General features: G+C 64.8%; 118 protein-coding genes and 2 tRNA genes (2 of these 120 running past the window's edge). 64 read left to right on the top strand and 56 right to left on the bottom strand.

From position 1 onward, the window contains the following. On the bottom strand, positions 1-263 hold the beginning of the coding sequence (purC, locus tag ASC68_RS17775) for a phosphoribosylaminoimidazolesuccinocarboxamide synthase (protein ID WP_055882139.1). It extends 502 nt beyond the left edge of the window; the window shows 263 of its 765 coding nt (coding positions 1-263); its start codon is at positions 261-263; its stop codon lies off the left edge, out of view. A 283-nt stretch (positions 264-546) separates the two neighbouring features. On the opposite strand from purC, the gene ASC68_RS17770 reads away from it, so the two are divergent. Together ASC68_RS17770 and ASC68_RS17765 are read left to right on the top strand one after the other, a co-directional pair. Beyond that, positions 547-870: a DUF1476 domain-containing protein gene (locus tag ASC68_RS17770; RefSeq protein WP_055882138.1), complete on the top strand. Its 324-nt coding sequence runs from the start codon at positions 547-549 to the stop codon at positions 868-870. A 98-nt stretch (positions 871-968) separates the two neighbouring features. After that, complete coding sequence (locus tag ASC68_RS17765; RefSeq protein WP_055882136.1) at positions 969-1,730, top strand: META domain-containing protein; 762 nt, start codon at positions 969-971, stop codon at positions 1,728-1,730. Between the two features lie 3 nt (positions 1,731-1,733). Here the strand turns inward: ASC68_RS17765 and ASC68_RS17760 are convergent, their stop codons facing one another. The 6 genes from ASC68_RS17760 to ASC68_RS17735 all read right to left on the bottom strand — a co-directional run bounded on the left by ASC68_RS17760 (position 1,734) and on the right by ASC68_RS17735 (position 6,342). Further along, positions 1,734-2,141 (bottom strand): hypothetical protein, encoded by a 408-nt coding sequence (locus ASC68_RS17760; protein ID WP_055882134.1) that lies wholly within the window; start codon positions 2,139-2,141, stop codon positions 1,734-1,736. A gap of 45 nt (positions 2,142-2,186) precedes the next feature. Further along, complete coding sequence (locus ASC68_RS17755; RefSeq protein WP_055882132.1) at positions 2,187-2,735, bottom strand: alpha/beta hydrolase; 549 nt, start codon at positions 2,733-2,735, stop codon at positions 2,187-2,189. Then, positions 2,732-3,154: a GNAT family N-acetyltransferase gene (locus ASC68_RS17750; RefSeq protein WP_082528248.1), complete on the bottom strand. Its 423-nt coding sequence runs from the start codon at positions 3,152-3,154 to the stop codon at positions 2,732-2,734. The genes ASC68_RS17755 and ASC68_RS17750 overlap by 4 nt, the downstream gene beginning before the upstream one ends. Further along, a complete protein-coding gene (purB, locus tag ASC68_RS17745; RefSeq protein WP_055882131.1) occupies positions 3,154-4,476 on the bottom strand; it encodes an adenylosuccinate lyase in 1,323 nt (440 codons plus the stop codon). The genes ASC68_RS17750 and purB overlap by 1 nt, the downstream gene beginning before the upstream one ends. Before the next feature lie 34 nt (positions 4,477-4,510). Beyond that, the gene (rpe, locus tag ASC68_RS17740; RefSeq protein ID WP_055882128.1) at positions 4,511-5,188 is read right to left on the bottom strand and encodes a ribulose-phosphate 3-epimerase; all 678 of its coding nucleotides are present in this window, start codon (positions 5,186-5,188) and stop codon (positions 4,511-4,513) included. A gap of 173 nt (positions 5,189-5,361) precedes the next feature. Continuing rightward, positions 5,362-6,342 (bottom strand): ABC transporter substrate-binding protein, encoded by a 981-nt coding sequence (locus ASC68_RS17735; RefSeq protein ID WP_055882125.1) that lies wholly within the window; start codon positions 6,340-6,342, stop codon positions 5,362-5,364. A 155-nt stretch (positions 6,343-6,497) separates the two neighbouring features. Between ASC68_RS17735 and ASC68_RS17730 the strand changes: the two genes are divergently transcribed. Next, complete coding sequence (locus ASC68_RS17730) at positions 6,498-7,238, top strand: cytochrome c biogenesis protein CcdA (RefSeq protein ID WP_055882122.1); 741 nt, start codon at positions 6,498-6,500, stop codon at positions 7,236-7,238. A 117-nt stretch (positions 7,239-7,355) separates the two neighbouring features. After that, complete coding sequence (locus ASC68_RS17725) at positions 7,356-8,579, top strand: GNAT family N-acetyltransferase (protein WP_055882119.1); 1,224 nt, start codon at positions 7,356-7,358, stop codon at positions 8,577-8,579. Here the strand turns inward: ASC68_RS17725 and ASC68_RS17720 are convergent. Then, entirely contained in the window at positions 8,576-9,484 is a 909-nt protein-coding gene (locus tag ASC68_RS17720; protein ID WP_055882117.1) for a LysR family transcriptional regulator, read from the bottom strand. The two genes, ASC68_RS17725 and ASC68_RS17720, sit on opposite strands and share 4 nt — an antisense overlap. Positions 9,485-9,592: 108 nt before the next feature. On the opposite strand from ASC68_RS17720, the gene ASC68_RS17715 reads away from it, so the two are divergent. After that, positions 9,593-10,990, top strand: coding sequence for an MFS transporter (locus ASC68_RS17715; protein ID WP_055882115.1), 1,398 nt, complete (start codon positions 9,593-9,595; stop codon positions 10,988-10,990). On the opposite strand, the gene radC is transcribed toward ASC68_RS17715, so the two are convergent. Both radC and map read right to left on the bottom strand, forming a co-directional pair. Then, positions 10,983-11,705, bottom strand: a complete 723-nt coding sequence (radC, locus tag ASC68_RS17710; RefSeq protein ID WP_055882114.1) for a DNA repair protein RadC — start codon at positions 11,703-11,705, stop codon at positions 10,983-10,985. The genes ASC68_RS17715 and radC overlap by 8 nt on opposite strands. Before the next feature lie 3 nt (positions 11,706-11,708). Next, positions 11,709-12,539 (bottom strand): type I methionyl aminopeptidase, encoded by an 831-nt coding sequence (gene map / locus ASC68_RS17705; RefSeq protein WP_156384676.1) that lies wholly within the window; start codon positions 12,537-12,539, stop codon positions 11,709-11,711. Positions 12,540-12,710: 171 nt separating this feature from the next. On the opposite strand from map, the gene ASC68_RS17700 reads away from it, so the two are divergent. Together ASC68_RS17700 and gpt are read left to right on the top strand one after the other, a co-directional pair. Beyond that, positions 12,711-13,484: a molybdopterin-binding protein gene (locus ASC68_RS17700; RefSeq protein WP_055882110.1), complete on the top strand. Its 774-nt coding sequence runs from the start codon at positions 12,711-12,713 to the stop codon at positions 13,482-13,484. 62 nt (positions 13,485-13,546) lie between these two features. Next, positions 13,547-14,044 carry a xanthine phosphoribosyltransferase gene (gene gpt / locus ASC68_RS17695; protein ID WP_055882106.1) on the top strand — a complete coding sequence of 166 codons (498 nt, stop codon included), beginning with the start codon at positions 13,547-13,549 and terminating at the stop codon, positions 14,042-14,044. Positions 14,045-14,429: 385 nt separating this feature from the next. On the opposite strand, the gene ASC68_RS17685 is transcribed toward gpt, so the two are convergent. Together ASC68_RS17685 and ASC68_RS17680 are read right to left on the bottom strand one after the other, a co-directional pair. Then, positions 14,430-14,795: a VOC family protein gene (locus ASC68_RS17685; RefSeq protein WP_055882101.1), complete on the bottom strand. Its 366-nt coding sequence runs from the start codon at positions 14,793-14,795 to the stop codon at positions 14,430-14,432. A gap of 101 nt (positions 14,796-14,896) precedes the next feature. Next, positions 14,897-15,778, bottom strand: a complete 882-nt coding sequence (locus ASC68_RS17680) for an alpha-1,2-fucosyltransferase (protein WP_055882098.1) — start codon at positions 15,776-15,778, stop codon at positions 14,897-14,899. Between the two features lie 87 nt (positions 15,779-15,865). Between ASC68_RS17680 and ASC68_RS17675 the strand changes: the two genes are divergently transcribed. Further along, a tRNA-Leu gene (locus ASC68_RS17675) sits at positions 15,866-15,951 on the top strand. Positions 15,952-16,045: 94 nt separating this feature from the next. Here the strand turns inward: ASC68_RS17675 and ASC68_RS17670 are convergent. From ASC68_RS17670 to ASC68_RS17660, 3 genes are all read right to left on the bottom strand, one after another. Continuing rightward, positions 16,046-16,741 (bottom strand): TfuA-like protein, encoded by a 696-nt coding sequence (locus tag ASC68_RS17670; RefSeq protein WP_055882094.1) that lies wholly within the window; start codon positions 16,739-16,741, stop codon positions 16,046-16,048. Then, on the bottom strand, positions 16,738-17,934 hold the full coding sequence (locus ASC68_RS17665; protein ID WP_055882091.1) for a YcaO-like family protein: 1,197 nt from the start codon (positions 17,932-17,934) through the stop codon (positions 16,738-16,740). Before ASC68_RS17665 ends, ASC68_RS17670 begins: the two co-directional genes overlap by 4 nt. A gap of 153 nt (positions 17,935-18,087) precedes the next feature. Continuing rightward, entirely contained in the window at positions 18,088-19,110 is a 1,023-nt protein-coding gene (locus tag ASC68_RS17660; protein ID WP_055882088.1) for a hypothetical protein, read from the bottom strand. Between the two features lie 610 nt (positions 19,111-19,720). Between ASC68_RS17660 and ASC68_RS17655 the strand changes: the two genes are divergently transcribed. Together ASC68_RS17655 and ASC68_RS17650 are read left to right on the top strand one after the other, a co-directional pair. After that, complete coding sequence (locus tag ASC68_RS17655; RefSeq protein ID WP_055882087.1) at positions 19,721-20,008, top strand: hypothetical protein; 288 nt, start codon at positions 19,721-19,723, stop codon at positions 20,006-20,008. Then, entirely contained in the window at positions 20,008-20,481 is a 474-nt protein-coding gene (locus ASC68_RS17650) for a hypothetical protein (RefSeq protein WP_156387371.1), read from the top strand. The genes ASC68_RS17655 and ASC68_RS17650 overlap by 1 nt, the downstream gene beginning before the upstream one ends. Here ASC68_RS17650 and ASC68_RS17645 read toward each other — a convergent pair. Continuing rightward, positions 20,478-20,840, bottom strand: coding sequence for a hypothetical protein (locus tag ASC68_RS17645; protein ID WP_055882081.1), 363 nt, complete (start codon positions 20,838-20,840; stop codon positions 20,478-20,480). The two genes, ASC68_RS17650 and ASC68_RS17645, sit on opposite strands and share 4 nt — an antisense overlap. Before the next feature lie 299 nt (positions 20,841-21,139). On the opposite strand from ASC68_RS17645, the gene ASC68_RS17640 reads away from it, so the two are divergent. The 4 genes from ASC68_RS17640 (at position 21,140) to ASC68_RS17625 (ending at position 23,205) form a co-directional block, all read left to right on the top strand. Beyond that, complete coding sequence (locus tag ASC68_RS17640; RefSeq protein WP_055882079.1) at positions 21,140-21,910, top strand: MerR family transcriptional regulator; 771 nt, start codon at positions 21,140-21,142, stop codon at positions 21,908-21,910. Between the two features lie 97 nt (positions 21,911-22,007). After that, positions 22,008-22,190 (top strand): CsbD family protein, encoded by a 183-nt coding sequence (locus ASC68_RS17635; RefSeq protein WP_055882077.1) that lies wholly within the window; start codon positions 22,008-22,010, stop codon positions 22,188-22,190. Between the two features lie 84 nt (positions 22,191-22,274). Then, the gene (locus tag ASC68_RS17630) at positions 22,275-22,625 is read left to right on the top strand and encodes a DUF1304 domain-containing protein (protein ID WP_055882075.1); all 351 of its coding nucleotides are present in this window, start codon (positions 22,275-22,277) and stop codon (positions 22,623-22,625) included. 274 nt (positions 22,626-22,899) lie between these two features. Continuing rightward, entirely contained in the window at positions 22,900-23,205 is a 306-nt protein-coding gene (locus ASC68_RS17625; protein WP_055882073.1) for a hypothetical protein, read from the top strand. 9 nt (positions 23,206-23,214) lie between these two features. On the opposite strand, the gene ASC68_RS17620 is transcribed toward ASC68_RS17625, so the two are convergent. After that, the gene (locus ASC68_RS17620; protein WP_055882070.1) at positions 23,215-23,742 is read right to left on the bottom strand and encodes a dihydrofolate reductase family protein; all 528 of its coding nucleotides are present in this window, start codon (positions 23,740-23,742) and stop codon (positions 23,215-23,217) included. A gap of 66 nt (positions 23,743-23,808) precedes the next feature. Here ASC68_RS17620 and ASC68_RS17615 point away from each other — a divergent pair, with 66 nt between their 5' ends. Both ASC68_RS17615 and ASC68_RS17610 read left to right on the top strand, forming a co-directional pair. Continuing rightward, a complete protein-coding gene (locus tag ASC68_RS17615; RefSeq protein ID WP_055882067.1) occupies positions 23,809-24,372 on the top strand; it encodes a TetR/AcrR family transcriptional regulator in 564 nt (187 codons plus the stop codon). 56 nt (positions 24,373-24,428) lie between these two features. Further along, positions 24,429-24,941, top strand: coding sequence for a methylated-DNA--[protein]-cysteine S-methyltransferase (locus ASC68_RS17610; protein WP_197421280.1), 513 nt, complete (start codon positions 24,429-24,431; stop codon positions 24,939-24,941). Between the two features lie 7 nt (positions 24,942-24,948). Here the strand turns inward: ASC68_RS17610 and ASC68_RS17605 are convergent, their stop codons facing one another. Then, a complete protein-coding gene (locus tag ASC68_RS17605) occupies positions 24,949-25,509 on the bottom strand; it encodes a gluconokinase (RefSeq protein ID WP_055882063.1) in 561 nt (186 codons plus the stop codon). After that, on the bottom strand, positions 25,478-26,251 hold the full coding sequence (locus ASC68_RS17600; protein ID WP_055882059.1) for a glucose 1-dehydrogenase: 774 nt from the start codon (positions 26,249-26,251) through the stop codon (positions 25,478-25,480). Before ASC68_RS17600 ends, ASC68_RS17605 begins: the two co-directional genes overlap by 32 nt. A 193-nt stretch (positions 26,252-26,444) precedes the next feature. Here ASC68_RS17600 and gndA point away from each other — a divergent pair, with 193 nt between their 5' ends. Next, entirely contained in the window at positions 26,445-27,863 is a 1,419-nt protein-coding gene (gndA, locus tag ASC68_RS17595) for an NADP-dependent phosphogluconate dehydrogenase (RefSeq protein ID WP_055882056.1), read from the top strand. 55 nt (positions 27,864-27,918) lie between these two features. Here the strand turns inward: gndA and ASC68_RS17590 are convergent, their stop codons facing one another. The 3 genes from ASC68_RS17590 to ASC68_RS17580 all read right to left on the bottom strand — a co-directional run bounded on the left by ASC68_RS17590 (position 27,919) and on the right by ASC68_RS17580 (position 30,828). Then, the gene (locus ASC68_RS17590) at positions 27,919-29,262 is read right to left on the bottom strand and encodes a TCR/Tet family MFS transporter (RefSeq protein WP_055882053.1); all 1,344 of its coding nucleotides are present in this window, start codon (positions 29,260-29,262) and stop codon (positions 27,919-27,921) included. A gap of 71 nt (positions 29,263-29,333) precedes the next feature. Next, the gene (locus tag ASC68_RS17585) at positions 29,334-30,575 is read right to left on the bottom strand and encodes an FAD-dependent monooxygenase (protein ID WP_055882049.1); all 1,242 of its coding nucleotides are present in this window, start codon (positions 30,573-30,575) and stop codon (positions 29,334-29,336) included. 7 nt (positions 30,576-30,582) lie between these two features. Continuing rightward, positions 30,583-30,828, bottom strand: coding sequence for a zinc-finger domain-containing protein (locus ASC68_RS17580; RefSeq protein ID WP_055882046.1), 246 nt, complete (start codon positions 30,826-30,828; stop codon positions 30,583-30,585). Between the two features lie 163 nt (positions 30,829-30,991). On the opposite strand from ASC68_RS17580, the gene ASC68_RS17575 reads away from it, so the two are divergent. The 3 genes from ASC68_RS17575 (at position 30,992) to ASC68_RS17565 (ending at position 33,039) form a co-directional block, all read left to right on the top strand. After that, complete coding sequence (locus tag ASC68_RS17575; protein WP_055882043.1) at positions 30,992-31,750, top strand: alpha/beta fold hydrolase; 759 nt, start codon at positions 30,992-30,994, stop codon at positions 31,748-31,750. Positions 31,751-31,851: 101 nt separating this feature from the next. Further along, complete coding sequence (gene cysE, locus ASC68_RS17570; RefSeq protein ID WP_055882041.1) at positions 31,852-32,676, top strand: serine O-acetyltransferase; 825 nt, start codon at positions 31,852-31,854, stop codon at positions 32,674-32,676. A gap of 144 nt (positions 32,677-32,820) precedes the next feature. Further along, complete coding sequence (locus tag ASC68_RS17565) at positions 32,821-33,039, top strand: DUF3126 family protein (RefSeq protein ID WP_055049303.1); 219 nt, start codon at positions 32,821-32,823, stop codon at positions 33,037-33,039. A gap of 23 nt (positions 33,040-33,062) precedes the next feature. Here the strand turns inward: ASC68_RS17565 and ASC68_RS17560 are convergent, their stop codons facing one another. Further along, positions 33,063-33,734 (bottom strand): hypothetical protein, encoded by a 672-nt coding sequence (locus tag ASC68_RS17560; RefSeq protein ID WP_055882038.1) that lies wholly within the window; start codon positions 33,732-33,734, stop codon positions 33,063-33,065. A 100-nt stretch (positions 33,735-33,834) separates the two neighbouring features. On the opposite strand from ASC68_RS17560, the gene ASC68_RS17555 reads away from it, so the two are divergent. Then, a complete protein-coding gene (locus tag ASC68_RS17555) occupies positions 33,835-34,155 on the top strand; it encodes a hypothetical protein (RefSeq protein WP_055882035.1) in 321 nt (106 codons plus the stop codon). A 19-nt stretch (positions 34,156-34,174) separates the two neighbouring features. Continuing rightward, entirely contained in the window at positions 34,175-34,702 is a 528-nt protein-coding gene (locus tag ASC68_RS17550) for a GrpB family protein (RefSeq protein WP_055882032.1), read from the top strand. Between the two features lie 3 nt (positions 34,703-34,705). Here ASC68_RS17550 and ASC68_RS17545 read toward each other — a convergent pair whose 3' ends face one another. The 3 genes from ASC68_RS17545 to ASC68_RS17535 all read right to left on the bottom strand — a co-directional run bounded on the left by ASC68_RS17545 (position 34,706) and on the right by ASC68_RS17535 (position 37,018). Further along, positions 34,706-35,332: a transglutaminase-like cysteine peptidase gene (locus ASC68_RS17545; protein WP_055882029.1), complete on the bottom strand. Its 627-nt coding sequence runs from the start codon at positions 35,330-35,332 to the stop codon at positions 34,706-34,708. A gap of 174 nt (positions 35,333-35,506) precedes the next feature. Further along, positions 35,507-36,130, bottom strand: a complete 624-nt coding sequence (locus tag ASC68_RS17540) for a PilZ domain-containing protein (RefSeq protein WP_055882026.1) — start codon at positions 36,128-36,130, stop codon at positions 35,507-35,509. A 225-nt stretch (positions 36,131-36,355) separates the two neighbouring features. After that, positions 36,356-37,018, bottom strand: coding sequence for a PAS domain-containing protein (locus ASC68_RS17535; RefSeq protein ID WP_055882023.1), 663 nt, complete (start codon positions 37,016-37,018; stop codon positions 36,356-36,358). 186 nt (positions 37,019-37,204) lie between these two features. On the opposite strand from ASC68_RS17535, the gene ASC68_RS28390 reads away from it, so the two are divergent. Together ASC68_RS28390 and ASC68_RS17525 are read left to right on the top strand one after the other, a co-directional pair. Then, on the top strand, positions 37,205-37,963 hold the full coding sequence (locus ASC68_RS28390; RefSeq protein WP_082528242.1) for a rhomboid family intramembrane serine protease: 759 nt from the start codon (positions 37,205-37,207) through the stop codon (positions 37,961-37,963). Next, entirely contained in the window at positions 37,960-38,178 is a 219-nt protein-coding gene (locus tag ASC68_RS17525; RefSeq protein ID WP_055882016.1) for a SlyX family protein, read from the top strand. The genes ASC68_RS28390 and ASC68_RS17525 overlap by 4 nt, the downstream gene beginning before the upstream one ends. Here ASC68_RS17525 and hisI read toward each other — a convergent pair. From hisI to folE, 3 genes are all read right to left on the bottom strand, one after another. After that, the gene (gene hisI, locus ASC68_RS17520; protein WP_055882013.1) at positions 38,172-38,618 is read right to left on the bottom strand and encodes a phosphoribosyl-AMP cyclohydrolase; all 447 of its coding nucleotides are present in this window, start codon (positions 38,616-38,618) and stop codon (positions 38,172-38,174) included. The genes ASC68_RS17525 and hisI overlap by 7 nt on opposite strands. Positions 38,619-38,649: 31 nt before the next feature. Next, on the bottom strand, positions 38,650-39,492 hold the full coding sequence (locus ASC68_RS17515; RefSeq protein ID WP_055882010.1) for an AraC family transcriptional regulator: 843 nt from the start codon (positions 39,490-39,492) through the stop codon (positions 38,650-38,652). Between the two features lie 70 nt (positions 39,493-39,562). Then, positions 39,563-40,180: a GTP cyclohydrolase I FolE gene (gene folE / locus ASC68_RS17510; protein WP_055882007.1), complete on the bottom strand. Its 618-nt coding sequence runs from the start codon at positions 40,178-40,180 to the stop codon at positions 39,563-39,565. A 156-nt stretch (positions 40,181-40,336) separates the two neighbouring features. On the opposite strand from folE, the gene ASC68_RS17505 reads away from it, so the two are divergent. Continuing rightward, complete coding sequence (locus tag ASC68_RS17505) at positions 40,337-40,789, top strand: iron-sulfur cluster assembly scaffold protein (protein ID WP_055882004.1); 453 nt, start codon at positions 40,337-40,339, stop codon at positions 40,787-40,789. Continuing rightward, positions 40,789-41,100, top strand: coding sequence for a membrane protein insertion efficiency factor YidD (yidD, locus tag ASC68_RS17500; protein ID WP_055882001.1), 312 nt, complete (start codon positions 40,789-40,791; stop codon positions 41,098-41,100). Before ASC68_RS17505 ends, yidD begins: the two co-directional genes overlap by 1 nt. 12 nt (positions 41,101-41,112) lie before the next feature. On the opposite strand, the gene ASC68_RS17495 is transcribed toward yidD, so the two are convergent. After that, entirely contained in the window at positions 41,113-41,628 is a 516-nt protein-coding gene (locus ASC68_RS17495) for an invasion associated locus B family protein (protein ID WP_055881999.1), read from the bottom strand. A gap of 268 nt (positions 41,629-41,896) precedes the next feature. On the opposite strand from ASC68_RS17495, the gene ASC68_RS17490 reads away from it, so the two are divergent. Continuing rightward, positions 41,897-42,157 (top strand): GlsB/YeaQ/YmgE family stress response membrane protein, encoded by a 261-nt coding sequence (locus ASC68_RS17490; protein WP_055881997.1) that lies wholly within the window; start codon positions 41,897-41,899, stop codon positions 42,155-42,157. Positions 42,158-42,311: 154 nt separating this feature from the next. After that, positions 42,312-44,282, top strand: coding sequence for a threonine--tRNA ligase (thrS, locus tag ASC68_RS17485; protein WP_055881994.1), 1,971 nt, complete (start codon positions 42,312-42,314; stop codon positions 44,280-44,282). Between the two features lie 48 nt (positions 44,283-44,330). Here the strand turns inward: thrS and ASC68_RS17480 are convergent, their stop codons facing one another. From ASC68_RS17480 to ASC68_RS17440, 9 genes are all read right to left on the bottom strand, one after another. Next, entirely contained in the window at positions 44,331-44,615 is a 285-nt protein-coding gene (locus ASC68_RS17480; RefSeq protein WP_055881992.1) for a hypothetical protein, read from the bottom strand. Between the two features lie 228 nt (positions 44,616-44,843). Further along, on the bottom strand, positions 44,844-45,200 hold the full coding sequence (locus tag ASC68_RS17475; RefSeq protein WP_055881989.1) for a cupin domain-containing protein: 357 nt from the start codon (positions 45,198-45,200) through the stop codon (positions 44,844-44,846). A gap of 121 nt (positions 45,201-45,321) precedes the next feature. Continuing rightward, on the bottom strand, positions 45,322-45,621 hold the full coding sequence (locus ASC68_RS17470; protein WP_055881987.1) for a hypothetical protein: 300 nt from the start codon (positions 45,619-45,621) through the stop codon (positions 45,322-45,324). 130 nt (positions 45,622-45,751) lie between these two features. Beyond that, on the bottom strand, positions 45,752-46,018 hold the full coding sequence (locus ASC68_RS17465) for a PilZ domain-containing protein (protein ID WP_055881985.1): 267 nt from the start codon (positions 46,016-46,018) through the stop codon (positions 45,752-45,754). An 86-nt stretch (positions 46,019-46,104) separates the two neighbouring features. Continuing rightward, positions 46,105-47,871: an adenylate/guanylate cyclase domain-containing protein gene (locus tag ASC68_RS17460; RefSeq protein ID WP_082528241.1), complete on the bottom strand. Its 1,767-nt coding sequence runs from the start codon at positions 47,869-47,871 to the stop codon at positions 46,105-46,107. Positions 47,872-47,990: 119 nt separating this feature from the next. Then, positions 47,991-49,253 carry an RNA polymerase sigma factor gene (locus tag ASC68_RS17455; RefSeq protein WP_055881981.1) on the bottom strand — a complete coding sequence of 421 codons (1,263 nt, stop codon included), beginning with the start codon at positions 49,251-49,253 and terminating at the stop codon, positions 47,991-47,993. A 91-nt stretch (positions 49,254-49,344) separates the two neighbouring features. Continuing rightward, positions 49,345-49,770: a YciI family protein gene (locus ASC68_RS17450; protein WP_055881979.1), complete on the bottom strand. Its 426-nt coding sequence runs from the start codon at positions 49,768-49,770 to the stop codon at positions 49,345-49,347. A gap of 21 nt (positions 49,771-49,791) precedes the next feature. Then, positions 49,792-50,217 (bottom strand): YciI family protein, encoded by a 426-nt coding sequence (locus ASC68_RS17445; protein WP_055881978.1) that lies wholly within the window; start codon positions 50,215-50,217, stop codon positions 49,792-49,794. A 121-nt stretch (positions 50,218-50,338) separates the two neighbouring features. Continuing rightward, a complete protein-coding gene (locus tag ASC68_RS17440; RefSeq protein WP_055881975.1) occupies positions 50,339-51,343 on the bottom strand; it encodes a hypothetical protein in 1,005 nt (334 codons plus the stop codon). Between the two features lie 116 nt (positions 51,344-51,459). On the opposite strand from ASC68_RS17440, the gene ASC68_RS17435 reads away from it, so the two are divergent. From ASC68_RS17435 to ASC68_RS17425, 3 genes are all read left to right on the top strand, one after another. After that, positions 51,460-52,038 carry a nitroreductase gene (locus ASC68_RS17435; RefSeq protein ID WP_082528240.1) on the top strand — a complete coding sequence of 193 codons (579 nt, stop codon included), beginning with the start codon at positions 51,460-51,462 and terminating at the stop codon, positions 52,036-52,038. Positions 52,039-52,107: 69 nt separating this feature from the next. Next, entirely contained in the window at positions 52,108-52,959 is an 852-nt protein-coding gene (locus ASC68_RS17430; RefSeq protein WP_156387370.1) for a lytic transglycosylase domain-containing protein, read from the top strand. A gap of 157 nt (positions 52,960-53,116) precedes the next feature. Then, positions 53,117-54,325 carry a DUF2336 domain-containing protein gene (locus ASC68_RS17425; protein WP_055881971.1) on the top strand — a complete coding sequence of 403 codons (1,209 nt, stop codon included), beginning with the start codon at positions 53,117-53,119 and terminating at the stop codon, positions 54,323-54,325. Between the two features lie 84 nt (positions 54,326-54,409). Here ASC68_RS17425 and ASC68_RS17420 read toward each other — a convergent pair whose 3' ends face one another. Next, complete coding sequence (locus ASC68_RS17420; protein ID WP_244488491.1) at positions 54,410-55,183, bottom strand: NAD kinase; 774 nt, start codon at positions 55,181-55,183, stop codon at positions 54,410-54,412. Between the two features lie 116 nt (positions 55,184-55,299). On the opposite strand from ASC68_RS17420, the gene prfB reads away from it, so the two are divergent. Next, a protein-coding gene (prfB, locus tag ASC68_RS17415) for a peptide chain release factor 2 (protein WP_156384673.1) occupies positions 55,300-56,428 on the top strand; the annotation gives its coding sequence in 2 pieces (ribosomal slippage) (positions 55,300-55,368 and positions 55,370-56,428; 1,128 coding nt in all). A gap of 249 nt (positions 56,429-56,677) precedes the next feature. Then, positions 56,678-57,802: a helix-turn-helix transcriptional regulator gene (locus ASC68_RS17410; RefSeq protein ID WP_055881962.1), complete on the top strand. Its 1,125-nt coding sequence runs from the start codon at positions 56,678-56,680 to the stop codon at positions 57,800-57,802. Here ASC68_RS17410 and ASC68_RS17405 read toward each other — a convergent pair. The 3 genes from ASC68_RS17405 to ASC68_RS17395 form a co-directional block, all read right to left on the bottom strand. Then, positions 57,759-61,082, bottom strand: a complete 3,324-nt coding sequence (locus ASC68_RS17405; protein WP_156387369.1) for a beta-ketoacyl-ACP synthase 3 — start codon at positions 61,080-61,082, stop codon at positions 57,759-57,761. The two genes, ASC68_RS17410 and ASC68_RS17405, sit on opposite strands and share 44 nt — an antisense overlap. A 116-nt stretch (positions 61,083-61,198) precedes the next feature. Then, positions 61,199-62,380, bottom strand: coding sequence for a M23 family metallopeptidase (locus ASC68_RS17400; protein ID WP_162247956.1), 1,182 nt, complete (start codon positions 62,378-62,380; stop codon positions 61,199-61,201). Between the two features lie 86 nt (positions 62,381-62,466). Then, entirely contained in the window at positions 62,467-62,982 is a 516-nt protein-coding gene (locus ASC68_RS17395; protein WP_055882557.1) for a peroxiredoxin, read from the bottom strand. 265 nt (positions 62,983-63,247) lie between these two features. Here ASC68_RS17395 and ASC68_RS17390 point away from each other — a divergent pair, with 265 nt between their 5' ends. Both ASC68_RS17390 and ASC68_RS17385 read left to right on the top strand, forming a co-directional pair. Then, the gene (locus tag ASC68_RS17390; protein ID WP_055881955.1) at positions 63,248-66,601 is read left to right on the top strand and encodes a hypothetical protein; all 3,354 of its coding nucleotides are present in this window, start codon (positions 63,248-63,250) and stop codon (positions 66,599-66,601) included. An 83-nt stretch (positions 66,602-66,684) separates the two neighbouring features. After that, positions 66,685-67,134, top strand: a complete 450-nt coding sequence (locus tag ASC68_RS17385; protein ID WP_055881952.1) for a universal stress protein — start codon at positions 66,685-66,687, stop codon at positions 67,132-67,134. 44 nt (positions 67,135-67,178) lie between these two features. Here the strand turns inward: ASC68_RS17385 and tyrS are convergent, their stop codons facing one another. Both tyrS and ASC68_RS17375 read right to left on the bottom strand, forming a co-directional pair. Next, a complete protein-coding gene (gene tyrS, locus ASC68_RS17380; RefSeq protein WP_055881949.1) occupies positions 67,179-68,435 on the bottom strand; it encodes a tyrosine--tRNA ligase in 1,257 nt (418 codons plus the stop codon). 101 nt (positions 68,436-68,536) lie between these two features. Then, positions 68,537-69,199: an alpha/beta hydrolase gene (locus tag ASC68_RS17375; protein WP_055049272.1), complete on the bottom strand. Its 663-nt coding sequence runs from the start codon at positions 69,197-69,199 to the stop codon at positions 68,537-68,539. A gap of 329 nt (positions 69,200-69,528) precedes the next feature. Here ASC68_RS17375 and ASC68_RS17370 point away from each other — a divergent pair, with 329 nt between their 5' ends. From ASC68_RS17370 to ASC68_RS17320, 11 genes are all read left to right on the top strand, one after another. Then, positions 69,529-70,680, top strand: coding sequence for an aminotransferase class V-fold PLP-dependent enzyme (locus ASC68_RS17370; RefSeq protein WP_055881947.1), 1,152 nt, complete (start codon positions 69,529-69,531; stop codon positions 70,678-70,680). Between the two features lie 10 nt (positions 70,681-70,690). Next, entirely contained in the window at positions 70,691-72,190 is a 1,500-nt protein-coding gene (gene sufB, locus ASC68_RS17365; RefSeq protein WP_055881943.1) for a Fe-S cluster assembly protein SufB, read from the top strand. After that, the gene (locus ASC68_RS17360) at positions 72,190-72,705 is read left to right on the top strand and encodes a cupin domain-containing protein (protein ID WP_055881940.1); all 516 of its coding nucleotides are present in this window, start codon (positions 72,190-72,192) and stop codon (positions 72,703-72,705) included. Before sufB ends, ASC68_RS17360 begins: the two co-directional genes overlap by 1 nt. Next, entirely contained in the window at positions 72,698-72,997 is a 300-nt protein-coding gene (locus ASC68_RS17355; RefSeq protein WP_055881938.1) for a hypothetical protein, read from the top strand. The genes ASC68_RS17360 and ASC68_RS17355 overlap by 8 nt, the downstream gene beginning before the upstream one ends. Next, positions 72,994-73,503, top strand: coding sequence for a cupin domain-containing protein (locus tag ASC68_RS17350; protein ID WP_197421278.1), 510 nt, complete (start codon positions 72,994-72,996; stop codon positions 73,501-73,503). The genes ASC68_RS17355 and ASC68_RS17350 overlap by 4 nt, the downstream gene beginning before the upstream one ends. Before the next feature lie 8 nt (positions 73,504-73,511). Continuing rightward, on the top strand, positions 73,512-74,261 hold the full coding sequence (gene sufC / locus ASC68_RS17345) for a Fe-S cluster assembly ATPase SufC (protein ID WP_055882555.1): 750 nt from the start codon (positions 73,512-73,514) through the stop codon (positions 74,259-74,261). Positions 74,262-74,273: 12 nt separating this feature from the next. Continuing rightward, positions 74,274-75,476, top strand: coding sequence for a Fe-S cluster assembly protein SufD (gene sufD / locus ASC68_RS17340; RefSeq protein ID WP_197421276.1), 1,203 nt, complete (start codon positions 74,274-74,276; stop codon positions 75,474-75,476). Then, complete coding sequence (locus ASC68_RS17335; RefSeq protein ID WP_082528237.1) at positions 75,473-76,693, top strand: cysteine desulfurase; 1,221 nt, start codon at positions 75,473-75,475, stop codon at positions 76,691-76,693. Before sufD ends, ASC68_RS17335 begins: the two co-directional genes overlap by 4 nt. A gap of 32 nt (positions 76,694-76,725) precedes the next feature. Then, positions 76,726-77,142 (top strand): SUF system Fe-S cluster assembly protein, encoded by a 417-nt coding sequence (locus tag ASC68_RS17330; RefSeq protein WP_082528236.1) that lies wholly within the window; start codon positions 76,726-76,728, stop codon positions 77,140-77,142. Between the two features lie 53 nt (positions 77,143-77,195). Then, positions 77,196-77,576 (top strand): iron-sulfur cluster assembly accessory protein, encoded by a 381-nt coding sequence (locus ASC68_RS17325; protein WP_055881928.1) that lies wholly within the window; start codon positions 77,196-77,198, stop codon positions 77,574-77,576. Between the two features lie 299 nt (positions 77,577-77,875). After that, positions 77,876-79,159 (top strand): 3-phosphoshikimate 1-carboxyvinyltransferase, encoded by a 1,284-nt coding sequence (locus ASC68_RS17320; RefSeq protein ID WP_055881925.1) that lies wholly within the window; start codon positions 77,876-77,878, stop codon positions 79,157-79,159. Positions 79,160-79,262: 103 nt separating this feature from the next. On the opposite strand, the gene ASC68_RS17315 is transcribed toward ASC68_RS17320, so the two are convergent. From ASC68_RS17315 to parE, 4 genes are all read right to left on the bottom strand, one after another. Further along, positions 79,263-80,315: a GGDEF domain-containing protein gene (locus tag ASC68_RS17315; protein ID WP_056000100.1), complete on the bottom strand. Its 1,053-nt coding sequence runs from the start codon at positions 80,313-80,315 to the stop codon at positions 79,263-79,265. Positions 80,316-80,447: 132 nt separating this feature from the next. Continuing rightward, a complete protein-coding gene (locus ASC68_RS17310; RefSeq protein WP_055881920.1) occupies positions 80,448-81,914 on the bottom strand; it encodes a DEAD/DEAH box helicase in 1,467 nt (488 codons plus the stop codon). A 224-nt stretch (positions 81,915-82,138) separates the two neighbouring features. Continuing rightward, the gene (locus ASC68_RS17305) at positions 82,139-83,044 is read right to left on the bottom strand and encodes a metallophosphoesterase (RefSeq protein WP_055881917.1); all 906 of its coding nucleotides are present in this window, start codon (positions 83,042-83,044) and stop codon (positions 82,139-82,141) included. Between the two features lie 31 nt (positions 83,045-83,075). Continuing rightward, a complete protein-coding gene (gene parE / locus ASC68_RS17300) occupies positions 83,076-85,109 on the bottom strand; it encodes a DNA topoisomerase IV subunit B (RefSeq protein ID WP_055881914.1) in 2,034 nt (677 codons plus the stop codon). Between the two features lie 396 nt (positions 85,110-85,505). Between parE and ASC68_RS17295 the strand changes: the two genes are divergently transcribed. The 5 genes from ASC68_RS17295 (at position 85,506) to ASC68_RS17275 (ending at position 90,419) form a co-directional block, all read left to right on the top strand. After that, positions 85,506-85,907 carry a hypothetical protein gene (locus ASC68_RS17295; protein ID WP_156384671.1) on the top strand — a complete coding sequence of 134 codons (402 nt, stop codon included), beginning with the start codon at positions 85,506-85,508 and terminating at the stop codon, positions 85,905-85,907. Positions 85,908-86,007: 100 nt separating this feature from the next. Beyond that, entirely contained in the window at positions 86,008-86,334 is a 327-nt protein-coding gene (locus ASC68_RS17290; protein ID WP_055881909.1) for a hypothetical protein, read from the top strand. 940 nt (positions 86,335-87,274) lie between these two features. Continuing rightward, positions 87,275-88,804, top strand: coding sequence for an ABC-F family ATP-binding cassette domain-containing protein (locus tag ASC68_RS17285; RefSeq protein ID WP_055881907.1), 1,530 nt, complete (start codon positions 87,275-87,277; stop codon positions 88,802-88,804). A gap of 188 nt (positions 88,805-88,992) precedes the next feature. Next, complete coding sequence (locus ASC68_RS17280; RefSeq protein WP_162247954.1) at positions 88,993-89,667, top strand: PilZ domain-containing protein; 675 nt, start codon at positions 88,993-88,995, stop codon at positions 89,665-89,667. A 134-nt stretch (positions 89,668-89,801) separates the two neighbouring features. Next, a complete protein-coding gene (locus ASC68_RS17275; protein ID WP_055881902.1) occupies positions 89,802-90,419 on the top strand; it encodes a PilZ domain-containing protein in 618 nt (205 codons plus the stop codon). A 3-nt stretch (positions 90,420-90,422) separates the two neighbouring features. Here the strand turns inward: ASC68_RS17275 and ASC68_RS17270 are convergent, their stop codons facing one another. Next, positions 90,423-91,034, bottom strand: coding sequence for a LysE family translocator (locus ASC68_RS17270; RefSeq protein ID WP_055881899.1), 612 nt, complete (start codon positions 91,032-91,034; stop codon positions 90,423-90,425). Between the two features lie 116 nt (positions 91,035-91,150). Between ASC68_RS17270 and ASC68_RS17265 the strand changes: the two genes are divergently transcribed. Together ASC68_RS17265 and ASC68_RS17260 are read left to right on the top strand one after the other, a co-directional pair. Further along, positions 91,151-91,870 (top strand): helix-turn-helix domain-containing protein, encoded by a 720-nt coding sequence (locus tag ASC68_RS17265; protein WP_055881897.1) that lies wholly within the window; start codon positions 91,151-91,153, stop codon positions 91,868-91,870. Positions 91,871-91,934: 64 nt separating this feature from the next. Then, a complete protein-coding gene (locus ASC68_RS17260) occupies positions 91,935-93,080 on the top strand; it encodes an epoxide hydrolase family protein (RefSeq protein WP_055881894.1) in 1,146 nt (381 codons plus the stop codon). A gap of 52 nt (positions 93,081-93,132) precedes the next feature. Here ASC68_RS17260 and ASC68_RS17255 read toward each other — a convergent pair whose 3' ends face one another. Then, entirely contained in the window at positions 93,133-94,119 is a 987-nt protein-coding gene (locus ASC68_RS17255; RefSeq protein ID WP_055881892.1) for a DUF808 domain-containing protein, read from the bottom strand. A gap of 137 nt (positions 94,120-94,256) precedes the next feature. Between ASC68_RS17255 and ASC68_RS17250 the strand changes: the two genes are divergently transcribed. Next, positions 94,257-95,249, top strand: a complete 993-nt coding sequence (locus ASC68_RS17250; protein WP_197421272.1) for a phosphotransferase — start codon at positions 94,257-94,259, stop codon at positions 95,247-95,249. A 43-nt stretch (positions 95,250-95,292) separates the two neighbouring features. On the opposite strand, the gene ASC68_RS17245 is transcribed toward ASC68_RS17250, so the two are convergent. The 4 genes from ASC68_RS17245 to ASC68_RS17230 form a co-directional block, all read right to left on the bottom strand. Further along, positions 95,293-95,892: a hypothetical protein gene (locus tag ASC68_RS17245; protein ID WP_055881887.1), complete on the bottom strand. Its 600-nt coding sequence runs from the start codon at positions 95,890-95,892 to the stop codon at positions 95,293-95,295. Next, positions 95,892-96,806 carry a patatin-like phospholipase family protein gene (locus ASC68_RS17240; protein ID WP_055881885.1) on the bottom strand — a complete coding sequence of 305 codons (915 nt, stop codon included), beginning with the start codon at positions 96,804-96,806 and terminating at the stop codon, positions 95,892-95,894. The genes ASC68_RS17245 and ASC68_RS17240 overlap by 1 nt, the downstream gene beginning before the upstream one ends. A gap of 94 nt (positions 96,807-96,900) precedes the next feature. Continuing rightward, positions 96,901-98,310, bottom strand: coding sequence for a type I glutamate--ammonia ligase (glnA, locus tag ASC68_RS17235; protein WP_055881882.1), 1,410 nt, complete (start codon positions 98,308-98,310; stop codon positions 96,901-96,903). A gap of 63 nt (positions 98,311-98,373) precedes the next feature. Continuing rightward, positions 98,374-98,712, bottom strand: coding sequence for a P-II family nitrogen regulator (locus tag ASC68_RS17230; RefSeq protein WP_046105125.1), 339 nt, complete (start codon positions 98,710-98,712; stop codon positions 98,374-98,376). 366 nt (positions 98,713-99,078) lie between these two features. Between ASC68_RS17230 and ASC68_RS17225 the strand changes: the two genes are divergently transcribed. The 4 genes from ASC68_RS17225 to ASC68_RS17210 all read left to right on the top strand — a co-directional run bounded on the left by ASC68_RS17225 (position 99,079) and on the right by ASC68_RS17210 (position 102,803). Beyond that, positions 99,079-99,540 (top strand): hypothetical protein, encoded by a 462-nt coding sequence (locus ASC68_RS17225; RefSeq protein WP_156387368.1) that lies wholly within the window; start codon positions 99,079-99,081, stop codon positions 99,538-99,540. Between the two features lie 89 nt (positions 99,541-99,629). Then, a tRNA-Leu gene (locus tag ASC68_RS17220) sits at positions 99,630-99,714 on the top strand. 66 nt (positions 99,715-99,780) lie between these two features. Beyond that, positions 99,781-101,160: a trigger factor gene (gene tig / locus ASC68_RS17215; RefSeq protein WP_055881877.1), complete on the top strand. Its 1,380-nt coding sequence runs from the start codon at positions 99,781-99,783 to the stop codon at positions 101,158-101,160. 161 nt (positions 101,161-101,321) lie between these two features. Beyond that, entirely contained in the window at positions 101,322-102,803 is a 1,482-nt protein-coding gene (locus ASC68_RS17210) for a bifunctional ADP-dependent NAD(P)H-hydrate dehydratase/NAD(P)H-hydrate epimerase (protein WP_055882549.1), read from the top strand. Positions 102,804-102,925: 122 nt separating this feature from the next. Here ASC68_RS17210 and ASC68_RS17205 read toward each other — a convergent pair whose 3' ends face one another. Beyond that, positions 102,926-104,167 carry a cytochrome P450 gene (locus ASC68_RS17205; RefSeq protein WP_055881874.1) on the bottom strand — a complete coding sequence of 414 codons (1,242 nt, stop codon included), beginning with the start codon at positions 104,165-104,167 and terminating at the stop codon, positions 102,926-102,928. 145 nt (positions 104,168-104,312) lie between these two features. Here ASC68_RS17205 and ASC68_RS17200 point away from each other — a divergent pair, with 145 nt between their 5' ends. The 6 genes from ASC68_RS17200 to cysK all read left to right on the top strand — a co-directional run. Beyond that, positions 104,313-104,543 (top strand): hypothetical protein, encoded by a 231-nt coding sequence (locus ASC68_RS17200; RefSeq protein WP_055882546.1) that lies wholly within the window; start codon positions 104,313-104,315, stop codon positions 104,541-104,543. Between the two features lie 177 nt (positions 104,544-104,720). After that, positions 104,721-105,347, top strand: a complete 627-nt coding sequence (locus ASC68_RS17195; protein ID WP_055881872.1) for an ATP-dependent Clp protease proteolytic subunit — start codon at positions 104,721-104,723, stop codon at positions 105,345-105,347. Positions 105,348-105,518: 171 nt separating this feature from the next. After that, entirely contained in the window at positions 105,519-106,799 is a 1,281-nt protein-coding gene (gene clpX, locus ASC68_RS17190) for an ATP-dependent Clp protease ATP-binding subunit ClpX (RefSeq protein WP_055881871.1), read from the top strand. A 95-nt stretch (positions 106,800-106,894) separates the two neighbouring features. After that, the gene (locus tag ASC68_RS17185) at positions 106,895-107,740 is read left to right on the top strand and encodes a patatin-like phospholipase family protein (protein ID WP_055881869.1); all 846 of its coding nucleotides are present in this window, start codon (positions 106,895-106,897) and stop codon (positions 107,738-107,740) included. Continuing rightward, positions 107,737-108,693 (top strand): small ribosomal subunit Rsm22 family protein, encoded by a 957-nt coding sequence (locus tag ASC68_RS17180; protein ID WP_055881866.1) that lies wholly within the window; start codon positions 107,737-107,739, stop codon positions 108,691-108,693. Before ASC68_RS17185 ends, ASC68_RS17180 begins: the two co-directional genes overlap by 4 nt. A 101-nt stretch (positions 108,694-108,794) precedes the next feature. Further along, positions 108,795-109,796, top strand: the 5' portion of a protein-coding gene (gene cysK / locus ASC68_RS17175; RefSeq protein ID WP_055881864.1) for a cysteine synthase A. Its footprint extends 54 nt past the window's final position; 1,002 of the gene's 1,056 nt are visible here — the first part of the coding sequence; it begins with the start codon at positions 108,795-108,797; its stop codon lies off the right edge, out of view.

Genomic DNA, 109,796 nt, shown 5'->3' with positions numbered 1-109,796 from the left:
GGGATGATCTCCACTTCCTTGATCAGCTGCTCGCGCATGTTGAGCCGGCGGATGAAGTGGGTCGGAATGCCCAGGCCGTTCAGCTTGGTGAAGATGTACTCGGAGATCCGGTTGTTCAGGACGCCCTTGCCATCGATGATCTCGTGGCGCGCGCCGTTACCGGCCGTGGCGTCGTCTTTGAAGTACTGGATCAGCGTCCCGGGCTCCGGGCCCTCGTAGAGCGTCTTGGCCTTGCCGTCATAGATTTTGCGGCGACGGTTCATATGAGCCCTGCCTCTCGGACAATGTAGGGAATTGCGGCGTTCATGCGCCAGAATGGCAGCCTAATGCAAGCTCTTTCACCGCCGGCGGGACCGAGTGGCACGTCGCGCCGAACTTACCAAATTGGGGGATGCCGGCGCCTCGCGCGCATCCAATGGCGCCGTGGATCGTTGATCGGATTGACCAAATGCCGCGACCGCCACCCGTTGATTTGGCTGGCGGTCCAGCTTATGTGCAAACCCATCGAGGGCGCCCGACTGCCGGGCAGATTTGCGGAGAGCGTAGATGTCGGGATTCAACGATCGCGAAAAGGGTCAGGAAGCGAAGTTTGCTCACGACTCGGAGCTGCGCTTCAAGGCTGAGGCGCGTCGCAACAAGCTGCTCGGGCTGTGGGCCGCCGAACACATGGGCCTGAGCGAAGAGCACGCCAAGCAGTACGCTGCCGAAGTTGTCGCTTCCGACTTCGAGGAAGCCGGCGACGAGGACGTGTTCCGCAAGATCTCGGGCGACCTGAAGGCCAAGGGCGCTTCGGTGTCCGACGACATGATTCGCCAGAAGATGGCGGAGCTCGTCCCCGTGGCGCGCGACCAGGTGCTCAACGAGGGTTGATACCCTCCCGGTAAGCCACCCGAAACCATCGTCCGGATTTGTGCCTTGCGCCCCATAGGCGCGAGGCGTTTCGTCTTGACCTCCGCAGGAGGATCGAGATGGAAAGCACACTGCTCATGGGCCGGCGCCCTGCCATGGCGCTGATTGCCGGCGTGATGCTGGCCTCGATCGCCGGCGTTGCACTGGCCGACGGCGCGACGATCACCGGCAACGTCGTCTATCGCGAGCGGATGCTGTTGCCCGAGGGCGCCGTGGCGACGGTGCGGCTCGAGGATGTGTCGCTTGCCGACGCGCCGGCCAGAGTGATTGCAGAAACCAGCGTGCCAGCGAGCACCAGCCCCACCGCCTTCAGCATCGACTATGATCCGGCGCAGATCGAGGCCGGGCGCACCTATGCCTGGCGGGCCAGCATCACCGCGGGCGACGAGTTGATGTTCACCACCACAGAGCGCCACACGTTCGATCCGCAGGCCGCCGGCGTCGAGCTGCTGGTGCAGCGCGTCGCGAGCAGCGAAGCTGCGACGCTGCCGCTGGCCGGCGCGTGGCTGGCCGAGGACATCAATGGCGGCGGGGTGATCGACAACCTGCAGACCACACTGGAGATCGCCGCGGACGGCAAGGTCTCCGGCAATGGCGGCTGCAACCGCTTCAGCGGCAGCGCTACGATCGACGGTGACAAGATCAGCTTCGGCGATCTGGCCTCGACCATGATGGCCTGCACCGAAGCCGCGATGGACCAGGAAATGAAGCTCCACGCCGCGCTTGCCGACACCCGCACCTACCGGATCGATGCCGAGCAGAAGAAGCTGTTCCTCAGCGACGCCGCAGGCAAGGTGGTAGCGCAGTTCTCGGCGATGTAGCGGTCAGGTCGGCCAGAACAGTGCGGCGCCCGCTGCGGCGCCGATTGCCAGCATCAGCACGCCGGCCGGTATGAAGCTTCTGGGAGCCCGCTCGGGGATGCCCATCGACGCCATGCCGAGGTTGGGCAGGGTCAACCCGATGGTCACCTTCAACAGCAGCAACCAGCCATATATGGTGACGACGATCGCCGGACCCGCCCATACTTGGTGCAGGCTGACGATCAGCAACGCCGACCACAGCTCGACCTGCATGATCTTGCTCACCAGCCCGGCGCGGCCACGGGCGCGGAGGTCGGCGAAGTACTCGCCCCAAAGTGCCGGCTGCAAGATGTGAGACAGGCCGACGATCAGGCTGCTGATCAGCACGACCAGTTGGACGAACGAGGGCGGATCAGTCAGGAACGGCCACATCCAGCGAAGTTATCGCAGATGCGAATCATTCGCAACTACGCGCAGCTAGATCCGCTGCATCAGGCGGGTGAACATCAACAAGCCCTCGGGCCAGGGGCCATGGCCGGAGGCGAGGTTGATGTGGCCGGCTTCGCCGGCAAAGTGCAGTTCGGAGCCCCAGGCGGTGGCCATATCGGCGGCGCGGTTGGGGGAGACGTAGCTGTCGTTGGTCGAGACCACCAACAGCGAGGGGAAGGGCAGCGGGTCGGTCGGCACGTTGTCGAAGCTGCGGCCTTCGCGCGGGAAGCCGGGCCCTTCGTGATCGGGCGGCGAGACGAGGAGGGCGCCCTTGACCTTGCCGGCTGGAAAGCGCGGCGCGGCATGCACCAGCGCCGAGACGGCCAGCGAATGGGCAATCAGCACCACGGGTCGCTCGGCGGCTTCTACCGCTTCGACGATCGCGGCGGTCCAGTCGCGCAGATCCGGGTCATCCCACTCGTCCTGCTCGACGATGCGGCCGGTGGAGAAGCGATCAGCCCAGCGGCGCTGCCAGTGGCCTGCGCCGGAATTGCCGAGCCCGGGCAGGATCAGGATGTCTGCGTCCGCAATTCTCATACGCCGCGCTTTCGGTTCATGAAGTAGGCGTGGCCATAGGGGTGGAGATCCACCGACGGCCCGTGTTTGTCGTAAAAGCCGACCGCGCCGGGAACAGAGAGCAGCCCCATACCGACGCCGTCGCCCAAGTGCTCGCGGCAGGCCTCAAGCAGGCCCTTGCCGATGCCGCGGCCCTGGAAATCGTCGTGCACGGCGAGATCGCCGCAATAGGCGACCCAGGCGAAATCGGTGAGGCAACGGGCAAGGCCGACGCAGCGACCGTCGAGGCGGGCGCTGACGATCAGGTCGGCGCCCTCGATCATTGCGGCGATGCGGTCGCGATCATTGATCGGCCGGGTCGCTCCGAGCGCGCTGTGGCCGACCACGTCGATATAGTCGTCGACGGGCAGGGCAGCTTCGCGCGCGTAGACGACCGCCATCACACCTCCGGTCCGAAGACGCGCTCGAACAGCGCGTCGACATGCTTCAGGTGGTAGAAATCGTCGAACATGGCGTCGATGTCCGAGGCGCTCAGCTTGGCGGAAACCTCGGGATCGGATTTCAGCAGCTGCGCGAACAGCCCGGCGCGGTCGCCGCGGGCCTGCCAGACCTGCATGGCGTTGCGCTGCACTGCGGCATAGGAATCCTCACGGCTGAGGCCGGCCTGGGTCAGCGCCAGCAGCACGCGCTGCGAGTTATGCAGCCCGCCGAGCAGATCGAGGTTGCGCTTCATGTTCTCGGGATAGACCAGCAGGTTGTCGATCAGGCCGACGAGACGGTTCAGCGCGAAATCCAGCGTGACCGTGGCATCGGGCCCGATCATCCGCTCGACCGAGGAGTGCGAGATATCGCGCTCGTGCCAGAGCGCCACGTTCTCGAGCGCCGGGGTGACCATGCCGCGGACGAGCCGGGCGAGGCCGGTGAGGTTTTCGCTCAGCACCGGGTTGCGCTTGTGCGGCATGGCCGACGAGCCCTTCTGGCCGGGCGAGAAGAACTCCTCGGCTTCCAGCACTTCGGTGCGCTGCAGGTGACGAATCTCGGTGGCGATGCGCTCGATCGACGAGGCGATGACGCCGAGCGTGGCAAAGAACATGGCGTGGCGGTCCCTGGGGATCACCTGGGTGGAAATCGGCTCGGGCTTCAGCCCCAGCTTTTCGGCGACATAGGCTTCGACCTGTGGGTCGATATTGGCGAAGGTGCCGATGGCGCCGGAGATGGCGGCCGTGGCGATTTCGGCGCGCGCCGCGACGAGCCGGGCGCGGTTGCGGGCAAACTCGGCATAGGCCTCGGCCAGCTTGATGCCGAAGGTGGTCGGCTCGGCGTGGATGCCGTGGCTGCGGCCGATGGTGATCGAGTACTTGTGCTCCTTGGCGCGCTTCTTGATCGCCGCCAGCAGCCGGTCGATATCGCCGAGCAGGATGTCCGAGGCGCGGGCCAGCTGCACCGCGAGGCAGGTGTCGAGCACGTCGGACGAGGTCATGCCCTGGTGCAGGAACCGGGCCTCGGGGCCGACGATTTCCGACACGTGCGTCAGGAAGGCGATGACGTCGTGCTTGGTGGTGCGCTCGATCTCATCGATGCGCTCGACGTCGAAAGTGGCGTTGCCGCCCTTGGCCCAGATGGTTTCCGCAGCCTCCTTCGGCACCACACCGAGTTCGGCCAGCTTGGTGGTCGCGTGCGCTTCGATCTCGAACCAGATCTTGAAGCGGGTCTCGGGTGACCAGATGGCGACCATTTCGGGGCGGGAATAGCGCGGAATCATGGGCTTATGGCTCTTTGTTCGCGTAATCGATACGTTACGCGGTAACGGCGGTAGCGGCGTTGCGGATGGCCGCGATGCGGCCGGCATAGGTTTTTGGGTCGTTGCCGGCAAATACCGAGGTGCCGGCGACATAGAGGTCGGCGCCGGCATCGGCGAGGGCCTTGGCATTGTGCTCGGTTACGCCGCCATCGACCTGGAGGTCGATCGGGCGATTGCCGATCAGCGCACGCACCTGCCGGATCTTGTTCAGGCTCTCGGGGATGAACTTCTGTCCGCCGAAGCCGGGGTTGACGCTCATCACCAGCACCAGGTCGACATCGCCGATAACGTGCTCGATGGCGGAAACCGGGGTGGCCGGGTTGATGGCGACGCCGGCACGCTTGCCTTCGGCGCTGATCGCCTGCAGCGAGCGGTGCAAATGCGGGCCGGCCTCGGCATGCACGGTGATCGAGTCAGCGCCGGCCCTGGCGAAGGCGCCGAGATAGGGGTCCGCCGGGGCGATCATCAGGTGGACGTCGATGAGCTTTTTGGTGAGCGGTCGGATGGCCGAGACGATCAGCGGGCCGATGGTGATGTTGGGGACGAAGTGCCCATCCATCACATCGACATGGATGTAGTCGGCGCCGCCCGCATCGATGGCGCGAATCTCGTCGCCGAGCCGGGTGAAATCGGCGGACAGGATAGAAGGCGCGATGCGGATCGGGCGGGACATGGGGCCTCGTCGGGCAAAAGCGGGTTGCTTACGTGGCTGATACCCCGCCCCAACCTCGATGTCATCCCTGCGAAAGCAGGGACCCAACTTGCAGCCAGCACGGGCTGACGGATGGGTCCCTGCTTTCGCAGGGATGACACCGAATTCTAGGCATACTTGGTGGTTCGATCCAATTACGGAACAGCCGTAACCGGATCGCCGTCCAGCGCCGCCGCGAGCTTGGGCGGCAGCAGGTCGAGCAGGTAGCCGAGCGACAATGGCGTCTGCCAGCTCATCGCGGCGCTGGCGAGGCCAGCGCCGTCGTCGAGCCAGATCGAGCGGCCCTCGGTGGCGAGCTTCAGGCCTTGATAGAGGCTCATGGCTTCGACCTTGTGCTGGATCTCGGCATTGTCGGCGGGCCAGATCGCTACGTCCATGTCGAGCAGCTCGATGAATTCGGGGCTGACGGTGATGCGGTTGTCGGGCTGGGCCAGCTTGTCGAGTTCAGCCGGGAAGCTGAGGCCGAGTTCGATCAGGAACTTGCTGGCGAGGTCATTGCTGCTCCAGGCGTCGAAGCTGCCGTCTTCCCTCAGGTAAAGGTTGGTGCCGGTCTTACCGGCAAGTTGGGGGTACTCGGCGCGAACGGCGGCATAGCGGTCAGCGAACGACTTGACGATGGCATCCGACTTCGTGGTGTTGCCCGAGGTCGCCTGGTCGATGATGGTCAGTTCCGCCTGCCACGGAGCACCCCAGTGCTGGTAGCCGGCCGGCGTCACCACCACCGGCGCGATCTTCGACAGGTTCCGGTACATCGCCTCGTCCATGGTGACGTAGATGGCGATGATCAGGTCGGGGCGCTGCGCGGCGACCCACTCGATGTTGATGCCGTCGGCGGTCATCACCTCGGGGGTGGCGTTGAGGGCTTTGCGGGCTGCCTCGGCCCAGGGCCAGGTGGCATAGGGGTGTTCGCCCCACCACTCCTTCACCCCGACCGGCGCGATGCCGAGGGCATAGAGGAAATCCTGCTCGTGCATGCCGACCGAGACGACGCGCTGCGGCTTCGCCGGGACCGTGGTGGTGCCGTAGATATGCGCGACGGTCACCGGGAAATCCTGCGCCAGGGCGGGCGCGACCAGGGTGACGAGCAGGGACAGCGTTGCAAGCAGCAGTTTCATCTCAAATCCCTCAAAGCATTATCGGGCGGCAATAGATTAAAGATGATGTCGTCAGTCAAGTTTTGCAGGGGCTGCTTCACATCAGAGCGAGCGGCGGCCCGTCGCATTGCCTTCGGCCCCGAACCGGCTATGACTTCGCGCGATTTGTCGGAGGCATGATGGACGGGTTTTCGTTCTGGCTGGTGTTTGGGGCAGGGGTGCTGAGTTTCCTCAGCCCGTGCGTGCTGCCGCTGGTGCCGCCCTACCTCACCTATATGAGCGGCGCGAGCTTCGACCAGCTGCGTGACGATGGCGCCACAGCTGGAGTGATCTGGCGGAAGAGCGTCTTCACCTCGCTGTTCTTCATCGCCGGGTTCTCGATCGTCTTCATCCTGTTCGGCGCCACGGCGACGGCGTTCGGGCAGGCCTTCCGCCAGGCGCTGCCGATCATCACGCCGATCGCCGGGCTGTTCATCATCGCCATGGGGCTGCACTTCCTCGGCGTCTACCGGATCGCCTTCCTCGACCGGCAGTTGCGCCACAATGGTCCGGGTGTGGCCAGTGGCCCGGTCGGCGGGTTCCTGCTCGGGCTGGCTTTCGCCGTCGGCTGGACGCCGTGCATCGGGCCGGTGCTGGCGGCGATCCTGGCAGTGGCCTCGACCAAGGAAACGGCGCTCGATGGCGCCGCGTTGCTCGGGCTCTACTCGCTCGGGCTGGGCGTGCCGTTCCTGCTCGCCGGTATCGCCATCGGACCGTTCCTCACCTTCTTTTCCGGCTTCAAGAAGCACCTGGGGATGGTCGAGAAGGTGATGGGGGCGCTGTTGGTGGTTACTGGGCTCTTGTTCCTCACCGGGCAGTTCACCCGCATTTCCTACTGGTTCCTCGAGACCTTCCCGGTTCTGCAGCAATTCGGGTAAGCGCGGCTTAACCGTCGCTGCCGAAATCTGACGCCGAACCGATCGATCACGGTTCCGTCAACAGCCCATTCACTGCCGCTCGCGATAGTCGCCGCAACCTTGGACGAGGATGCGACGATGGCTCTCGAAGCCTATGCAGAAGATACGCCGCCGCGGCCGCAGCGCCAGCGCCTGACCGTGGTGCCGGTGGCGACGGTGCAGCTGGCGCATCGGATCGACGAGGTCGCGGCGACCTGGGCGGCACTGGAAGACGGCCAGATCGAGTCGCCCGGCCAGAGCGCCGCCTTCACCCGTGCCTGGGTCAATGCGTTCGGCATTGCCGAGGCCGACCAGTTCTACCTGACGGCCGCCTTCGACGGCGAGCCGGTGGCGCTGCTGCCGCTGTGGCGGCGGCGCGTCAAAGGGGTACGGCTGCTGTCGTGGTTTCCAGGGGCCCATGTCGGCTGCAACGCGCCACTGGTCGATGCGGCGCGGCTCGCGACGCTCGGCTCGGTCGAGCGGGCGGCGCTGTGGTCGGCGATGCTGGAGCGGCTCGATGGCGCCGACCTGATCTACCTGAAATCGGTGCCGCAGCTGTTCGTCGGGGGCGTCGACATCTTCGCCGAGCTCGGCCAGACGATCGAGGCGGAGACGCTCTATCGGGCGCAGTTCGCGAGCTGGGACGATGCCAACACCACGCAGCGCTCGAAATCGCGCCGCAAGCACGATCGCCAGCAGGGCGAGCGGCTCGAGGCGCTGGGGCAGGTGGAGTTCGAGGAGGTGCGTGGTGGCCCGGAGGCCCTGCCGATCCTCGAGGTGATGTTCCGCCAGCGCGCGGCGCGCTTCGTCGCCATGGGCGTGCCGGATCCGTTTGCCGAGCCAGGCGTACGGGCATTCTACGACGCGACGCTGTCGTCGGCGGCCGGCATCGATGTGCGCCTGCATGTGCTGCGGCTCAATGGCGAGATCGTCGCGGTGCGCTACAATATTGCGCATGGCGAGCGGCTGTTCTGCCTCATCTCGTCGATGAGCGACGACGCGACGATCCAGACCGGCTCGCCAGGCAAGCAGTGCCTGCTGCGGGTGATGCAGACGGTGTTCGATGCCGGCTACCGTGTCTTCGACATGGGCGCCGGCTTCACCGACGAGAAGCGCCACTGGTGCAACCTCAAGCTGCCGGTGCGCCAGCACTACGTGCCGCTGACGACGTTGGGCGCGGTTGCCGCCAAGGGGCACTTCGGCTGGCAGGTGCTGCGGCAGAAGCTCAAGGCCAACAAGGCGGTAATGGGCGTGGTGAAAGCGGTTCGCGGGCGGATGCTGGCCGCCAGGAGCGCGGCCCCGGTGCCTGAGGCGTCAGACTAGACCGACACGTTGCTTCGTCCGGCGCAGATGTCGCGGACACAGCTCCGCAACCAGCGATGCGCCGGATCTGCATCCAGTCGCGGATGCCAGAGCAATGACACTGTGATCCCCGGTACGGCGACCGGCAGTTGAAAGCTGGTCATTCCGGCACGCAGATTTCCGGTGTGGCGCTCAGGAACTGTGGCGATCAGCTCCGAGGCACGTGCCAGAGCCAGAGCGGCTGCGAAGCCGGCGACGATCGCAACCATCTCGCGCTGCAAGCCAAGCTGTTCCAACGCTTCGTCGACCAAGCCCTTGCCGAGGCCGCGCCGCGAGGCATGAACGTGTCGGCCGGTAGCGTAGCTGGCAGGCGTGATCTCCGCCTCGCTCAGTGGGTGACCCGTCCTGACGACCCCGATGAAGCGGTCTCGGAACAGGGCGACCGCCCGCACCTCCGGCCCGGCCGTCTGGTCCACCACACCGGTTTCAAGGTCGATGCTGCCATCGCGTAACGATCCGGTTGCTTTTTCGGCTTTCTGCACGAACCACAGCCGCACGCCCGGCGCCTCTCGGTTGACGCGAGCAATGAGCTCTGGTCCGAAGTTCTCCACGAAACCGTCGCTGCTTCGCAACGTGAAGGTTCGATCCAACCGCGTGAGGTCGAGCATCTCCTGCGGCCGCAGCACCGCCTGCGCATCCCCCACCAACTGACTGACCCGCTCGCGGAGTTCGAGCGCCCGCGGCGTCGGCACGAGGCCGCGACCGGCCCGCACCAGCAGCGGATCGCCGGTGGTCTCGCGCAATCGCGCCAGGGCCCGACTCATTGCCGATGGGCTGAGGCGCAACCGGCGGGCCGCGCGCGCCACGCTGCCTTCAGCGAGGAGCACATCGAGGGTGACGAGCAGGTTGAGATCGGGCGTCGACATGCGCCGACTCTATAGTGATGTGGCGTTGAGCGCACGAATGAAGTGCAAATGCTGCGTGTTCCGCCATGCCAGGGAAAGAACTAGTCAGGGCTGACCAAGGAGAGCCTGATGCGTTCTGATATTCGTGCCGCGGTACGAGGCCCCGGATTGGCCCTCGCCGCGCTGTCGCTGGCGATGCTGCTGTCCTCACTTGGTACCAGCATTGCCAATGTCGGGTTGCCGACAATGGCCGAGGCGCTCGATGCCTCGTTCCAGGATGTGCAGTGGATCGTCTTGGCCTACCTGCTCGCCATCACAACCCTGATCGTCAGCGTGGGACGGCTTGGTGACATCATCGGCCGTCGGCGCCTGCTGCTGGGCGGGATTGCGCTGTTCGCCATCGCCTCAGTGGCCTGCGGTGCAGCCCCCAGCCTGTCCCTGCTGGTCGCCGCCCGGGCGTTACAGGGGCTCGGCGCTGCCATCATGATGGCGCTGGCGATGGCATTTGTCGGGGATACGGTGGCGAAGGCGCAGACGGGCAGGGCCATGGGGTTGCTCGGGACCATGTCGGCTGTCGGTACGGCGCTCGGCCCCTCGCTTGGTGGTCTGCTGATTGCCGGGTTCGACTGGCGGGCAATCTTCCTGGTCAACGTCCCGCTCGGTCTCGCGGCGTTCGTCCTCGCGTACTGCTGCCTCCCGGTCGATGGCCGCGCTGCGACAGTGCGGCGGGGCGGCTTCGACGGGGTGGGTACCCTGCTGCTCGCCATGACGCTGGCGGCATATGCCCTGGCCATGACCATCGGGCGGGGGAACTTCGGGTCGCTCAATATCGCCCTGCTGGCAGCTGCCGGGTTCGGAGTGGGGGTCTTCTTGCTGGCCGAGACGAAAGCCGCGTCGCCATTGATCCGGCCGGCGATGTTCCACCGGTCTGGACTCGGCGCCAGCCTCGCCATGAGTGCATTGGTGTCGACGGTAATGATGGCGACGCTGGTGGTCGGGCCGTTCTATCTGTCCCATGCGCTGGGGCTCGACGCCGCACTGGTTGGCATCGCGATGTCGGTTGGCCCAGTCGTTTCAGCGCTGAGTGGCGTGCTGGCGGGGCGGATGGTCGACCGCCTCGGCGCGCGACTGATGGTCATCGTCGGGCTCGTCGCGATGGTGGCCGGCGTGGTTGGGCTCGCTGCGATTCCGGTGGCGTTCGGTGTCGCCGGCTATATTGCTGCCATGGTCGTCCTGACGCCGGGCTATCAGCTGTTTCAGGCGGCCAATAACAGCGGGGTCATGATGGCTGCTGGCGCCGGCGAGCGGGGCGTCGTCTCGGGGATGCTCAACTTGTCACGCAATCTCGGTCTGATCACCGGAGCGTCCGTGATGGGGGCGGTGTTCGCGTTCGGGTCGGCGGCGGCGGATATCACGACGGCATCTGCGGACGCGGTCGCGGGCGGGATGCACATCACGTTCGCCGTCGCCGCGGTTCTGCTCGTTGCAGCGCTGGTGATCGGCACGCTGGGACGAACCGTCAGATGAGCTTCAGCCCCTTCATCGATGCGTGGCCCGACTTTCCGATGATGATGTGGTCGTGCACCGTAATCCCCAGCGGCCGGGCGACGTCGTTGATCCTCAGGGTCATCTCAACGTCCGCCTGCGAAGGCGTTGGATCGCCCGAGGGGTGGTTGTGCACCAGGATCAGCGCGCTGGCGCTCAGTTCCAGCGAGCGCTTGATCACTTCACGCGGATAGACCGGGGCGTGGTCGACCGTGCCGGTCTGCTGCACTTCGTCGGCGATCAGGCGGTTCTTCTTGTCGAGGAACAGGATGCGGAACTGCTCGATATCGTTGAACGCCATCTGGGCGCGGCAATAATCGATCAGCGTGCTCCATGAGTTGAGGAGCGGCATGTCGGGTACGAGACGATCCCTCGCGAAGCGCTGGGCGGCGGCCTGGATGATCTTGAGGTTGGTGGCCGAGACCAGCCCGAGGCCTTTGATCTCGTCGAGCTGCTGCGGGGTGGCTGAGAACACGCCGGAAAATGAGCCGAACGCTCTGATAAGCTCCTTGGCGAGCGGCTTGGTATCCTTGCGCGGGATGACGATCTGCAGGATCAGCTCCAGCAGCTCGTAATCCTCGATGTGTTGCTCGCCGAGTTGGAGAAACCGCTGCCGGGCACGTTCGCGATGGCCGAGATAGTGGGGCGGAGCCGCCTCGCCGAGTCCATCCGGCGATGGCTTCTCCCCCTCGCTCATCGGTCAGCGACGGGCATCGAGCGGGTTGAACAGCCCCCGCGGCGAGGAGGTGAAGATCTCGACGCCGGTCTCGGTGATGCCGATAGAGTGTTCGGCCTGGGCCGAGAGCGTGCGGTCGCGGGTTACCGCGGTCCAGCCATCGGCGAGGATTTTGACGTGCGGGCGGCCCAGATTGATCATCGGCTCGATGGTGAAGATCATGCCCGGCTTCAGCGGCACACCGGTGCCCGGCACGCCGAAATGCATGATGTTGGGCTCGTCGTGGAACAGCTGGCCGACGCCGTGGCCGACGAAATCGCGCACTACGCTCATCCGCTCGGCTTCCGCCAGCGCCTGGATGGCGGCGCCGATATCGCCTGTGGTGGCGCCTGCCTTGGCCGCAGCGATACCGGCGGCGAGGCCGGCATAGGTGACGTCGATCAGGCGCTCGGCCTTACGGCTGATCTCGCCCACCGGATACATGCGCGAGCTGTCGCCGTACCAGCCATCGACGATCAAGGTCAGGTCGATGTTGACGATGTCGCCTTCACGCAACGGCCGCTCCTCGGGGATGCCGTGGCAGACGACGTGGTTGATCGAAGTGCAGATCGAGTGGCGGTAGCCCTTGTAGAACAGCGTCGCCGGGATCGCGTTGTGATCCCGGGCGAACTCGTAGGCGAGCCGATCGAGCGCCGCGGTGGTGACGCCGGGCTTCACCGCATCGACCAGCAGGTCAAGCGCTTCGGCGGTCAGGCGGCCGGCCTTGCGCATGCCGTTGAAGCCCGCTTCGCCGTGCAGCGGGATGACGCCCGAGGTGCGGCGGCTTTTGGTTTCGGCTTCGACGTAGGTGATCATGGCAGCTCCGTTCGAAACGAAAGTAGGCGTTCGGGCCCAGGATTGGAAGTGTGTTGGCGTTGCCAGCCCACGGGCAATACTGTGGGCACCGGCCCCGATGACCCGCCGGATTGCTTGACCTTTCGGGCTTTGGTGAGGCAATGCATTGTGCCTCGCAAATCCGGGGCCACCATGCCATCGCCCGAAGCCGTTACCGCCGCCCTCGTTGTCATCGGCGATGAAATCCTGTCCGGCCGGACTAAGGATGTGAACATCGGCGCGACGGCGGATTTCTGCACCGAGCTCGGGATCGAACTCAGGGAAGTGCGCGTCGTTTCCGACGTCGAGGACGATATCATCGCCGCGGTGAACGCCGTACGGGCACGCTACACCTACGTTTTCACTACCGGCGGCATCGGGCCGACACATGACGACATCACCGCCGACGCCATCGCCAAAGCGTTCGGTGTCAAGCTGCCGATCAACGACGAGGCGCGCGCCATGCTGGAAGCGCGCTGGAAGCAGACCGGCACCGAGGTCAACGAGGCGCGGCTGCGCATGGCGCGAATTCCCGAAGGCGGGTCGCTGATCGTCAACTCGGTCAGCGCGGCGCCGGGCTTCCGCATCGGCAATGTCCACGTCATGGCCGGCGTGCCCAAGATCATGCTGGCCATGCTCGAGGCGATCGCGCCGACCTTGCAGGGCGGCAAGAAGGTGAAATCGATCACCATCCGCTGCGGCGTGGGCGAGGGCAGCATTGGTGGTCCGCTTGGCCGCATCCAGGACGAGTTCCCCGATGTAAAGATGGGCAGTTACCCGCAGATGGGGCAGACCTTCGTGATGACAGAGCTGGTGCTGCGCTCGTCCGACGAGGCGCGGCTCGCCGAGGCCGCCGGCCGGGTGCGCGAGATGGTCGCCGAGGCGCATCGCGCTGCCGGGCTTTCGACGGAAGTCGAGGCCTACTGAGTTTCCGGCCCGCAGGGGCCCCCGTTTGAGATCGAGGCGGCCGGGCCGTCCAGGAGAAGCAAGTGAACCAGACCCAGCAGAAATCTTTCCCAGTCACCTGGGACCAGTTCCACCGCGACAGCCGGGCGCTTGCCTGGCGGCTGCAGGCGCTTGGGCCGTTCGATGCGCTGGTGGCGATCACCCGCGGTGGCCTGGTGCCGGCTGCGATCGTGGCGCGCGAGCTGAACATTCGGGTGGTCGAGAGCGTCGCGGTGAAGAGCTACGACCATCAGAACCAGAGCGGCATCAAGGTGCTGAAGCCAATCGCCCCGGAGCTGCTGGAAAAGGCCCGCAATGGCGGCAAGATCCTGATCGTCGACGACCTGGTAGATACCGGAGCCACGGCGCGCGTGGTGCGCGACATGCTCCCCGGCGCGCATTTCGCCACTGTCTATGCCAAGCCGAAGGGCCGCGAGATGGTCGACACCTTCATCACCGAAGTAAGCCAGGACACCTGGATCTTCTTCCCGTGGGATCTCGACGTGGCCTATGTGCCGCCGATCTCCGGCGCCACGGACTGATCATGACTGGGGCGGAGGTTCTTGATCGCCGCACAAGTCCTGACGGCCTCCTCCACATCCGCATCGAGCGGTATGATGATGGTAGCCTGGCGTTTGGTTTCGAAGAGTCGGATTGGCACCAGCACCCCGATATGTTCGACGCCAAGGGGCGAACTCCCGAGCAAGTGGCTTGGGCGTTCGCTGATGACCTGGTCAACGACCGCTCGTCATCGTCCACAATCGCCAAGAGGATCGGTACTCGGTCCTCGATACGATCGAGTATGAACTGGAACTTTCGGGCACATATGCCCCGCTCGAGTTTCGATACTGGAGCGGTGGCAGGATAGACCGCGCCGAGTTGCTAGAGGGATCGATTGACTACAAGCCGCTCGGCTCTGTGTAGCAGCTAAAGCTGCTGCACCACGTTGATCCAGAGACCAGACGGGTCCTTCAGGCTGAAGCGGCGCTGGCCGAAGGGTTCGTCGGTCAACGGGTAGTCGGGTTCCTTGCCGGTGGCGCGAACCTCTTCCAACGCCGCCGCGGCGTCCTGCACCTCGAGCTCCATGCTGGTGCCGGCGGTGTAGCCCTCGGGGCCCGGCGGCCACGACGGGTGGCTGGGCGACATGAAGGCGATGCTGGCGCCATCGGCCTGCATCAGCACGAACCACTCGTTCTCGAAGATCACCGAAAAGCTCAGGTGCCTGGCCCAGAAATCACGGCAGGCGATGAACTGGTCCGTGACGGTGATGGGGTAGCGGTCGATGAACTGCATGTCGGCCTCCTGTGCCAGGTTGGAGCGACAGGGATAGTGCACCGACCCTGACGGCTGATGTCAGGGTTTACGGCACGCAATGAGTCTCGATGACTGACGGTTCAGACCAGAAGCCAGCCCGGCGGCGAGCGATCGGTCGGATCGACCGGATACGGATAGTCCGGCCCGAACCACTGCTGGGGCCCGATAACCAGCTTGTCCGGCGCGGCGCCAAGCCACGCGGCCCACCAGCTGAAGGTCGAGTTCGCGATGATGAAGTGCCGGCACGAGGACATGAGGAACATATCCTCGTAGGCCGAGAAGCCGGTCACCGGCCGCAACCCCGGCCAGCCTGCCAGTTCGGCTTTTGCGATGTCGACATCGTCGCTGAACAGGAAGTAGGTGGGCTCCTCCACTCTCGCTTCCAGGGCGGATTTCGCCCTGAAATAGTGGTCGGCATGGAGCAGACCGAAGAAGGCAATCGTCTCGGGCGAGTCAGTGTAATCGCCACGCCGGATATGGACGGCGACAGGGTTTTTCGCCGCCGCGATCTCGGCGGCGAGTTCGGCGGTTCGCGGCGTTGCGAGCCGTTGCACGTCGAATGCCCGGCGAACCGATGCCTCGTGCCCTTCGAAATAGTGCCAGGATTGGAAGAAGCCGGACAAGGCGGCGGGGGCCTTCAACTCGAAAAACCGTGGATCAAACCCCTCGATGCTGACGAGTCGTGAGCCGCCGCGGAAGGGGTTGGGCAACAGCCGCAGCGCGGCGCCGATTCGGCGGCCGATCTTGAATGGCGGCACCCGCGCCGATTGCAGCTCGATGCCAAAGTCGCGCAGGCCCAGCCGGCGGTCGCCGCGATCCCTGCGCTCGTAGTGGCGGATGTCGAAACACAGCTCCGTCCCGAGTCGCTCCGACAGGGTCAACCCGGCCGCGTACTGGAACATCTGGTTCCCAAGGCCGCCGTAGATGTTGACTCCGACCAGGTTCGGTCGCGCGTTGGGCACGGTGCACTCTCCTTCTGCCGCCAATGACTATGGCGGCAAATTGTGTGGTTGTCAGTGTCCGAGCCGATGTGGCAGTGCTCAGCGGCCGCGGGCGTGATGGAATGGTAGACATACCGGACTTAAAATCCGGAGGGGGTATCCCCGTGTGGGTTCGAGTCCCACCGCCCGCACCACTCAAAGATCGGAATCATCCGCATGGCCGTTGAGCCGGTGGGGCAGTGTGGCTGACCGTGGGCCTGATGTCTCGCTCGTTGAACGCAACTGGCGTCACCCGAGCATGCCAGGGAGGATGTGCCTCGAAAAGAACGAAGGATGCTGCGGCTCTACCGAGGGCGGGTTGCCGCGTACGGTGCTGCGCTTCAGCTCGGCGATCAGCAGCAGCGCATCCTCGGCCTTGCGGTTGACCCGGTGCTCGCGATAGGCGGCAAGGATTTCCCGGCGCTCCTCTGAGGGGAGCAGCGCTTCCAGCGAGCGATCCTTGAAATAGAGCCGACAGGCTCGGTCCCAGATGCGCAGCTGTTCCGCCTCGGAGATGAGCTGCCGGTGGCGCAGGCGATCGAGCGTCGGCTTTACGTTGACCAGAGGCTCGGTCAACGGAGGGTAGCCGAGTTCTTCGGGGCCGTGGGAAATCGCGACCGCGGCATCATCGTCGAGAGCCCCGCTGCGATACGCCTGGGCAATTTCGCCGATGGGAACCATGCCGAACGCCGCGCATTCGGCCGCACGAAGCGCCCCCATCGAGGATGATCCGAGCACGGTCACCCCGCGTGCGAGCGCGAAGAGGATTTCCTTGTGCCAGGGCGCCGCCACGGCATCGAAAAAACCATCAACCAGGCCGATGGCCTCGGCGCCGTCGAGGACGGCTTGGGCGATGTCTCCCTGTTTTGCCGGCGGGCGGACGGAGATATCCGCCAGATCCGGCGTTTCGCCGTAAAGCGATGGCCCGACGAACAGCACCCTCATAGCGCCAGCACCTCGAGCGCCCGCCGACCAGGTGACCAGTTGACGTTGGTTTCCCTGTCCTCGAGCACCGCAGAAAGCGCCCGCACCACGGAGATGCCGTAGGGGGCACCGCCCAATTCGCTCCAGACGATCTCGGCGGTGGGCCCGATGCGCTCCGCCAACTGTTCGAGCAGTTGCGGCAATGGCGTATCAGGGGGCAGCCAAGCGGGGGCGCGCGCCTCGCCTGGGCCAGGATGCTCCAGGAACGCGATCGACTCGTCTGCCTGCTCGAAATACTCGGCAGGCAGGAAATCGTCCCGACCGCCCGCGATGTTGGTAATTCTGGTCTGCGCCGCTTCGGTGATGGCGCGGCCAATGGCGCGGGTTCCTGTCGGGTGGCAGCCATAACCTGCGGCGATATCGAACAATCTGGCGGTGTCGGAGGCACGCTCGCTGATCACTGCCATGACGCACGGAACGCCGAGGTTGGTGGTCTGGTCGAACAGCCGAAGCTCGAGGTCGGCATCCCCTATCTGTTTGCCGAATGCCCTGATCACGGCATCATCCACGGCCTCGATCGGGAACTCCGTCGCGAGCCTCGCGGCGTCGGGGAGGAGTGACCATAGGGAGGTGGCGTCTCGTTCCACCAACTCGCAGATGGCGTGAAACAGCGCTTCTTCGGTGGTGTTGCCCGAGGCGAGGCCGTTGGTGCTCCGGCCGACCTCCGGCAGGTCGGCGGCGTCCTCGCCGATGGTCAGGGCGTCGCGGGGGATCCAGAGGGGCTCATTGTGGGGCCAGCTGCTTCCCTGCAGCCAGCGGATCGGCGCGCCGGTGGGCAGCGGGCGATCGGGTGGCAAGAGGCGGGCCGCATCGTAGTAGCTCTCGCCGGCCAGCCGAAGCGCATCGGCAGTGGCAAGCCGCGAAGGGGTCTCCGATCGCTCCGCAACTGCGAACTCGGCGGCCTCCATCAGCGCCGATGCCATGGCGCTGGCATCGTCGCGCCCCTTTCCCTGGCTGACGCTAAGCGTCAGTCCAGCGGGCCGAATTGCTGAGAAGCAGGGGATGCCAATACGGTCGAGGCCAGTCTGGCGCGCCAGTCGGGTGATGCCGAGCGAGGCAAGATGCGGCCGCAATCGCTCAACGGTCAGCGCGGCCGGCGTATTGCGTTCGCCATACTCAAACCAGCTTGACGGCGTCGAAACGGCGCCGTCCACCGATTACTGCCGGAAGAACTTGCGGCTGGGAATGCGGGGCAGAGCCGGCAGGGCCTTGGCAACCTGGGTGATCTTCGGCGAAGCGGATGAAGTGTTCAATTGCAATACTCCTGATGACACGGCAGGAGGCCCACAATCGAATTAAGATAGAGTTTAGGCGTGGCGAGAGAAACCAGCCAAAAGCAAAGCGTTGAGATAGTGCGCCGTGTCGTCCGGATTGGGGGCCGGATAGAGGCTTTGCCACTTTTCAACCGTGAACCCGGGATCCCGGGCCAACGCTTGCTCCCGGTATGCTGCCGCAGCCTGCTTGTCGTGCAGCATCGCCGCGGAGGCCGCCATCAGGCGCAGCGCCAGCCCAGGGGACTCCATCGCTGACAATCTCGTCAGGGCCTGCCGGTATTCACCCCGGAAGAAGCTGACGGCTCCGGCGATCCAGTAATAGTCGTCCGGTGCCAGCGGATTGAGGGAAAGAGCCCGCGAGATCTTGGCTTCGGCTTCGTCGTGCCGGGAGAGGTGGGTGAGAACGTCTGCCTGGTCGACAAGCAGGTCAGCATGGTTCGGGGCGAACTCATGGGCCGCCTCGAAAAGCTCACGGGCGCCGGCGAGGTCATGCAGGTACAATGTGGCGTGGCCGATCTCGCGCAGGCTGGCGCTGTCGTTCGGTTCATAGCCGTAAGCGCGCTGCGCCAGATGTCGAGCTTCGTGGAGCAGTGTGCGATCCGCGCTGCCGCGCTCCAGCCACTCCAGTGTCTTGGTTCGCGCCAGCTGGGCCAGCGCCGGCGCAAAGTCCGGCGACAACTGGATCGAGCGCTCCAGCGATTTCTGGGCGCGAAGCAAGGAGTTGAGATCGTTGCGATCCCGCCGTTGCATGGCGATCAGGTAGTGGACATATGCCGATGCGGCGCCGGTCCGTCGATATTGCTGCAGTTCATAGGCGCCGATTTCGCCGCAGATCTTATCGACGAGTACTGCGCAAAAACTGTCATGGATGCCTTGCAGCGCACCCGAGCGCAGCTCGACTTCACTGCGGTAGATTCGCCGGCCCAGACCCGTTGCGACCACGTCGATACTCATCAACGCAAATGGCAGTTCTCGCTGGCAAAGCACGACGTCAGTCAGAACGACGTAGTCGGCGGGGAGCATCTCTTCCCAGATTGGACCGCTCGTCAGCTTCATTGCCGAGTGTGGCGCGATTACCTCGTAGAGGCGGCTCCTGCAGAGGCTGAGCGTAACATCTGTGACGAGCGACAGCGCGATCTTGTGATCTTGTACGTCAACCAGTGGCGAGCTGTGGCGTGGTGGAACAATCAGAAGTCGAGGAATAGTGCCGGTCGTTCGTTCTGCAACTGTTCCCGGGGGCTGTGACAGGTCAGTTCTCACATCAGGAAATCCGATTGAATTGAATGGCCGTCTCCTGTCCTGACCGTAGCCGCTATTTCTTGCGCGCGGAAGTACCGAGACGACGATATCTGCAACTAATGAAGTTTGCTGGGGCATCGCTGAGGTCATTCAACTCCCAGTTCACAGATGCGAGCTTCGGGCAGCTGCTCGCGATGCCGCTTTCGGCCAGATGTGGTTAGCGCGTAGTCCTCCACCGCAACCGTCGCTCCGAAAGCTCGGGCGGTCCTCGAGCCGTCGAGCTGCGACCTTGACAGCGGCCCGCCGGACATCGGAAGGCTTGAAAGGGCAGGGGCGGAACGTTCTGCAGGGCCCTCGGACGCAGGGTTCCGCAAGCGTCCTCGATCTCGAGCCCTACCGCCCGCGCCAGCTTTTGGAGGAAAGACCTATGCTGCTGAAGCTCGAGGTGCTGGAGGCGATCAAGCGCGGCGATGTCACGCTGCAGTTCCGGCGCTGGACCAGGCCGACAGTGAAGCCGGGCGGGACGCTGAAGACCAAGGTGGGGTTGCTGCAGATCGGCCGGATCGACGACATGTCGCCATCCGCCGTGACCGAGGCGGATGCGAAGAAGGCGGGTTTCAAGGATGTTGCCGAATTCAACAAGTGGCTCGGCACCATGAAGGAAGGCCCGCTGTTCCAGCGAATCGAGGTCAGCTATCTTGGCGAAGCACCATGATGCGGCTGGCGCTTTTCGCGGCCGCCCTGCTGCTAGGGGCGGTGCCGGCGGTGGCCGAGGAGGCCTGTGAGGCCTGGACGGCGGGCGCACAGGAGGACGAGGGTGGACTGGTGTTCACTGTCGCTGCCTGCGCCACGGATCGGCCGGATACCTACCTGTTCCTCACCTGCTCGGCCGGTGAGGTGTTCATCCGCTATGACCTCGCAGCGGGCGCCGAGCGGTCACCGGACCTGGGCGAGGTAACCGACGTCGACTTTACTGTGGGGGTCTCTACCCAGCGGCTGTCGATGAGCTACCAGGAAATGGATGGCTTGTTCGCCAGCGAGGTGCCGGCGAACGGACCGCTGATGGCGCTGCTGAAGTCGGGCGAGGGGCTGAGCGTCGTCGATGCCGACGGTCGCTATCCGATCCACAGCTTCGGTCTCACCGGTTCATCGGACGCGCTGTCTCGGTTAGTGCGGCAGTGTAGCTAAGCCCGCAGGCGCTCGCGTAGCCAGGGCTGGTCGTCGAGGCTGGGGCCGGTGACGGTGAAACGGCCGAGCGCGCCTTCGAGCGTGCGCTGCAGGACCACCAATGCCCGGACCCATTCGGTGTAGAGCCGGCGCGACCGGCGGACGCCGTCGAGCGAAACGCAGCGGGTATGGGCAGCGTGCCAATCGGGGCGGCGCGCCTCGCGGGCGAAACGGCGGATCACCGTGGCGTGCGGCACGGGCAGGGCGAGTACTGCCCAGTAGACCGTCAACGCGTCCGGATCGGCCCCGGTCGCCGTCTCCACCGACTGGTGGCGAAAGGCCCAGATGAGCAGGTCTTGAATGTCGATCCGTTGGGCCATTTCACCTCGCAGACGTCTGGAGCATTTCGCCGAAATGCTCCAAGTCCGTTGTTTGTCGCGCTTTCGAACCGGAAAAGTCTGCAAACCCCGCCTTCGCGGGGACGGGCCTTTTCCTGAAAGCGCTCCCAGTCTGTCGGGGAGAAACGGCCGACGAAATACCGAGTTTCCACATTTGCCGGGGATAGCGGGAGGGCTGGTTGATGCGGTGTGAAGCTCGGCGTCGCAGCTTCTGCGCAAATCGATATTGACCCTCACGTAGCGTCAGGGACTATCCCCTTATCCCGCGGAGAACGCGTGCGATGAAAACACTGACGGTCAAAGAGGTTGCGAAGCTTTCCGGGGTATCGGTCCGGACGCTGCACCACTACGACCAGATCGGCCTTCTGCGCCCCGCGTTCACCGGGCAGAACCGCTATCGCTACTACGGACAGGAGGAACTGCTGCGGTTGCAGCAGATCCTGCTGCATCGAGAGCTCGGCATCCCGCTGGGAGAGATCGGCGCCATCCTCGATGCGCCGGGCTTCGACCGGCTGCAAGCGCTGCGCCTGCAGCGCGAACGGCTGAACGAGGAAGCGAAGCGCTATGCCCAACTTGTCCGGACGATCGACCGCACGATCGCCAGTCTGGAAGGAGATCGCGCGATGAGAAACGCGGATTTGTACAAGGGCATCTCGCCCGACAAGCAGGCCGAGTATGAGGCCTGGCTGGTGGAACAGTACGGCGGTGACATGCCGGAGCGCATCGCGCTCAGCAAGCGCAAGTATGAAAGCCTGTCGGAAGCCGAAAAGCTTGAGCTCAACCAGGAGCTGCACGACATGGAGCAGGGGTTGGCCGAGGGTCTGCGCCGCGGCTTGCCGATGGGCTCACCCAGCCTCGATCCATTGCTCGGGCGGCATCGGGCGTGGGTGTCTCAGATGTGGGGCAGGCCGTGCCCGCCAGAGGCCTATGCCGGCCTCGCCGACCTCTATCTCTCGCACCCGGATTTCATCGCGCGCTATGAGGCGATCGAGCCGGGGTTCGCCGAGTACCTGTCCGGTTCGATGAAGGTCTATGCCAACCGGCAGGCGTAGGATCATGGCCGCCGGGTTAATTCGCCTGGCGGCCGGAACGTTTGGCCGCCGGCCTGCATTATTCGCCCCGAACGCCAAACCCCAGGGAGACCGGGAAATGCATAAGGACGAGATCAAGGGCACAGCCAAGCAGGCACGCGGCAATGTGAAGGAAGCCATCGGCAAGGCCACTGGCGACCGCAAGCTGCAGGCCGACGGCGCCGCCGACAAGGTGGAAGGCTCGGTCCAGAAGGCCGCCGGCAAGGTCAAGGAAGCGGCGCGCGACGCGCTCAAGCGCTGAGCTGCCGGATCGACTCGCGTGAAGGCCGCCCACCGGGCGGCCTTTTTGCATTACGCTGCAGGCATCCAGCATGGAGTCGCGGGCATGATCGGCAGCATCCTGACGGGCGTCATCGCCCTCATTCATATCTACATCCTGATCCTCGAGATGTTCCTGTGGGACAAGCCGCAGGGGATGAAGGCGTTCGGCACGACGCCGGCCTTCGCTGCCGAGACGAAGACGCTCGCCGCCAACCAGGGACTCTACAACGGGTTCCTCGCGGCCGGGTTGATCTGGGGCATCTGGCTGGGTGAGGCCGGCGATCCGATCAAAATCTTCTTCCTGCTCTGCGTTGCCGTCGCTGGTGCCTTCGGGGCGGTCACGGCTGGCCGCAAGATCTTGTTCATACAGACGATTCCCGCTGTCGTGGCGCTGGTTGCGGTGTGGCTCACCTGAGCTTTTGCACAAGCAGGCAGATACTCGTTTGGGCAAAAATTGCCCACGAGTGACGAACTGGCTAACCTTGCCCTGCGGACGGATCTGAGGGGCGATAGACAGTGAGCTATCTTGAGTCGAAGCGGAGGCCACGCCTCCGACCGGGGGCGGTGCCGCCCTATTTCCGGCACATGGCGGAGGTCCTATGACCTCGAGCAAGACAGGATCCGTCGCGTGGGCGGACGAGGCGCCGGCAGCGGCTTGGGAGCCTCGGCAAACTGGGGCGCGATCCACGGTGAAGCAGGTGGTGTTCCTGGTCGATTTCGGCATGGTCAGCCACGGGCTGGCCCCGCTGTTCGTCGACGGCCACGCCACCGAGATCGGCTTCTGGGGCTTTTCCAACGACATTATCCGCCGGCTGACGCGGCTCAACGAGCTCTACGACCGGCAGGTCAACTGGGACAACCCGAACGACCCGACCTGGCGGATCTCCGAGCGCGACCGCAACGAGTTCAACGCGCTGCTGCCGTTCCTCGTCTCGGAAATCCAGATCGCGCTCGGCGATAAGTGGGAAATCGTGCTGGAGAGTCAGCCGATCTAGGGCGACGCCTTACTCGAAGCTGTAGTGCAGCCGCACGCAGCCGGCGCCGAGGGTATTCGACGACAGCAGCTTGAGGCGCTTTTCGAACCCGGTGGCTGGGAACAGCGGGAAGCCGCCGCCGAGCAGTTGCGAGATGACATAGATCTCGATCTCGTCGAGTGCGCCGCGCTCCATGAACGCCATCTGCAGCTGGCCGCCACCGAGCATCCAGACGTCGCCGTCGTCAAGCGCACGCAGTTCGGCGACCAGCGCATCGATATCGGTGCGGGTCTCGAGCTGACCGATCGGCGCGGGCAGGGGGCGCGAGGTGACGACGATGACGCGCTGCTCGCCATAGGGCCACGGGATATTCTCGCGCACTAGCCAGTCATAGGTACCGCGGCCCATCACCACGGTGCGGATGCGCTTGATGAACAGGTTGTAGTCGAACTCACCCAGCTGCATATCGGTGCGCTGGGTGAGCCAGGTGAGGGACTCCTGAGGGTCGGCGATAAAGCCGTCGAGGCTCGAAGCGATGTAACCGACGATGCGGGCCATGACGATTCTCCTTGTTGGCACTTCTGTAAGGCGTTTATAAACGAACATTCGTTTATATTGGAAGCCATGTCCAGGCCCCGCAAGATTTCTGACGAGGATGTCGTAGAAGCAGTCGCCGCGCTGGTGTCGCGCGAAGGCCCGGCCGGCCTGACCTTCGCCTCGGCATCGGCAGTCACCGGCCTGTCGCCGGCGACACTGGTGCAGCGTTATGGCAATCGCGAGGCACTGCTGCGCGCGGCGCTGTTGTGGATGTGGGATCAGCTCGATCTCAACGTTGCCGGCGCCGATGCGAGCCATACGGTCGATCCGGAAGGGGCGATCGCGCTGCTGGTTCGGCTGTCGGCGGGTTATGGCGCGGGCGACGAGGCGGCGCAGGGCCTGCTGTTGCTGCGCGAGGACTTTCGCGATCCGGCGCTGCGGGCCCGGGGCGTGGCGTGGAACCAGGCGATGACGCAGGCGCTGGGGCGGCGACTCAGCCAGGATCCGGCGCGGCAGGAGTTGCTCGGCCGGCTGATGGCCAGCCAGTGGCAGGGCGCCGTGCTGTGGTGGGGGTTCTCGCGCGAGGGGACGCTGCGCGGGTTCCTCAGGCGCGAACTGCGCGAGTGGCTGATGGCGACGGGAATTTCGTAGTTTTCGGGTTCATTCCGCCGCGAACGCTCACTACATTCAGCCTCATGCACTACCGCATGCTCGACACGGCTCTGGGACCCATGGCGATCGGCTGGACCGATGCCGGGATTTCGCGCGTACTGCTGCCGGGCGATACGCCCGAGGAAATGCGGGCGCGGCTCGAGAAGTCCGGGGGCGTCGAGGATGCGAGCGGTCAGTCGGAGATCGCTGCGCGGATTCTCGCCTATGCCGAGGGGACGAACGACAATTTCGCCGATGTCGAACTCGACCTGTCACGGGTGCCCGAGGTCAACCGCCGCATCTACGAACATATCCGCGAACTCGCCTGGGGCGAGACCACCACCTATGGCGCGATCGCCCGCTGGCTCGGTGACGTGGCGCTGTCGCGGGCGGTGGGCGCTGCGATGGGCGCCAACCCGATCCCGCTGATCGTTCCCTGCCACCGGGTGCTGGCCGCCGACGGCCGCACCGGCGGCTTCTCATCGCCTGGTGGGGTCCGGGCCAAGATGGAAATGCTGGCGCTGGAAAAGGCTGCTTCGCCGACCGGGCAGTTCTCGTTCGGGTTCTAGGCCAGGGTCATTGCCCTCGCTTGAATACCTTCAGGTGGCCGAGTTGCTTGACCACCCTGCTGGCCACGGTTTCGATCGGATCTGCGATCGAAACCGCCAGCACGTTCTCATCCGGGTCGGGGCGCTCGAGCGTCGCAAACTGGCTGTCGAGCAGCTTTGGGCTCATGAACTCGTGGTTGCGGGCCTCGATGCGCTTGCGGATGGTGTCGATGTCGCCATCGAGGAAGACGAAGAGGATCGGCTCTCCCGCCTTTTCGGTGAGGAAATCGCGATAGGCGCGCTTCAGCGACGAGCAGGCGCCGACCGCGACGCCCTTTTGCTCGGCCGCGTCATGCAGCGCGCCGGCCAGCGTCTCCAGCCAGGGCCAGCGGTCCGCGTCGGTGAGCGGGATGCCGTTGCGCATCTTTTCCTTGTTGGCGGGCGGGTGATAGCCGTCGCCATCGAGGAACGGAGCGTGCAGCCGCCGCGCTATGGCCGCGCCGGTCGCCGATTTGCCTGACGACGACACCCCCATGGCGATGATGATGCGGGCATTCTCAAACGGTGGCAGTGAAGGCGCCGTCGACATAGAGGATGTGTCCGTTGACGAAGGTGGAAGCCTCGGAGGCAAGGAAGACGGCGGCGCCGCCCAGTTCGGCGGGTTCGCCCCAGCGGCCCATGGGCGTGCGCTTTTCGACCCAGGCGTTGAACTCCTGGTTCTTCAGCAGCGCCTCGTTGAGCTCGGTGCGGATGTAGCCGGGAGCTATGCCGTTGACGTTGAGGCCGTGCCTGGACCAATCGACCGCCATGCCGCGGGTCAGGTTGGCGATGGCGGCTTTGCTGGCGGCATAAGGCACTACCGAGGTGCGGGCAAAGTTGCTCAGCACCGAGCAGATATTGATGATCTTGCCGTGCTTGCGGGCGATCATGCCGCGCGCCACGGCGCGGCCGACGATGAAGGCCGAGGTCAGGTTGGTGTCGATGACCTGCTTGAACTTTTCGAGCGGCCATTCCTCGAGCGGCGCGCGGTGCTGCATGCCTGCATTGTTGACGAGGATATCGATCGGGCCGATCTCCGTCTCGGCGTGGGCAATGGCGTCTTCGACGCTGTCCTCGCTGGTGACGTCGAAGGCCAGCGCCTTGACGTTCAGCGCGCCGTCATCAGCGAGACGAGCGGCGGCCTCCCCGAGGGCTGCAGGATCGCGGCCGTTGAGGATCACCTCGGCGCCGGCGCCGGCGAGCGCCGCGGCGATGCCGAAGCCGATGCCGCGGCTCGAGCCGGTGACCAGAGCGCGCTTGCCGCTCAGATTGAATAGAGAAATCGAGTCCAAAGTCAGTGCCCCTCCCAGGCTCAGGCGGCGCGAGACTAGTAGATGACGCGCGGCTTGGTAAGACCAAGAGACCTTCGTGGTGAGGGACGTGCACAGCGTAGCTGCGTCCGGTCCCCGATGGGGTGGCATTCGGGCGTCGCCCGTGCCAAAAAGCCGCGCAAAGAAATCCTAATGACTCCCAATGGAGATAATGATGGCGTCTGCCGATATCGGCCTGATCGGGCTCGCAGTAATGGGCTCCAATCTGGCGCTCAACATCGCCGAGAACGGCTACACCATCGCGGTGCACAACCGCACTGCCTCGAAGATCGATGATTTCGTCGCGATGGCGAAAGAGCAGGGGCTTGATCAGAAGGTCGTCCCGGAAGCGGACCTCGTGCAGTTCATCCAGTCGGTGAAGCGGCCGCGCTCGATCATCATCATGGTCAAGGCCGGTAAGCCGGTCGACGAGATGATCGAGCAGCTGCTGCCGCATCTCGAAGCGGGCGACGCCATCCTCGAATGCGGCAACTCGCTCTACACCGACAGCCAGCGGCGCTACGAGTATCTGAAATCCAAGAGTATCGGCTTTCTCGGTATCGGCGTTTCCGGTGGCGAAGAAGGTGCGCGCCATGGCCCGTCGATCATGGTGGGTGGCCCCGAGCAGCAGTGGAAGAACGCCCAGCCGATCCTCGAGGCGATCTCGGCCAAGTTCAACGGCGAGCCGTGCTGCGCCTATCTCGGCGAAGGCGGCGCGGGCCACTTCGTCAAGATGATCCACAACGGCATCGAGTATGGCGACATGCAGATGATCGCCGAAACCTATGGCGTGATGCGCGACGGGCTGGGGATGAACCCGGCGGCCGCCGCAAAAGTGTTCAAGGACTGGAACCAGGGTCCGCTGAACTCCTACCTGATCGAGATCACCGGCTATGTGCTCGAGGCGATCGAGCCCAGGACCGGCAAGCCCCTGGTCGAGCTGATCCTCGACAAGGCCGGCCAGAAGGGCACCGGCACCTGGACCGCCATCGCGGCGCAGCAGCTCGCGGTGCCGGCCACCGCGATCGAGGGCGCCGTCGCGGCGCGCTCGATCTCGTCGCGGAAGGATGAGCGCGTGGCGGCCGAGGCGGCCTACGGCAAGCCGTCCGCCGGCAAGGCCGACGTATCGCTCGCTGAGCTCGAGAAGGCGCTGCTGGCGGGCAAGATCGTCTCCTATGCGCAGGGCTTTGCGGTGCTGTCGAAGGCCTCGGAAGAGTTCGGCTGGAACCTGCCGCTCGCCACCATCGCCAAGATCTGGCGCGCCGGCTGCATCATCCGCTCGCGCTTCCTCGACCAGATGTCGGCAGCCTACGCCAAGGGCGAAGCCACCAACCTGCTGATGGTGCCGGACTTCGTCACCATCATGCAGGACGCGCACAAATCGCTGCGGAAGATCGTCGCGGCAGGGGCGATCGGCGAGTTCCCGCTGATCTGTCTCAGCGCCTCGCTCGCCTATTTCGACAGCTACCGTCAGGCGCAGGGCACGGCCAACCTGACGCAGGGCCAGCGCGACTTCTTCGGTGCGCACGGCTTCATCCTCACCGACCGTGAAGGCGAGCAGCACGGCAAGTGGCCGTCAACGCTGGGGAAGTAAGCAACACCCGCAGCACCAAGAAAAATCCCCGCGAAAGCGGGGATCTTCATTTGTGCTATTCGCCTGCCGGGCGCTCGACCGGATCGCCGTTCTCGTCATGCGGCGGGGTCTGCTGCTGGCCGGGCTGACCCATTTCGTGGATGTGATCCTTCTTCGCCACGCGCGGGCGATGCATCAGGTCGAAGCGGCGCACCGTGTAAATGAAGAGCAGCGCCGCGACGATCACCAGGATGCCGGCGCCAAGGAACGGCGCGCCCGGGAAATAGCCCGGCGTGCCGGGTTGGGCCTGGGTGAAGTGGCTGAAGAGCTGGGTTGCCAGCAGGGGCCCAAGAATCGAGGCCAGCGAGTTGGTGGCGTTGATGGCGCCCTGCAACTCGCCCTGCGCATCGTCGGGCACCTGGCGCGACATCAGCGAGTTGATGGCCGGGCCGGCGACACCGGCGAGCGAACCGAAGATCAGGAAGAAGTAGAGCGGAATCTCGGAGTGGATCGAGGCCGTGCCGATAAAGGCGATCGCGGCGGCCAGCATGCCGAGCAGCACCGTGGACCACTCGCCGATCCGTTTGGTCAAGAGGCCGACCAGCAGGGCCTGGCTGGCGGCGAAGCCCAGGCCGAAGCACCCAAGTGCGACACCAATCTGGGCGGAGGAAAAGCTCAGCACTTCGATTGTGAAGAAGTTCCACACCGAGGGGAAGGACTGGCTGGCGAGGACGAACATGCCGAGCGAACCCATCAGCCAGAGGACGACCGGGTTCTTGCTCAAGCTCCACAGCACGCCGAACGGGTTGGCGCGGCGGATATCGAACTTGCGCCGCTTGTCCTTTGCAAGGCTCTCGGGGAGGACGAAGAAGCCGAACAGCAGGTTGGCGCCGGCGAGAATAGCCGCGGCGTAGAACGGCCAGCGCGGTCCCAGCTCGCCGAGCAGGCCGCCGATGACCGGGCCGAAGATGAAGCCGAGGCCGAAGGCGGCGCCGATCAGCCCGAAGCGGTGGGCGCGTTTCTCACGTGGAGTGATGTCGGCGATGTAGGCGGTTGCTGTCGCCACCGAGGCGCCGGAGATGCCGGCAATGGTGTGGCCGATAAAGATCAGCACCATCGAGTTGGCAAAGCCCATGATGGTATAGTCGATGGTCAGCCCCGCCAGTGCGATCAGGATGATCGGGCGGCGGCCGAAGCGGTCGGACAGGTTGCCGAGCGCCGGGCCAAACAGGAACTGCATCAGCGAATAGGCAAAAACCAGATAGCCGCCGATCACCGCGGCCTGTGCGACGCTGCCACCCGAGAGCTGGCCGATCAGTTGCGGCAGCACCGGCAGGATGATGCCGTAGCCCAGCATATCCAGGAAGATGGTGATGAGCACGCAGGCGAGCGTGAGATTGGATTGCGGAGAAACAGGCATGCGGGGCGATTATTCCCAGTTTTGGAGCGGCAGTTGACACATCGCCTTCAACGAAGGCAAGCGCCAACGGTTTAGTGAACATCCTGGCGCGGCGAGCGCGGTGCAGGGGGCAGTCCCTCGGGGTCGGGTGCGGCGTCGTAGCCGTAGAGCCAGCCGAGGCGCTGCAAATGCCCGCGCGGCCCCTGCAGCTTCACCACGGCGTTGCGGGCGAGGGTGAACGGCCACTCCAGGTGGAAGGCAAAGCCGTTGGAGTTGGAAAGGTTCCGGACCCGCTCGACGCGCGGCTGGCGGAGCGCGGCATAGCGGCGAAGCGCCGAGTCGGCGTCGGCTTCGGTCATCAGCAGCGGCGCGAGGATGGCGGCATCCTCGATGGCCATGGCGGCGCCCTGCGCCTGGAACGGCAGCATGGCGTGGGCGGCATCGCCGATTATGCCGACGCCGCCTTCGGACCAGGTCGGCGTGGTGATGGTGGAGACCGGCCAAAAACCCCACTGGTCGCCGGCGGCCTCGCGGATGGCGGCGAACTGCCGGCTCTTCAGGGCCGCCCAGGGCAAGTCAGGGGCGCGTGGCGGCTCGGCGCCAAAGGTGCGTGCTGCCTTGGATTTGGCGAACAGCGCGACGTTGACCTGGTGACGGTGCGGTAACGGGTAGGTTACGGCATGATAGCCCGGCCCCCAGAGCAGGCTGGTGCGATCCGCCGCCAAGACGCCATCGAGCGCCGACTGGCCGAGGGTGATGCGCCAGGCGACCATGCCGGAATAGGTCGCCTCGGGGCCCATCAGCACGCCGGTGCGGGTGCGCGAGTTGACCCCGTCGGCGCCGATGAAGGCAAAGGCCCGGGCCGAGCGCGATTTGCCATCGGCCTCATCGACGGTGACCGAAACGCCGCGCGAGTGGCTCACCACGTCGTAGGCCCGGACGCCGAACAGCAGGTCGATATTGGCGAAGCGCTTGCAGGCCCGGTACAGCACCTCGGCGAGATCGGCGCGGTGCATCACGGTATAGGGCACGCCGAAGCGCTGCTCCATCACCCGGCCAAGTTCCAGCGTCAGCAGCGGCTGATTGGCACCATAAGGATAGACGTCGATGCCCTCGGGCTCGAACGCCTTGGCGGCCAGCGCCTTGTCGAGGCCCAGCCGGTTGAGGATCTTTCGCGCGTTGGGACTGACCTGCAACCCAGCGCCGACTTCCTGCACCTGCGTGTGCCGTTCGAGCACCACGACGGTGGCGCCGAACTTGGCGAGCGCCAGCGCCAGCGTCATGCCGGCAATGCCCGCTCCCGCGATGTAGACGGTGCGTCCGTTGCCGGACATCGGGAAATCAGGCGGCTTCGGAGTGATAGACGGCCGAGAGCGGCTCGGAGGTGCCGGGCGCCAGCTGCGGGTTGAACACGTAGAGCGTCGAGCAGTACGAGCAGACCGTCTCGTTGTCCTTGCCCATGTCGATATAGATGTGCGGATGGTCGAACGGGGGCAGGGCGCCGACGCACATGAACTCCTTGGAGCCGACCTCGATGCGCGGCAGACCCTGGGTATTGTGGAAATGCGGGGTGCTCTCGTGCGCCATCGGGTGGTCCTCGGGTTCGAATTCGGCCGGAACATAACGGCGCGAAGCCGGGAAGCCAAGAGTCCGCTTGATGATCCGGCGGGGGCGGCTCGCGCCAGCGGATGTAGCTTTGACGATGCCTCCACACTTGCTAAACCAGCGCCCCAATCGAAAGGCCGCTCCCTTGCCCCAGTTCAGCTCAGCCGGAATTTCCATCGCCTATGACGTGCATGGCGAGGGCAGGCCGATCCTCCTGATCCACGGCTTCGGCTCGTCGGGGAAGGTCAATTGGATCGACACGGGCTGGGTGGAGACACTGGTGGAGGCGGGGTACCAGCCGATCACCTTCGACAATCGCGGCCATGGCGCTTCGCGAAAACTCTATGACGCGCAGCTCTATTTCGCGCATGAGATGGCGAGGGACGCCAAGCGGCTGCTGGACCATCTCGGCATCGGCAGGGCACCGATCATGGGCTACTCGATGGGCGCCCGCATCGCCGCCTACCTGATGCTGCAGGATCCGGACGCGGTCAGCTGCGCCGTGTGGGGCGGCATGGGGCTCAACCTGATCTCGGGGCTCGAGGACAGCGAGGAGATCATCTCGGCGCTGACCGCCGAGTCGCTGGACCAGGTGACCGGGCGCACCGGCCGGCAGTTCCGCATCTTTGCCGACCACAACAAGGCGGACCGCGCGGCGCTCGCCGCCTGCATGGTCAACTCGCGCGAGCCGATGCGCGAGGCCGATGTCCGGCGTATCAGCCAGCCGGTGCTGGTGGCGGTGGGCAGCGACGACGACATGGCGGGCTCGGCGGCAGGACTCGCGGCGCTGCTGCCTGAGGGCGAGGCGTTCACCATCGAGCGGCGCGATCACATGCGCGCGACCGGCGACAAGCAGTTCAAGGCGGCGGCACTGGAATTCCTCGCGCGGCACGCCCAGGAGTAACCATTCAGCGCGAGTTCAGCGGCCGCGAACCAATCTGCGCGCTATGGGTTGGTATCGGAGCACGTTTTGGCTTATATCGGCATCCGCCGATGGAGAGCGTTATGAGCACGAATTTGAGAACGGCCAATGTCACGGCCATGGACCCGGTGTGGGACGCGGTGGTTTCGGGAGCCCGCCAGGTGGTGGCCAGCGAACCGTCGCTGACCAATCTGCTCTATTCCAACGTGCTCAACCACGACGGCTTCGAAGATGCGCTCGCCCACCGTCTGGCCGAGCGACTTGACCACCCGGATGTTTCAGCCGACCTGATCCGCCAGGCCTTCCGCGAAGCGCAGGAGTCGCGCCCGGAGATCGGGCTCGAGGCGCGCGCCGATCTCGCAGCGACGCTGGAGCGCGATCCCGCCTTGCACAAGGCGGTCGATTGCTTCCTCTATTTCAAGGGTTTCCATGCCATCCAGACGCACCGCTTCGCGCATGCTCTGTGGCTGATGGGGCGCAAGGATTTCGCGCTTTATCTGCAGAGCCGCTCGAGCGCGGTGTTCCAGGTCGATATCAACCCGGCGGCGCGCATCGGCAAGGGCATCATGCTCGACCATGCCACCGGCTTCGTGGTCGGCGAGACCGCCAGCATCGGTGACAATGTCTCGATCCTGCAGGGCGTGACGCTGGGCGGCACCGGCAAGTCCGAGGAAGATCGCCACCCCAAGATCGGCAATGGCGTGCTGATCGGCGCGCACGCCGTGGTGCTGGGCAATATCCGCGTGGGCGACTGCGCGCGTATCGGCGCCGGCTCGGTGGTGGTCAAGGAAGTGCCGCCGCGGGTGACAGTGGCCGGCGTTCCGGCGCGGATCATCGGCGAGGCCGGCACGCCGCATCCGGCGTCCGTGATGGATCAACTGGCCGTGGTGCAGGACCTCACCGGCTGATTCTGCCGCTGATTGGCGGCGCTTCCGCCATTTTTTGCGCTCTTCATCGCGGAAAAATGCGCGGCACGGGATTGCCCGCCGGGGCGCAATGCCTATTGTGGCGATCCCAAATCGACCCCCGCGAATGCCCTTGAAGGAGCCGCCGTGAACCATCCTGAAATCATCAAGCTCCAGAAGTTTCTGCAGCAGAAGTTCGGCAACCGGAACATCGATGTCCGCCCGCGCAACAAGCAGAACGACAGCGTGGAAGTGTATCTGGGCGAGGAATTCCTCGGCCTGATCTATGTCGACGACGAGGACGGCGATCGTTCCTACAACTTCCAGATGGCTATTCTGGACGTCGACCTGGACGAGATCCACTAAGCAGAGCCTGCACGGCGCGCGCCTCAGAGCGCGCCGATCTGCCCCAGCCTGGCGGTGAGTTCCGCGTCGAAATCACGCCAGTGTTGCAGCGCGGGTTCGGGGAAGGCGTAGACCGCCGCGATGCCCGGCCCGAGATAGACTGTCCTCAGGCACTGGCCTGTCGCCGCCGAGGCAATCGGCTTCGAACATTTGGCGACGAACGGCTCGGCCGACAGCGGGTCGTACCAGACCACTTCATCGGTATAACCCCCGTCGGCCCGCAAAGGCTTGCCCACGAGACCCGGTGGGCCGGCCAGTTGCTCGGGCAGGAACTGGTGGAGATATACTCCGTCGAGCAGGGCTGCGCTCGGCCGCGCCCGGCTGCGCGGCAGCAGCGTCACATCCACCGGCTCGCTATGTCCGTCGACACCGAACGGCAGCTCGAAGCGCAGGTCGATCTGTTTGGCAAAGCCTTCGATCCGCTGCTCTTCGTAGCGAAACCAGGATAGCGGAATTTCGAGATCGCGCCCGCCGAGCGTGCGGGTCAGGGTGGTCTCAGTGTCAAGGCGGTGCGCCTGCGTTCGGGCGCTGCGGCCAGCGGCGTCGATCAGGTAGGCAAAGCCGATTCCGACGAGAGCCAGCAGCACGGCGATGGCGGCGAGATTGAAGCCGATCGCGTGGTGATGGGGTCTGTGGACCTGAGCCTCGCGGGCCATCGCTCTCAAATTAACCAGTGTTGTGTGCGTCAGGTGACATCCCACTGGGCGCTGGATATGCTTAACAAAGAGTTAAGACGATCATTCAGAGGGTGCGTGAATGCTCAGGGAATTGCTGCTGGCAGGCTTGATCATGGCGGTTGGGCTCGCCATCGCCGGTGTCGGCACCTACCTCTATCAGTGGCTGGCGAAGGCACAGGCAGTGCTGCGCTATGACGGCAAGACCATTGCCCACGGCCTCGGCTACCTGGCACTGAGCTTCGTGTGTGGTCCGATCATCATGCTACAGCTGGGCTGGCAGCATGATCGCAACGGTACACTGTCGATCAGTTCGGCGTTGATCGCTGCATTCGTCGGCTTCGGCTGGGCCTTCATCACCGGCCTGATGTTCGTCGGCACCTATTTCGCGCTGACGGCGTAAGCCAGCTGCTGGCCAGCGCGTGGCGCCACCCGTTCCCGTCGAGCTGAAGCCGCATGACCGGCTTTGGGCAAGTGCCGTAGCGGCGGAAGCCGAGCGGCTTGCCGTGACGCTTGGCGAGGAACTGCTTGCCGTCCATCACGTCGGATCGACCGCCATCCCGGGCATCGTGGCGAAGCCCACCCTGGACATTGTCCCCGTGGTTCGCTCACTGGACGCGCTCGATGCCATGCGGCTGGAGGTGGAGGCACTGGGGTATCGATGGTGGGGGGAGTACGGCCTCGCCGGCCGGCGGTTTTGTACGCTCGACGATCCTGAGACCGGCAAGCGCCGCGTTCACCTGCATTGCTACCAGGTGGGTGCTGCCGCGATCGGGCGACATCTGGCGTTTCGCGACTATCTGGTGGCTCACGCCGAGCTCGCCGCCCAGTACGAGGCCGTGAAGCGACACTGCTTCGAGGAGCATCACGCCAGCTCGCACGACTACAGCACCTGTAAGGGTGATTGGATAAGGCGCATCGAAGCCGAGGCGCTGGCTGCGCTCGGCTGACGCTTACTTCGACGCAACGAAGGTGGTGCGGGGATCGACTAGGTCGACCCACTGGCCGGCGTCGGCCTGCGACTGGCGCTTCAAGTAGGTGTAGGGCGTCTCGTTCCAGACGAGGATGCGGCCATCCTGGTTGTCGAGCACGAGGTCGCCACGGTCGGTACGGACCATCAGCACGGCATGGCCGGTGCCCTTGGCTTCGCGGACCACGGTGACCAGCAGGGTCGACGGGTTCCAGCCGGCAGCGATCAGCGCCTTGCGCTTGGCCAGCGCGAAATCCTCGCAGTCGCCATAGCCGTCATCGGGGTACGCCCAGTACTCGGCGACCTTGTAATAGTCCTCGTCGGTGATGGCGGTGATAGCCGAATTGACGACGTTGTTGATCTGCACCAGCTCAGACCAGCGGGCTTCGTTCAGCGCCATGGCGCCAACGGCGTTCGGGTTGGCCTTGCATTCGCTGCGATGCGACTTGCAGAACTCGGAGGCGCCCACCGGGATGCTGGTGATGCCGCCGGCCGGAGCGAAGGCGGGGTTGGTGAAATCGACCTGGTCGGCATGTGCCGGCATGGCGAGAATGAATGCCGCCATCCCGATTGCGACTGCCGCTGCGATGAACCCTTTGAACTTCGACATCGTGGTTGCCCCCTGACGGAAGCCACGATGCCGGGGCCGAATTGCCCCGAACGAAAAACTGCAAGCTAGTTTTTATGCGAATTCGAACGGTCCTGGTGAGGACTCGTTAGGCATAGCGGGGCGGATGGAAATGAGAGGCGGGTTAGAGCGCTCGTAACGAAACGGCGAAGCGCTCTAGTTGACCCGGAGGTTCTGCTGCACGACGGTGAGCATTTCCTGGGCTGAGACGAACTCGACCGCGACGCCGTCGCCGAAATGACGGACGACGCGGGCGCGCATGCGGCCGAGCGTCACCGGGGTACCCATGGCGGGGCGGACGGCAAGCTCGATCGCGGCACCCGAGAGCGAGATGTCGATGATCTTGCAATTGTAGCGGCGGCCATCGTCGAGGACGACAGTGGAGTGCCGGTTGTCGGGCACCACGCGCTCGTGCCGGCGGTCTTCCGGCAGGTTGAGCAGGTCCTTGTTGGCGAGCCAGGTCAACTGGGCCGCCATCTTGTCACGCTTACGCGAGGTCGCGACGATGTCCATCTTGAAGCCGCCGTCGATGACGTCGGTGACGTCACCTTCGATGCGGCCGAGATGATCGATGTAGGCGATGACGCGTTCGCCGGCGATCCCCGAGATCGGCGCGATCACCACGGCGTCGCCCGGCGACATTTCGAGCACCTGGCAGGGAAATTCACGGCGATCGGTAAGCATGTAGCGGCCGAGCAGCGAGACCCTGACGCGCTGGAAGCGCGGCAGCTGCGCATACGAGCGGGCAGGTCGCGCAGAGCGTGCGTTATCGGTGAGCATCAGAGGGACCTGCCGGGGCCAAGCGATTGATTGGCCTACACTAGTCCGCTCTTGGTTAATCGAAGGTAAGGCTTGCGGCGCGTAATGCGCCAAATCGGCGATTTTCGGAGCAGCATTGCGTTTCCTTGAACCGCACTGCTACTCCAAGTCCTTGGTTGTCGCGAGATCGAAGCGGAAAAGTCTGCAATCCCCGCCTTCGCGGGGACGGGCTTTTTCCTGATCGCTTTACCGCCGGCCGCCGTCGATCACTGCGAGGTGGGCGTAACGGCGGGCGGTGCGCCCGAACACGGTGGCGCTCATCGGGGCAGGGACGGCTGCTCCGGCGCTGGCAAAAACCAGGTCTTCGGCCGGCACGGCGGCCGCGACATCGCTCGCCATGTCGGCGAGCGACACGTCGTCGGGCCAGATCAGCCGCAGGCCGGTGATGCGCTGCTCCATGATCGGCTGGACGCCGAACCAATAGGGTTCGTCGATCGAGGTCATGGCGCCGAGCAGGCGTGTCTGGGTGCTGCCGTTGTGACGGAGCGGCAGGAGGATGGTTTCGACCGACAGGCGCGTGTGCACCGCCGTCGTGCCCTGGAAGGTGACGAGGGCAACCGCATGATCCTCGGTGACGGCGCGGACCAGGGTGTCGATGGCGTCGCGGTCACGTTCGTGCCACAGACGCGTAAAGGAGCGGCCTTTCAGCTCGCGGGCATAGGCCGAGCAGAGATGCGAGCCGGCGAGGCGGAAATCGAACTCGTTGGAATCGTTGAGCTCGAGGATAAAGGTGTTGGCGAGGGCGGAGCGGATTCGGGTCGGGTCGATATCGCGCCGATCCGGAGCACTGCGAGAACCGCGGAGCGCATTCCAATAGTCGAACAGCGCCTTGGTGCTGGCCTTTTGCATAGTCTTTTTGCCTTGTTCCCAAACCCCGAGCATCGCGTCCCGGAAAAGGGGCGACCGCCGCAACAGCAAGAGTGACAAAAGCCTGAGCGGAAATCGCCCTTAAACAATTGTTAGGGTTAACGCGGCGGGCCCCGTGTGGATAAGTCGGGGGAATGGGCTACAAAGCCCGGAAAACCGGGAGTTTTCATGTCTGACGAGCGAAATCACCAACAAAATCAGACGTCTGACGGTCGTCAGCCAGCCATTCTGCTGCCCGGTGTGGTGACTGCGCTGCTGGGCCTGATGTTGGCCGTACACCTCGCCAGAGCCTTCGTTCTTAACGAACAAGGGGACCTCCAGCTCATCTACTGGCTGGCCTTCATCCCGGCTCGCGGCATCCCCGGAGCAGGGTTCGAGGGAGGGTGGATACCGCTGCTCTGGACACCGTTCACGCACGCCTTTTTGCATGCGGGATGGGAGCACCTTTTAATCAATTGCGCCTGGTTGGCCATTTTCGGCACCCCGGTGGCCCGTCGCTATGGGCCGCGCGCCACGGTGATTCTCTTCCTCGCGAGCGCCGCGGTTGGCGCCGCGGCGTTCGCCGCAACGACGCTGCCGGAAGTGCAACTGCTGATCGGCGCCTCAGGTGGCGTCGCAGGCCTGACGGGGGTAGCGTGCCGCTTCATCTTCCAGCCGGTGATCGTCGGGCGCGATCCCGAGACTGGCGCCGAGCACGTGCTCGGGCGCCGGATGGCGAGTCTCAGGGAGCTGATGCGCAACCAGCGCGCCGCCTTCTTCATTGTGGTGTGGCTGGTGCTCAACGCAGCGGTGCCGTTCCTGCCCATGCTGATCGGGCAATCGATCGGTATCGCCTGGCAGGCGCACCTGGGCGGCTTCCTCGCCGGCCTGTTCCTCACGCCGCTGTTCGAACGCCGCCCCGGCGCCCCTGAGGAGGAAAGCAAATGAGCGATATCACTGACCTCACGGCCCGCATGGTCACGCTGGAGACGACGATCACCTTCCAGGATCAGGCGATCGAGGAACTGAACGCGGCGCTGGCCGAGCATTTCAAGCAGATCGAGGCGCTGAAGCGCGAACTCAGCAACCTCGGCTCGCAGCTGCGCGACGTCGAGGCGCATCCGGCGCTGGCGGCGGTCGAACCGCCGCCGCCGCATTACTGAGCTTTGTAGACCTCAGCCGGATCGAACAGCCGGGGCTCGCCGCTGTGGCGCAACGTCCCGGCGCTTTCGACGATGCGGTAGAAGCAGCTTTTCCGGCCGGTGTGGCAGGCGGCGCCGCGGCCGGTCTGCTCGACCAGCATCAGGATGGCGTCCTGGTCGCAGTCGACCGAGAGTTCCACCACTCGCTGGATCTCGCCGGACGTTTCTCCCTTTTTCCAAAGGGCTTTGCGCGATCGCGAGTAGTAGTGAACCTCTCCGGTCTCGATAGTACGGGCCAGCGCCTCTGCATTCATGAAGCCGACCATCAGGACACGGTTTGAACCTGCCTCCTGGGCCACGGCTGTGATCAAACCGTGCGCGTCGAACTTGGGGGCGAAGACAGTGCCCTCGTCGCGCTGCTCATGGTCCAGGGTGCTGGGGTCGGCAAAGGTGGTGCTCATGGCGGGGTTCTATCCCGCACCGGGCTCGCGCTCAATCCTCGAGCGCGATCCAGATTTCGACGGTGCCAAGGCCGGTATGCTCGTTGAAGTCGGGTCCGTAATACTCGATGAAGCTCCAGGGCGCGTGCTTCTTGCGATAACCGGAGGTCGGCAGCCATTGGGCAAAGATCGCTTCGATGGTCGAGCGGATGGTGGTGATATGGCCACGATGGGCGAGGCGGGCGTAACGCTGAGCCGGCACGGTAACCAGCGTGAACTCGCGCGGCAGCTCGGCGGTCTCGCGCACCTCCATGGCGGCCATGTACTCGCACTCGCCGGTTTCGCTGAAATAGCGCCCGGAGAGGCCGTAATAGACGCCCGGGATTTCGCCCGGAACGTTGCCGACATAGGGGCCGAAGCGCTGCCACTGCGCCGGGATCCCGGCATCGGCGTTCGCGGCATAGCGTGCGACCAGCCCCGCGACGCGGATCGGGCCGCGGTCCTCGATGCGCGGCGCGCACAGGTCCACCGGCACCTCGGGATCCATGCGCAGCGGCTCGAGCAAAGGCAGGTCGTCGAGGCGACGCCGGCGCCGCACCTCCTCAGGCGTCAGGCCGGTCAAGGCGCGGAAGGCGCGGGTAAAGGCCTCGTGCGAGCCGTAACCGGCATCGAGCGCGACGCCAAGGATATCGGGGGCGCCGCCGGCCAGCGCCTTCGCCGCTTCGGTGAGCCGGCGTCCGCGGAGATAGGTGGAGATCGAGTAGCCGGTCACCTGGGGGAAGATGCGCGACAGGTGGAAACGCGAAACGCCGGCATGTACGGCCATTTCCTCGAGCGTCAGCGGCATGCCGAAGCGCGATTCGATGATCCAGAGGGTCTTGGCGACGGCGGACATGGGCTCACCCTATGCCCGCCCAGATATAGCAGACTTGATCGCGGTTGCGGTCAGCGCACTGCGCGTGACGTCACCGCTTGCCCACCATGGCGAAGAAGCGATCCTGCTCGTTGCGGTCCTCGGCGAACACGCCGGTGAAGCGCTGCGTGATCGTCAGGGCGCCGTGGGCCCGCACGCCACGCATCGACATGCACATGTGTTCGGCTTCGATCATCACCGCGGCGCCGCGCGGGTTGAGGTGCTCGTTCACCGCGTCGATGATCTGCGCCGTCATGTTCTCCTGCACCTGCAGGCGGCGGGCATAGACCTCGACCAGGCGAGCGAGCTTGGACAGCCCGACAACGCCGTCATGCGGCAAGTAGGCGATGTGCACCTTGCCGAAAAACGGCACCATGTGGTGCTCGCAATGCGACGAGAACGGGATATCGCGCACCAGCACGACGTCGTCGTAGCCGCCGACTTCCTTGAAGGTCTTGTGCAGCACCTCGCGCGCATCGTTGCCATAGCCGGCGAAGAACTCGCGGTAGGCCTTGGCGACGCGGTGCGGGGTTTCCAGCAGGCCCTCGCGCGTCGGGTCGTCGCCGGCCCAGGCGATCAGCGTGCGAACCGCCGCTTCCGCTTCTTCGCGGCTGGGACGGGTGATTTCAGGGACGAGCTTGACGTGCTGCGGCTTGGCGCTGGCGTCCATCTTTGGTTCCTCGGTCAATAGCAGGCGACAGACGCAATACGTCGCCCCACGGTTCCCGGTATGGTGTCAGTGACGATGGACGCCGCTGACTTGTTGCATCTCCATCACTATATAGGTGGGCAACGACAGCGGCCAAGAAACAGTTTCGCGAAAAAGATGGAACTCAGCGATCTTTATTCGGACCGGATCCTCGAACTCGCCGGCAATCAGCCAAGGCCGGGGCGGCTCACCGATCCCGATGCCAGCGCTCGCAAGGTCAGCCGGGTGTGCGGCTCGACCATCGAGGTGGATATCAATGTCATCGACGGGGTGATCACCGGCTACGGCCATGACATCCAGGCCTGCGCGCTGGGGCAGACCTCGGCCGCCGTGGTCGCAACGCATGTGGTGGGCACGCCGGTCAGCGAGTTCCGCCGGGTACGCGACGAGATGACGGCGATGCTCAAGGCCGATGGTCCTCCGCCGTCAGGCGCCAAGTGGATCGATCTCAAGTATCTCGAGCCGGTGCGCGAATACCGCCCGCGCCACACCTCGACGCTGCTGGTGTTCGACGCGGTGTGCGAGGCACTGGACAAGATCGAGGCCCCGCAGGTGGCGGCCGCCGGCTGATGCAGCGCATCGCCCAGGTGTTCTGGAGCATTGTCGACTGGCCGTTCAAGCTCGTCTCCTACGGGCTGATACAGGGCTATCGCTACTCGCTGTCGATGTTCATGGGCCGCACCTGCCGGCACGCACCGAGCTGCTCGGAGTTCACCCGCGATGCCATCTGGCGGCACGGCTTCTGGCCCGGCGGCTGGATGGGCCTGGCGCGGATCGTCCGGTGCCGGCCGGGTGGCACGCACGGCTACGACCCGGTACCGGAGGCGCTGCCGGCGGACACGCACTGGTATGCGCCATGGAGCTACGGGCGCTGGAAGTAGGGGCGCTGCTCCTTAGTAGAGCAAGTTCCCGGCTTCCTGCAGTTTGCGGCGCTTGTCCCACGTCATCGAAGGCTTGCCGTCATAGGCGGCACGAAAGCCGCGAAGCGGTACGTCGACCAGCACATACTGGCCCTCACGCGTCGCGCCCAGATGGTAAGCCGAGCCCTTGCGAAGAACGTCAAGGTACTCGTTGTTGAGTTCGACCTGTGCCGAACATCTTATCTTGCTGCACTCGATATAGGGGACATTCAGTGTCTTTCCGTCGTCGATCTGCCAGGTCATGCCCGGTTTTCGTTCAGCGTCGCGCCACCAGATTGCCGCCGCGATAATTGGTTGTTTTGCCGTCGGCCGGATCAGTATCTGGAAGATGACCTGCCATTTGGGAATCCGGTACTCGACGATGCAGGTGTCATCCGCATCGCAGTATTTGTACCATTTGTTGAGTGGTAGAGCCTGAGCCGAGGCGGGGGTGGCCAAGCAGCAGGCCGCAACGAGAGCGGCCAAGATCAGCAGTATTGTCCGGCGCATGTTCGCCCCCCTTTGAGTACTTCGAGCGACAATCCTTTGCTGTCGCCGATTTGTAAACCGGTCAGTGAGCGATATCGGTTGTGCGCCAGGGGCACCTTGGAGGGTGGGCTTTCGCTGAGCTTGCCCGACGCTGGATGGGTCCTGCGAGGATCGCAGGTGCCTATGGCCGGTGGACGTAGCCACGGATCGTTTTTCGTTGTCCGTCGTTATTGCTTGCCAGCCGGAATGTTCTGCCTGGCTAGCGACTTAACGAGAAGGAAAACGTGCGATGGCTTTCGACGGCGTGGGTTGGCTTGCGGCGATCATCATCGGCGGCATAGCGGGATGGCTTGCCGGACGGTTCATGAACAATAGCAGCGGCGTGGTGATGAACATCATCCTTGGCATCGTTGGCGCCATCGTCGCCAGTCTGGTGTTCGGGCTGTTGGGCATCTCATTCGGTGGCTGGTTTGGCTACCTGATTGCCGGCGTGATCGGCGCCTGCATCCTTATTGCCATCGGCAGAGCGGTATCGAGCCGGCGAACCTAGCGCTCCACCGCCTCTGCCCGGTCGGACTGATGACATCGCCCGGGGCCAGCACGCCCCGGGCGCATTTGCGCGTCCGCTTGGCGTAGCCCCGCGACACATGCTAGACACCCCGCCTTGCCGGCACTTCCGCCGGCAATTTCCATTGGAGATGAAAATGATCAAGGTGACGTTCCCCGACGGTGCAGTACGCGACTATGCGCGTGGCACCACCGGGACCACCGTGGTCGAGGGCATCTCCCCAAGCCTCGCCAAGAAGACGGTCGCCATGAAGTGGAACGGGGTTCTCAGCGACCTGTCCGATCCGCTCGAGGCAGACGGCAAGATCGAGTTCGTGATGCGCGACAGCGCCGATGGGCTCGGGCTGATCCGTCACGACGCGGCGCACGTGCTTGCCGAGGCGGTGCAGGAGCTGTGGCCTGAGACGCAGGTCACCATCGGTCCGGTGATCGAGAACGGCTTCTACTACGACTTCAAGCGCGATACGCCGTTCAGCGAGGACGATTTCGCCACCATCGAAAAGAAGATGGCCGAGATCATCGCGCGCGGCGCCGCCTTCACCAAGGAAGTGTGGTCGCGCGACGAGGCCAAGCGCGTGTTCGCCGCCAAGGGCGAGAACTTCAAGGTCGAGCTGGTCGATGCCATTCCGGCCGACCAGATGATCAAGATCTACAAGCAGGGCCAGTGGTTCGACCTCTGCCGCGGCCCGCACATGCGCTCGACCAAGGACATCGGGACGGCGTTCAAGCTGACCAAGGTGGCCGGCGCCTATTGGCGTGGCGACAGCAACAATCCGGTGCTGAGCCGCATCTATGGCACGGCGTTTGCCAGCCAGAAGGAACTCGACGAGTACCTGCACATGATCGAGGAAGCCGAGAAGCGGGACCACCGCCGCATCGGCAAGGATCTCGACCTGTTCCACCTGCAGGAGGAAGCCCAGGGGTCGGTGTTCTGGCACCCCAAGGGCTATGTCCTCTACAACCAGATGGAGGCTTATATCCGCCGCCGGGTGAACGCCAACGGCTACAACGAGGTTAAAACCCCGCAGCTGATGTCGTCCAAGTTCTGGGAGGCCTCGGGGCACTGGGGCAAGTACCGCGAAAACATGTTCGTGGTGCCTGACGAGGTGCCCGGCACCGAGGAGACCGGTCCGGTGCTGTCGGGCAAGGCGGAACTCATGGCGCTCAAGCCGATGAACTGCCCGGCCCACATCCAGATCTTCAACCAGGGCATCAAGAGCTACCGCGACCTGCCGATCCGCATGGCCGAGTTCGGCTGCTGCCACCGTAACGAAGCGCATGGGGCGCTGCATGGGCTGCTGCGCGTGCGGCAGATGACGCAGGACGACGCCCACATCTTCTGCACCGAGGAGCAGATCCAGGCCGAGACCGAGCGTTTCGTCCACCTGCTGTACTCGGTGTACGAGCACATGGGTTTCGAGAATGTCGTCATTAAGCTCGCAACGCGGCCGGAGAAGTTCGGCGGCACCATCGAGCGCTGGGACGCGGCGGAGAAGGCACTGGGCGATGCGCTCAGGGCCACCGGTTACGACTTCGTCATCGCCGAGGGCGAGGGCGCCTTCTATGCCCCCAAGCTCGAGTTCCACCTGAAGGACGCCATCGGGCGCTCCTGGCAGGTCGGTACGCTGCAGCTCGACTATGTGCTGCCGGAGCGGCTGGGCGCCATGTACGTCGCCGAGGACGGGACCAAGAAGTACGCGGTGATGCTGCACCGCGCGATCCTCGGTTCGCTCGAGCGTTTCATCGGCATGATGATCGAGCACTATGCCGGCAAGATGCCGATGTGGCTGGCGCCCACTCAGGTGGTGGTCGCGACCATCGTCTCGGACGCCGACGACTATGCACAGAAGCTGGTCGACCGGCTGAAGGCCGGCGGCATCCGGGCCGAGCTCGACGCGCGCAACGAGAAGATCAACTACAAGGTGCGCGAGCACTCGGTGCAAAAGGTGCCGCTGATGTTCGTGGTCGGCAAGCGCGAGGCGGAGGAGGGGACCGTATCGGTTCGTCGCCTCGGCACCGAAGGCCAGAAGGTGATCGCCGCAACCGACGCGATCGTCGAGCTGATGGCGGAGGCCGTACCACCGGACCTCAAGCAGCAGGCCCTATAGCAAGATACGAAAGGGGCCGCATCGATGCGGCCCCTTTCATTTGAGCTGTCAGAGCTTGACCGGGACTTCGTAGTAGCAGTTCTCGGCGACGAGGATCGTCTGACCCGGCTTCAGCATCGTCAGCATGCTCTCGATCACGTAGTTGCAGTCCCCGTCGGACTGGACCAGCGAGCCCTGGTCGAGCTGCTCGCAATAGCCGCCCGGACGCTTGTAGCCTTCAGGCGCATCGGGGCCGCACAGCGCATTGGTGCTCGAGTCGGCGAGCACCGGGGTGGCAACGGGAAATGCTGCCGAAGTTGCGAGCAGCAGGGCAATGGCAAGGATTTTCTTCAAGTCGTCTCTCCTGAACGGATTTGCCAGCGGACTGGCAGGGGGAAGCGGGCATGTCGTCCGCCGATGTGGAGAGGCTTAATGAGGCCGGCGTGAATTGAAGCCGAACCCGGCATTCAATGTCGGTTCATAATCATAATACGACTTATGACTATTTGGCCGGAATCGAAGGCAAACGAAAAGGGCCCGTCCAGACGGACAGGCCCTTGGTTCGAAGAAGAGGTCGCCAGGCTAAGCGGCGGCGATCTGGATAGTGATCTTGCAGCCATCGCCAGCCGGCTGCGCCGGTGCGGTGCGGCAGAGGAGGCGGGCTGCCTCGTCGCCGACGCTGCGGTAAGCGAACCAGGCTTTGGCGGGGATGCGGACGAACGATCCGGCGGCGACATAGCCGGCCGCGCCGTTGACCATCAGCTCGAGCATGCCCTCCTGCACCACGAGCACGGTCTCAGCCGCGTCGTGTTGATGCGGGCCGACCTGGGCCTGCGGCGGCAGCGTGTGCGACTGCGCCTGATACTGGAAACCGGCACCACAGGGATTAGCGACGTGAACGACGCGATCACCGGCGATGAAAAATGCATGCCTCGACATTGCGAGTCCCCCCCAAGGGACGTGTGTCCGAAACGTGCTGCCATACCTAAGATAGGGCAGATGAACGGCATTTGAATAGGCTGAAAGAGGAAGCGGCCCAAAGACCGCTTCCCGAGAGTTCTCAGACAGCCGCGAGCGGGAGCATCCAGTCGTCGTCGCAGTACTCGGCGACGAGGACCGGCTTGGCCGAGGTGCCGAGCAAGAAGCTGCTCGGCAGGTACTGGGTGCAGCCTTCCTCGGTTTCGAGGAGCGACTTGTTCTCGGTGATGGTATCGCAGTAGCCGCCCGGGCGCTTGTAGCCTTCCGGGGCGTCGGGACCACACAGCGTGCTCTTGCTGGCGTCGAAAGCGAACGACGGGGTGGCGACCGGGAAGGCAACAATGGATGCAGCCAGCAGAGCCAGCGCAATAGTCTTCTGCATTCTATTCTCCTGTTAGACGAGCATTCCACCCGAAGGCGGAAGATGAGGCGGAGCGTGTCGTCCGCTTCGATGGCCGGTCTGATAGGAGGCGGGCTTTGAATGGATTCCGAACCTGCGGTTCAGGCGGGGTTCAGCGAATTATCGGGTCGCGGAACTGCACGCCCAGCTCCTTGACGGAGCGCCAGATGACGATGCAGGCCTGCGGGCGAACCTTGTCGACCACGAGATCGAAGGTGCGGGGGATGCGGGTAACGGATGCTACTTCGAGCTTGGCGCCGGTCTCCGACAGGTTGCGGATGATGCAACGGATCCGCGTACGGCCACCATCGAAGACGATCGTCGCCTCGATAATAGTGTTACGCCGCGGCGAAAGCCGTTTCTCGAGACGGATATCCAAGCTCAAACCCCCAAAGCCCAGGCGACAATGCCGATCCGGTGTTGGTGAACTGCTTACGGAATGGATAAAGTTGCGCCGCGAGTTGCCTATTGCAATCCGGCCAGTTGCAGGCCTTGCAGATAGCGCGCGAGCAATGACGGATACATGAAGCGCAGTCCATCGCCGATCGAAGCGAGGGTGACATCCGGATGCGCACGCTGGAAACGCTCCAGCGCGTCGCGGGCCGCCGCCAGATCGCCCTGGTGTGCGAAGTAGACCGCGAGGTCACGATGCGGCCAGGTGAGGCCGGGGCGCTCCGACATGGCGCGCTGCGCCCAGTCGATGGCCTGCTGTGGCCGGCCGGCGGCGAAATTGGCCAACCCCATTCCCAGATGCACGTTGAAGGCGAACGGATCCATCGGCGAGAGCCGCGCCGAGCGCTCGAAGGCAGCAAGGCCGTCTTCGGGGTTGCCGAGATAGACGTGGCCCCAGCCGCGGCGCATCCAGGCCCAGGCGTGGTTCGGGTCCAGTTCCAGCGCCCGATCAGCGAAGGTCGCGGCCTGCCGCACGTCGCCGCCGAGCATCATCATGGCGGAGGCGAGGGCGGTGAGGGCGGTCGGGTCGTCAGCGACGTGCTGCGACGCCGTTTCGACCAGCGCACCAGCGGTGCGGCGCTCGGCGGCGAAATCCGCCGTCCAGTTATAGGCGACCTGCTGGCCGTGCGCCCAGGCGGCCAGCGCTGCAGCAAGGCCGTAGTGCGGTTCGAGCGCCAGGGCCCGGGCCAGCAGGTCGATGGCCTCGCGGTTGTCGTCGGGGCTATGCGACCACAGGTGGGGCAGGGAGCGCATCACCAGGTCATAGGCGGCAAGCGTCTCCGGACGCTTCTTGCGCGCCCGCTCGACTTCGGCGCGGCGAATGGAGGGCTGGATGGCGCTCGCCACTTCAGCGGCCATGCGATCCTGCAGGTCGAACAGGTCGGCGACGGCGCCGTCGACCTTGTTCGACCAGATGTGGCTGCCCGCCTCGGTCTCGACCAGCTGCGCCGTGATGCGGACGCGCTCGCCGACCCGGCGCACCGAACCTTCGACGACGTAGCGCACGCCGAGATCGCGGCCGATCTGGCGGATGTCGATGCCGGCGCGGCCCTTGTAGGTGAAGGCCGAATTGCGGGCGATGACGAAGAAGTCCTTCACCCGGCTGAGCGTCGCGGTGATTTCCTCGACCACGGCGTCGGCGAAATAGCTTTGATCGGCCTCGCCCGAGAGATTGTCGAACGGCAAGACGACCACCGAGGGCCGGTTGCTCGGCGGCGGAGGCGGGGGTGACTCGGGCTGTTGCGGGCGCGTCAGGCCGGAGGGATGCCAGGCATAGATGCGGACGGTCTTGGAGATGTTCTTGAGCTCGGTCGGCCCCATGTCGACGAAGGGCAGCTCGATAGTGCCGTCGAGGTACTGGTACATCCACTTGGTGATGCACATGCCGCCGGCCGGCGAATGGCTTTGGACGCGCACGGCGAGATTGATGCCGGAGCCGTAGAGATCGTTGCCCGCCACCAGCACGTCGGCGAGCACGATGCCGGCGCGCACCTGGAACATCTCGCCGCCCGGGGCATGGATCTTGCGCTCATGGATCTGGCGCTGCAGGTCGGCGGTCCATTGCACGGCGGCGACGACGCTGTTGAACTCGGCCAGGAGGCCATCGCCCATGGTCTTGAAGACCTTGCCGCCGGCGGCGCCGATGGTGCGCGAGATCAGCCGATCGTAGACCCGCTGCACGAGGCGCAGGGTCTGACGTTCACTGCGCTCGACAAGGCGGGAATATCCCACGATGTCCAGCGATACGATCGGGACCAATCGGCGGTCAGGTTGAGCCATACTGTATGCTTCTGCTGCAAGCTCTCGCTCTATAGCACTGTGAAATGTAACGGAGATAGCGGAACAGCGTTCTGCTTCAGAACAATTCGCGCAGAGCAGATAGTCGCGACGGGAAGACCTCAAGCGGCCGGTTGGCAGGCGGCCGCGCGGTCGAGCAGCAGGATGCGCTCGCGCTCGTTGCGGGTGAGCCCGGCGGCACGCTCGAACTCGAGCCGGGCCTCGGCCAGCCGGCCGAGCTTCACCAGGAAGTCGCCGCGGACGCTGGGCAACAGGTGATAGCCCCTGAGCGCCGGGTCGTCGGCAACCGCATCAAGGATGGCGAGACCGGAGGCTGGGCCGAAGGCCATGGAGTGGGCGACGGCGCGGTTGAGCTCGATCACCGGGCTTGGGGTCATCGCGGCCAGCATGTCGTAGAGCGCCGCGATGCGCCGCCAGTCGGTCTCGTTGGCCTTGCGGGCCCGGGCATGGCAGGCGGCGATGGCGGCTTGCAGCACGTAAGGGCCGGCGCCGACGAGGCTCTCGGCCCTGTCGAGGGCAGCGAGACCGCGGCGGATCAGCATCTGGTCCCACAGGGCGCGATTCTGCTCGAGCAGCAGCACGGGCTCGCCATTGGCGCCGGTACGGGCGCGGAGGCGGGACGCCTGAATCTCCATCAGCGCGACGAGCCCATGGACTTCTGCGTCGTCGGGCGCCAGCCCGGCGAGGATGCGGCCCAGCCGCATCGCCTCTTCGCAGAGCTGCGGTCGGGTCCAGTCATCGCCGGCGGTGGCGGAGTAGCCTTCGTTGAAGATCAGGTAGAGCACCTCGAGCACCGACGCCATGCGACCGGCGCGCTCCTCGGCGCGGGGGACTTCGAACGGCATGCCGGCCTCGGCAAGGCTCTTCTTGGCGCGCACGATGCGCTGGGCAATGGTCGGCTCGGCGGAAAGGAAGGCGCGAGCGATCTCGTCGGTGGTGAGCCCGCCGAGCAGGCGGAGCGTCAGCGCCACCCGCGCCTCGGGTGAGAGCACGGGATGACAGGAGGTGAAGATCAGCTTCAGCAGGTCGTCGCCGACATCGTCGTCGAGCGGGGTATCGAGATCGGGCGCGGCGGATTCGATCTCCCGCAGGTCGTAGCCGAGCTCGTCGAGCTTGCGCGCCGCCATCTTGTTGCGCCGGAAATAGTCGATGGCGCGGCGCTTAGCCGTCTGCATCAGCCAGGCGCCCGGGTTGCGCGGGACGCCGCTCTCCGGCCAGTGATTGAGGGCGACGATCAGCGAATCCTGCGCCAGCTCCTCGGCAAGGCCGACGTCGCGCACGATTCGGGTCAAACCAGCGATCAGCTTGGCCTGCTCGATGCGGAACACCGCCTCGATGGCGCGATGGGTATCTCTTTCGGTCATGGCAGCGGATCAGACCAAATCCGATCCGCCGGAGCAAGATGGTGATCCCTGGGGTGAGCACCTTGCTCATCCCTGCGGTGAGCAAGGTGGCTTACTCAGGGTTGCGGACCGGGTTGCGGGCGGCGTCCCTGCTCGCCATGGCCTCGGTATAGGCCTCGCCGAAATCCTCTTCGCTGAACAGCTGGCGGATCTCGATCTCGACATTGCCGTGACCGTCGAGTCTGGGCCAGGTCTTCACCCACTCGATCGCCGCCTCGCGCGACGGCACTTCGATCAGGGTGTAGCCGGCGATCAGCTCCTTGGCCTCGGTGAAAGGGCCGTCGATGACGGTGGGCCTGCCATTGTTGAACTTCACCTTGGCGCCGCGGGAGGTCGGCATCAGGCCGGAGCCGGCGATGACGATGCCGGCCTTGGCCGCGTCTTCGTGGAACTGCGTCATTTCGGCGATCAGGTCGGCGCCAGGCATCACTCCGGCCTCGGTCTCGGCGTCCGCCCGGCGGATGACCATGAACTTCATGTCGATGTCCTCGTGTTGTCGTTAGTTGGTGATGGGCTTCTGGGTGGCGTCGCGCCAGGCCTGTTCCTGGGCGACGGCCTCTGCCGGGACGATCTCGGCGAAGTCGGCCGCCTCGAATACGCGCCTGAGCTCGATGGTCTCGCCATCGTCGAACGGGATGCGTTTGACCCACTCGAGCGCCTCGTCGCGCGACTTGGCGCTGATCACCCAGAAGCCGGCGATCAGTTCCTTGGTTTCGGCAAACGGGCCATCCCTGACGATCAGGCTACCGCCTTCCGAGGTGACGCGGGCGCCCTGGTTCGAGGGGTGCAGGCCCTCAGCTGCCAGCAGCACGCCGGCGTTGATGAGCGCCTCGTTGAAGCGGCCCATCGCCTCGAAGCTCTCGGGCGGCGGCATGATGCCGGCTTCGCTGTCGGCGGTGGCTTTGACGATGATCATGAAGCGCATCTTCGGTCTCCTTGTGCCCGGACGTCGCGGCCCGTATGGCGCGAGTTCATCCTGCTGCAGTGACACGACGAGCGACCGATCGAGAGATCGACACGGGCTGTGAAGATTTTTCGAGATGGCCTCAATAGACCGCGGTGAGGACCTCGATCTCCTTGGCCGCACCGGGCTGGACCTGGAACTCGCGGTTGTAGACCTGGTCGCCACGCTTGGCGAAGACCAGGTAATCGCCTTCACCCAATACGGTCGAGGGGAAGGCGCCGATATTGGAGAAGACGGTCTGTCCGTCGGCAGTCTTCACCGTCCAGTCGATATCGGCGATGGCCTCGCCACCGGCCTCGCTGACCAGCTTGAACGAGATCTGCGCGGCGCGATGGTAGAGCGTCGCATCGGTCAGCTGACCGGGCTCGACGCGGAGGTCGGCGCGCACCACAGCGTTCACGTCGCCGAAATACGACACGATGTGGTAGGTGCCGGCATTGAGGGTGACGATGTCGTTAGGGCTGAGGTTCTGCGCCACCAGCGTCCGATCCGCCTCAGTGCTGCCGCTGGTGTAGATATCGAAACGCAGCAGGTTGATCGGGATCGCCACGTCGCCGGTCACCGCTGCGTTGAGGCGCATGGCGCCGGCATCAAGGATCAGGGATTTCGAGTTCTCGCCCTCGGCCACGGTGAGCGTGTCGGTGGTCTGGGCCCGGCCATAGGCGACGTGCACGACATAGCTGCCGGGCGGCAGTTCGAGATGTGCGGTGGCGTCATCGGATTTTTGCGCCAGCACCAGGTCGCCAGAGGCATCGGTGCGGGTCTCGAAAACACGCCAGGTGACACCGTCGGGCAGCGAATTGCCGTCCTCGGTGATCTTGGCCATCAGCGTCACCGGTTGCGGCGTGGTGTTGACAGCCACGGCTTCGGCGGCAGCTGCAGCCGGCCCGGGATCGACGACGGGGGTCTCCGTCGCCTCGGGGGTCGCGACTTCGGCGGCAGGGGCGTTGGCCAGTTGCTCTACGGCTTGCTGCGGCATGCGATCGGCACGGCGGGGCAGGGGAACCGGCGGATCCTCGGCGATCGCCAGCATCGGCGCGAGCATCGCCGCGATCCCGAGAATGCCGATCCAGTACCTGAGCTTCACCCTAAGACTCCGCAACCGGCGCCCCGCAGCGCCTCGCTTCAAAATGCCTCGCGTGCCTACGCTTGGATTGGGGAAAAGCTGTGTCATAAGGACCGGACGCTCGCAAGGACCAGACCATGCCCATCAACGCCGCACTGCGCGACTACCTGAAAACCCGCCGTTCCGTCGGTATCGGCTTCCTCAAGGATCCGGGCCCGACGCCGGACGAGCTGCGCGAGATTCTGACCATCGGCACGCGCGTGCCAGATCACGGCAAGTTCGTGCCGTGGCGGCTGATTCTGATCGAGGGCGACGACCGGATCAAAGCCGGCGACAAGCTCGCCGAGATCGCCAAGCGCAAGCGGCCCGAACTCGATGAGGCTGGGCTCGATATCGAGCGGCGGCAGTTCCTGCCGGCTCCGGTGACCATCGGCGTGCTGCTGTCGCCCAAGCCCAACCCCAAGGCGCCGGAGATGGAGCAGTTGCTATCGGCCGGCAATGTCTGCTTCAACCTCTCGCACGCCGCCTTTGCCCTGGGCTTTGCCGCCAGCTGGACCAACCGCTGGTACGGTTTCGACACCGAGGCACAGGCCATGCTCGGGGCGCGCGGCGGCGAACGCTTCGTCGGTTTCATCCATATCGGCACCCCGACCACGGTGATCGAAGACCGCGACCGGCCGAACCTCGATGAAGTGGTGACGAGGTGGCAGGGCTAACCATTCGTTAACCAGTCGCGAGCGATTGGTTAACCGAACGTTAGCAACGGACCCCTCGAGTCGATGGGCGTGAAGCCGATATCGGTGCCGCAGCCACTTGCCTATGCCATGGACACGGCAGGGGCGAAGAGCGATGTCGACTTCGACTACCTGCTGCGCACGGCGATCCGTGAAAGCAGCCTCAACCCCGAAGCCAAGGCCCGGACGTCGAGTGCGACCGGGCTGTTCCAGTTCCTCGACAGCACCTGGCTGCAGGTGATGAAGGAGGAGGGGCCGCGGCTCGGCTACGGGCAATACGCGGACGCCATCAAGGTCGATTCCGACGGCGATTACTATATCGCTGACAAGGCGCTGCGGCAGGAAGTTCTGAAACTGCGTGAGGATCCGCAGATCGCTTCGGATATGGCGGCGGCGTTCACCCGGAGCAATGGGGCGTATCTGTTCGAGAAGTTCGGCCGCATGCCGAGCCCGGGCGAGCTCTACATCGCGCATTTCCTTGGGGCACAGGGGGCGGAGAAGCTGTTCAATGCCGGCCTCCAGGATCCCGACCAGATCGCCGCCAAGCTGTTCCCCAAGCAGGCCAAGGCCAACCGGACGATCTTCTACGAGGGCGGCGAGGCGCGGACGATTCGCGAGGTCTACCGGGCGCTGGTCGCCAAGCACGACGGCGCTGTCGATCCGCGCTTTGCCGCGCAGCAGCTGGCGGTCGACCCAGCCGCGCCGGCAGGCAAGTGGGACTCGGCCCCGATCCCATCGCGGTTCTCGCCGGATGACATGTCGTTCACCTCGCTGTTCGCCAGCGACGGTGAGGTACAGGCGCGGACGCTGCTGAGCCCGGCGTCGGAAGCGCAGGGAAGCGCGCTGTTCACCCAGCTTTACGGGCAGGACGGCACGCTGCCCAAGCCGCCGAAATTATGGTGAACCGTTCCTTAAGCCTTCCCCGATAGCGTCTTTCTCAGCGCCGAGAGCTGGATTGCGCTTCGTGGAATCGCACTCCAGCTCCGAGTCTTTGTTTTGTCGCGAGATCGAACCGGAAAAGCCTCAGAACTTTTCCTGATCCCGCTCCGCGGAGAGGTTGATGGTTGCGTACCAGGATTTCGTCGCGCTGAGCCAATCGCGCGACAGTGAGGAGCGGGGGCAGGCGGCCCACCTCGCTGCCATGGCCTATCTCAACCACTATGGCCCGGCCGACGAGCATGCGGCGCTCTATGCGGCGCTGATCGGCTTTCTTGATGATCCCTCGGTTCGAGTGCGCGGTGCGCTGGCCTATGGGTTGCTGCACGCGGTGGAGGCGCCGCGACCGATCCTCCTGGCGCTGCTGCAGGATAGCCCGGTGATTGCACGCGCCGTGGTGCAGTATTCTCCCGCGCTGGTCGATGCCGACCTGATGGCGCTGATCCGCGGCGCCGACGAGGCCATGCTGATGGCGACGGCGACGCGCGAGCGGCTCAGCCAGCGGGTCGCCGAGGCCTTGGTGGCCAGAGGCGGACGACCGTTACTGGCCAAGCTGCTGGATCGGCCGGATGTACCGTTCTCTCCAACGATGCTGCGCCAGGTGGCGGACCGTGAGGGCGCTGACGACGCCGAGCTGCGTGGGTTGCTGCTGGCGCGCGATGACCTGCCGGCTGATGCGCGGCTCGTTCTCGTTCAGGCCGTCGCGGTAGCGCTGCGCAGCACACGCATGGTCAGCGGAGCGGTGGCGCCGCATCGGCTGGAGCGGCTGCTGCGCGATGCGACCGATACGGCGCTGACGGCGATCGGCGAGCAGGAAGCGGCGGCGGGCAGGGCGCCCTATGCGGCAGAGCTGGTGGAAGCCGAGTTCGTCTCGACCCGGGTGATGCTGCACGCCATCGTCCAGGGGCACGTGCTGTTCTTTGCCGATTGCGTGGCGCAGCTGTCCGAGACGCCGCGCGACAAGGTGTTCACACTCCTGGAGCATGGCAGCCGGTCGGCGCTCAACGCGCTGTTCTCGCGCTGCGGTCTCAGTGAAGCGGTACGCAACATGCTGGCGCGGCTGATCTTTCACGCCCGTGCCGCCGACCTCGCCGATGATCTTGCGGCGCGGCATTTCGTCGTGACGGCACTGACCGAAGAACTGATCGTCGAGCATGACGGGGTGATCCCGCCTGAGCTCGAGGAGGCGTTTGCCTATCTCAGCGAACAGAACGTCATTCTCGCCCGGCGGGCGGCGCGTGGCGTGATGTCGGCCTTCGCCGGGATGACGCAGTCGGAGATGGCCCTGCCGCAGCTCGAGGCTGACGAACGCCTGGCGCTGCCTGCGGCTTAGACGTTCACGACCAAGTTGAACCGTCGGACGAGATGACCGACCGACCCGCCTGGAGCAAATTGTGCACCTCAATGGTGACTTGACCTAGTAGCGGAACTGTTCGCTCAGCACGCGCTCGTCGAGCCCGGTTCCCGGATCGAACAGCAGCGTCACCTTCTGGCTGCGGTTCTCGCGCACCGTCACCTCGATCACCCGCTGGAATTCGACATTGTCGGCAACGGCGCTCACCGGGCGCTTGTCGGCCTCGCGGGTGCGGAAGGTGACGACGGCGCGGTTGTTGAGAATGGCGCCACGCCAGCGGCGCGGGCGGAACGGCGAGATCGGCGTCAGCGCCAGGAGCGGTGAGTCGATCGGCAGGATCGGCCCATGCGCCGAGAGGTTGTAGGCGGTCGAACCGGCCGGCGTCGCCAGCAGCACGCCGTCGCAGATCAGCTCTTCGAGCCGCGGCTGGCCATCGACGAGGATTTCGACTTTCACCGCCTGATAGGTCATGCGGAACAGCGACACTTCGTTGAGCGCCAGCGCCCGGTGTTCCGAGCCATCGGCGAGCCGGACGTTCATTTCGAGCGGATAGATGTGCGTGGGCTTGGCAGCGGCGAGGCGCGCAGCGAGGCCATCGGCGGAAAACTCGTTCATCAGGAAGCCGACAGAGCCGAAGTTCATGCCGTAAACCGGCACGTTCCTGCCCATCTTGCGATGCAGCGTCTGCAGCATCAGGCCGTCGCCACCGAGGGCGACGACGATGGTGGCCTGATCGAAGCCGTTGTCACCATAGCGTTGGCGCAGCAGGTCGGCAGCGCGATCCGCCTCCGGCGTGCCGCTCGATACGAAGCTTACCCCTTCGATGCGTTCCGTCACGGCCGGCCCCTCGCTAACAAGCCCGCTGCCTAGCATGCACAGGTGACGCGGGGAAGAACGGGTTGATTGGGCCCTTCGTCTCAACTACATGAGCGGCAACGGATTTGAGGATAGAAATGCGCGCCGAAATCACCAAGGTCATCGCCGAAATCGAGCAGGTCGTAAGCCTGCTGAGGAGGCATCTTTGACTGGGATACAGCTGAAGCCCGTCTCGACGATCTGACCGCACGTACCGAGCATCCCAACTTCTGGGCCGACCCTGAGAAGGCGCGGCCGATCATGCAGCAGCGTGACGAACTCGACGTGCAGGTGAAGGCCGTGAAGGCCTTCGAGGCATCGATCCGCGACAACTCCGAGCTCATCGAGATGGGCGAGGCGGAGAACGACGCCGACGTGATCAAGGAGGCCGAGCAGGCCTTGCAGGAGACGCTGAAGGAGGCGCGTTCCGCTCAGGTCGAGACGCTGCTCTCCGGCGAAGCCGACGCCAATGACGCCTATCTTGAAATCCACTCCGGCGCCGGCGGCACCGAGAGCCAGGACTGGGCCAATATCCTGCTGCGCATGTACACGCGCTGGGCGGAGCGGCGGAAGTTCAAGATCGACGTCATGGAAATGCATGACGGCGAAGAAGCCGGCATCAAGTCTGCGACCATCAAGATCACCGGCCACAATGCCTATGGCTGGCTGAAGACGGAATCGGGCGTGCACCGCCTCGTCCGTATCTCGCCTTACGACAGCGCGGCTCGCCGCCACACCAGCTTTTCGAGCGCCTGGGTGTATCCAGTGGTCGACGAGACGATCAACATCGAGATCAACGAGTCTGACCTCAAGGTCGACACCTACCGTTCATCGGGCGCCGGTGGCCAGCACGTCAACACCACCGACTCGGCAATCCGCATTACCCACGTTCCAAGCGGCGTGGTCGTCGCCTGCCAGCAGGAGCGCAGCCAGCACAAGAACCGTGCGACGGCGATGGCGATGCTGAAGGCGCGGCTCTATGAGATCGAGCTGCAGAAGCGCGAGGAAGCGGCGAACGCAGAATCGGCGGCCAAGACCGATGTCGGCTGGGGGCACCAGATCCGCAGCTACGTGCTGCAGCCGTACCAGATGGTGAAGGACCTGCGCACCGGGCACGAAACCTCGAACACCTCCGCGGTGCTCGATGGCGATCTCGACGACTTCATGGAAGCCTCTCTGGCGGCACGTGTCACTGGCTATGCCGACAAGGTCGCTGACGCCGACTAGTCGCTGACGCCGACTAGTCGCTGACGCCGACGCCGACGCGGTCGCGGACGCTGAATAACGAAGTTGGCCGGCAGCTCCGCCACCGGCCAACCACCATCCGAAGACCCGAAATCGAGATGAGCGCCCAGGGCCACCTTGGCGCATGCCTATTGTTACCGGTAACGTCTTGCGCGCGCATGATGCATTTGAACTAATGCGAGGTGCCATGAGTTACGTCACTCAGGCGGCACATGCTCGGGGAAGCGGCGGATGGAGGACGACGAACTAGTCGACAGAATTTACGAGGCCGGGGCTGTCCCCGATCTCTGGCCGCGCGTGCTCGAGGAACTCGGGGAGCTCGGCGGTGTCGCGGGAACGGTGCTGTTTGCGGTGCGCGGCGAGGCTGCTCACTGGACGGCGTCGCCAGGCTTGCAGGAGATGTCACGCGGCTATTTTGAGGGCGGCTACCCTGGGCGCGACGACCGTACAGCGCGCCTCCTCGCCTACGACCATCCCGGCTTTGTCACTGATCTCGATGTGTTCAGCCGCGAGGAATGGGAAGCCGACCCAATCCGCAAGGAGTTCTTCGTGCCGCGCGGTTTTGGCTGGGGCGTGGCAACGGGCATCAAGGTGCCGACCGGCGATCTGTTGATCTTTCACGGTGAGCGCCGGCTCGAGGATGGGCCGGTGGAGCGCGAAGTGGTGGAGCGCCTCGACCTGCTGCGGCCGCATCTGGCGCGGGCGGCACTGATGTCGGCGCGCATCGCCTTCGAGCGCGCCCAGGGCGCCGTCGCCGCCCTTGAGATGGTCGGCATTCCCGCGGCCGTCCTCGGACCGCGCGGTGCGGCCATCGCCACCAACGGCATGCTGGAGGCGCTGACCCCCTCGGTGGTGCAGTCGCGCCCGACGCGCTTGGGCCTCGCCAATCCGCGCGCCGACGAAATGCTGACCACGGCGCTCGAGGCCGCGGAGGCCGGGCTCCATACCGGGCCGGTGCGCTCGATCCCCATTCCCGCGGGGGACGGCAATGCGGCAATGGTGGCCCACATCCTGCCGATCCGTGCGTCGGCTCGCGAAGTGTTCACCGGGGCGGCAGCGGTGTTGCTGATGACGCCGGTGACCCTGCGCGAGTTGCCCGATGCCACGGTGATTCAGGGGCTGTTCGACCTGACGCCGGCGGAAGCGAGGATCGCCCGGGCGCTCGGCGGCGGCATGACCATCGGCCAGATCGCCTCGAGCACCGGCGCCAGCGCGGCGACCGTGCGCAACCAGGTGCAGGCGGTATTCGGCAAGACCGGTATGCATCGACAGGCCGATCTGGTCGGCCTGCTGCAGGGGCTGGTGCCGACCGCTAGCGCTCCGAACCCACCGTCGCGATTGCCGCCGCGTAAGTGATGCCGCCACCGAAGGCGACGAGGCCGAGCCGGTCGCCGGGCTTGGTGGTGGGCAGCGCGTCTATCAGCGCCAGCGGGATGGTCGAGGAACTGGTATTGCCGAGGTTACGGATGATCGAGTGGGCCGGGCGGCCCGAGCGGCGGGCAATGGCGTCGATGATGCGCTGGTTGGCCTGGTGCGGCACCATCAGGTCGATATCGTCCATGGTGATGCCTTCCGCCGCGCAGGCCGAGGTCAGCGTCGCCGACATGGCGCGGACGGCGTCGGCGAACACCTCGCGGCCATTCATCTTGATATAGCCCTCACCGGCGCGCGGCACGCTCAGCAGCTCGCCCGATTCCGGCGCGCCGGCGATCGTCGGCTGGGCAAAGGTGAACAGCGTCGGCTGTTCGTGACCCGGACCCTGCACCAAGGAGGCAGTGGCGGCATCAGCGAACAGCACAGCGGTGTTGAAGTCGTTCTGGTCGAGCAGCGGCGACAGCACCTCTGACGTCACCACCAGGACCCGGGCGTTCGGGTTGTTGGTGACGTAGTCGCGGGCATTGGCCAGCGCGTAGAGGTAGCCGGAACAGGCGGCATTGATGTCGTAGGCCGGCAGGCTGGCTCGACCGGCGGTGCTGACCGCGTCGGCGACGCGGCAGGCAAGCGACGGGGTGATCACATCGGGTGTGCCGGTGGCCGCGATCACCAGGTCGATGTCGCCGATCTCGAGCTGCTGCTCGTCGAGCAGTTTCTGCGTGGCGGACACGGCGAGGGAAAATACCGTCTCGCCAGGCTGCACCCAGCGACGGCTCTCGATGCCGGTCAGCTTGACGATGTCGCCGGCGTCGCGGGTCTGCCAGTTGCCCTTGAGGTCGGCATTGTGCACCTTGCGCCCGCCGGTGATCCCGGCAATGCCGGCAACGCCCACGGGAACCTCGGCGCGGCCGATGGTAACGGGGGCGGGCTGCGGCGCGCCGCGGCGCTTCAGGATGGCCTTGTCGATGCGCTCGGCGGTAACGGTCGCCTGCTGCCGCGCCACCGAGGCGTCGGCCTCGACGAACATCAGCGGTGCGCCCACGGCGATCTTCTGCTTGGGTTCGACCGGGATCGACAGCACCTTGCCAGTGACGGTCGCCTGTACGTCGACGGCGGCCTTGGTGGCCTCGACGACCGCGACCAGATCGCCGGTCTTGATCATGTCGCCCGGCTTCACCAGGAGCTCGACGACCTCGACTTCATCGTCGGCGGGGCCCGAGCCGATCGCCGCGATGGCGGCAGGGCCGGCATCGGCCTTGGGCGCTTCCCATGCGAGATCGAACTCGAGCAGCGCGGCGGCGGCTTCCATGATCCGGCGGTAGGAGGGGAGGGTATCGATCTGCCGCTCGAACTGGAACGGCACGTGGATGTCGTCGCGGGTGACGCGCCTGGCGCTGACCGGGAGACCGGCCTTTTCCATCACTGTCGCCATCACTTCGGCGCCGAAGCCGGCAGTGTGATTGTCCTCGTGCACCACCAGCAGCCGCTTGCTGCGGCGCACCGAGCGGAGCACGGCATCCTCATCCCAGGGGGAGATCGAGCGGAGGTCAATGACGTCGAGCTCGGCGCCGGCGCCCGACAGCGTCTCGGCGGCGAGCAGCGACTGGGTCAGCGGGTTGCCCCAGGTGACCAGCGTCAGGTCGTTGCCCTGGCGCACGGCGCGCGCCTTGCCGGGGGCCACGAATTGCTTCGCCGTATCGTCGGAGGTGCGACGGTCGGAAAGGTTGAGGCCGCTCTTGGGGTAGAGGAAGACTGTCGGCCGCTTGCTCTGGAAGGCGGCGTTGAGCAGCCCGGCCGCGTCGCCGGCGCTCGAGGGCATCACCACATCGATGCCGGGCACATGGGCGAGGATCGATTCGAGGGTCTGGGCGTGGAACGGGCCGAGGCCGGCCTTGTAGCCGCCGCAGCTGACCATCAGGATCACCGGCGCCTGCCAGCTGCCATCGGTGCGCCAGTACATCGAGCCGAGCTCGGAAATGATCTGGTTGAAGCCGAGCGGCAGGAAATCGGCGAACTGGATGAACGCCACCGGCCGCTGCCCGGTCAGGGCGCGGCCGATCGAAGTGCCGACAATGGTCGATTCGGAGAGCGGGGCGTTGCGGACGCGACCCGGAAAAGCAGTCGACAGGCCCTTGGTGACGCCGAAGACGTCGCCCTTCGGGTCTTCGATGTCCTGGCCGAGCAGGTGCACGTCGCGATTGGCGGCGAGCTGATCGCGCAGCACCCGGTTGAGGGCTTCGCGCATGGTCAAGTTCGACGCTTTGGCGTCGCCGCGGTATTCCTTGGCGTGTGCAAACTCGGGCGGGTAGGGCGCCTTGGCTTGGCCGGCGGTCTCAGGCACGGCTTCGCGGCGCGCCTCGGCGACGGCTGCCGCCACTTCGGCGATCAGGCTGGTTTCGAGCTGCGCCAGGGCCGCGTCGCCCATCTGCGACTCGCGCAGCGACTGGCGGATGGCTTCGAGCGGATCGCGGCTCTTGCCCGATTTCAGCTCGTCGGCAGCGCGATAGAGCGCCTGGTCGTCGGCATTGGTGTGATCCGACAGCCGCTCGAGCTCCATCAGCAGCAGCGCCGGGCCGCGGGTAGCGCGGGTATGGGTCACCGCAGATTCGAAGGCGGCGCGCGTGGCAGCCAGATCGACGCCGTCGACGCGGCGGATCGGCAGGCCAAAGAAGCTGCCGGCGGGGCCGGTGGGCAGATCGAAGAAGGTCTGGCCCGGCGTCTTGGTCGAAATCGCCCAGTTATTGTTCTGGATGACGAAGACCACCGGCGCGCCGGTGCGCACCGCTTCGCCGACCGCCTCGAGGAACTCGCCCTGCTGAGTCGTGCCGTCGCCGACGCAACAGATCACCACCGGAGAATCAGGGTGGAACTTCACCGCCTGGGCGTTGCCCACGGCGTGCAGCGCGTTATTGCCGACCGGGCCGACCATCGAGGCGACATTCAGCTCGCGGGCCGAATAGTGCGCGCTCATCTGGCGGCCGGCGGAGTGCGAGGGGCCAGTTGCGAGCAGGCTGCGGAAGAATTCGACCAGCGGCAGGCCACGCGCCAGAAGCAGCGCCTTGTCGCGATAGTGCAGGTGCAGCCAGTCCTGCTGGCCGAGATAATCGGCGATCAGTGCCGTCGACTCGTGGCCGGCGCCCGAGACATGGAAATGCGCAAGGCCCTGCTTGACCAGGTCTTGTTCCACGCGGTCGATCTCACGGGCGAGAAACATCGCCCGGTGCAGCCGCAGCATCGTTGGAATGTCTGAGGTCATCAGCATTGTGGCGGGAACCTAAACCCGTCCCCCGCGAAAAACCAGAGCAACTAGCTGGTCTTGGGCGAATGCATGGCTGATTTGCCGAACGCGTTGCGGCGTTGCAATTTCCTGAAGGCGCTCTATGCCCCGAGAAAACGCGCCAGCCGCTTGCCGGCTGCCAGATACTTGCCGGGATCAACCGCAACATCCTTGCGGCGCACCTCGAAATGCAGGTGCGGACCGGTGGAACGGCCGGTAGAGCCGACTTTGGCGATCGGCGTGCCGGTGTTCACGACCTGGCCTTGTTTGACGAGAAAGGCGCTGAGGTGGCCGTAGCGGGTGACAAGGCCGGTGAGGTGAGTGACCTCGACCAGGTTGCCGTAGCCGGACTTCTCGCCGACGAAGGTGACCTTGCCGTAGCCGGCGCTGAGCACGGTGGTGCCCTTGGGGGCGGGGAAATCGAGGCCGGCGTGGAAGGCGCGGCCACCGGTGAAGGGGTCCTTGCGGTTGCCGAAGGTCGAGCTGATGCGGCTGAGCGAATCCATCGGCTTGTGGATCGGCGCCAGGTCGATCGCGCCACGGGCGGCTTTGAAGCGCGCCAGTGCGAGGTAGACGTCGTTGGCGTCGTCGACGATGCCGCTGGCGTCGCCGCCCTCGACCGGTGGCTGGTAGGGGCCGCCGACGGCATCGGTAAGCCCGTCCGGCATGTTCGGCTTGATGCCGAGGCCGCCAAGCACGTCGAGGATGGTATCGGTCGATTCGGTGGCGGAGACCGACAGCGCGGCCAGCGCCATGCGGCTGTCGTCCATCATCCGGGTCATCGAGGCGCCGACCTCGGCGAGGTCGCCGGTTGCGGCGACAGGAGCGAGCGCAGCCAACGGCGTGGCGTCGTCTTCAAGCGGTTGGGTTGCCGCGGTTTCGATGCCGAGTTCAGCGGCCTTGGCGGCGAGCTGTTTCACCAGCTGATGCTGCTCGAGCAGTACTTCCTGCTGCTGGGTCAGTTCCTGCAGCTGCAGGTTGATATCGCCGGCCTGGGCAAACTGCCGCGAATGCAGGCGATCCACCTCGACACGCAACTGGGCGATGCGGTCCTCATAGGCGGAAACGACCACGTCGTTCTGGCCGTTGAGCAGCGCGGCGATATCGGGAGCCATCAGGAAGCCGACGAGGGTCAGGACGTTGGTGCCGAACAGCGCTGCGAAGGCCAGGTAGAACAGGCCGGGCCGGAAGCCGGGCTCCCGTTTCGCCTTCTGCGGGGGAGCGCCGAACACCTTGATGACCGGCTGGGCGGCCGGCTGAACGCCACTCGACTTCGTACGCACCGCCATACTCCGGGACGCCACTTCACTGGTCCCGATCATGATCCGTTAGGGTTAACAAACGCGAAAAGGGCGCGCCGGCGTGACGTTCAAGCCTTGCCGCGCCTGGGTTTGGCGGGCGGGGCTCCAGCCTTGGCGACCAGCGCGCGCGTCGCGGCGAGCACCTTTTCGGCATGTCCCTTAATGCGGGTGGCGTGAAAGACTTCGGCGACCCTGCCATCGGGGCCGATCAGCACGGTGATGCGCTTCACCCCCATGTGCTCGACGCCCCAGAGCTTCTTGAGCTGCCAGATGCCGTAAGCCTCGATGGCCTTGCGCTCGGGGTCGGCGGCGAGGATGACGCCAAGATTGTACTTGTCGCGGAAGGAGCAGTGTTTTTCCACCGTGTCGGGAGAAATGCCGACGACGACAGCGCCGAGCCGCCTGAATTCAGGCATCTGGTCGGTGAACTCGATGTTCTCGAGCGTGCAGCCCTCGGTATCGTCCTGTGGGTAGAAGTAGAGCACGACCGGGTGGCCAAGATGATCCGACAGGCGGAACTTCTCGTAGCTGTCGGTGACAAGTTCGAAGTCTGGGGCCGGGGTGCCGGGAGCAGGAAGGGTCATGTGGTCCAATGCGGTAGACGGGAAAACGCCGGAAAAGCCGCGCATCCAGTGGGTGTTAGTGCCATATTGCAGCCGGTATCATCTGGCAGTGAACGGCTGCTCGGTTTGATTCTAGGATAGGGCGGCAAAGCGAGCGGCCTCAAGTCGGAAAGCAGTGAAACCTACTCCAGCCCCTGGCTCCCAGCTCCGCAAGCGCTCGGCATGGCGCATCCTGGGTAGGATCGCAGCGGCGGCAGTCGCTGCGCCTGTTATCCTGCTCGTCGTCATGTACGCCGTGCTGCTCGTGACCCCGATCCCGCTGCCGTTCGTCAGTTCGCAGGTGCGCAACCTGGTGCTCAGCTCGATGCCATCAGGCAGCAAGCTCGAGCTGGGCGATATGGCGCTGGCGCTTGAAGGCTTCGTCTGGCCGGTGATCCAGTTCAAGCCGGTCACCTTCACCGATGTGAAGACCGGCGGCACGGTGAGCATGGATGCGCTCGAGGTCGGCTTCTCGCCGCTCAGGGCTTTGGTCGGGCAGCCGGGCGCCACCGTGACGATCGTCGGTCCGCATTTGCAGGTGAACCAGGACCTGTTCGGTCCGCGCCTCGCCAAGTTCGAGTACGTGGACGAGCCGGATGGCGGCCGGACGGTGCGGGTCATCGAAGGGCAGGATCAGTTCCCCGAGGTAAACCTGTCGCCCGATGGCGTCGACGTGAAGGGGCAGGTGCCGGAGGCCAGCCTCGGCATCCGCTCCGACAATGACTGGCTGGTCTACAACCTCGAGGCGGCCGCCAAAGGCATTGCCGGCATCGTACAACAGGCCAAGCTCGGGAATTTCTCCCGTCTGGTGGTCAAACACGGCGCGCTCGACATGAACGACGCGCTCTATGGCGTCTTGCGCCACTTCACCGAGATCAACATCGACATCGCGCCGAACGCCGACGGCAAATCGGCCTCGGGCAACTTCTCCGCCGGGATCGGCGGGTCGGTGATGAACGGCATTCTCGAGTGGGTCGAGACCGACGATGGCGGGGCGCGCCTCAAGGCCTCGATCACCAACCTCGACCCCGGCGCCTTTGCCCCCTTCGTGGGTGAACAGGAGACGGCGATCTCAGTGGTCGGCACCGCATCGGTATCGATCGATGTCGGCTTCACCGACACGCAGAAGATCACCGACGGGCTGTTCCACGTCGACCTGACCGGCATGGACGTGCGGGTCAACGGCCAATTCTTCCCGATCGCCACATCGATCGCCGAGGTTGTATGGGATCCCTCGATCGGCCAGTTCACCATGGGCGAGATGCAGGTGAGCATCGCCGGCAGCAGCGGCACGGTCAGCGGGGTGTTCAAGCTTGGCCTCGATCCGCTTTACGGACCGATCGTCGGCATGAAGGTGGCGGCGCGCGATGTCGCCATCGCCAACGAACAGGGGATGCCCGAAGCGCCGTTCTCGGAGGTGAATTTCCAGGGCTGGTCGGCTCCGCTCTACGGCGCCACCGGCATCGACCAGTTCGAGGCCAAGAAGGCCGACGGCAGCAAGCTGGTTTCGACCGGGCGCATCGACATGGTGCGACGCGGCACGGGCTTCGAGATGAACATCGCCGGCGACGGCCTGTCGGCCGACGACCTCAAGCGGTTGTGGCCGGCCTTCCTCGCCAGCGAGTCGCGCGACTGGTTCGTCAAGAACGTGGTCGGCGGCCGGATCAAGAAGTCGACCATGCGCTACGACTTCCCGGTCGGCTCGCTCGGCGAGCCGGGGGAAAACAAGCCGATGCCCAAGAACGCGATGTCGATCGACATCGTCGGCGTCGGCGTCAAGATCAAAGCGCTCGACACGATGGATCCGATCACCATCGAAGGCGAGATGAAGCTCAGCCTCAAAGACGCCGACATCCAGATTTCCGGTGACGGTGCGACGATTCCGACCTCCAAGGGCAACATCTCGATTGCCAATGCCGGCTTCATCATCGGCTCGAACAGTGACACCGAGGCGGTGTACGAGATCTCCGGAGATCTGTCCGGCGGCATCCCGGCGCTGATCGACTGGGTGAAGACCAACCAGCCGCAGGCGCTGCAGCAGGCGGCGCTGCCGATCGACCTCGATGTGCTGAAGGGCCAGGTGTCGCTTGGGCTGGTGGCGACCTTCGTCACGGACAAGAAGACCAACAAGCCGCGGACCATGGACTATGTGGTCAACGGCACGCTGCAGGACCTCGAGACCGCCTCGCCGATCCAGGGACATAGCGTCGGCAAGGGGCAGTTGCAGTTCCGCCTGACCCAGGCCGGGTTCAACGTAAGCGGTACGACCGAGCTCGACGGGGTGCCGGCCGCGATCTCCGCCATGGGGACGCTCGACCCCAAGAAGCCGGACGTGGTGCTGACGGCGAAGGTCGATTCCGACGCGTTCAAGAAGTTTGGCGTCGATACCTCGGCCTTCCTCAACGGGCCGCTGACCATTTCGGTGAAGCCGCTCAGCGATGGCAGCATGCAGCTTGCGGCGGACCTCAAGGACGCCAGCCTGAGCGTCAAGGACCTCGGCATCAGCAAGGCGGCCGGGGTCAAGGGAACGGCGGCGGCACAGATCAAGCTGGCGGGTGATGCTGTCACCATCAACGACCTCGACCTTGGTTTCGGCGATGTGAAGCTCCAGGGCGGCCTGGATTTCGACCTCAAGGAAGGTCTGCAATCGGCCGAGTTCACCTCGTTCGCGCTCAGTCCAGGTGATCAGGCGCAGATTTCGCTGACGCCGATCCGCAACGGCTACCAGGTGCGGCTGCGCGGCGATCAGCTCGATCTCAAGCCGATGCTGCAGCGCTTCTTCAGCCTGTCGGGCGATTCGACCGGCGGTCCGCAGGCGACGGCGGTCAACAACCAGACCATCGCGGTCGATCTCGAACTGAAGCGGGCGCTGGGCTTTTACAAGACCACGGCGTTCAACGTGAACCTCGACCTGGTGCTGCGCGGGGCGGATCTGCAGCGGGTGAACCTGCAGGCCAATCTCGGCGGCAACCGCAGCGTCTCGGTGACCACCAATCCGACGCCGGACGGCAAGGTGATGTCGGTGGCGTTCAACGACCTGGGCACGCTTTTGCGGCTGATGAACGTCTACCCCAATGTCGAGGGCGGCGCCGGCAGCCTGGTGGTCCAGACGGTCAATGACCAGAAGATCGATGTCGGGCAGTTCTCGCTGCGCAACTTCGCTTTCGTCAACGAGGGCAACGTGGCGCAGATTCTCGGCAACCACTCCCAATCCAAGCAGATGATCGCGCGCTCCAACAAGCTCGAGTTCAAGAGCGCTGAGGCGGAGTTCGTGCGGCGCAGCGACCGGGTGGAGATCACCGATGCAGTGCTGGCCGGTGCCACGGTGGGCGGCACGGCGCGTGGTTTCATCTACACTGACAAGCGGCAGTACGACATTACCGGCACCTATGTGCCGCTGTTCGGGCTCAACAACGCGTTCTCGAAGCTCCTGGGGCCGCTGGCCGGGCGCGATGGCGAGGGGCTGTTCGGGGTGACCTTCGCGGTGCGTGGGCCGCTGGACAAGCCGGATTTCAAGATCAACCCGATGTCGGCGCTGGTGCCCGGTGCGTTCCGCCGGATGTTCGAGTACCGGGCCAAGGAAATCCCGCGCGTCGAGTGATGCGGGAATAGGTTGATTTCGATCAAAGTATAGGTTGGCGCAACGGCTTACGATCTCCACATGATGGTGCGGAGGTACACAAAATGTACGCACATATTCTCGTCGCAACGGATGGTTCGGAACTCGCCTCGCGGGCATTGGACCACGCACTCGGTCTCGCCAAGGCGCTCGGCTCGGCGGTGACCATCGTCACCGTGACGGAGCCCACTGCTGTACTCGGCGGCGGTTATGCCACGGTCGCCGGCACGGCGTTCGACCCCATTCCGGAGCTGATCGAGGCTCAGGAAACCGCGGCCAAGGAACTGCTCGCCAAGGCTCAGGCTGCGGCCAGCGCCGCCGGCGTCAGCGCCAAGACGGTCTATGTCAATGACAGCTTCCCGGCGGACGGCATTATCTCGACCGCCAATTCGGTGGGGGCGGACCTGATCGTCATGGGCTCGCACGGCCGCCGCGGGCTCGGCCGGCTGCTGCTCGGCAGCCAGACCAACAATGTGTTGGCGCACACCGCCATCCCGGTGCTGGTGACCCGTTGAGGTGAGAGGTGAAGTGCGGTTCGTTGAACCGCACTTCAGTTCGCTTAGACCGGCTTCAGCAGGGCGTGCTTCTTCTTGCCGACCGAGAGCTTGATCACGCCTTCCGGCAGCAAGGCGGCCGTACCCAGGGAGGCACGCTCGTCGGTTGCCGGCTCATCGTTGACGCGAACCGCACCCGACTGGATGTGCCGGCGCGCCTCGCCGTTGGATGCGGCAAGACCGGCGGTGACCAACGCGGCGAGCAGCCCGATGCCGGCGTTGAGGTCGGACTTCGAGACCTCGGCGGTCGGCAGCGACAGGTCGAGCGCGCCCGCCTCGAAGGTGGCGGCAGCGGTCGACGCTGACTGCTCCGCGGCCTCGCGACCATGGACGATGGCGGTGACTTCCGTCGCCAATACTTTCTTTGCTTCGTTCAGCTCCGAACCGCCCAGCGACGCCAGCTTTTCGATCTCGTCGAGCGGTAGGCGGGTGAAGATCTTGAGGAACTTGCCGACATCGGCGTCCTCGGTGTTCCGGAAGTACTGCCAGAAATCATAGGGGCTGAAGAGTTCGCCGTTGAGCCAGACGGCACCGGAGGCCGACTTGCCCATCTTCTCGCCTGAAGCCTTGGTCAGCAGCGGCGTGGTCAGGGCGTAGAGCTGCGGGCCGCCCATGCGGTGGCTGAGGTCGACGCCGTTGATGATGTTGCCCCACTGGTCGGAGCCGCCCATCTGCAGCACCGTGCCATAGCGCCGGTTGAGCTCAGTGAAATCGTAGCCCTGCATGATCATGTAGTTGAACTCGAGGAAGCTCAACGACTGGTCGCGATCTAGCCGCAGCTTCACCGAGTCGAAGCTCAGCATGCGGTTGACCGAGAAGTGGCGGCCGACATCGCGCAGGAATTCGACATAGTTGAGCTTCAGCAGCCAATCGGCATTGTCCACCATGATGGCGTCGGTCGGGCCGTCGCCGTAGCGGAGGATACGCGAGTAGACCTGCTTGATGCTCTCGATGTTGGTCTTGATTTTCTCGACGCTGAGCAGGCTCCGCTGATCATCGCGAAATGAGGGATCGCCAACCATTGAGGTGCCGCCGCCCATCAGGCTGATGGGGCGGTGGCCGGTTTCCTGCAGCCAGTAGAGCATCGTCACCGTGATCAGGTTGCCGATGTGGATGCTGGTCGCCGTGGCGTCGTAGCCGACATACCCGGTGATGCGTTCCTTCACCGCCAGGGCATCGAGGCCCTCGGGATCGGAGATCTGGTGAATGAAGCCTCGCTGATCGAGGACGTTCAGGAAATCGGATTTGAACTTGGCGGCCATCGGCTTGCCCTATGTAATCGACCGGCTCGTCATGGAGGCACGTTACCCCCATGAGGACCTCATCCCCGAGCCTTCCGAAGGAGGAGGTCCGGGGCGTATGGCTAGCGCCCCTTGCCCGCCGCGATTTCCGCGCGGCGCCGGTCAAGATAGTCGGCGCAGCGTTCGGTGAGTTCGTCGATCTTGCCTTCGTAGAAGTGGTTGGCGCCTTCGACCTGCTGCTGCTCGATGGTGATGCCCTTCTGGGTCTTCAGCTTGTCGACCAGCTTCTGCACCGATTGCGGCGGCGCGACGCGGTCCTTGTCGCCGTGAATGATCAGGCCCGAGGACGGGCAGGGGGCGAGGAAGGAGAAGTCGTAGAGGTTTTCCGGCGGGCTCACCGAGATGAAGCCTTCGACCTCGGGGCGGCGCATCAGCAGCTGCATGCCGATCCAGGCACCGAACGAGAAGCCGGCGATCCAGCAGCCGCGCGACTCGCGGTTGAGCGACTGCAGCCAGTCGAGCGCCGCGGCGGCATCCGAGAGTTCGCCGATGCCGTGATCGAACAGGCCCTGGCTGCGACCGACGCCGCGCGAGTTGAAACGCAGCACCGAAAAACCGCGCTGCGCGAACATGTAGAACAGGTTGTAGACGATCTGGTTGTTCATCGTGCCGCCGAACTGCGGATGCGGATGCAGCACGATCGCAATCGGAGCGTTCGGGTCCTTACCCTGCTGGTAGCGCCCCTCGAGGCGGCCTTCGGGTCCGTTGAAGATGACTTCTGGCATAAGGTCGTTTCCTTGCCCGTTATTTGGGCCCGTTCTTTTTGGCGCCCCGCCGAACCTCTATGCGCTGGGCTCATGCCTCGCGCGCGGGCCGGTCTCTCGGCTTGACGAATGCTGCGCCGCTGCCTAAAACATGGGCCGAAAACTCCAGTTTCGAATAATTCTAAACTGGGTTTTCGAAGGCGGCAGGTGGTGGTCCAACCGCTTCCGGTTGCTGGTGAGCGCTCCTTGTAGAGAAAGTGAGCGCCCGATTTCAAGATTTGTTTCAGGCACGTGCGGCGCTCCGGCGTCGCAGGCGGCCTTTCGAAGCGGATGAGGCGGGTCTCGGATCTATGGCGCGACAGTCGATCTATCTCGATCACAATGCGTCGGCGCCGTTGCTGCCGGAGGCTCGCGCTGCCCATATCGGGGCGCTCGACCTCGTCGGCAACCCCTCGTCGGTGCATGCCGAGGGCAGGGCGCTGCGTGCCGTGATCGACAAGGCGCGCGCCCAGGTGGCGCGGCTGGCCGGGGCCGAGCGCGACCAGGTGGTGTTCACCGGCTCGGCCACCGAAGCGATCACCCAGGCCATTGTCGGCGGCGCCAAGGCGTTCAATGTCGATGCCATCGTCGTTTCGGAGGGCGAGCACGCTGCCGTGCTCAAGGCCGCAGAGGCGACCGGCCTGCCGATCAAGAAGGTCGGCCTCGATACCGATGGAGTGATCAAGCTCGAGGAGATCGCGTCGGCGCTGGCCGCGGCGGACCTCGTCGGGATGCGGCTGTTGGTGGCGGTGCACCTCGTCAACAACGAGACCGGGGTTATCCAGCCGGTCGATCGCATCGAAGTGCTGGTCGGCCCGAGCCCGCATTATCTTTTTGTCGATGCGGTGCAGGGCTTTGGCAAGGTGGGGCTCGAATTTGCCTCGCGTGCACCCGATATGATGGCGGTGAGTGGCCACAAGATCGGCGGCCCCGCCGGTATCGGGGCGCTGCTGATGAAAGGCCACGCCGACCAGGTTCGACTGATCCCCGGTGGGGGCCAGGAGAGCGGGCGGCGCGGCGGTACGGAGTCGGCGGCGGCGATCGCCGGGTTTGGCGCCGCAGCTGAGGTGTTCGCCCAGCGGTTCTACCAGGCCAATGTCAGCGAACTGGTGCGGACGGCCGAGGACGGAATGCGGTTGATTGCCCCGGACCTGGTGGTCTTCGGCGAGAAGGCCGACCGGATCGGCAACGTCACCAACTTCGCGGTGCCGGGGTTGAAGAATGCGGTGGCGATGATGGGGCTGGACCTGCTTGGTCTCGCCGTTTCGTCGGGTTCCGCCTGCTCGTCGGGCAAGGTTGGCCCGAGCCATGTGCTCGCCGCCATGGGTGTGCCGGCAGAGCTCGGCGAGTGTGCAATGCGTGTGAGCTTCGGCTGGTCCTCTTCAATCGAGGACGTCGAAGCTTATCTGAAGGGTTTTGGCGAAGTGGTCGGACGTCACAAGTCCCGCCGTGTCGCAGCATAGGAAGAAGACGATGGCCCGTTACGACATCCCGACTTTGAAGGAAGAGATCGAGAACGATACCGTTGAGAAGGTACTCGCGCTCGATGTCGAGAAATACAAGTACGGGTTCGAAACTCAGCTCGAAGTCGACAAGGCTCCCAAGGGCCTGAACGAAGACACGATCCGTTTCATCTCCGCCAAGAAGGACGAGCCGGAGTGGATGCTGGAGTGGCGGCTCGATGCCTATAAGCGCTGGCTGACCATGGACGAGCCGACCTGGGCCAAGGTGCACTACCCCAAGATCGACTTCCAGGACATGTACTATTACGCGGCGCCCAAGAGCTCGAACCGGCCCAAGAGCCTCGACGAGATCGATCCGGCGCTGCTGGAAATGTACGAGAAGCTCGGCGTGCCGCTGAAGGAGCGCGAGATGCTGGCCGGCATCGAGCAGCCCAAGGTTGCCGTCGATGCGGTGATCGATTCCGTCTCGGTCGGCACCACCTTCCGGGCCGAGCTCGAGAAGATGGGCATCATCTTCTGCTCGATCTCGGAGGCCATCCGCGAGTACCCCGACCTGGTGAAGCAGTATCTCGGCTCGGTCGTCCCCGTGTCCGACAACTACTACGCCACGCTGAACTCGGCGGTCTTCACTGACGGGTCGTTCTGCTACATCCCCAAGGGCGTCCGCTGCCCGATGGAGCTCTCAACCTATTTCCGCATCAACGAGGCCAAGACCGGCCAGTTCGAGCGCACCCTGCTGATCGCCGACGAAGGCGCCTACGTCTCGTACCTCGAGGGCTGCACGGCGCCGGCGCGCGCCGAGCACCAGCTGCATGCCGCGGTGGTCGAGCTCGTCGCCCTCAAGGACGCCGAGATCAAGTACTCGACGGTGCAGAACTGGTTCCCGGGCGACAAGGACGGCAAGGGCGGCGTCTACAATTTCGTCACCAAGCGTGGCGACTGCCGCGGCGACAATTCCAAGATCAGCTGGACCCAGGTCGAGACCGGTTCGGCGATCACCTGGAAGTACCCCTCGTGCATCCTGCGCGGCGACAACTCGTCGGGCGAGTTCTACTCGATCGCCATTTCGAACGGCTATCAGCAGGTCGACAGCGGCACCAAGATGTTGCACCTGGGCAAGAACACCACCTCGCGGATCATCTCCAAGGGCATCGCGGCGGGCTATTCGGACAACACCTACCGTGGTCAGGTCTCGGCCCACGCCAAGGCCAAGGGCGCCCGTAACTTCACGCAGTGCGACAGCCTGTTGATCGGCGACAAGTGCGGCGCGCATACCGTGCCCTACATCGAGAGCCGCAACGCTTCGGCCGTGTTCGAGCACGAGGCGACGACCAGCAAGATCTCCGACGACCAGATGTTCTACTGCATGCAGCGCGGCCTCTCGGAAGAGGAAGCGGTGGCGTTGATCGTCAACGGCTTCGTCCGCGATGTGCTGCAGCACCTGCCAATGGAGTTCATGGTCGAAACGCAGAAGCTGATCTCGATCTCGCTCGAGGGCAGCGTCGGCTGATGACGTCCTCGCCCCACAACATCGTCAACGTGGCCGATCTTGAGCTCAAGTGGCTCAAGGTGGGCAATCGCTTTGAGGTGGGGCTCCACGATATCGACGCGGCCATTGGTACCGAGCAGATCGGCGCGACGCTGCATGTGGTGCCGGCCGGCAAGACGGCCTGGCCGTACCACCGGCACCATGGCAATGACGAGCTGTTCTTCATCGTCTCGGGCACCGGCACCTATCGGGTGGGCGAAGCGCGGCTGCCGATCAAGGCGGGCGACTGCATCGGCGCTCCGGCCGGTGGCGAAGCGCACCAGATCATCAACAGCAGCGCTGCGGAGCTGCGCTACATCGCCTTCGCCAATCACGGCCGCGCCGATGTGACCGAATACCCCGATAGCGGCCGGATCGCCGTCGATATCGCGCATGGCAATGACAAAGAGCCGATGTCGATCTTCAGCACCGCCGGCAAGCTGACGCCGTTCGGCTACTGGGACGGCGAAGACACCGAGGGCGAGAACCATGGCTAAATACTGGTTCGCCCGGCGCTTTCCTGTCGGACACCCGCGCAATGCGATGACCCCGGTCAGCCGCGAGGGCTGGCTCGTGGCCTGGGCGTTCGTCGCCAGCATGGCTGTTGGCGGGCTCGCATTCCTTGGCCTTGCGCTTACGGGCTCGCCGCTGCTGGGCATCGCGATCTTCGTGGTGCTGGCTGCCTCGGGCATGGGCCTGTTCATCGGCCTCGCGTCCCGCAAGGGCGACGCGCTGCACACAGCAGAGGATTACCGGTCAGGCCGTGTATCGAACGAGGCGGCACCGTGAATAAGCCCTTCCTCAACATCGCTGAACTGCAGCTCGAGAGCTGGACGCAGGGCGCCAACTACCAGTCGTCGGATGCCTCGTTCGGCCGGCTGCTGGGGCTGCGCAACCTCGGCATCAGCTACAACGAAGTGCCTGCTGGCAAGTCGAGCTGCCCGTTCCACAATCATCACGTCGAGGACGAGCTGTTCATCGTGCTCGAAGGCGAGGGCACCTACCGCTACGGCGCCGACAGCCACGCTATCAAGGCCGGCGACGTGCTGGGTGCCCCGGCAGGCGACCGCTCGACAGCGCATCAGATCATCAACACCGGCACTGGCGTGCTTCGGTATTTCGGCATCTCGACGATGGCCGCGACCGAGGTATGCGAGTACCCGGACTCAAACAAGTTTGGCGTCTTTTCCCGGACCAGCGGTAACCCGACCGACAAATCGTCGCTTCGGCACATCGCACGTGAGGCAGCGAGCCTCGACTACTGGGACGGCGAAAATATCGGAGAAGTGAAATGACCACCCCCATGCTCGAAATCCGCGACCTCACCGTTCGCATCGAGGAACGCGAAATCCTCAAAGGCGTGAACCTGACCGTCCCCAAGGGCGAAGTACATGCGATCATGGGGCGCAACGGCTCGGGCAAATCGACGCTGAGCTATGTGCTGGCCGGTAAGGAAGACTACGAGGTCACCGGCGGCGAAGTGCTGCTTGATGGCGTCAACATCCTCGAGATGGAGCCTTCGGACCGTGCTACGGCCGGCCTGTTCCTCGCCTTCCAGTACCCGATCGAAATCCCGGGTGTCGCCACCATGACCTTCCTCAAGGCGGCGCTGAATGCCAAGCGGAAGGCCAATGGCGAGACCGAGATGTCGACGCCGGACTTCATGAAGGCGGTCAAGGATGCCGGCAAGGCGCTGCACATCGACAGCGATATGCTGAAGCGTGCGCTCAATGTCGGGTTCTCGGGCGGCGAGAAGAAGCGCGCCGAGATCCTGCAGATGGCGCTGTTGAAGCCCAAGATGTGCATCCTCGACGAAACCGATTCCGGCCTCGATATCGATGCGCTGAAGGTGGTGTCGGAAGGCGTCAACGCGCTGCGCAGTCCCGACCGCTCGATGCTGGTGATCACCCACTACCAGCGGCTCCTGAACCACATCGTGCCGGATGTGGTGCATGTGTTCTCCGATGGCCGCGTGGTCGAGAGCGGCGGCAAGGAGCTGGCGCTGGAACTGGAAGCCAAGGGCTATGCCGGCTTCGACGAAGCGGCGGCGTAAGGACCGATGACCATGCATGTCCCCGTCCGGCTTGGGCCGGCTGAACTGAAGCTCATCGACCAGCTGACGGCCGCCGGTGCGGTTGCGGAAGCCGAGCGCCTGACCGGCGCCGGGCTGCCGACGCGGCGCGTCGAGGCTTACCACTACACCGACCTGAAGCAGCTGCTGCGGGCGGTTCCGGAACTCGCTGCCGCCGCCACCGAAGCGAGCGCTCCGGCGCTGCGCGTCGCCGGCGCCTACCAGCTGATGATCGCCAATGGCGTGGTGCAGGACACCGGCACGGCGCCTGCCGGCGTCATCGTCGGCAAGGCGGCAGGCGGCGTGCTATCGACGCGTGACGATGTGGTTACGCGTCTCAACATGGCGCTGACCAAAGAGTGCCTGACGCTCGACCTCGACGGTTCGGTCGATCCGGTAATCCAGATCGATCGCCGCACCGAAGGCGCCGCCGGGCATTCGACCAGCGCCGCCAAGATCTTCGTCGCCGATGACAGCAGCGCGGTGATCGTCGAGACCTATGCGGGCAGCGAAGAGGCGCACCTCGGCAACCACGCGACCTACCTGGCGCTCGGCAAGAACGCCAAGGTGACCCACATCACCGTCAACCTGGCCGCGGCCAAGGCGACGCATTTCGCCTCGAACGAGTACCATCTTGCCGAGGGCGCACAGCTCAGGACACTGATCATCAACGCCGGTGCGGCGCTGAGCCGGACGCAGCTGTTCCCGCGCTACGAAGGCGCCGGCGCCCATGCCGACATCACCGGGCTGAACCTCGTCTCCGAGGGGCAGCACGCCGATATCACCATGGATGCGCTGCACGCCGTGCCGCACACTTCGTCCAAGCCGCTGTTCAAGTCGATCGCCCGTGGACGGTCCAAGGCCGTGGTGCAGGGCCGGCTGGTGGTGGCGCGTGATGCGCAGAAGACCGACGCCAAGCTGATGAGCCAGGGGCTGATGCTTTCGGACGAAGCGGAAATCCTCTGCAAGCCCGAGCTCGAGATCTATGCCGATGACGTGGTCTGCGGCCATGGCTCGACCTGCGGCCAGCTCGATGAAGATTCGCTGTTCTACCTGACGAGCCGCGGCATCGCGAAAGCCGACGCCGAGACCATGCTGGTGCGGGCCTTCCTCGCCGAACTGGTCGATCCGATCGAGGATGAGGCGCTGAACGAGGCGCTGACCGCAGTGATCGAGGGATGGCTGGCGGGCAAATGAGTTTCGATCTCGCCAAGATCCGCGCCGATTTCCCGATTCTCGAAGAGAAGATCCACGGCAACCGGCTGGTTTACCTCGATAGCGGCGCCTCGGCCCAGAAGCCGAACCAGGTGCTCGACCGGATGGATTGGGCGCATCGGCACGCCTATGCCAACGTGCATCGTGGTCTCCACACACTCGCTAACCGGGCGACCGAAGCCTACGAGGGCGGGCGAGAGGCGACGCGGCGGTTCCTCAACGCCAGCCGACCCGAAGAGATCATCTTCACCCGCTCGGCCACCGAGGCGATCAACCTCGTCGCCGCGTCATTCCTCGGTCCGCGGATCGGGGAGGGTGACGAGATCGTGCTGTCGATCATGGAGCACCACTCGAACGTGGTACCGTGGCACTTCCACCGCGAACGCAAGGGTGCGGTGCTGAAGTGGGTCGATGTGCGTGACGACGGCAGCTTCGACATCGACGCGTTCGAGGCGGCTTTGTCGCCGAAGACGCGGATGGTGGCGATCACCCATATGTCCAACGTCCTGGGCACGGTGACGCCGATCAAAGAGATCGTCGAAATCGCGCACGCGCGAAAGATCCCGGTGCTGGTCGATGGGAGCCAGGGGGCCGTGCATCTCAAGGTCGATGTGCAGGAGCTGGGTGTCGATTTCTACGTCTTCACCGGCCACAAGCTTTACGGGCCGACCGGCATCGGCGTGCTGTACGGGCGCTATGACCTGCTTGCCGACATGCAGCCCTACCAGGGCGGCGGCGAGATGATCGACACCGTCACCCGCGACACCGTCACCTACAACGAGCCGCCGCACCGCTTCGAAGCCGGTACGCCGCCGATCGTCCAGGCGATCGGGCTCGGCGCCGCTATCGACTATGTCGAGGGCATCGGGCGCGAGGCGGCGCAGGCGCATGAAGCGGAACTCACCGGTTACGCGATGGAGCGGCTGGGGCGGATCAACTCACTGCGGTTGATCGGCACGGCGCCGGGCAAGGGCGGCATCTTCTCGTTCGAGGTCAAGGGCGCGCATGCGCACGACGTCTCAACCATTCTCGATCGCTACGGCATCGCGGTGCGCGCCGGGACGCACTGCGCCATGCCGCTGTTACAAAGGTTCGGCGTCACCTCTACCTGCCGGGCCTCCTTCGGCCTATATACCGGCAAGGACGATATAGATGCTCTGGTAGAGGGTATCGAAAAGGCGCGGAGCTTCTTCGCCTGAGGGCGTGAAACGGGATCGTCTAAGGAATTGATATGTCTGACGAAGTGAACGAGATTGCTCCCGAGGTCGAGGCCACCGAGCCGAATGCCGGCGACGCGCCTCGGATTACGCCCAATGTCGGTGCGGCGATTCCCGCCGACGACGTGGAGCGGATCACCCGTGACCTGATCGGTGCGCTGAAGACGGTCTACGACCCGGAAATCCCGGTCGATATCTACGAGCTCGGGCTGATCTACAAGGTCGACCTCGATGACGACCGCAACCTCACCATCGACATGACGCTGACCGCGCCGGGCTGCCCGGTGGCCGGCGAAATGCCGGGCTGGGTGGAGAACGCGGCGCGCAACGTCGAGGGCATCCAGGACGTTACCGTCAACATGGTCTACGATCCGCCATGGGACGCTTCGCGGATGAGCGAAGAAGCCCAGGTGGCGCTGAACTGGTGGTAAGTTCTGCGCTTTAGGTCTATATATCGTCTTGTTACGATGAAGGTCCGCAGCCGATGCCTTTGAAGATCATGAGCCTCACCGATGCCGCCGTCGAGCGCATCAACGAGATCATCGAGGATAGCGCCACCCCGGTGGTGGGCGTGCGCGTCGGCATCAAGGATGCCGGCTGCGCCGGGCAGTCCTACACGCTGGCCTATGTCGGCGAGCCGGTGAAGGGCGATGACCACATCGAGGAAAAGGGCGTCCACGTCTATGTGGAACCCAAGGCGACGCTGTTCCTGCTCGGCACGGTGATGGATTTCGAGGAAGACATCCTCAAGTCCGGCTTCACCTTCAAGAACCCGAACCAGACCGGCGAATGCGGCTGCGGCGAAAGCGTGCAGCTGAAACCGGCCGACCTCAAGGCGCTGGCTGAGGCTCGGGCGCAGGCCTGATTTGAGGCCTTGCCTCCTGCATCTCGTCACACTCGGTGTCATCCCAGCGAAAGCTGGGACCCATTTCTCAGCCTGCGCTTGGGGATAGTTGGGTCCCAGCTTTCGCTGGGATGACATCCAGTTTGGGGCCAGGGCGCTGTCATAACGACGGACTTGGCAAAAGGTGGCGCAATCCGCTACATCCATCTGGCTTGCTTCAACCTCACCCCGGCGACGCCCGGGCCAAATCGACAGATCGATGTGTCCGGCCCTGCCGGAGTGAGTGCGGCCGTTGCGCCGCTGCCTGACGGAGTTCTCCATTGACCGCTGCCGCTTCCTCAAAGCTCGAGGCTTTGACGATCGTTCCGCCTGACCACCCGCTCGTCGGCCGGGTGACCCCGCCGGGATCGAAGTCGATCACCAATCGCGCGCTGCTGCTGGCAGCGATGGCGAAGGGCACGAGCCGGCTCACGGGGGCGCTGAAGAGTAAGGACACGGCGCTGATGGCGAGGGCGTTGATCCAGATGGGCGTCAGCGTCGAGGAGCCGGATGCGACGAGCTTCGTCGTCACCAGCGACGGCACGCTGAAGGCGCCGACCGAGCCGCTGGTGCTGGGCAATGCCGGCACCGCGACGCGCTTCCTGACGGCCGCGGTGTCGCTGGTCGAGGGCAGGGTGGTGGTGGATGGCGACGAGGCAATGCGCAAGCGCCCGATCGAGCCGCTGTTGGTGGCGCTCCGTTCACTTGGCATCGATGCCACCAGCGAGACCGGCTGTCCCCCCGTGGTGATCAACGGCACCGGTTCCTTCGGTCGCGGCCGGGTCGAGATCGATGGCGGGCTCTCGAGCCAGTATGTTTCGGCGCTGCTGATGGCGGCGCCGTTCGGCGAGGGCCCGATCGAAGTGGCGCTCACCGGCAAGGATCTCGATGCCCGCGGCTATGTCAACCTGACGCTCGCGGCGATGCGGGCCTTCGGCGCCAGCGTCGAACAGCTCGACGAAATGACCTGGCAGGTGCAGCCCACCGGCTACCAAGCGAGCGATTTCCACATCGAGCCCGACGCTTCGGCGGCGACTTACCTCTGGGCGGCGGAAGCCTTGACCGGCGGCAGGATCGACCTTGGCGTGCCGATGGACGCCTTCACCCAACCCGACGCCGAAGCGGCCAAACTGATCCGGATGTTTCCGCACATGCCAACGGTGATCGACGGCTCGCAGATGCAGGACGCAGTGCCGACGCTCGCCGTGCTCGCGGCGTTCAACGAGACGCCGGTGCGCTTCGTCGGTATTGCCAACCTTCGGGTCAAGGAATGCGACCGGATCTCGGCGCTCTCCACCGAGCTTAACCGCATCCGGGCGGGCCTCGCGCATGAAGAAGGCGACGACCTGGTGGTTGCGTCCGACCCGCGGCTCAGCGAGCTCAGGCACCGCAACGAGCGGACCAGCATCGAGACCTATGAAGACCACCGCATCGCCATGAGTTTTGCGCTGGCGGCGCTGAAGATCGGCGGGATTACGATCCTCGATCCGGACTGCGTGGGGAAGACCTATCCGGGGTATTGGGATGCGTTGCGGTCGCTGGGGGTGGAGACGGTGGCGGCTTAGGTCGCTCCTCGCTCCGCTCGAATCGGCGATGCTTGCGCATCGCATACCCCTCATCGCAACCGCAGGTTGCGCGCTTCGAGCGACAGCAAGGAGCGGCTAGCCGCTACGCCGCGACGATGTCCTCGTCGCCCAGCTCGGTTTCGCCGACCACCATGTTGCGGCCGCGGTGCTTGGCGGCGTAGAGGCAGCGGTCGGCGCGCTCGATCAAGGTCGAGGGCGTGTCGCTGGTGCGGTACATGGCGACGCCGAACGAGGCCGTGACGCGGCCGAGCTTCTCGTTGGTCGAGCGCTTCAGCAGTTCCTTGGCCTGGATGGCCTTGCGGATGTTGTCGGCGAGGATCACCGCGCCTTCGAGGTCGGTATCGGGGAGCACGGCGGCGAATTCCTCGCCGCCATAGCGGGCGGCGATGTCCCGGCCCTTGATGTTGGATTTGAGCGTCATCGCAACGAGGCGCAGCACCTGGTCACCGGTCTGGTGGCCCCAGGTGTCGTTGAAGCGCTTGAAGTGATCGATATCGATCAGCATCAGGCACATGTGGTCGCCGTGTTCTTCAGCCCGGCTCACGGCGCGCAGCAACCCATCATCGAAGGCCTTGCGGTTGTAGACCTTGGTGAGCGGGTCGAGCAGCGCCTCGCGGCGGACATCGTCGAGATCGCGCTGCAGCGCCTCGATATCGTCGCGCGAGGCGGCGAGGTTCATTTCGAGCTTATGGTTGGCATCCTGCATGCGGCGGGTTTCCGCCAGCAGCGCGTCGGCCAGGGTCCGCAGTTTGGTGGCATCCAACTCGTCCGAACCGAGGTCGCCGCTGGCAACCTGGAGCGAGGCCGAGTAGGCGCCGGCCGTGGTCATGGCGGTGTCGATGGCATCGTGAATGGCAACGATGCGGTTCGACATCCGCTGCGATACGCTGGAGATGCGTTCGTTGGCGTCCTGCGCCCGGAGGAACTCGTTGTAAAGCCGCTCGGCGATATCGGCGGTCGGGTGTCCGTCGCGGAAGATGGCGTTGACGCGGGCGTTGAGCGCCGGATTGATGCCAGTGGCATAGGTGTAGAGCAGTTCATAGAACTGCGGGTACGGAGGAATCGTGGCCCGCTTCAGCAGGTCCAGCGCCGCATTGGCATAACCGAGGGCGCGTCTGAATTCCTGTTCTGACACCGTTCCCCCAAGCCCGGCTCCTGCCGGTTGTTCGGCCGGCATTGTCAGTTGTTCGGCATTAACGGGGCGTAAAAACACGGCGATCTGCTAGCAATTCTACTGAGATCGCCGTGGAAGTTCTGTAGATCGCGGCTATTTCCGCAGCAGGAAGGCCGGGATCGGACCGTCAGAACCGAAAGGCGAATCGGCGACGATGCCTTCGATGTGCTGAGGACGCGGTTCGCGGGCGGGTTTTTCGCCGCCATTGCTACGATTGTTGTCGTTGCGAGGCGCATCGTTGCGCTGAGGGCGGCGAGGCCGCTCGCTGCGTTCCTCGCGCGGCTGCTGGGTCTCCTGCACCGCCGCAGCTTCGACCGGCGCGGCGGTCTCCCGCGAGCCGCGGCCACCGCGCCGACCGCGGCCGTCACGCAGCGAACGAACTTCGCCGCGTTCCTCGGTGCGCGTCGCTTCGGAACGCTCGACCGATCCGCCACCCAGCTTCACCTCGGGAATATCCTTGGCGATCAGCTTGGTGATGGCATCGACATATTTGCCGTCGGAGGGCGTGGCGAGCGTAATGGCGACACCCGAGCGGCCGGCACGGCCAGTGCGGCCGATGCGGTGCACGTAGTCCTCGGCGTGGGTCGGCACGTCGAAGTTGAACACGTGGCTCACCGCCGGGATGTCGAGGCCGCGGGCCGCCACATCGCTGGCGATCAGCAGCTGCAGCTTGTCGGTCTTGAAGCTGTCGAGCGTTTCCATGCGGCTCTTCTGGTCCATGTCGCCATGCAGCCCAGCGGCCGAAAAGCCGTGGCGCTCCAGCGAGCGGGCGAGGGTGGCCACATCGCGCTTGCGATTGCAGAAGATGATCGCGTTCTTGAGGTTCTCTTCGCCACGGATCAGGCGGCGCAGCGCGTCGCGCTTTTCCTCCGGCTTGCCGGAGACGCGGACGATCCGCTGCTCGATGGTCTCGGCGGTCGAGTTCTGGCGGGCGACCTCAAGCTTGATCGGGTCGCGCAGGAACCGGCTGGTCAGGCGCTGGATTTCCGGCGGCATGGTGGCCGAGAAGAATAGCGTCTGCCGGCGCGGCGGCAACAGGCCACAGATGCGCTCGATGTCGGGGATGAAGCCCATGTCGAGCATGCGATCGGCCTCGTCGATGACGAGAATGTCGACGCCGGTGAGCAGGATGCGGCCGCGCTCGAACTGGTCGAGCATGCGGCCGGGCGTGGCGATCAGCACGTCAGCGCCGCGATCGAGCACCCGGTTCTGGTCTTCGAAGCTGACGCCGCCGATCAGCAGGGCAACGCTGAGCTTGTGGTTCTTGCCGTACTTCTCGAAGTTCTCGTGCACCTGCGCTGCGAGTTCGCGCGTCGGTTCGAGGATCAGCGTGCGCGGCATGCGGGCGCGGGCCCGGCCGCTTTCGAGCAGCGTGAGCATCGGCAGCACGAACGACGCGGTCTTGCCGGTGCCGGTCTGTGCGATGCCGATGATGTCCCGCTTCTGCAGGACATGCGGGATAGCCTGCGCCTGGATATCGGTGGGCTTGGTGTAGCCGGATGCGGCAACCGCATCGATCACCTTGGCGCTAAGGCCCAACCCGGAAAAGTCATTTGCCAAATCAGTGGTCCGCTCAAGTAGGGAAGGCAGGTCGACGGGCAGCTACTTGAGGAGGTGCGGGTCGACGAACAGGTCGCAAAGTACAAGCCGGATAATCAGGCTTCGCCTTGCAGCAACCGATCCGGACTCCGCCCTGTCCGGGGCTGCGCGCGACGCGCCCGGAACATAGTGGAAACCCCTTGCGAGTCAACGGGGTTCGCGGGCGGGTGATTAATTGTGGTCGGTCAGGCCGTGCCGACATCGAGCATGACGATTTCCGGCCAGTTGCCGATCCGCACGGGAATGACGGAGCAACCAAGGCCGCGCGAGACGATCAGCTCGCGTCCCTCGACAGTGTAATGGCCGGCGGGAAAGCGACGCGAGCCGAGCGATGCCGCCCAGGGGCGCCAGCCCAACAGCGAGATCTGGCCGCCATGGGTGTGGCCGGACAGCGTCAGGCTGACGCGGTCGGGTACTTTGGGGAAGATATCAGGCTCGTGGGCGAGGAGCAGGGTCGGCTCGCCGTCGGGGATCTGGGCCAGCGTGGCGTCGAGGTCGTCGAGCCCCCAGGTGTGCCGGCCGTCATGGACGCCGCCGGGCAGGATACCCAACTGGTCGCCAAGACCGGCAAGCCAGAACGGGTGCCCGTCCTTTTCGAGGCGGATGGCTTCGTTGACGTAGGTGGCGATACCGGCGTCACGCAACGCCGTGCGGGCCAGCGGCGTCATCGAATGGTCCAACTGGAAGGCGCGGTCCTCCCAGTAGTCGTGATTACCGAGAACGGCATGCACACCGAGCGGAGCGGAGAGCTTGCCGAGCGCGCTGGCCCATTCGACATTGGCGACCTGACCGGTCCTGAGCCGCATGCCGCTGACATAATCCCCGAGCAGCAGGATGACGTCCGCGCCCAATCCTTGCGTCTGCGCGCACAGCTCCTCGATGCGGCTCAGGTCCATCCAGGGCTCGCAGGCATGGAGATCGGCAATGACGGCGGCGCGCAGTTTCAGGCCGGCCGGCCAGCCGCGCGGCGTGAGGGCGTAGGTGGTGACGCGCGGACGGGCGAGGGCCTCGATGAAGGGGTAGGCGGCAGTGGCGATCAGCCCGAGCACGCCCACGCCGAAAAGCTTCAGCAACCCACGTCTGGTGATCATGTTCGCCCCTGACCCTCAGGGACGCTCGTCCCTAGATATCCAGATCGGTGACGAATGCGGCGTTTTCCTGGATGAAGTCGAAGCGGGCTTCCGGGCGGTTGCCCATCAGGCGGTCGACCGACAGCCGCGTCTCCTCGAAGTCGTCGCGGATGCGGACCTGCAGCAGGGTGCGGGTCTTCTTGTCCATCGTTGTTTCGCGCAGGTGCACATAGGGCATCTCGCCGAGGCCCTTGAAGCGGGTGATATCCGGCTTCTTGCCCTTGAACTCATCTGCCAGCAACTGGTCGCGGTGCGCGTCGTTCATCGCATAGGCGACCTTGGGGCCGGCGCTGATGCGGAACAGCGGCGGCATCGCGAGGTAGAGATGCCCGCCCTCGATCAGCTTGGGCATCTCCTGGAAGAAGAAGGTCATCAGCAGCGAAGCGATGTGGGCGCCGTCGACATCGGCGTCGGTCATCAGGATGACCTTGTCGTAGCGCAGCTCATCTTCACGATAGCGGTCACGGGTGCCGCAACCGAGCGCCTGGGTCAGGTCGGCGATGGCCTGGCTGGCCTGCACCTTGTCGCGAGTGGCGCCGGCGACGTTGAGGATCTTGCCGCGCAGCGGCAGGATGGCCTGGCTCTTGCGGTCGCGCGCCTGCTTGGCGCTGCCGCCGGCCGAGTCACCCTCGACGATGAAGATCTCGGCGCCCTGGGCGGCCGATTGGGTGCAGTCGGCGAGCTTGCCGGGAAGGCGGAGCTTTCTGGTCGCGGACTGGCGGTCGACCTCTTTCTCTTTCTTCCGCCGCAGCCGCTCCTCGGCGCGCTCGATGGCCCAGTCCAGGAGCTTGGAGGCCTGGTTGGGTGAGGCGGCGAGCCAGTGGTCGAACGGGTCGCGCAGCGCCGCATCGACGATGCGGGTGGCCTCGGGCGAGCTGAGCTTGTCCTTGGTCTGGCCGACGAATTCCGGCTCGCGCACGAACACCGAGAGCATGGCCGAGCACTGTACCAGCACGTCTTCGGCAGTCAGCTGCGCGGCGCGCTTGTTGCCCGAGAGCTCGGCATAGTTGCGCAGGCCGCGGAGCAGGGCGACGCGCAGGCCCTGTTCGTGCGTGCCGCCATCGCCGGTCGGTACGGTGTTGCAGTAGGAGTTGACGAAGCCGTCACCGAGGCACCAGGCCACAGCCCATTCGACCGAGCCGTGCGTGCCGGGCTTGCCGATGATGCCCGAGAAAATGTCCTCGGCGATGCGGGGTTCGCCTTCGATGCGGTTGGCGAGGAAGTCGCGCAGGCCGCCGGGGAAGTGGAAGGTCGCCTTGGCCGGTACATCCGCCGTGGCGAGGCTCTCGTCGCAGGTCCAGCGGATATCGACGCCACCGAAGAGGTAAGCCTTCGAGCGGGTCATCTTGAACAGGCGGGCGGCAGAGAACTTGTGCTCGCCGAAGATCTGGGGATCGGGGTGGAAGCGCTGCGTGGTGCCGCGGCGGTTCTGCACCTTGCCCACCGTCTCGACGGCGCCCAGTGGTTTGCCGCGCGAGAACGCGATGCGGTAGAGCATCTGGTCGCGCGCCACCTCGGTGATGAGGCTGTCGGACAATGCGTTGACCACCGAGACGCCGACGCCGTGCAGGCCGCCGGAGGTCTCGTAGGCCTTGCCGTCGAACTTGCCGCCGGCATGCAGCCGCGTCATGACGATTTCGAGCGTCGAGACACCGGGGAATTTCGGATGGTTCTCGACCGGGATGCCGCGGCCATTGTCGGTGACGGTCAGGAACCCGTCCTCGCCGAAATGCACTTCGATGCGGCTGGCGTGGCCGGCGATCGCCTCGTCCATCGAGTTGTCGATGACTTCGGCGAACAGGTGGTGCAGCGCGTTGGCGTCGGTGCCGCCGATATACATGCCGGGGCGGCGGCGCACCGGCTCGAGGCCTTCGAGCACCTCGATATCGGCAGCCGAATAGGAGGCGGCGTGGGCGACGCTCGGGGGAGGGCTGGCAGCCGGCGTTTTCGGCGTGGGAGTAGCAGGCGTACGCTGGGGCGCAGCGTCCTCACCATCAGGGCCGAAAAGGTCTTCGATCGCCGCCATGAAATCTCCGTCCGAGGCGCGAATCGTGCGCCTCACAAGCTCTAGCATACTTGCTGCTTTGGGTGGGTTAAGCGGGAGGTAGGGCCCGGCGCTCGAGCTGTCAACCGGTCGTGAACGGCATGTGAATGCACGGTTCCGCGAGCATTCAACGGCCGGGCATTATTCCACTGCTCGAGATTGCGGAGCGCCCAGCTGGGGCCAGTAGGCAGTGTCCGGGCTGGGTGTTCGGCAATCTCACATCGACTGCGCCTGATCTCACTCGGAATTCCGCCGCCCAGGTTGCCTTGCAACATGAACGGTGGATGAACGGGCGATACCGCATTGGTTAAGAATGCAACCTTTAGGGTCGTGGCACGCTAGCGGACCTGGCACCAGTTGATCTTGAAGGAGACTATCATGACCTCAATCCTCTCATCCGTAATGAAGTCCGGCCGTGCCGCTATCGTTGCCGTGACCCTCGGTGCGGCGGCGTTCACCGCCATGCCGGTCCAGGCCCAGTCGTTCAACTTTGATTTCGGCATTCAGGGCGGCGGCAACAGCTTCTCGTACGGCTTCGACAATGGCCGTCGGATGAAGCGCGACTGCCTGACCAACAACGAAGTCCGCCGCGGCCTGCGCCGGGCCGGCTTTGACGACATCCGCTTCGTCGATCGTCGCGGGGTCCGGGTAAAGGTGGTGGCTGATTATGGCCGTCGCACCTACGCCATGACCATCAACCGCTGCACCGGCCGCGTCTCGGATATCGAGCGGCTGCGTCGCCCGTACTTCCCGGGCTTCCAGTTCCAGTTCCGCTTCTAGCCAAGTTCCGGCGGGAGCCGGTTCCTCCCTCGCGCTCCCGCCAGATCCCGGCCCCTCAGGGCCGGGATCTTTTGTTTGGTGATTTGCAAAGGAGAACGACATGAAAGCTACCATGCTTATCCGCGCCGCCGTGCTTGGGCTGGCGCTCGGCGCTTCGGCACTCCCCGTGCAGGCGCAGAGCATGCAGTTCCAGTTCGGCTTCGGCACCGACGGCTTCGGCTATCGCCGGCCGCTGATCTGCATCGAGCTGACCGACCGGCAGATCCGCAACGCGGTGCGCCAGCAGGGCTACACCAACATCTCGCTCAATGTGCGCAACGATCGGCGCATCCAGGTCCGCGCGACACGCGGCAATTGGGTGTACCTGCTCCGCGTTTCCACCTGCACTGGAGCGATCCTCAATCGTGAACGGCTGCGCCGCAGCTGAGGAAATCGCCAGTGAATCCAATGCGCCCGGTTCCGTACAGAGGGCCGGGCGCGTTGTTTTGGAGCACTTGATTCAGACTTCGTTTGCTTCTCGGAAGCACTTTCTTAAGCGCTCGCGGGTATGAATTTCACATACGGTTTTTGTTCGGAGTAGCCGTATGCGCGCCCAAGCCAAGAGCGGTCTCGCGTACCTTGAGACAGCTTTGAGGGCGCCACGCGACAGCGGATGGCAGCAGGCCGGATTTGATAGTTTTGCGTACCGGCTTGCCCATCTTGCTTTGCCCCGCCCGCTGACCCTCGCTGCCGTGGCTGTGTTCTTCTACCTGGCGTGAAGGCCGGGTGTTGCTGCTTGTGACCCGAATGGACGGTGTCATCTCGGCGAAAGCGGGGATCTCGTTAAGCGTGGAAAGCGCTGTAACTCCCCCTTTAGGTGAGAGGCTCGGATTCCCCCACCCACCGGGTGTCATCCCAGCGAAAGCTGGGACCCAACTCGCCGCAGCGCAGGTGGATGAATGGGTCCCAGCTTTCGCTGGGATGACACCGAGTTTGGGGTGCAACCGGTGCGAACCGACGCCCTCAGTTCTCGAGCCGCCTGTCCTTGGGCAGCCACTGCAAACAGAGGTTCCCGCTTTCGCGGGAATGACCCGGTGGCTGTGGAAGGGGGGGAAAGGCTGCCACTTGACCTGCAATCGCCCCCGGTGCTCTAAGCATTTTGTCCGCAATGCCAACCAAGGAGGGTCGCGTGGGCTATCGTCATGACCAGCACCGCAGTCGCGGCCCTGTTTCGGCCCTGCAGCTTTAGTTGCAGGGCTGACCGAACGGGTCCGGACGTCCTCGTCGTCTCACACCATTCTGGTCTGCCCAAGCCGGCTCCGCTTCGCGCGTGAGTCATTGACGGCACTGGTCCGCATATGGACCGTCACGATACCAGAGAGACGAAAATGGGCTCGATCAGCCTCAAGCACCTTTCCATCACCGCCACCGATCCGCTGTTCCGCGACCTGAGCCTCGTCGTCGCCGATGGCGACCGGGTCGGGCTTGTTGCAGGCAATGGGCTCGGCAAGACCTCGCTGCTGCGCGTCATCGCCGGGCTGGCGGAACCCACCAGCGGCGAAGTGGTTCGTTCGCGCGGCCTGCGCATCGGCTATGTCGAGCAGGACGTGCCGGCGGCGCTGATGCCGCTGACCATGCGCGACGCCGTGCTGGATGCCCTGCCGGCTGCCGACCGCGAGACCGACGCCTGGCGGGCCGATGTGGCGCTCGATGGGCTGGAGACGCCCTATGAGCTGCGCGACCGGCTGGTTTCGGCGTTGAGCGGCGGCTGGCAGCGCTTGATGCTGATCGCGCGGGTATGGGTGACCGATCCCGATGCGCTGCTGATGGACGAGCCGACCAACCATCTCGACCTGTCAAAGCTGTTCCGGCTGGAGACCTGGCTCAACCGTGAGGCCCGCAATATTCCGCTGATCGTGGCGAGCCACGATCGCGACTTCCTCGATGCGGTGACTAACCGGACGCTGTTCCTGCGGCCGGGAACCTCGCGCTACATGCCGCTCGGCTACTCGGCGGCCCGGCTCGAAATCGAACGCGAGGACGCCTCGCAGGAGGCGCAGAACGAGCGCGACCTGAAGGAAGCCACGAAGCTGAGGAAGCAGGCCGCGAAACTCAACAATATCGGCATCAACTCGGGCAGCGACCTGCTGGTGGTCAAGACCAAGCAGTTGCGCGAGCGGGCCGCGAGGATCGAGGAGGCGGTGCGTCCGGCGCATCGCGAGCGCTCGGGCGAGATCAGGCTCAGCAACCGCGGCACCCACGCCAAGCTGCTGGTCGGCATCGAGAACGTGACGGTGACGACGCCATCGGGGCAGGCGCTGTTCAAGATCGACAAGCTCCACATCTTCCAGGGCGATCGTGTGGTGCTGCTGGGCAAGAACGGCGCCGGCAAGTCGCAACTGGTCAAGCTGATCCACCGCGCCATGGTGGAGCCGGACAGCGTGCCGGGCATAAAGGTCACGCCGTCGCTGGTGCTGGGCTATACCGACCAGGACATGTCGCAACTGCCGGTCAAGGAGACGCCCGAGAGTTTCATCTCGGTGACCTTCAAGCAGCCGGATGCACGGGTGCGGAGCCTCCTCGCGAGCACCGGCTTCGTCATCGAGAAACAGTCGCGGCCGATCGGCCAACTGAGCTTCGGCCAGCGGGCGCGCCTGGGGCTGCTGGCGCTGCGGCTGACCGAGCCGAACTTCTACCTGATGGATGAGCCGACCAACCATGTCGACATCCCGGGCCGCGAGGCGCTGGAGAGTGAGATCCTCGCTCACGAAGCCACGGCCGTGCTGGTCTCGCATGACCGTAGTTTCGTGCGGAATGTCGGGACACGGTACCTGGAGATCAGCGGCAAGCGACTCAAGGAGGTCGATGGGCCGGAGGCGTTCTTCGAGGAGATGATGCTGGAGACTGAGCAAGTCTAGATCGTTCGACTTAGTACAAACTGCCTAGACGCTTGGCTGGCGGCCAAGGCGGTGAACAGAAATCGCTCAATGCCCCGTGTTGCTCCGCTGAAATACTGTTCAGTTGGTTGGCTGGTAAGGTCTGAGTCATGGCTGAATAGGCAATCTTGCGTACGATAGTGTGAGATTGTTCGGCGATGGCTTGGACGATGCAGAACGGACCCGCCGGCAGGGCCGACGCGAGCAGTCGCAAGGATGCTCGCTTCATCGGCGATGTAATGGGCAGCTATGTGCTGGCGGCGCGCGCGCAGACGCCGGGCGCCGTGCAGGTGTTTGCCTGCCGTTCGCGCAGCGTCTCGGCCCATGAGGCGGTGGTGAACGCGCCGGTCAGCGGGGCGCCTGGCGACGCGTTGACCATGACGTTGCAGGGCCTGGGGCTCGTGCGCGGCAGGATCACCCGCATTCTCGAGGGTGGCTTCGCCGTGGCGTTCGATTGCACCGAACAGGAGCGCGCCGTGCTGAGCTCCAGGATCGACTGGCTGAAGCGCCGGACGCTGAAGACGGTCAGCGATCGGCGGGCGCACAAGCGGGTGCTGCCGCGGGAGACGCGCGCCAGCTTGACGCTGGGCGACGGACAGCGCTTCGACTGCTTCATCATCGACATGTCGCAGTCGGGCGTCGCGGTGTCGGCCGATGTGCTGCCGCCGGTTGGCTCGCTGGCCGGGGTGGGCGCGGTTCCCGGCCGGGTGGTGCGGCACATCGAGGCCGGCTTTGCTGTGCAGTTCGGCGAGGTGCAGCAGATCGGTCAGCTCGAGGCGTTGCTGACGCTCAAAACCAGCGACCACCGCATCCTCGCTGGCGAGCGCCTGAAGCTGAGCAAGTAGCGCTCACGCCAAGTATGGGAAACAAATCCTTGCCGGCGTGCCGAGGGATTTCCAGTACGGCGCAACTGGCTGTTCAAGCTTACACGCTAGCGTGATGATAACGATTACATCGAACGCCGGCCAGGAGGCTTGCAATGGGGCAGAACGCCTCCCAGCGCTCCAGCGACATCCGCTTCATCGGGGCGCTGATGGGGCGCTACCTGCTTGCCAGCCGCAAGAACCGCAGCCATCGGGTGCAGGTGTTTGCCTGCCGGCTGCAATCGATCTCGCCGCAGCTGATGGTGGCCTCGGCGCCGGTACTTGGGGCACCGGGCGAGGAACTCTCCGCCAATTTCGAGCCGTTCGGCACCGTCAGGGGGCGGGTCGATCGATTGATCGATGGCGGCTTCTCGATGGCCATCGAGACCAGTGCCGAGGAACGCGACCTGCTGATCAAGCGCATCGGCTGGTACAAGAAGCGGGTCTTCCATGGGGTTGCCGACAAGCGGGCGCATCGCCGGGTGATGCCGAGGGATCCGCGCTCCACCATCCTGTTCGCCGACGGGAGCCGCCTGCCGTGCCTGATCATCGATATGTCGCGCTCGGGCGCAGCTTTATCGGCTGACGTGCAGCCGGACCTCGGCACGCCACTGGCGGTCGGCCGTGTGGTAGCGCGCGTCGTGCGCTGGCTCGACGTCGGCTTCGCCGTACAGTTCCTGGTCGAGCAGGAGCCGGAAAGCCTCGAGGACCGGCTCCACCTCGTCGACGCGTGACGGCTAGCGCTCGGTGAAGGCCAGCTTGGCGCCGAGCGCCACGAAGGCGGCGGCGAAGGTGCGGCGCATCCAGGTGAGGACGCGCGGACGGGTGACCACGTGCTGGCGCACCGCCGCGGCAAATATCCCGTAGATGGCAAAGATCACAAAGGTCATCGCCATGAACACCGCGCTCAGTTCCAGCATCTGGGGCAGGGCGTCGGCGCTGTCGGTCCTGACGAACTGCGGCAGGAAGGCAAAAAAGAAGATCGACAGCTTTGGGTTGAGGATGTTGATCAAGATGCCCGAGACCAATACCTGACGGACCGATTTCGGGGCCGCATCGGTGTCGACGCTGAGCGCGCCTTTCTCCCTGAGCGTCGCCCAGGCCATGTAGAGCAGGTAGGCGACGCCGAGATACTTGATGATCTCGAAGGCGAGCGCGCTGGTGTGGAGCAGGGCGGCGAGGCCGGTGATCGCGGCCGCCATGTGCGGGATGATTCCGAGGGTGCAGGCGAAAGCCGCGAGGATGCTGGCGCGGGCGCCGCGGGTCAGCCCGGCGGCCAGGGTATAGAGCACGCCGGTGCCCGGCGAGGCGACGATGACCAGCGTGGTGATGAGGAATTCGGGCGTCATGGCGGGCTCCTGACCAGCGAGGGCGGTGCCAGCATAGCCATGCCGACAAAGAGCGCCAGAGGGTTGGCGATGCAGGTGATTTGGCATCTTCACAAGTCGCTGCTAGGCTCCCAGCCATGAAGCGCATCGTGCAAAGCCGGCCGATCGACTCGCCCTTCGTCGAGAGCATCAGCTCCGTTCGTTTCGACACGACCGGGACGACGCTGATGCAGCCCGACGGCTGCTGGGATATCGCCATCATCAAGCGCGGCGACGAGACGATGGTGCTGCGCACCGGGCTCACCACGCAGGCGGTGGTCTACGAGCACGAAGCGGGCGATGAGCAGCTGGTGATCTCGTTCAAGCCACACAGCTTCATGCCGCTGATGCCCGGCGACATCATGCGCGACGAGGGCGTGATGCTCGAAAAGTTCGGCAAGGGCGGGTTCTGGATCGGCACCGACGTGCGGGAGATCCCGACCTTCGAGAATGCCGATGTGTTCGTCGAACGGCTGGTGCGCGACGGGATCATCGACAGCAACGAGCTGGTGGCCTCGGTGGTCGAGGGACAGCCCAAGGCGATGACCGAGCGGACGCTGCAGCGGCATTTCCTCAGGACCACCGGGCTCACCTACAAGCACTTCACGCTGGTGCAGCGGGCGCAGAAGGCTGTTTCCATGCTGCAGATGGGCCGGCCGGCGGTGGACGTGGCGCTGGCGCTGGGCTTTTCCGACCAGGCGCACATGATCAACTCGCTGAAGGCGATCATGGGCCAGACGCCGAGAGAGATCGTTCGCGAGGCGACGAACGAAATCGTTCGCGCCGGACCTGATGAGGTTGTCGGAAACTTCCAATAATCCCGAGTGGGGGTTGGGTACGAAGGGGTGTCTTCAACGATCACCCCGAAACGGAGTACCCGAAATGGCCACCATCACCCCCTTCAAGATCGACGTTTCCGCCGCTCAGCTGCAGGACCTCAAGGACCGTCTGGCTCGCACCGTGATGCCGAGCGAAGTCGATGGCAGCTGGGCCGCCGGCCCGACCAATGCCTATGTCCGTGGCGCCGTCGACCGGCTGCTGGGTGGCTTTGACTGGCGCAAGGCCGAGGCCGAGATCAACCAGCTGCCGCAGTTCACCACCGAGATCGATGGCCAGAACGTCCATTTCATCCATGTGAAGTCCGCCGAAAAGAACGCCACGCCGCTGCTGCTGATCCATGGCTGGCCCGGCTCGATCGTCGAGTTCCTCGACGTGATCGGGCCGCTGACCAACCCGGTGGCGCATGGCGGCAGGGCCGAGGATGCGTTCGACGTGGTGGTGCCCTCGCTGCCCGGCTTTGGCTTTTCCGGTCCGACCCGCGAGGCCGGCTGGAACAATGTGCGGATCGGCAAGGCCTTCATCGAGCTGATGAGCCGGCTGGGCTACCAGCGCTTCGGTGTGCAGGGCGGCGATGCCGGCGCCATTATCGGTCCCGAGATCGGCCGGCTGGCGCCGGAGCGGGTGATCGGCGTGCACCTCAATGCCGCAACCATGGGCTTCATTCCGTTCGGCCCGGTGTCGCCGGAGGAGATCGCGACCTTCACCGACAGCGAGAAGGTGCGCCTGCAGCGGGTGCAGCGCTTCATGGCGGAGCATTTCGGCTTCAACGTCATGCAGTCGAGCCGCCCGCAGACCCTGGCCTACGGCATCTCGGACTCGCCGGCGGGGCTCTTGGCCTGGATCAGCGAGCTGTTCACCAGCTTTGGCGATCGCGTCGACGCCGTGCCGATGGACCGGTTCCTGACCAACTTCATGATCTACTGGTTCACCGGCACCGCGGCCTCGTCGATCCGGCTCTACTACGAGAATGCACATGATCCGGAGGCCTGGTCGCCCAAGGCGAACTCGGGCGTGCCGACCGGCGTTGCGGTGTTCGGCTTCGACGAAGTGCCGATCCGCCGTTACGGCGAGACCAGCAACACCATCGTGCGCTGGAACGAGTTCGACGTCGGCGGGCACTATGCCGTGCTGGAAGTGCCCGGCGTCTGGGTCGGCGACGTGCGCGGGTTCTTCAGCCAGATCGGTTGAGGCGTGGTCTTTGCGAGAAAAAGGAAAGGGCCCTTCTGGGCCCTTTCGTTCGTCAGGAGGCGGGCTGACGGCGGAACAGGCCGCGGATCGCCTTCCAGGCCGGGCCGATCACCTTGCCGGCCACCGGGATCAGGATAAGGCCCAGTGCGAGGCCGAGGACCAGATCGGCGAGGATGGTCGCGAGCCCTTCGACAAAGCCGCCGAGCGCCGGCAGCATTGCTTCGGCGCCGTGGGCGATGGCTTCGATCAGGTGCTCGATCTGGTCGAGGCCGAAGCCGGCGAGGCCGTGGACGACGATACCGCCGCCGACCCAGATCATCGCCGCGGTACCAACGATGCTGAGGGTCTGCATCACCCAGGGCATGGCGATGAGGATGCCGCGACCGGTGGCGCGGCCGACGCCGGTGCGGCCCTTGCTGGCGAGCGCCAGGCCGAAATCGTCGGCTTTGACGATCAGCGCCACGGCGCCATAGACCGCCGCGGTGATGCCGAAGGCGACGACCACCAGCACCAGCGCCTGCTCCCAGAACGGCAGGTCGGGCAGGGCGGCGAGCGCGATGGTCATGATCTCGGCCGAGAGGATGAAATCGGTCTGGATGGCGCCAGCGACCCGCTCTTCCTCGAGCTTCTTGGGATCGGCCGGCTGCGGCAGGGCTTCTGCTTCGTGCGCATGCGCCTCGTGCGGGAACACCGCCTCGAACACTTTTTCGGCGCCCTCATAGCAAAGGTAGGCACCACCGATCATCAGCAGCGGGGTGATCAGCCAGGGTGCGAAGAAGCTCAGCGCCAACGCGGCCGGCAAGAGAAACAGCAGCTTGTTGCGGATCGAGCCGACAGCGATCTTCCATACGATCGGCAACTCGCGGTCGGCCGAGAAGCCGGTGACGTAGCGCGGCGTCACGGCCGCATCATCGATCACCGCGCCGGCGGCCTTCAATCCGGCTTTGGCCGCTTGTCCCGCCACATCGTCGATCGAGGCGGCGGCGACCTTGGCGAGGGCGGTCACGTCATCGAGAAGGCCGAGTAGTCCAACGCTCATTCCGAATCCCCTTGCTTGCACACCATGCCAGCCTGAGCGCTTGCGGGAAACTGCTGTCATCGACGCCGACGCGAGGCTAGAAGCAGTTCCCCTGACCGTGGGACCGGCATCGGCGGCGGGGGCACAAGGGGGATGCAATGGCCGAGCGTCGGTTCATGCAACACACGGACCTGGCATCGTTCGCAGCCGCGCTACCTGGCGGCAGGCAACTGACAGGATTTGAGCGGTTGGCAGGTGGCAGCAAGAAGGGCGTCTATCGGCTGATGCTCGATGATGCGTCTTCGGTGGTCCTCTACGCCTGGAGCGCTGCCGAGAACTACTGGACCGACAATAGCACTGATCCGCGCGACCCCTTCGCCGAGGCCTCGGGACTGGATCTGCTGGAAGCGGCCAGCCTGGCGCTGGCGGAAGCCGGCGCGCGGGCACCCGCGCTTCTGCTCGTCGACCGCAGCCAATCGATCTATCCGGCCGACATCGCCATCGTCGAGGATTTGCGAGGCGGCACACTCGAGGCGATGATCTCCAGCGATGCCGGCGCAGCGGCAGCTCCCCTGCGCTCAGTGGGTGCGATGCTTAACGGCATGGCCAAGTACCGGGGTCCGAGGCTGGGCAAGGTCGCTGCCGTCGTGGCCGGCAGCGCGCCACAGGACCGCAATGCCGAGCAGATCGTGCTCGATCAGGGCCTCGCGCACCTGGCGAGCGTCGCAACAAAGGTCCCGGAGCTGGGACAGGCGCGCGAGCGGATCGAGGGTGCTTTGCGCGAGCGCCATGCCCGCGTTCGCTCGCGCGGCTGGTACAGCCTGATCCATGGCGAGCTCGGCGCCGACCATGTCATGCTGGATAGCGATGGCCGCCCTGTCATCATCGACATCGAGGGCGTCATGTTCTTCGACGCCGAGTGGGAGCACGAGTTCACGCGGATGCGTTTCGGCAGCAGCTATGAGGCGCTTGGCATAGATGTCGAGCTCGATCCAGAGCGCATGGCGCTCTACGAGCTGGCGCGCTCCCTGTCGCTGGTCGAGGGGCCGCTGCGTATTCTCGAAACCGATTTTCCAGATCGCGAATTTATGCGCGGCATCGTCACCTGGCACACGGGTAAAGTGCTGCGGCTATCCGGCGCCACCACCTGAGAATGGCTGTCGCTGGGCAGTCCGGGCTCGCTCCATCGTGGCTTCAGTACCGCGCTTCAAGGGCGAGCAGTGTCGGCAGAAATTCCGGATGTGCCGCCGTTACCGCCGAACGGAGCCAGACACGGGCCGCATCGTCAAGCGCGGGCACGTAACGCTCGAGATCGAGCAGGTCTTTGTCGCGCGGCTGTTTGCATTTGTAGAGCAGCTGGATTTCGGGCGCGATGATCGGCCAGCCCGATGTGGTCCGCGTGAAGACGCTCCTCAGGGGGCGGCGGACGGTCGGTTCCCGGCGGTATGCCCATTGGCCGTCCAGTTGTGCCTCCGAGACGATCTCGAAATCCCACAGAGGCTCGCCGTGGCGTCGGAGCCAGAGGCTGAACGGTGGGACCGGGAGCGCCGCTCCGGGCTCATGGGGCGTCAGTTGCTTGTTGCGGGCGACGACGATCTCGAAGCCGTCGAGAATCGGCAGCAGCGCAGGCAGGTCGGCGAGAAAGCAGCTGATCTCGATATCGGAATGCAGGCGGCTGACGCTGTCCTGCCATAGGTCGAGCGCCCAGCCTCCGGCGATGCCCCAGTGCACGGTGGCTTCGGCCAGCCATCCGGCAAGCTCACCGGGCGATGTCTCGCGCCAGCGGCTCGACATCAGAGGTCCGCCAGGCGTGTCGCTTCGCGCTTGCCCTGCTCGTAGCCGGCGCGGGCCGAGGGGATGCGGGTTGCCAGGTCCATCTGGTTGGTTCCCATGGCGGTGCGGGAGTTGGGATCCGGGGTGATGACCTCGACGCGGCTGCCCGCCTGGCGCAGCACCGCAACCTCGCTGGCAAGGTCCGCACCCGGCGGCCGGCGCAAGCCCTCGAACTGGCCCGGCGGCAGCGGCCCCGTTCGACCACTGAACGGCGACAGCACGATGACGTTCCTGTAGCCGGAGGCAAGGTCGGCATTGTCGACCGACCGCACGCCGCCGGAAATGTAGCGCGTGCCGTTGATGCGGTGCGTCGGCCCGGCGCCGGGCAGCGAGATGGCCGCCGCGGCCGCATCGACCAGCGCGACACCGGAGTCGCGGTCGAAGGTCGCAAGCTCCCCGGTCTCGGCGTTGACGGCGACGATCAGCATCGGGCGATCGGGCCAGTCGAGGCTCGGCAGCCGCCGGGCGACCAGGGCTCGCCGCTGTTCTGCCACCTCGGGTCCGAAGGACGCATCGCTTTCCAACCCATACGCGGCCATAGCGCGCTGCAGCTCGGCCCGAGTGGTGGCGGCGGCCGAGATGGTCCGCATCCGCTCGAACACTGCCTCCATCGGCCGCGGCGGCGACGCTGGTCGCGACTGGACCGCCGGCTGAGCCGGTGGGGGCGCCAGCGTCGCGGCGAGGAGTTCGGCCGGCGGAATGCCGCTCAGCACCTGCGCCGCCGCATTGGCGCCGGCCGAGGTACCGATCACCAGGTCGGCGGTCTCGGTCAGGTCGACGCCAGCCTCGGCGAGACCCGCGACGATGCCGATCATCCAGGCATTGCCGGCAGCGCCGCCACCGCCGAGCACCAAAGCAAGGTTCTTCTGAGTCATTGCGGCAGTGTTCAGCCCCCGGCTGTTTCTGTCCACCGAAAAGCAGAAGGGCCCGTTGCCGGGCCCTTCCATATTCCTTCGATCGATCCGGCGCTTAGGCCGAGTAGTACATCTCGTACTCGACCGGGTGCGGGGTGTGCTCGAACTTGATGACTTCCGTCATCTTCAGCTCGATATAGCTGTCGATCTGGTCGTCGTCGAACACGCCACCGGCCTTGAGGAAGTCGCGGTCCTTGTCGAGGGACTCGAGGGCTTCACGCAGCGAACCGCAAACGGTCGGGATCTGCTTCAGCTCTTCCTTGGGCAGCTCGTACAGATCCTTGTCCATCGGGTCGCCCGGGTGGATCTTGTTCTTGATGCCGTCGAGGCCGGCCATCAGCAGCGCGGCAAAGCCGAGATAGGGGTTCGCCAGCGGATCGGGGAAGCGGACTTCGACGCGCTTCGACTTCGGCGATTGGCCGAAGGGGATGCGGCACGAAGCCGAGCGGTTGCGCGCCGAGTAGGCGAGCAGCACCGGAGCTTCGAAGCCCGGCACGAGACGCTTGTAGCTGTTGGTGGTCGGGTTGGTGAAGGCGTTGATCGCCTTGGCGTGCTTGATCACGCCGCCGATGTAATACAGCGCTTCCATGGAAAGGCCGGCATACTGGTCACCAGCGAAGAGCGGCTTGCCGTCCTTCCAGATCGACTGGTGGCAGTGCATGCCCGAACCGTTATCGCCATAGACGGGCTTGGGCATGAAGGTCACGGTCTTGCCGTAGGCCTGGGCGACCTGCTGGATCACGTACTTGTAGATCTGCACGTCGTCGGCCGACTTGATCAGCGGGGCGAACTTGATGCCCAGTTCGTGCTGCGCCGAGGCCACTTCGTGGTGGTGCTTTTCGACGGTGACGCCCATCGAGGCCATGGCGGCGAGCATTTCACCGCGCATGTCCTGCGCACTGTCCAGCGGCGGCACCGGGAAGTAGCCCTTCTTGAGGCCGATATGGTGGCCGGTATTGCCCGACTCGTACTCGGTGTCGTTGTTGATCGGCAGTTCCGAGTGATCGACCGAGAAGCCCACCTTGTAGGTGGTGTTCGAATAGCGGACGTCGTCGAAGATGAAGAATTCGGGCTCGGGGCCGAACACCACAGTGTCGCCGATGCCGAGTTCCTTGACGTAGGCCTCGGCCTTCTTGGCCGTGGTGCGCGGGTCGCGGTTATACGGCTGGTAGGTCAGCGGCTCGAGAATGTCGCAGTTGATGGCGAGGGTAGGGGCGCCGAAGAACGGGTCGAGATAGGCCGAGTTCGGATCGGGCATCAGCACCATGTCGGACTCGTTGATGGCCTTCCAGCCAGCGATCGAGGAACCATCGAACATGGTCCCTTCCTCGAAGAGATCCTCATCGACGACCGTCACATCCATGGTGACGTGCTGCAGCTTGCCGCGCGGGTCGGTGAAGCGGAGGTCGACGTACTTGATGTCCTCGTCCTTGATCTTCTTGAGGATGTCGCTTCCAGTGGTCATTAGGTTCCCCTGTGTAAGTCTGGAGTTGATGCTAGGCGGGAGAGACGCGCGAAGAGGTGCCCCTTAGAGCGCGTCGTCGCCGAATTCGCCGGTGCGGATGCGGATAGCCTGTTCGATCGAATAGACGAAGATCTTTCCGTCGCCGATGCGGCCGGTTTGCGCAGCCGTGCGGATCGCTTCGATTGCCTTCTCGGCGAGGTCGTCGGGGCACACCACCTCGACCTTCACCTTGGGCAGGAAGTCGACGACATATTCCGCGCCCCGGTAGAGCTCGGTATGTCCCTTCTGACGGCCGAAGCCCTTGGCTTCGGTGACGGTGATGCCCTGCAGACCAACTTCCTGCAGCGCTTCCTTCACTTCGTCGAGCTTGAACGGCTTTACGATAGCCTCGATCTTCTTCATTCAGGCCTCCAACAGGCACCGGTCGGGTGCCGCTCGGTTGTATGCAGGGTCCGTGCCAGCTTCCCGGCAGCGGAGAAAACCTTGCCAAAATAAGCGCCTAGGACGAACATCTGATCCGCCGCTCTAGGCACGGCGGCAGGTGCCTGCACAAAGAATGTGCATGACGATGCCGATTTGTTCATTTCGACGGTTCGAAACGAGCAAACAGACAGTGGCAAAGATCGGTTTGCAGCGAAAGTGGGCAAATGCTCGGGCTGAAGAACGGCACCAACGCGCTGGTCGACTATGATCCGGATTGGCCGGCCGAGTGGAGACGCTCAGGGAAGTGCGCTAGGTATCGCTGTTGCAACTGACCGGGAAATGCTGGTGGCGCAGTCGACATACACCTTCTCGTTTGCGGGATATCTGCTGTCGGTTGCCGCCGGGTGCGTGGTCTTCGCGTTGGCGGCGGTGGTGGCGTTCGGCAACGTTGGGCTTGGCATCCCGTTGTTCGCATTCTTCGCCGTCATGATCGGCCTGCTGCCCGCAATGCTGCTGTTTTTGCCGGTAGTGCTGCTCGGCATCTGGCTGGGCAATCGCTTTGAGCTGCGCTCCAGCGGCTATGCCATGGCATTCGGCGCAGTGGGAGCTGCAGCGTACTATCCGCTTGGCATCGGGATCGGAGCCGCTGTCGGCAGTACCGTAGGCGCTTCCCCTTGGCCTGCGGGCATGCTGGCTGCCGCCGGCGCGGTGGCCGGCTATGTCTACTTCGTCACCGAGCGGATCGATCGGGAAGCAAGAAAGCGGCCGCGGCAGCAGGCTGCGCCGCCACCTGTCCATGGGCCGTAGCCGCGTCTCGTCCTGACGTCTGCACCTCTCCCTTTGACCTTCCCCAATTCTTCACATATATGCACGCGACCCGGCCGACGGGGCACCTTGCGGGTGTGGCGGAACTGGTAGACGCACTGGATTTAGGTTCCAGCGCCGCAAGGCGTGGAGGTTCGAGCCCTCTCACCCGCACCAGAGCTCGCCGCGATACTGCCAGCGACTTCGGCCAACCGAATTTTGTAGAGACAACGGGATACCCCAATGCAGGTCACAGAAACCCTCAACGAGGGCCTCAAGCGCAAACTCTCCCTGGTCATCCCCAAGAAGGATCTCAGCGACCGGCTGGATGCGCGGCTCGATGAGCTCAAGGGCACCGCGAACATCAAGGGTTTCCGCCCCGGCAAGGTGCCGACCGCGCACCTGAAGAAGGTCTACGGCCGCTCCGCCATGTCGGAAGTACTGTCGGACGCGATCAACTCGACCGTATCGAAGACCCTCGATGATCGCTCCGAGCGCGCCGCCACCCAGCCCAAGGTCGACCTGCCGGAAGACCAGGGCGTGATCAACCAGGTTCTGGACGGCGAAGCTGATCTCAACTTCGAGGTCAGCTACGAAGTGCTGCCGCCGGTCACCCTGATGGACTTCAAGTCGCTCGCCGTCGACAAGCCGGTGGTCGAGCTCGACGAGAAAGACGTGGACACCGAAGTGCAGCGCGTCTTCGCGCAGCAGCGTGGTTATGAGGAAAAGGGTGAGGACGGCCTCGTCGAGACCGGCGATCGCCTCGGCCTCAGCTTCAAGGGCACGATCAAGGGCGAGGCTTTCGCGGGCGGCTCGGCCGACCATGCGCACCTGACCGTCGGTTCGGGCGAGTTCATCCCGGGCTTCGAAGAGCAGCTCGTGGGCATGAAGAAGAACGAGACCAAGACCGTCAAGGTGACGTTCCCCAAGGACTACGCACAGGACGAACTGGCCGGCAAGAAGGCCGACTTCGAGGTCACCATCCTCCACATCGATGGCCCGAAGGCCGGTGAGCTCAACGACGAGTTCGCCAAGTCGCTCGGTCTCGAGAACGTTGCGGGCCTCCGCGACGCGGTGAAGGACCAGATGAAGACCGCGCTCGACTCGATGGGGCGCCAGGCGATCAAGCGGCAGATCCTCGACCAGCTCGACGAAGGCCACAAGTTCGCCGTTCCCGAGCAGCTGGTGGAAGCCGAGTTCAACACCATCTGGCAGCGCGTCGTGCACGAAGTCGAGCACCACGGCCGGTCCTTCGAAGACGAGGGCACGACCGAGGAAGCGGCCAAGGAGCAGTACCAGAAGATCGCCGAGCGCCGCGTGCGCCTGGGTCTGGTGGTCGCCGAGATCGGCAACCAGAACAAGGTCGAAGTGACCGAGGAAGAGCACCAGCAGGCGCTGATCGCCGAAGTGCGTCGCTTCCCGGGCCAGGAACAGCAGGTCTACGACTACTACCGCAAGAACCCGCAGGCCCTTGCCGGCCTCCGCGCTCCGGTGTTCGAGAACAAGGTGGTGGATTTCGTCACCGAGTTGGCCAAGAAGACCGACAAGCCGATGACCCGCGCCGAGCTCTCCAAGATCATCGCTGCGGACGAAGACGAGGTTCCGGAGGAGCACCACCACTAAGCTGGTGCCTCGATCACAAGTTCAGGGCCGCCCTTCGGGGCGGCCCTTTTTGTTTTGGGCCATGCACTGTTGCTGCGCGATGACATCCGTGAACGGGGCGATGTGGTGGTCACCCCGATCGTGCGGTATTGATGACGCTGGGAACCTCGCGGCGGCTCGGCATGTCAGACAAGAATATTCACACCCTCCTCACGCCTGCCGAAATGGGCCGCGCCGATGCGCTGGCGGTGGCGTCGGGTATTCAGTCGTTCAAGCTGATGGAGGCGGCGGGCAATGCCGTGGCCGAGCTGGTGGCGGAGCGCTATCCGGATGGGCGGGTGCTGATCCTCTGTGGCCCCGGCAATAATGGCGGCGACGGGTTCGTTGCGGCGAAGAAACTCAAGGAGCTCGGCCGCGAGGTGCGGGTGGCGCTGTTCGGCGAGCGCGACCGGCTGACCGGCGATGCGGCGTTCTTCGCCGACCTGTGGAACGGACCGATCCAGGCGGCGCGGCCGGACGGGTTGCGCGGCGCCAAGGTGGTAGTCGACGCGCTGCTCGGCGCCGGGCTCGATCGCGATATCGAGGGCGGTCTCGCGGAACTGATCGAGGCGGTGAACGGGTTGCGCGTGCCGATCGTCGCGGTGGACGTGCCCTCGGGCATCGACGGGTCCAGTGGCCAGGTCCGCGGCGTGGCGATCAAAGCCGATGTGTCGGTGACGTTCTTCCGGCTGAAGCCGGGGCATCTGCTGCTGCCGGGCCGGCAGCAGTGCGGCGAGGTGGTGCTGGCGGAGATTGGCATCCCGGACAGCGTTCTGGGCGAGATCCGGCCGAACCTCAACCGCAACAGTCCCGACCTCTGGCATCTGCCCAGGCTCGAGACGGAGGGGCACAAGTTCACCCGCGGCCACTGCGTCGTGATGTCGGGCGGGCCGCTGCAGACCGGCGCCAGCCGGATGACCGCGACCGCGGCGTTGCGCACCGGGGCAGGGCTGGTGACGCTGGCCGGCGCGCATTCCTCGCTGCTGATCCAGGCCAACCACGTCACGGCGATCATGCTGAAGCCGGTGGATGGCGCGGCGAGCCTGCAATTGCTGTTGCAGGACCATCGGATCAACACGGTGGTGATCGGGCCGGCAGCGGGGCTGGGCGAGGCCACCAAGACGAATGTACTGGCGGTGCTGGCAAGCGACGCGGCGACGGTGCTCGATGCCGATGCGCTGACCAGCTTCAAGGACAGCCCGGAGGCGCTGTTCTCGGCGATCAAGGCGAGGCCTCAGCGGGCAGTGGTGATGACACCGCACGAGGGTGAGTTCGAGCGATTGTTCGGTAAGGTGGATGGCTCGAAGGTCGACAGGGCGCGCTCGGCGGCGCTGCGCTCCGGCGCCATCGTGGTGCTGAAAGGCAGCGACACGGTGGTCGCGGCTCCCGATGGGCACGCGGTGATCAACGACAATGCGCCGGCAATATTGGGCACGGCCGGCTCAGGCGATGTGCTGGCCGGGATCATCGCCGGGTTGCTGGCGCAGGGGATGAAAGGGTTCGATGCCGCCTCGGCCGGGGTGTGGATCCACGGCGAAACGGGGAACCTGTGGGGCGGGCCGGGGCTGATCGCCGAGGATTTGCCGGGCTTGATCCCCGATGTGCTGGCGGAGCTGACTGAGTAGACGCGGTTATGCACGGAGCCATTCCCGCGAAAGCGGGAACCTCTGTTTTCCCGCCTACGGCACGATCGTAAACGGAGCTTCCCGCTTTCGCGGGAATGAGCCGGTGGCTGGGGGCGCCGGAGCTACCAGCTGACCTCCAACCGCTCCAACCCGTGAAAATGGTAGATGTTCTTGTATTGCGGCTCGGCGGCGAGCTTCAGTCCGGGTAGCCGGTCGAACAGGGTCTGCATCGCCACCTGCAGCTCGATGCGCGCCAGCGGGGCGCCGATGCAGAAGTGGATGCCGGCACCGAAGCTGACATTGGCGCCATCCTTGCGGAACGGGTCGAACCGGTTGGCCTCGGCGAAGCGCGAGGGGTCTCGGTTGGCGGCGCCCAGCATCAGGCCGATGGTCTCGCCCTGCTTGAAGCTCAACCCGTTGTCGAGCGTCACATCCTGCAAGGCGTAGCGGGTGAACATGTGGAGCGGCGCATCGAAGCGGATGCACTCTTCGACCGTCGCCTCGGTCTGGTCGGCATCGGCGAACAGGGCCTTGGGGTCGAGGCCGCTTTCGAGGATAGCCTTCACGCCGTTGCCGGTGGTATGGACCGTTGCCTCATGGCCGGCGTTGAGCAGGAGGATGGTGGTCGAGATCACCTCGTCGTCGGTCAGCTTCTCGCCATCGACCTCGGTGGTCAGCATGTGGGTAAGCAGGTCCTCGCGCGGCTGGCGGCGGCGCTCGGCGATCATCTCGCGCACATAATCCATGAACTCGATCGAGGCCTGGTTGGCATCGAGCTCGGTCTCGTAGGTTACGCCGTACATGTACATGGCGACCATGCGGTTGGACCAATCGACCAGTTGCATCGCCATGTCGGCGGGCATGCCGATCATCTCGGCAATGACGATGGCGGGGATCGGCGCCGCAAAGGCGCGGAGCAGCTCGACCTGGCCATCGGCGGCAAAACCGTCGATCAGCTCATTGGCCAGCCGCTCGATGCGGGGACGCAGCTGCTCGACATTGCGTGAGACGAAGGCGCGGTTGACCAGGGCGCGCAGTCGGGTATGGGCCGGCGGCTCGAGGTTGAGCAGGGTGTATTTCTCGGTCTGGTCGAAAGCGGCGGTGTGAGCCTTGGGCGGCGCCATGCCGAGCTGCTCGCGGCTCATCAGGTGGAGGATCTGCCGGCCGAAGCGCTTGTCGCGAAGCAGGGCGCTGACATCCTTGAAGCCGGCAAAGCACCAGTGATCGTAATTGTCCCAGAAGAAGGCCGGTGAGGCCGCGTGCACCGCGTCATAGAAGGCGTAGGGGTCGCGGTAGAAGGCGAGTTCGCGCGGCTGGGCGCTGGCGTGACGGTCGGCGAGGGCGAAGGGAGCGGCTGCGGACAAGAGAGGACCCGTTGAAACTGATACTGCGGGCCATGCTATACGGCGCGTCGGGCGGTCGGGAAGCCATCACGACCTGCTGAAACAGCTTGCCGCAACGGAAAAACCGGCTAGTAGCCTCGCCAGACACTGATTGGAGTTCGAGCCCTTGAGCGACCTCACCCTGACCGAAGCGATCGACAACATCTACACCTCGCTGCGCGAGAACAATGCGGATATCGACGTCCATATCGCGGCGTTGAAGGCGGCGATGGCCAAGGAAGGCGCCAAGGAAGCGGTGTTCGATCCGGCTAAGCTGGCCCAGAACAACCGCCAGGGCCGCAAGACCATGCAGTCCTACTTCAAGAAGCGCGGTGTGGCGGTGGGGTTCAAGGCGTAAGGCGGCCGGCCCTCCCCATACGGGCAGGTTCCGCTGATCCGTGGCTTTGCGCGAATATGTGAGTATTGCGGCCTGCCACATTGGCGCCTATCTGTCGCTTTACCCGCCCTTAACAGGGCATCGCCTTCAGTCGGCCGCGAGCGCTGATTCTTCCTGCCATAAGGGACAAATCTCGAAATGAGAGATCCGGTCGATACCTTCTACAACTACCTCGTGCCCACCGTGGTCGAGCAGACGACGCGCGGCGAGCGCGCCTTCGACATCTATTCGCGCCTGCTCAAGGAGCGCATCATCTTCGTGACCGGCCAGGTCGAAGACCAGATGGCGTCCCTGATCGCGGCGCAGCTGCTGTTCCTCGAGTCGGAAAACCCGAAGAAGGAAATCAGCCTCTACATCAATTCGCCCGGCGGCGTCGTGACCTCCGGCCTCGGCATCTACGACACCATGCAGTTCATCCGCCCGCCGGTGGCGACGCTGTGCATCGGGCAGGCGGCTTCGATGGGCTCGCTCCTCCTCGCAGGCGGCGAAAAGGGCCTGCGCGCGGCGCTGCCGAACGCCTCGATCATGGTGCACCAGCCGTCCGGCGGCTATCAGGGTCAGGCGACCGATATCCTGATCCACGCCCAGTTCACCGAGAAGCTGAAGCGCCGGCTCAACGAGATTTACGTCAAGCATACCGGCCAGGACTACGAGGCCATTCACAACGCGCTCGAGCGCGATCGTTTCCTCAACCCCGAAGAGGCCAAGGATTTTGGCATCATCGACTCGATCTTCGAGAAGCGGGCAGCACCCGACGCGGTGTGAGGATTCTCCCGTTAAGGTGAATCTCAATGCCCTACGCGAGTGTGACACTTGTGTGATTGTGTGGGTCCCGGCTGGCCGTTAAGGTCGGTCGGGCTTACATTTTGTTTAGGTATCCGGGGCTAGCGTTCTCTTCTAGCCGGGATGGGAGCCCGAACTCCCAGGAGTGACAGGATGTCCAAGGACACGACCAGCGGCGAATCTTCCAAAAACACGCTGTACTGCTCGTTCTGCGGGAAATCGCAGCACGAGGTCAGGAAGCTGATCGCCGGGCCGACCGTCTTCATCTGCGATGAATGCGTCGAGCTGTGCATGGACATCATCCGCGAGGAAAACAAAACCTCGATGGTGAAGTCCTCGGACGGCGTGCCGACGCCGGCCGAAATCTGCAAGGTGCTGGATGACTACGTCATCGGCCAGTTCCGCGCCAAGCGCGTGCTGAGCGTCGCCGTGCACAACCACTATAAGCGTCTGCACCACGCCACCAAGAACCAGGACATCGAGCTCTCGAAGTCGAACATCCTGCTGATCGGCCCGACCGGTACCGGCAAGACGCTGCTGGCGCAGACGCTGGCCCGTATCCTCGATGTGCCGTTCACCATGGCCGACGCGACGACGCTGACCGAGGCCGGTTACGTTGGCGAGGACGTCGAGAACATCATCCTCAAGCTGCTGCAGTCCGCCGACTACAATGTCGAGAAGGCGCAGCGCGGCATCGTCTACATCGACGAAGTCGACAAGATCAGCCGCAAGTCGGACAACCCGTCGATCACCCGCGACGTGTCGGGCGAAGGCGTGCAGCAGGCGCTGCTGAAGATCATGGAAGGCACCGTTGCCTCCGTGCCGCCGCAGGGCGGCCGCAAGCACCCGCAGCAGGAATTCCTGCAGGTGGATACGACCAACATCCTGTTCATTTGCGGCGGGGCGTTTGCCGGGCTCGAGAAGATCATCTCGGCGCGCGGCGAGGGTTCGGGCATCGGCTTCTCGGCCGTGGTCAAGGACCCAAAGGATCGCCGCGTCGGTGACCTGTTGAAGGACGTGCAGCCGGAAGACCTGGTGCGGTTCGGGCTGATCCCCGAATTCATCGGCCGCCTGCCGATCCTCGCGACGCTCGAAGATCTCGACGAGCCCGCGCTGATCGAAATCCTGACCGCGCCGAAGAATGCGCTGGTGCGTCAGTACCAGCGGCTGTTCTCGATGGAAGAGGTCGAGCTGACCTTCCACGAGGATGCGCTGAAGGCGATCGCCAAGCATGCCATCGAGCGCAAGACCGGCGCCCGTGGCCTGCGCTCGATCCTCGAAGGCATCCTGCTCGACACCATGTACGACCTGCCCTCGCTCGATGGCGTGGAAGAAGTGGTGATCAGCGAGGAAGTGGTGAACGGCAAGGACGCCCGTCCGCTGTACATCTACGCCGAGCGCAAGAAGGAAGAGGCGCTGTCCACCAGCGCCTGATCCCTCGGAGCAAGAGTTCAAAGGCCCCGCTACTGGCGGGGCCTTTTCATTTGGGGCAAGGCCGTCGCATAAGGAAACGGACTGGAGGCGGCACCATGCGGATCGGCGTGGCACTCGGCAGCGGCGCGGCGCGCGGCCTGGCACACATTCCCTATATCGAGGCGATGGACGAACTGGGGCTGAAACCCTCGGTGATATCAGGCTCGTCGATCGGGGCGCTGATCGGTTCGGGCTGGGCTAACGGCATGACCGGCGCGGAGCTGCGTGAGCATGCCTACAGCGTGCTGGGCAGCCTGCAGCAGATCGCCAGCACGCTGTGGAACCGCAACCGCTTCAGTTTCAAGCAGATCGTCGAAGACGGGTTGTCGATGCAGGTGAACCCAAGGGGGATCACCACGGCATTCCTGCCGGATGGGTTTCCCCATGATTTCGCCGATCTCAAGGTGCCGTTCTCGGTCGTGGCGACGGATTTCTACGCCTGGAAGGAAGTGGTGTTCGACTCCGGTCCGCTGCGCCCGGCGATCGCCGCCTCGCTGGCGATCCCGAGCCTGTTCCGGCCGGTGAATGTCGAGGGCCGGTACTTCATCGATGGCGGCGTCACCAATCCGCTGCCGCTGGGGCTGATTGCCGGCAAGTGCGACGTGCTCATCGGCATCGACGTACATCGCACGCCGCAACTGCTCGATGCCTCGCGCGAGCCGAGCATCACCGATTCCGCCGTGGTAGCGACCGAGATCATGTCGCAGAAGCTGGTCGATGCCACGGTCCTGCAATACCCGCCGGACGTTTATGTGCGTGCCGAGGTCGGACCGTTCGGCGGCAGCGAGTTCTGGCGGGTGCGCGAGATCGTCGACAATGCGGCGGGCGACAAGGACCGGTTCAAGCGGGCGGTCAGCGACGCGCTGCTGGCGCACAGCATCCGTAAGGCGAACCGACATTGACCGACCTGCCGGCCGATCTCGCCGCCGCAGTGCGGCGCCTCGCCGAGGGGCGCAAGGGGCTGATGGACAGCTCTGCGCGCATCTCCGAACACTATCGCCAACGCGGCGCGTCGCGGCAGGTGATCGGCGGTGCAGAGGATGCCATTGCCTATGCGCTGAGCCGGATGCCGGCGACCTATGCGGCAGTATCAGCGGTGCTGGAGGAACTGCAGGCGAGGGCGCCGGAGTTCGCGCCGGAGACGCTGCTCGATGCCGGGGCAGGGCCGGGAACCGCCGGCCGGGCAGCGGCCGAGGCGTTCGGGGGGATCGCGCCGACTTTGATGGATCACAACCGGGCGTTTCTCGCGCTGGCCGGGACGCTGGCCGAGGGAACGGCATTGGCCGGCGCCGAGCTGCTGGAGGCCGATCTCGGGCAGTTCGAGCTGGTGACCCGATACGACCTGGTTACCTGTGCCTATGCGCTGACCGAGCTGCCGGATGCCGAGATGCTGGCGGCGGCGGAACGGCTGTGGCGGCACAGCGATGGGGTGCTGGCGATCATCGAGCCAGGCCGGCCGCGCGACTACCAGCGGCTGATGGCGGTGCGCGGGCGGCTGATCGAACTCGGGGGCAGGGTGCTGGCGCCCTGTCCGCATGAACGCGATTGCCCGCTGGTCGAGCCGGACTGGTGCCACTTCTCGGTGCGGCTCAGCCGCAGCCGCGACCACATGCGGATGAAGGGCGCAACCCTCGGCTACGAGGATGAAAAGTACAGCTATCTGGTCGTGGCGCGGCCGCATATCGGCAAGCCGGCACCGGGGCGCGTGCTGCGGCGGCCGGAAGAGAACAAGTTCTCGGTGACGCTGGCGGTCTGCGGCGCCGATGGGCTCGAGACACGGGTGGTACCAAGCCGGGACAGGCCGGCCTTCAAGGCGGCGAAGAAGCTCGATTGGGGCGATGTCACCTCCGAGTAGGCTCGGCAGTCCTCTACTGAATTCCCTACCATAGGTTCACTTGTCGCTCCCGGGGCCAAAGCGTAATCTCCTCGCTCAACGGGGCACAAAGAGGAAGAACCATGAAATTCAAGGATATTCTGGGGACCATCGGCAATACGCCGGTTGTCCGGATCAACAAGCTGGGCCCGAAAAACGTCAAGCTGTACGTCAAGGTCGAAGCGTTCAACCCGCTCGGGTCGGTGAAAGACCGCCTGGCGCTCGGTGTGATCGAGGCGGCCGAGAAATCCGGCGCGCTGAAACCGGGCCAGACGGTGATCGAGGCGACCTCAGGCAATACCGGCATCGGGCTGGCGATGGTTTGCGCGGCCAAGGGCTATCCGCTGGTCGTCACCATGGCCGAGAGCTTTTCGGTCGAGCGGCGTAAACTGATGCGGTTCCTCGGCGCCAAGGTGGTGCTGACTCCGGCGGCCGAGCGGGCCAACGGTATGATCCGCAAGGCCGAAGCCCTGGCCGAGGCGAATGGCTGGTTCCAGACCCGCCAGTTCGAGAACGAAGCCAACCCCGACATGCACTCGCGGACCACCGCACAGGAGATCGTGCGCGACTTCGCCGACGAGAAGCTCGACTACTGGGTCACCGGCTTTGGCACTGGCGGCACGCTCACCGGCGTCGGCCGGGTGCTGCGCGACAAGATGCCGAACACCAAGATCATCGTTGCCGAGCCCGAGGGCGCGCCGATGCTGACCAGCGGTGAAGGCCAGGAGCGTCGCGCCGACCATGCCGCGACCGGCAGCCATTCGGCGTGGAAGCCGCATCCGTTCCAGGGCTGGAGCCCGGACTTCATCCCGTGGATCACCAATGAGGCGGTTACCGAGAAGTTGATCGACCAGGTGCTGACCATTGCCGGCCCCGATGCGATGAAGCAGTCGATGCAGCTGGCGCAGAAGGAAGGCATCTTCGTCGGCATCACCGCCGGCGCCACCTTCGCGGCGGCGCTGAAGGTGGCCGAGACCGCGCCCGACGGCTCGACCATTCTGGCGATGTTGCCCGATACCGGCGAGCGCTACCTCTCGACCCCGCTATTCGCGGATGTGCCGGCCGACATGACGCCGGAAGAGGAA

It is taken from the genome of Devosia sp. Root105 (genome assembly GCF_001424865.1).
In the GTDB taxonomy this organism is placed as follows: Bacteria; Pseudomonadota; Alphaproteobacteria; order Rhizobiales; family Devosiaceae; genus Devosia_A.
The sequence above is the reverse complement of the archived record's forward strand: the minus strand, read 5'-3'. Positions and strand labels throughout refer to the sequence as shown.

What these genes read in the sequence shown, in the direction of transcription:
- ASC68_RS17770 (WP_055882138.1), top strand. Translation starts at nt 547, where the DNA reads ATGTCGGGATTCAACGATCGCGAAAAGGGTCAGGAAGCGAAGTTTGCT.
- ASC68_RS17765 (WP_055882136.1), top strand. Translation starts at nt 969, where the DNA reads ATGGAAAGCACACTGCTCATGGGCCGGCGCCCTGCCATGGCGCTGATT.
- ASC68_RS17760 (WP_055882134.1), bottom strand. Translation starts at nt 2,141, where the DNA reads ATGTGGCCGTTCCTGACTGATCCGCCCTCGTTCGTCCAACTGGTCGTG.
- ASC68_RS17755 (WP_055882132.1), bottom strand. Translation starts at nt 2,735, where the DNA reads ATGAGAATTGCGGACGCAGACATCCTGATCCTGCCCGGGCTCGGCAAT.
- ASC68_RS17750 (WP_082528248.1), bottom strand. Translation starts at nt 3,154, where the DNA reads ATGGCGGTCGTCTACGCGCGCGAAGCTGCCCTGCCCGTCGACGACTAT.
- purB (WP_055882131.1), bottom strand. Translation starts at nt 4,476, where the DNA reads ATGATTCCGCGCTATTCCCGCCCCGAAATGGTCGCCATCTGGTCACCC.
- rpe (WP_055882128.1), bottom strand. Translation starts at nt 5,188, where the DNA reads ATGTCCCGCCCGATCCGCATCGCGCCTTCTATCCTGTCCGCCGATTTC.
- ASC68_RS17735 (WP_055882125.1), bottom strand. Translation starts at nt 6,342, where the DNA reads ATGAAACTGCTGCTTGCAACGCTGTCCCTGCTCGTCACCCTGGTCGCG.
- ASC68_RS17730 (WP_055882122.1), top strand. Translation starts at nt 6,498, where the DNA reads ATGATGGACGGGTTTTCGTTCTGGCTGGTGTTTGGGGCAGGGGTGCTG.
- ASC68_RS17725 (WP_055882119.1), top strand. Translation starts at nt 7,356, where the DNA reads ATGGCTCTCGAAGCCTATGCAGAAGATACGCCGCCGCGGCCGCAGCGC.
- ASC68_RS17720 (WP_055882117.1), bottom strand. Translation starts at nt 9,484, where the DNA reads ATGTCGACGCCCGATCTCAACCTGCTCGTCACCCTCGATGTGCTCCTC.
- ASC68_RS17715 (WP_055882115.1), top strand. Translation starts at nt 9,593, where the DNA reads ATGCGTTCTGATATTCGTGCCGCGGTACGAGGCCCCGGATTGGCCCTC.
- radC (WP_055882114.1), bottom strand. Translation starts at nt 11,705, where the DNA reads ATGAGCGAGGGGGAGAAGCCATCGCCGGATGGACTCGGCGAGGCGGCT.
- map (WP_156384676.1), bottom strand. Translation starts at nt 12,539, where the DNA reads ATGATCACCTACGTCGAAGCCGAAACCAAAAGCCGCCGCACCTCGGGC.
- ASC68_RS17700 (WP_055882110.1), top strand. Translation starts at nt 12,711, where the DNA reads ATGCCATCGCCCGAAGCCGTTACCGCCGCCCTCGTTGTCATCGGCGAT.
- ASC68_RS17685 (WP_055882101.1), bottom strand. Translation starts at nt 14,795, where the DNA reads ATGCAGTTCATCGACCGCTACCCCATCACCGTCACGGACCAGTTCATC.
- ASC68_RS17670 (WP_055882094.1), bottom strand. Translation starts at nt 16,741, where the DNA reads ATGAGGGTGCTGTTCGTCGGGCCATCGCTTTACGGCGAAACGCCGGAT.
- ASC68_RS17660 (WP_055882088.1), bottom strand. Translation starts at nt 19,110, where the DNA reads ATGAAGCTGACGAGCGGTCCAATCTGGGAAGAGATGCTCCCCGCCGAC.
- ASC68_RS17655 (WP_055882087.1), top strand. Translation starts at nt 19,721, where the DNA reads ATGCTGCTGAAGCTCGAGGTGCTGGAGGCGATCAAGCGCGGCGATGTC.
- ASC68_RS17650 (WP_156387371.1), top strand. Translation starts at nt 20,008, where the DNA reads ATGCGGCTGGCGCTTTTCGCGGCCGCCCTGCTGCTAGGGGCGGTGCCG.
- ASC68_RS17645 (WP_055882081.1), bottom strand. Translation starts at nt 20,840, where the DNA reads ATGGCCCAACGGATCGACATTCAAGACCTGCTCATCTGGGCCTTTCGC.
- ASC68_RS17640 (WP_055882079.1), top strand. Translation starts at nt 21,140, where the DNA reads ATGAAAACACTGACGGTCAAAGAGGTTGCGAAGCTTTCCGGGGTATCG.
- ASC68_RS17635 (WP_055882077.1), top strand. Translation starts at nt 22,008, where the DNA reads ATGCATAAGGACGAGATCAAGGGCACAGCCAAGCAGGCACGCGGCAAT.
- ASC68_RS17630 (WP_055882075.1), top strand. Translation starts at nt 22,275, where the DNA reads ATGATCGGCAGCATCCTGACGGGCGTCATCGCCCTCATTCATATCTAC.
- ASC68_RS17620 (WP_055882070.1), bottom strand. Translation starts at nt 23,742, where the DNA reads ATGGCCCGCATCGTCGGTTACATCGCTTCGAGCCTCGACGGCTTTATC.
- ASC68_RS17615 (WP_055882067.1), top strand. Translation starts at nt 23,809, where the DNA reads ATGTCCAGGCCCCGCAAGATTTCTGACGAGGATGTCGTAGAAGCAGTC.
- ASC68_RS17610 (WP_197421280.1), top strand. Translation starts at nt 24,429, where the DNA reads ATGCTCGACACGGCTCTGGGACCCATGGCGATCGGCTGGACCGATGCC.
- ASC68_RS17605 (WP_055882063.1), bottom strand. Translation starts at nt 25,509, where the DNA reads ATGTCGACGGCGCCTTCACTGCCACCGTTTGAGAATGCCCGCATCATC.
- gndA (WP_055882056.1), top strand. Translation starts at nt 26,445, where the DNA reads ATGGCGTCTGCCGATATCGGCCTGATCGGGCTCGCAGTAATGGGCTCC.
- ASC68_RS17590 (WP_055882053.1), bottom strand. Translation starts at nt 29,262, where the DNA reads ATGCCTGTTTCTCCGCAATCCAATCTCACGCTCGCCTGCGTGCTCATC.
- ASC68_RS17585 (WP_055882049.1), bottom strand. Translation starts at nt 30,575, where the DNA reads ATGTCCGGCAACGGACGCACCGTCTACATCGCGGGAGCGGGCATTGCC.
- ASC68_RS17580 (WP_055882046.1), bottom strand. Translation starts at nt 30,828, where the DNA reads ATGGCGCACGAGAGCACCCCGCATTTCCACAATACCCAGGGTCTGCCG.
- cysE (WP_055882041.1), top strand. Translation starts at nt 31,852, where the DNA reads ATGAGCACGAATTTGAGAACGGCCAATGTCACGGCCATGGACCCGGTG.
- ASC68_RS17560 (WP_055882038.1), bottom strand. Translation starts at nt 33,734, where the DNA reads ATGGCCCGCGAGGCTCAGGTCCACAGACCCCATCACCACGCGATCGGC.
- ASC68_RS17555 (WP_055882035.1), top strand. Translation starts at nt 33,835, where the DNA reads ATGCTCAGGGAATTGCTGCTGGCAGGCTTGATCATGGCGGTTGGGCTC.
- ASC68_RS17545 (WP_055882029.1), bottom strand. Translation starts at nt 35,332, where the DNA reads ATGTCGAAGTTCAAAGGGTTCATCGCAGCGGCAGTCGCAATCGGGATG.
- ASC68_RS17540 (WP_055882026.1), bottom strand. Translation starts at nt 36,130, where the DNA reads ATGCTCACCGATAACGCACGCTCTGCGCGACCTGCCCGCTCGTATGCG.
- ASC68_RS17535 (WP_055882023.1), bottom strand. Translation starts at nt 37,018, where the DNA reads ATGCAAAAGGCCAGCACCAAGGCGCTGTTCGACTATTGGAATGCGCTC.
- ASC68_RS28390 (WP_082528242.1), top strand. Translation starts at nt 37,205, where the DNA reads ATGTCTGACGAGCGAAATCACCAACAAAATCAGACGTCTGACGGTCGT.
- ASC68_RS17525 (WP_055882016.1), top strand. Translation starts at nt 37,960, where the DNA reads ATGAGCGATATCACTGACCTCACGGCCCGCATGGTCACGCTGGAGACG.
- hisI (WP_055882013.1), bottom strand. Translation starts at nt 38,618, where the DNA reads ATGAGCACCACCTTTGCCGACCCCAGCACCCTGGACCATGAGCAGCGC.
- ASC68_RS17515 (WP_055882010.1), bottom strand. Translation starts at nt 39,492, where the DNA reads ATGTCCGCCGTCGCCAAGACCCTCTGGATCATCGAATCGCGCTTCGGC.
- folE (WP_055882007.1), bottom strand. Translation starts at nt 40,180, where the DNA reads ATGGACGCCAGCGCCAAGCCGCAGCACGTCAAGCTCGTCCCTGAAATC.
- ASC68_RS17505 (WP_055882004.1), top strand. Translation starts at nt 40,337, where the DNA reads ATGGAACTCAGCGATCTTTATTCGGACCGGATCCTCGAACTCGCCGGC.
- yidD (WP_055882001.1), top strand. Translation starts at nt 40,789, where the DNA reads ATGCAGCGCATCGCCCAGGTGTTCTGGAGCATTGTCGACTGGCCGTTC.
- ASC68_RS17495 (WP_055881999.1), bottom strand. Translation starts at nt 41,628, where the DNA reads ATGCGCCGGACAATACTGCTGATCTTGGCCGCTCTCGTTGCGGCCTGC.
- ASC68_RS17490 (WP_055881997.1), top strand. Translation starts at nt 41,897, where the DNA reads ATGGCTTTCGACGGCGTGGGTTGGCTTGCGGCGATCATCATCGGCGGC.
- thrS (WP_055881994.1), top strand. Translation starts at nt 42,312, where the DNA reads ATGATCAAGGTGACGTTCCCCGACGGTGCAGTACGCGACTATGCGCGT.
- ASC68_RS17475 (WP_055881989.1), bottom strand. Translation starts at nt 45,200, where the DNA reads ATGTCGAGGCATGCATTTTTCATCGCCGGTGATCGCGTCGTTCACGTC.
- ASC68_RS17470 (WP_055881987.1), bottom strand. Translation starts at nt 45,621, where the DNA reads ATGCAGAAGACTATTGCGCTGGCTCTGCTGGCTGCATCCATTGTTGCC.
- ASC68_RS17460 (WP_082528241.1), bottom strand. Translation starts at nt 47,871, where the DNA reads ATGGCTCAACCTGACCGCCGATTGGTCCCGATCGTATCGCTGGACATC.
- ASC68_RS17455 (WP_055881981.1), bottom strand. Translation starts at nt 49,253, where the DNA reads ATGACCGAAAGAGATACCCATCGCGCCATCGAGGCGGTGTTCCGCATC.
- ASC68_RS17450 (WP_055881979.1), bottom strand. Translation starts at nt 49,770, where the DNA reads ATGAAGTTCATGGTCATCCGCCGGGCGGACGCCGAGACCGAGGCCGGA.
- ASC68_RS17445 (WP_055881978.1), bottom strand. Translation starts at nt 50,217, where the DNA reads ATGCGCTTCATGATCATCGTCAAAGCCACCGCCGACAGCGAAGCCGGC.
- ASC68_RS17435 (WP_082528240.1), top strand. Translation starts at nt 51,460, where the DNA reads ATGCCCATCAACGCCGCACTGCGCGACTACCTGAAAACCCGCCGTTCC.
- ASC68_RS17425 (WP_055881971.1), top strand. Translation starts at nt 53,117, where the DNA reads ATGGTTGCGTACCAGGATTTCGTCGCGCTGAGCCAATCGCGCGACAGT.
- ASC68_RS17410 (WP_055881962.1), top strand. Translation starts at nt 56,678, where the DNA reads ATGGAGGACGACGAACTAGTCGACAGAATTTACGAGGCCGGGGCTGTC.
- ASC68_RS17405 (WP_156387369.1), bottom strand. Translation starts at nt 61,082, where the DNA reads ATGCTGATGACCTCAGACATTCCAACGATGCTGCGGCTGCACCGGGCG.
- ASC68_RS17395 (WP_055882557.1), bottom strand. Translation starts at nt 62,982, where the DNA reads ATGACCCTTCCTGCTCCCGGCACCCCGGCCCCAGACTTCGAACTTGTC.
- ASC68_RS17390 (WP_055881955.1), top strand. Translation starts at nt 63,248, where the DNA reads ATGTACGCCGTGCTGCTCGTGACCCCGATCCCGCTGCCGTTCGTCAGT.
- ASC68_RS17385 (WP_055881952.1), top strand. Translation starts at nt 66,685, where the DNA reads ATGTACGCACATATTCTCGTCGCAACGGATGGTTCGGAACTCGCCTCG.
- tyrS (WP_055881949.1), bottom strand. Translation starts at nt 68,435, where the DNA reads ATGGCCGCCAAGTTCAAATCCGATTTCCTGAACGTCCTCGATCAGCGA.
- ASC68_RS17375 (WP_055049272.1), bottom strand. Translation starts at nt 69,199, where the DNA reads ATGCCAGAAGTCATCTTCAACGGACCCGAAGGCCGCCTCGAGGGGCGC.
- ASC68_RS17370 (WP_055881947.1), top strand. Translation starts at nt 69,529, where the DNA reads ATGGCGCGACAGTCGATCTATCTCGATCACAATGCGTCGGCGCCGTTG.
- sufB (WP_055881943.1), top strand. Translation starts at nt 70,691, where the DNA reads ATGGCCCGTTACGACATCCCGACTTTGAAGGAAGAGATCGAGAACGAT.
- ASC68_RS17360 (WP_055881940.1), top strand. Translation starts at nt 72,190, where the DNA reads ATGACGTCCTCGCCCCACAACATCGTCAACGTGGCCGATCTTGAGCTC.
- ASC68_RS17355 (WP_055881938.1), top strand. Translation starts at nt 72,698, where the DNA reads ATGGCTAAATACTGGTTCGCCCGGCGCTTTCCTGTCGGACACCCGCGC.
- sufC (WP_055882555.1), top strand. Translation starts at nt 73,512, where the DNA reads ATGCTCGAAATCCGCGACCTCACCGTTCGCATCGAGGAACGCGAAATC.
- sufD (WP_197421276.1), top strand. Translation starts at nt 74,274, where the DNA reads ATGCATGTCCCCGTCCGGCTTGGGCCGGCTGAACTGAAGCTCATCGAC.
- ASC68_RS17335 (WP_082528237.1), top strand. Translation starts at nt 75,473, where the DNA reads ATGAGTTTCGATCTCGCCAAGATCCGCGCCGATTTCCCGATTCTCGAA.
- ASC68_RS17330 (WP_082528236.1), top strand. Translation starts at nt 76,726, where the DNA reads ATGTCTGACGAAGTGAACGAGATTGCTCCCGAGGTCGAGGCCACCGAG.
- ASC68_RS17325 (WP_055881928.1), top strand. Translation starts at nt 77,196, where the DNA reads ATGCCTTTGAAGATCATGAGCCTCACCGATGCCGCCGTCGAGCGCATC.
- ASC68_RS17305 (WP_055881917.1), bottom strand. Translation starts at nt 83,044, where the DNA reads ATGATCACCAGACGTGGGTTGCTGAAGCTTTTCGGCGTGGGCGTGCTC.
- parE (WP_055881914.1), bottom strand. Translation starts at nt 85,109, where the DNA reads ATGGCGGCGATCGAAGACCTTTTCGGCCCTGATGGTGAGGACGCTGCG.
- ASC68_RS17295 (WP_156384671.1), top strand. Translation starts at nt 85,506, where the DNA reads ATGACCTCAATCCTCTCATCCGTAATGAAGTCCGGCCGTGCCGCTATC.
- ASC68_RS17290 (WP_055881909.1), top strand. Translation starts at nt 86,008, where the DNA reads ATGAAAGCTACCATGCTTATCCGCGCCGCCGTGCTTGGGCTGGCGCTC.
- ASC68_RS17285 (WP_055881907.1), top strand. Translation starts at nt 87,275, where the DNA reads ATGGGCTCGATCAGCCTCAAGCACCTTTCCATCACCGCCACCGATCCG.
- ASC68_RS17280 (WP_162247954.1), top strand. Translation starts at nt 88,993, where the DNA reads ATGCAGAACGGACCCGCCGGCAGGGCCGACGCGAGCAGTCGCAAGGAT.
- ASC68_RS17275 (WP_055881902.1), top strand. Translation starts at nt 89,802, where the DNA reads ATGGGGCAGAACGCCTCCCAGCGCTCCAGCGACATCCGCTTCATCGGG.
- ASC68_RS17270 (WP_055881899.1), bottom strand. Translation starts at nt 91,034, where the DNA reads ATGACGCCCGAATTCCTCATCACCACGCTGGTCATCGTCGCCTCGCCG.
- ASC68_RS17265 (WP_055881897.1), top strand. Translation starts at nt 91,151, where the DNA reads ATGAAGCGCATCGTGCAAAGCCGGCCGATCGACTCGCCCTTCGTCGAG.
- ASC68_RS17260 (WP_055881894.1), top strand. Translation starts at nt 91,935, where the DNA reads ATGGCCACCATCACCCCCTTCAAGATCGACGTTTCCGCCGCTCAGCTG.
- ASC68_RS17255 (WP_055881892.1), bottom strand. Translation starts at nt 94,119, where the DNA reads ATGAGCGTTGGACTACTCGGCCTTCTCGATGACGTGACCGCCCTCGCC.
- ASC68_RS17250 (WP_197421272.1), top strand. Translation starts at nt 94,257, where the DNA reads ATGGCCGAGCGTCGGTTCATGCAACACACGGACCTGGCATCGTTCGCA.
- ASC68_RS17245 (WP_055881887.1), bottom strand. Translation starts at nt 95,892, where the DNA reads ATGTCGAGCCGCTGGCGCGAGACATCGCCCGGTGAGCTTGCCGGATGG.
- ASC68_RS17240 (WP_055881885.1), bottom strand. Translation starts at nt 96,806, where the DNA reads ATGACTCAGAAGAACCTTGCTTTGGTGCTCGGCGGTGGCGGCGCTGCC.
- glnA (WP_055881882.1), bottom strand. Translation starts at nt 98,310, where the DNA reads ATGACCACTGGAAGCGACATCCTCAAGAAGATCAAGGACGAGGACATC.
- ASC68_RS17230 (WP_046105125.1), bottom strand. Translation starts at nt 98,712, where the DNA reads ATGAAGAAGATCGAGGCTATCGTAAAGCCGTTCAAGCTCGACGAAGTG.
- tig (WP_055881877.1), top strand. Translation starts at nt 99,781, where the DNA reads ATGCAGGTCACAGAAACCCTCAACGAGGGCCTCAAGCGCAAACTCTCC.
- ASC68_RS17210 (WP_055882549.1), top strand. Translation starts at nt 101,322, where the DNA reads ATGTCAGACAAGAATATTCACACCCTCCTCACGCCTGCCGAAATGGGC.
- ASC68_RS17195 (WP_055881872.1), top strand. Translation starts at nt 104,721, where the DNA reads ATGAGAGATCCGGTCGATACCTTCTACAACTACCTCGTGCCCACCGTG.
- clpX (WP_055881871.1), top strand. Translation starts at nt 105,519, where the DNA reads ATGTCCAAGGACACGACCAGCGGCGAATCTTCCAAAAACACGCTGTAC.
- ASC68_RS17185 (WP_055881869.1), top strand. Translation starts at nt 106,895, where the DNA reads ATGCGGATCGGCGTGGCACTCGGCAGCGGCGCGGCGCGCGGCCTGGCA.